Raw genomic sequence first — 111,457 nt, 5'->3', positions numbered from 1 at the left:
GTGGCGGGTCCATCGTCAGCTGGACCGCGTAGTCGTAGGCGTCGGGGCTGACGAGCATCGTCTGGAGGACGAAGTTCTTCGGAACGCCGCCGCCGACCAGCAGCGCGCCCGCCTGGTCAGCCTCGTAGGCGATATCGGTAATCGCCGTCATGTCCGCCAGGGCGTCGAGGGTAAAATCGCTGGTCTGGCTGTACATCCAGGCCTGCAAGCCCAGCACGGAGTCCTGGACGGCGGGACAGTAGATTGGCACGTCGTTCTCGTATGCCGCGGCGGCGATACCCGGACCCTCTTCGACGTCGTCACGGTCGTTCACGGCGGCGTTGGCCCGCCCGAGTTCCTCGGTCAGTCGCTGGATCGAGACGGCACCCTCCGCTTCCAGGACGGGAAACACTTCCTCTCGAAGGTGTTCCTCGAAGGTGGTGAAGTACTCCTGGGGGAGGTAAACGTTGTAGATACGATCGACCCCTTCGTCGCGCAACTGTTCGTCGTGTTCTCGCGGGGTCGCGTCTTCGGCGACCACATTGCCGTGATGGTGCTTGCCGCCGATTGCTTCGATGGTGTCGTGCGTGAGGTTTGCGCCGGTGGTCACCAGCGCGTCGACGTGGCCGTCCCGGATCAGGTCGGCGACGATCCGGCGCATCCCCGCGGGAACCATCGCGCCCGCCAGCCCGAGGAAGTTGGTGACGTCGTCCCCGAGCATCTCGCTGTAGATGTCGACCGCTTCGTGGAGGGCACTCGCACCGATGCCGCCGTCGCCGTACTCGCGCGCCAGTTCCTCAACGGTCATGCCGGCTCGAACCTCGGCGTGGCCGATCGGGTCGTGGCCGAAAGTCTCGCGATCGCTCTCGGCGTCATGCTCGGTCATGGAACACACTCCGCGGGCGAGGCGCTTGAAGCGTGCGATCGATCTGCGGGGATCCTCCGTTCGCAGCTATTCGCGTTAATTCCTCATCGCAGCTACTCAGGCTCGATCCTCGTCAGCGGTGCCGCACAGCATTCCGAGCGGTACTGGTCGTACTCGGTGACGAACGCACAGTCGCGGTACCGACGGGCGACCTCCTGGCCACAGTCCCCACACCGAAACAGCCACTGCGGCGTGGCGAAGGTCCGGCAGTGGACGTCGGTTTCGACCGCCCGCGCCCGCCGTTTGAATGTGGCCCCGTGGTCGGTGGTGCCGTCACGCTGGAACTGCTCGACGTGGAGCAACTCGTGGCGCAACGTCGATTCCCATTCCGACTGGGTGAAGGCCTCGAAGGCCGCCCACGTCAGCGAGATCGTACAGGGCAGCGGCCGCCCGTCACTGTCGGGGATGCGCTCCCAGTCGACCGGCTCGCCGACTGTCGCATCCGCAATCTCCGGTCGTTTGACCGCCGCCGCCCGCCGGCGCGCCCGCGTCGAGACGGTCCACTCGACGAGATCGAGGCGCACGTCCAGTCCCCACTCGCGACGGGCCTCTCGGGCGTAGGTGCACGACCACGCGATCAGCTCGTCGTGACTGTCGATCGCCTCGAATGCCGGCACGCCCGCCCGTTCGACAGCCATCTCAGAGGCCGGTCGGATGGTCGATGAACGTCGTCTCCAGTCCCCAGTCCTCGGCCAGACCGGCGAGCGCGCGGACCCCGAAGGTCTCCGTGGCGTAGTGGCCGGCGAGGACGACAGTGACCCCTAGTTCCTTCGCGCGGTGGTAGACCGCCTGTTTGCCTTCGCCCGTCACCAGCGCGTCGACCCCTTTCTCGGCGGCCTCCTCGATCCAGTCGGTCCCGCTCCCGGTGACGATTGCCACGTCGCTGATCTCCTCGGGCCCGAAGTCCAGAGTCTGTATCTGCTGGCCGCCGGTGTCGAGTTCCGCCGCGAGTCGCTCCGTGAGCTCGTCGACGGTCATGGCCGGCATCCGGCCACGCTGGCCGATGTACTCTCCGCCGACTTCTCCGAATGGCGCCCGATTGCTCAAGTCCAGGACGTCCGCCACCCCGGCTGCGTTGCCGAGATCCTGATGCCCGTCCAGCGGCAGGTGGGCCGCGTACAGAGCGTGGTCATCGTCGATCAGGGGCGCGAGTCGCCGGTAGGCTTCGCCCGTCACGCTGGTCATCCCGTCGCCCCAGAACAGGCCGTGATGAACGACCAGCAGGTCGGCCCCGACCTCGCGGGCCGCCTCGATTGTCTCGACGGCGGCGTCGACGGCGACCGCAACGTGTTCGACCTGGTGGTCAGTGGATCCAACCTGTAGGCCGTTCGCGCTGGCGTCGATATCGGCGTAGTCAGCGATGCGAAGGCGTTTATCGAACCGATCTGAGATCTCGGCACAGTTCATACTTGCCCGTTTTGCGGGCGGTACTGTAGTAGTTCTGGAGTCTTGTTGAAAATGACACAATCGCTGTGCCGTGCCGGGTGCCTGGAATTGTTTTACAGTGATAAGCGATAGAGATCACTACCAGGTTTTGCATACTCGAAACGGCCCAAGCAGTATCTACAGAAATAACCTCAGTAGAAAATGCTATATATATAAGTTTTATCGGTGTCTATTCGTCCTATGGTACTAATTCAGTCGGCCATTTTTGATCTGGTTGTTTACAGTGACTGTCTGGTAGCTAGTGCGAGCACGACGATTGCCTACCAAGGGCAGAGTGAATAGAGGCATCAGAGACGTGGCTGATAAATCAACGCAGACGACACGGCGACAGTACCTGCGCACAGCGGCAGGTATCGGCACGGCAGCAGCGATCAGCTCGAAAGCGAGTCAGAGCGGGGCAGCGCAAGCGAGTTCGGGTGGTGAGGAAATCTGGCGGTATGAGACCGGCAATTCTGCCCACTCATCACCGACGGTGGTGGATGGGACTGTCTACGTCGGGATTTGGAACCTCTACGCGCTAGATGCCGCGACGGGCGAGAAAGAGTGGGCCTTCGAGACTGGCAATTGGATCACCTCGCGAATATCCAGCCCGACGGTAGCCGATGGGATGGTCTTCGTCGGGAGTGATGACTACAATCTCTACGCGCTGAATGCGGCAACGGGCGAGAAAGAGTGGACCTTCGAGACGGGCGCTGAGGTGAAATCGTCACCGACGGTGGTGGATGGAACCGTCTTCGTCGGGAGTGATGACCACAACCTCTACGCGCTGAATGCGGCAACGGGCGAGAAAGAGTGGGCCTTCAAGGCCGGCTATTGGGTGGAATCGTCGCCGACGGTAGTGGATGGGACGGTCTTCGTCGGGAGTAACGACAAGAACCTCTACGCGCTGAATGCGGCAACAGGCGAGAAAGAGTGGGCCTTCGAGACCCGTGAGAATGTTTACTCGTCGCCGACGGTAGCTGATGGGACAGTCTTCGTTGGGAGTTACGACGACAACCTTTACGGGCTGAATGCGGCGACGGGCGAGAAAGAGTGGGCATTCGAGACTGGCGATAAGGTGGACTCGTCGCCGACGATGGTGGACGGAACCGTCTTCGTTGGGAGTTGGGATGAAAACATCTACGCGCTGAATGCGGCGACGGGCGAGAAAGAGTGGGCTTTCGAGACTGGCGCCTGGGTGCGTTCGTCGCCGACGGTAGCCGATGGGATGGTCTTCGTCGGGAGTGATGACCACAATCTCTACGCGCTGAATGCGGCGACGGGCGAGAAAGAGTGGACCTTCGAGACGGGCGCTGAGGTGAAGTCGTCGCCGACGGTGGTGGACGGCACCGTTTTCGTCGGGAGTCAGGATGAAAACGTCTACGCGGTAGATGCTGGTCTGGAAGGATCGAGCGAAGGCTCGCGCGTTATACTTACCACGCTAGGCCAACACGACCAATCCCACCCTGGGGAGCCCTTTACCGATTCCGTAACGGAGAGTGGACAATCGAACGCGAGCACATCGACGTCCGGTCCGGGATTGGGAATCCTCAGTGCAATGACTAGTCTGGGGGGTGCAAGCTATCTCATTAGTCGAGCGAGAAATGGTAGCCAAGAGTCTGTAGAGTAGGAACCTGTCTTACTCGACGGCCTCGTTGATCTGCAGCTTCTTCGCGGAGCGACTAACTGACGTCGTCCCGAGACGGTCAGGACCGCAGGTATTCGATTCGATCTCCAGAATTGGGGTGAGAAGTATGACGCTGGTTGAGTATTCACGCATACTAATATTATCACTCTATAATCCACGGCAAGGTTCAAAATGCGTATGAATACTCTTGGTGATATAACCTAATAGTATAGAAACATAACCAACCAGTACGGACGGATATATTTCGCTACGGAGGCGAACTTGATTATTTCTTGCCACTCCCAAAAATGACAACCAAAGTACTGATTCCACAGGTCGCGAGTAACCCTCTCGCCGCTGGTTAGTCTGGCACCGAATAGATAGCGCACAGAACCCGATGACAGATGTCAAAACCGTCACTATAGCCGCTCTATCACCATTCGATCCGTATCGAGACGAAATCAAGAACCGATCGATGAGTTCAACCCAATACAGAGGCGGACGGTCAGCAGGGAAACGACGATTGCAGAAATCAGTCTTCAACTGGGTCACCACGCACCAGCCCCAGAACCGCGGGATACAACAAGGATATGAAGAGTACTGCTATGATCATGTATATAGTCTCCTTCGTATGTGATAGTTGAGCAGGTCATGCGCTACATCCTCTGTCTGATGTAATGGGCTTTGGTGTGGCCTCACAATCGGGAACAGGACTAATACTGGTGGCTATAACATTTCGAAATGATCCGGCACGACGGTGTGCTGGATATCTTTACGAACGTATAGCCACCAGTATAAGCTACGTCAGTCGTCCGACCGGTAGAGCTGATTCCCGTCGCGTTCGAGAATCCCGCGCTCGACGAGCGCGTCCAGCACCGCGTCTGCCTCACGGTGGCCGATGCCGTAGGCACTACCGGCGACTGTCGTTATTTCTCCGGCTTCGACGGGGAACTCTCGGTTCTGGAGAAGCCGCACGATCTTGTTGTAATCGGCTGTCGAGAAGTTGCGATCGGCAGTCGAATCGGTACCACCGTCGTCTGCTCCGTTCGCCGCCCTCTCTGGTTGACTACTGGTCTGGCCGCCTCCGGCCGCCGACTCCCGCTGTCCCGACTGGTCCAGCCCCGATTGTTCGTCTCCGGTCTCCGCTGTCGGGTCTGTCTCGGGCTGGTCAGCTCCATGCTCGCCGCCCGGTGTGTCCGTCCACTCTTCGCCCGTCGTCTCCGCGTCACGTTCTTCGTTCGGGTCAGCCTCGCGAGCGATCATTTCCTCGTCTCGCTCGTGGCTGGTTTCGAAGTCGACGAGGTTCGGCCGTTCGTCGTCGAAGCGCTCGACGGTCGCTTCTGGGGCTTCCTCACTGCCGGATTGTGTGTCCGGGCCACCTGCTGTTCCGGTGGCGGAGTCACCGAGTGCGGTTTGGGCAGGGTCGCTGGTCGCCGCCACGACGCGCTCGACGATCGTCGATAGCTTCCGGCGACACTCCGGACAGAGGACGACGGTACTCTGGTCTTCGACCGAGGGACGGAGGTCACGCGGCACGACGGGGTACTCCTCAAGCGGTGCCTCGACCGCCACGCCACAGAAGTAACAGGAGGCCAGTCGATCCATGTGTGCAGTGATGCTCGCGGGCAACAAAAACCCGTTCCGGTTCCACCCGTATGCTACGCCCGTGAGCGCTATCATTCCGCGGCGTGCGCGAAAACGAACGCCCGCAGGAGTTTCCCCGCGAGCGTGGCCGCCTGCCCGTCGTCGCGGTCGTTGACCTCGACCACGTCGAAGCCTGTCGCCTGCGGTGCGACTGCCCGAACGACCCGCCGCATCTCCCGCGGCTGCAAGCCGAACGGCTCCATCGTCCCTGTTCCGGGCGCGAATCCGGGATCGGCCGCGTCCACGTCGACGCTGAGATAGATAGACGATTCCGCGAAGTCGGGCGTCCACTCGGGGACGTCCTCGGGCGATATGACAGTCACGTCCGTCTCGGTCGCCCGGTCGTACTCGGCTTCACTGCCGGCGCGAGCCCCCAGGATCACTGCCCGATCGGCGACGTCTAGCGCGTGTCGGGTCACTGTGGCGTGGCTGTATTGGTTGCCGGCGTACTCTTCACGCAGGTCCAGGTGAGCGTCCAGACAGACGAAGACGTCCGGCTCGATCGCGCGAACGCCCGCGACGCTGACGGTATGTTCGCCGCCGATCAAAATCGGGGTCGTCCCGTCCGTGTGGAGATCACGTAGTTCCCCTTCGAGGAAGGTCAGATACTCCGCGGCGTCGTCGATCGCTCCGATGGCCCCGACATCGCCGTGATCGTAGACGCGACACGCAGAGAAGTGGTTGTCAGTTTCGGGATCGTAGTCCTCGAACGAGCGGGAGAACTGCCGGACGCGTTCCGGACCGAAGCGCGCGCCCGGCTGGAACGTCGTCGAGACGTCAAGCGGCGCGCCAACGACCGCGTAGGTAGCGTCCTCGCGGTCGGTACTCGCGCCGGGGAAGCCCATTTATACGATCTTGCGTTGCTCTTCGAGTTCGAGGTACTCGATCTCATCGTCGGGCGAGAGGCTCTCGTCGTCGGGGACGCGCATGGTGAACGTCTCGTAGGTCTCTAAGTCCATGACCTGGGCGTCGTCGCCGGAGACCGAGACGACCTGACCCTGTTTGCGCTCGATGATCGGCACCCACACCTTCGCGTCGACCGGCTGGGAGAGGCTTCGCTTCTTGCCGTCGAAGACGCCCTTGCCGTCGATCCGGGCCTTCGCACTGCCGTGTTTGCCCGGCTTGGCAGTGCTGTAGGCGGTGATCTTGCAGGGCACGTCGTCCATCATCACGTAGCTCCCCTCGTCGAGTTCCCGCACTTCGGTCTGCTGTTTTGCCATGTGGCGGGATTATCCGGCGATCAGTATAAACGGTTTGGAACCGATCGCGGCCGAGTCGGCCGTTCTCCGGCCGGGTCCTGCGAGGCCGATATCCTCGAGTTCCTCCCGACGGCGCTCGACGAGACGCCCGTCACGTCCAGCGGTCCTCTTCGGGCATCTGGGTCTGCTCGTCGATTGGCTCGTCGGCCCCGATCGACGGCATGGCCGAGTTCTCCTCGGAGTCACGCTGTCGCATCTGCTGGCGGGTAAACTGCGGCTTCGCCCGGATCGATTTGGGCTCGCGGAACGATCGGTAGAGGCCGAACAGGACGACGGCCGTCACCAGGGCCGCGAGCAACGTCGCCTGTAGTGTCGAAAACGAGTACAACACGGCCGTCGATACCAGTCCGCCGGTCGCCACCAACCCCATGATCAACCGCGCGGCGAGTACGTCGAGCAGGTTGTCTGAATCCTCGATGTCGGCCCGGACGTAGAAGTCGTCACGGTCGATCCGGTCGAGCGTCGTCTCGAGTTTCGGTGGAATCCGCACCGCCGATCGCCCGGCATCGCTCACTTCCGTCACACGGTCGCGGACGAACTCCCTGGCGCTCTCCTCGAGATACCCCTCCTCCCTGAGGAAATCTGTCGCCACGTCGATGAAGTCGAAGTCCGGGTCCAGGGTCACACAGACCCCTTCGACGACCGTCGCGACTCGAAGGACAAGTGCGAGATTCGCGGGCAACCGGAGCGGGAACTCGTAGATGGTGTCCTCAACGCGCTGGATGATCTGCTGGACGCGATACTGTTCGATGTCTTCACCGCGGGCATCGGCGATCGCCAGTTCCAGCACCTCGGCCATGACTTGTCTGTCCGCCTCCGGGGAGAGCGTCCCCATCTCGATGAGGGCGTCCAGGATGGCGTCGATGTCCTGCTCGGCGACGGCCATGTAGAAGTCGATGATCTTGTTCTGGATGAACGAATCGACCCGGCCGCTCATCCCGAAGTCGTAAAACACCAGCGTCCCGTCGGCCTGGACCGCGAGATTCCCGGGATGAGGATCGGCGTGATAGACACCGTCCTCGACGATCATCTGGAAGTACGCCCGTTCGAGCGTCTCGGCCAATCGCGTCCGGTCGATCCCTTGCCGGTCGAGTTCCTCGACGTCCGTGATCTTCGTCCCCTCGACGTACTCCATCGTGAGGACGCGCCCGGTCGAGTGTGACTCGACGACCGGCGGAATCTTGATCCGGTCGTCGTCGGTGAAGTTACTCCGGATTTCGGTCAACATCCGGGCTTCCCGCCGGTAGTCCATCTCCTCGCGGATCGTCGTGGTGAACTCGTCGGCCAGCGTCTCGAGGGAGAACGACCGGGCGTCGTCGACGAAGTACAGCACCACGGGGAGCAACCACCGCACGACGCGCAGGTCGGCCTCTACGAGATCCTCGACGCCCGGCCGGCGCACTTTCACCGCGACCGGATCGCCCTCGACCTCGGCGTAGTAGACTTGACCCAGACTGGCTCCACTGATCGCTTCGGTGTCGAAGTCGCTGAAGCGCTCGTCGATCGGCCCGAGTTCCTCGTTCAGGACGCCGCGTGCCTCGTCCCACTCGGCCGGCGGCACGCGATCTTGCAACTTCGTGAACTCTGCGACGTATTCCGGTGGGAGGACGTCCGGTCGCGTCGAGAGCAACTGTCCCAGCTTGATGAACGTCGGCCCCAGCGTCAGTAGCGACTGCAACAATTTGTCGGCGCGGTCGCGGCGCTGGGCGGCCGTCACGCTGCGGCTGGGACCGAACAGGAGGAACCGTCGACGGTCCCGGGCGTAGGTGAGGGCAAGCGGGAGGAACTGCCGGACGACGGTGAAAAACCGCCGGTAGGAGCGCAGAGACACCGAGTGGCCTCCACCTAGGCGTCCTCGACGGGGATCGACGTGCCCGACGTGACCGACGATTTCGGCAGGTGAACCTCTAGGACGCCCCGCTCGACCGTGGCGTCGGCCTCTTGGGCTGTCACGTCCGGCGGCAGCGGAAGTTCAAGGTCGAGGAACATCGATCGGTCCTCCGAGACGTACTCGAAGTCTCCGGGAACTGCTTTTTCCCGACGCGCCTCGACGACGAGTCGACCGCCGTCGACCCGGATGTCGACCGTCTCGGCAGTACTACCGGGGAGGTCGAACACCAGAAGGTAGGCGTCCTCGGATTCGAGCAGGTCGGCGAAGACCGCTTCGGGCAGGTCAGTCAACGCCTCGCGGAGCGATGTCATGGCCCGGACTTCGAGCGGTAGGGCCAAAAACGCGGTGGTACGCACAGCTAGCAGCCAGCGGCCCGTCCCGGCGATGCCGATCACCGGTGAACGACAGCCAACGCGAGGCGTTACGCTCACAGTGAGAGGATCCAGAACGCCGATGGAACCAACATGAGGAGGCCAAAGAGCGCCCCGGCGAACCCGACTTTCGCTACATCCCAGGCGACGCCGCGCTCGCGGCGATCCGCGATCAGGAACCGCCGGACACTCTCCCCGTCGATGCGGACGCTCACTTCGCCACCGCGACTCCCCGCCGTTTGATCGTAGTGGGCACGCCCGTAGACGTAACAGTCCTCGCCGGGATCGAGGCGGCGTTCGACGAAGCGCTGTTCGTTGCCGACCCGCAACTCGGCGACGCCGAGGTCGATCGTCCCGTCCTGTGGACTGACGTTCGGGTTCGCCGCGACGAACTCTCGGACCTCCGCGGGCGGGACGGTTCCGCCGGGGACCGTTACCGTGTGTTCTTCGAGTCGGCGGTCCGAGCCGGCCGGTTCGACCCGACAGCTGGCGGTGTCGTCTGCCAGCCGGAAGGGACCACCGAGCAGTCCCTCGTCGAGTGTCTTCCAGTACGTGTTCGAGCCCTTCCCGGTTCCGCTCGTCCGACGTTCTTGAACCTCCCACCCACAGATCAGACACGGCGAACCCGAGATCGGTGCCTCGACTGTCCCCGCGTCGGGTTCGGCGACCCCCTTCACCTCGACCGGCCCGGTCTCGTTGGGGAGTTCGTATACCGCCAGCGATTCGCCGCGGTAGACGCGCCAGGCGAACCACAGCTCTCGGGCGCTCAGAGCGACGACGACGAATCCGACCAATGCGACCATGCCAGCGACGAGGAGGGCTACGACCATTGGGTGGCGATTCTTCGCCGGGTATCAAGAGCGTTCCCCTGCGATGGTCGTCTCGGACCGTATGATCGTCGATACCCGGCTCGTCAGGCGAGTTCGTCCAGCCGCCGTACGCGCCGGTCACTCTCGACTGCGCCGGGTCGCTCGCTTGCGTCGAAGCGCTCGACGTGGATCCCGTCCAGGCCCGCATTTCGGGCAGCACCAATGTCGTGTGGACTGTCACCGACCATGACCCCCGTGTGACCGCTGCCGGCGACGTTCAGATCCGCCATCGCGCGTTCGACCGGTACCGGATCCGGTTTCCAGCCCAGCTCTTCATCACAACAGACGACGGTGTCGAATTCCTCCCGCAAGCCCAGTGCCTCGAGGGTCGGTCCCGTCAGGTACGGCTGGGAGTGAGTGACGATCCCCGTCGGTGCGTCGATCATCGAGAGCAACGTATCGGCGTCGTCGTAGAGATAGGCGGCTTTCGCCCGCGCCGTGGCGTCCTCGACGTCGTGGTAGATCGGCCAGAACGCTTCGGGGTCGAGTCCCCACTCCTGGAGCTGATCGTTCCGCGACCCGGTGAGGCCGTGCCAGAGAATCCGCATCTGCCGGTCGCTGAACTCGTATCCGAGTCGCTCGCCCACCTGATCGAACACCTGCCGGGGATAGTCAGCTTCGACGTCGATCAGTGTCCCATCGAGGTCGAACAGCCAGAAGTCGTACTCGGGCGGTTGACTCATCGCACGACAGTAGGGTGGTCCCCGCTATGAGCGTTCCGCCCGTCTCGCCGGGTGAATCTTATTGTCACGGCGACCACCTATTCGCCTATGCAAGACGAAGCCTGGGAGTCCATCGACGTGATCCACGACACGAAGGGAGAGCCACACGTCCTCCAGCAGAAGGTGCAAGTCTTCACTGCCGGTGTCACTGAAGAGTCCTCCGGCTACACGAAGCCGACAATGGAACACCGTCTCGTCCCGCTGTCCGACATTACGCAGTGAGTAGCGACCGCAGTAGACCAACTTCCCCTCCCAAAAGTGAGCGATTATTTCTAATCACTACTATAGTCGCTCTCCTCACTCAATCATATCTATCTGTCGACTACGACAAATCGGTATCACTGATCGATGTGCTATAAAGCGCGGAAATGAAGGACAACTTCTAATAGGAGGCCCTCACACATACTAGGTGGAGCGCCGCAGGCACCGGCGTTTGAAGCCCGTCGCACCGCCCCTGCCATCCCGGTAAGACGCGGTCCGAACGGGGACCCATCACATCACAATTGCGTCCTCGGAGAGGTCCCGCGTGGAAACGGGGGTGGAGGCGGGAATCAGTGTCCTTTCACTACTGCTTAGCAAGCCACTCAGCGACATCAGTACACCCGATTGCATTAAGCCGTCCCACAACAGGCTGAACGCCATCGCTCTCCGGAGATGGGGCATGCGTCTTCCCAAATGTCCCATGGAACCAACAGCTGACGCGTTCTCGCACGGAATCTGCATACCGTTGTTCGAATTTCGCTCGTTGAACTTCTCCTTCCCCACGCGCAGCAGCAGAGTATCCACGTCCCCATCGACCTTTCCGAGATTCCTGTGTCGTCTCCAGTATCATCTCAACTGGTCCGGCGACCGAGGCTGAAGGGAGGGCTGTCGGGTCCGCCGCAATTGTATCTGCGACAACGCCAGCAACAAGGTCTGCCAACAAGAGATGTGGATAGTAGAGCTCTGACTGGGCACAGTTTGTGATTGAGGGCGGAACTACGTCGATTGCAACGGCAGTCTGATACAGTTGATCTGCTCGGCCCTGATCACCGTCGACGATGGCTATCGTATCGTCAGTTGTCACACTCAGTTCGTCAAGGAGGATCGCAGAGTGAACTGCCTCAGCAAATGGAAGCTTGACATCGTCCTGATGAACGCAAATACCGACCTCCCCGTTACACCGCTCAAGGAGCTCTTGAACCTTCTCAGATGGGAGTAAAAGATCACGGCTTTTCGTCCGGAACGGGCGATAGCCGTCATCATATATTGTCTGATAGAGATCATCGAGGAGTGTGGCTTCTTGCGTCCGATTGAGAAGAACACCAACAGTCACTACGAGATCCTGCCGGTCTGTGGCGTCAAACCCGATAGATCGAGGCCGCGAGTCCTCATCCACAATGAAATCCTGCATTCGTGCGTAACTCAGTCTGTGAACCCTGGGGTAATGAAATAGGTGGCTCTGGTGAAACGCTTGACAGCGTCGGCTTCGACCGTTAGAACTAGGAAGATGAAACGGGAAACCGCCGATGATCTGTGTCGATGATCTCCCGCTTCACGAACAAAGTCGTTCAGTATCCTGGAGAAATCCACAGAGGAGCACTTGCTTTGCTGATCGAGATGCCACACATACCCGGCGAGATCGGCCTCCGCAGTCCGTGCACGAACCTGATACGGTGAATTTCGTGAACTTGTCCCGATGTATGCAGTCCACAACATCAAGCAGTCGCTAAATTCGTAAAATCGAGCTATGTCCGGCGATTTACCACGATCCAGTAAACAGACGAGCCGTTGGCTACGCGGTGAAATAGTGTATTAGGAGAATCGCGATTACGTCGAAGCCTTACTGGCGGACGACGTTGGTCGCGCGGGGGCCCTTCTCGGCCTGTTCGATGTCAAATTCGACTTCCTGTCCTTCTTCGAGGTCCGGGCCGCCGACGTCTTCCATGTGGAAGAATACGTCTTCGTCCGCATCCTCAGTCTCGATGAAACCGTAACCGCCAGTGTCGTTGAAGAAATCGACCGTACCAGTTGCCATTGCGAATCTATCGAAGGGAGGGGAATGTATAAGGCTTCCGAGAGATGGTGTACCACGGGTAATCGAGACACGTCCCACGACTGTGGACGTCTCTCACGCGAGATGGCCCTTTCACATGTCGTCCACGCGGAATGTTTCGTGAATCCCGAGCACCAGCGCAGGCACGACGATCATGAACAGGTGCTCCTCGATCGGGATCGCCAGCAGGTCGATCCCGGTTCGGAGTTCGATCGCGAAGACACCCACTTGGAGGGTGTACCAGTCCCAGACGTACGCCAGCGGATAGAGAACCGCAATCGTCCGCGCGGCACTCGTGATCGCCTCGGCCCGCCACAACAGCGCCAGGGCAAGTGCGCCGAAGACCACCTCCGTCGCGAGATAGGTGTACGGACCCAGGACACCGATATCGACAATGAGAGGGCCGGTAAAGGGACGGTACCACAGCGCGACCAGCAAGAGCGCGAGGAACACGTACGCTCCGCGGACGAGCAACATCGTCGCCAGTCGCGGCTCGGCTCGATGGGCGATGGCCGCCACCGCGCCGAACGCGAACACAGCGAGTATCGTTCCCGTCGGGAATATTCCGACGGCGGCCAAGACGCCAACACCGGCGAGGCCGGCCACGAGCACCCCCTCAGCTAGACGACGGGCACGTCGCGGCCCGAGTACGACGGCGACCGTCCGCTTGTTTATCGACCGGTCGTAAGCGAGGTCCTGAGCGTCGTCGATCACTTTGATCCCTAGCAGGACCGCAAGCAATACCGCCGCCAGACCGAGGGCCGTCGGCGTCAGCGAGCCGTGACCAGCGACGAACGCCCCCACAAGCGCCAGCGCGATTCCGACCGGGTACCCGCCGGTTGCGGATACAGGATTGGTATCCAGTTGTGGGGCGTGGAAGTATCCAAGCGCCCACGTCGGCGCGGTCAGCGCGGCGGCGCCTGTACCTGCGGTCAGCCACACGCCCGCCAGCGCTGACACGAAAACGACTCCGGCCACAAGCAGCGCGAGCCGACAGCCCCCGACAGACAGCGGGTGGTCGTCGTCCTCGCCGCGGACGAAGAAGTCGACGTAGCCGTCTTTGACGTGAGCGGTGTAGACGGCGGCGAAGATCGCCGCTGCGTGCAACGCGGCAACGGTCGGCGTGAACGCACCCGTTTCCCGGGCAGCCAGCAGCGATCCAGTCAGCGAGACGGCCACCGGAGGCAGCATAAACACCGGATGAACCTGCGACGCCAGCGCTCGGGCCGCCGGAACGGTGCCGGACCGGTGACGCGCGATCGCCATACATGTGTCTCGGTATCTGTCCGCATAGTCGTGTCGGCGCGCTCAAGTGTTGCTGGCGAACCGTCCGGACGACCCTGTTGTCCAAGTGGATACAGCCCCAGGCTCTCCTATGCCAGAGACGGCCATCGCCTGGTTCCGTCGTGACCTCCGCACGCGAGACAATCCGACGCTCGCGGCTGCCTGTGGGACCGATCGCGTCGTCCCCGTCTACTGTTTCGACCCGCGCCGGTACGGGCCGCGGGCGTTCGGCGGGAACGCATCCTTTGAATACCCGGGTCTCGGAGCCGGCCGTGCACAGTTCGAACGCGAGTCAGTGACTGATCTGCGCGAACGTCTCCGGGATGCAGGCAGGGACCTACTCGTCCGTCACGGCCGTCCGGACGAGGTACTGTCTGCCATTCTCGACCACGTTGGGGCCGACAGCCTGCACTACCAGACGCTCCCGATCCCGGACGAGCGAACGCACGAACAGCAGGTCCGATCGGTGCTGCCGGACGACATCACCCTCGAGCCTCACTGGACGCACACGCTTCATCACGTCGATGACCTTCCCACACCACCCGACGAGATTCCGGACACGTTTACGCCCTGGCGAAACGAAGTCGAAGCCGAGAGCCGCGTCCGCGATCCGATCGGGGTTCCAGAGGTTCCGCCGCTCCCGGACAACGTGCCCGAAATAGGCACGATCCCCGATCTCGATTCTCTCGATGTGGTCGGCGAGGTGCCCGACGACGACCGGATGGCCCTGGATTTCGAGGGTGGCGAAACGGCTGGCCAGCAACGTGTGGAAGAGTACATCTGGGAGACGGATTCGCTTCGGGAATACAAGCAGACTCGCAACGGCCTCATCGGCCGGGATTATTCCTCGAAATTTTCGCCGTGGTTGAACGTCGGCTGCCTGTCACCCCGTGAGGTCTACCAGGCCGTCCAAGCGTACGAACGCGAACGTGTCAGCAACGACTCGACCTACTGGCTCAACTTCGAGTTGCGCTGGCGGGACTTCTTCCAGTTTCAGTTCGCCAAGTACGGCGGGCAATTCTTCACACCGGGCGGCATTCGTGAGCGGACGGACTTGCAATGGTGTCGTGACGAGACGGACTTCGGGCGCTGGCAGGACGGGCAGACCGGCGTTCCCTTCGTCGACGCCGCGATGCGGGAACTTGCGGCGACGGGCTACGTCAGCAACCGCGCCCGTCAGAACGCTGCCTCCTTTCTGGTCCACGACCTCGGGATTGACTGGCGATGGGGTGCGGCCCACTACGAGCAGCATCTCCTCGATTACGACCCCGCCTCGAATTATGGCAACTGGGCCTACATCGCAAAGGTCGGCAACGACAGTCGCGAGGGCGGTTTCGACGTTCTCTCTCAGGCAGAGCGCTACGATCCCGGCGCCGAGTACATTCGACGGTGGTGTCCGGAACTCGACGGCGTGATCGTCGAATATGCGCGTGAACCCTGGCGGATGGACGAACACGAGCAACGCGAGCGCGGGGTCGTCCTCGGTGAGGAGTACCCCGAGCCAATTGTGGACCCCGAGCGCTTGTGAACCGAGATATCTACCCTATCCGACTGTTTCACTCGCTTGCACGCATACCGTCGCCAGTGCCGACTGCCATTCTCGTCTGGCACCGTCGGAACCTCCGCGCGCGACAATGCCACGCTGGCTGGGGCCGCCCGCGACGGCGGACCGCACCCGCTGTTCGTTTTCGATCCGCACTTCTACCGGAGCGAATACTCTGTGGGTTCGCCCGGGACGACCACCGGCCAGCCACTCGGTCGTCGAAAGCGCTTACTGATGGGTGTCCGAAGACGAGTATATGACCGCACGCTTTCCCGAGAACCGCAAGCACAACCTGGCGATCGAGTTCTCGCGGTACGCCGAATTTGGCGTCGGCGACGTTCTCGAAACCGAGGAAAACGAGGAGGTGACTGTCGAAGACTTCGCCTTCCGGTTCGAAACTGACGAGTTCGTCTACTGGTTCGAGGAACTCGACGGATCCTACACCGAGAGCGAGCTCGACGACTGGGCGCTGGTCGAAGAAGCCGAACGCGAGGAATACGTCGATCCCGGGTTCGAAAGCCAGCAGATCCCCGAACCGGACAGCGTTGACGATGCATCATGACGACCGATCCCTGTGACGGTTGTGGCCGCGAGGTTCGAATCGCCGGCGGGATCGGCGACATGTGGAGCAGCGAACAGTCAGCCACCGGCGGGATGATGTTAGAACTTGCCGACGGGACCGATCACTTTCTCTGTTCGGACTGCATCGAGGCGCTGCCTGACGAGCGCGAAGTCCGGGCGGAAGACGTGGCGGCCCTCGATGAGCGGACCGACTAAGGCCTGGCCCGCAACTCGAGGCTCGCTACGCGGGTTCTCCACTCCTGGATCCTCCCGCGAGGTATGTCCGTCGACGGGATGCATCCACTGGTCCGTGCCGTCCTCGCAGACGGTGCCGGGATTCTCCCGGCCGCTGGTCGCCTTCGTGGCGTGCGACCGAGACCGGGGTCGACCGTGCGGCGACTGTCGCCACGGACATCGCCGCCGATCTCGATGACGCACCATCCACGAGTGGAATGACGCATCGACCGAAGGGTTTTGCCGACGCTTCCCGGAGTGTGTTTCATGCTACGGCTGGCGGTGGCCACGCAGGCGGAAACGTACACTCGCATGCGTGATCCGCTCGAAGAGCGTGATATCGAGGTCGTCGGACTCCGTACAGATGAACGGGCAATTTCACTCGGCAGCGATCCGTTCCCCGATGTCGATGTCGGGTACGTTTTTCCTTCGCGTCTCATGGAGGGTGGCCTGGCAGACGCCGCGCTGGGCGTGCGCTGGGTCAACGATCGAGCGTCCGTCCTGCGCTCGCGCAACAAGGCCGAGACGCTCCGACGCCTTACAGACGCCGGCGTTCCGATTCCCGAGACCACGCTCGTCTCGAATCCCCTCGATCAGGACGCCCTCGTCGAGACGTTCGAACGGTTCGATCCGCCGGTCGTCGTCAAACCCAATTCGACAACTCGCGGGAACGGCGTCACCCTAGCTCACGACCTCGACTCGTTCCTTGGGATCTGTGATTATCTCGATCTCGTCCACGACTACCGGGCGACTGGCGATCGGTCGTTCCTGGTCCAGGAGTTCCTCCCCGGGGCCCGAGACTATCGCGTGATGGTCCTCGACGGCGAGTACGTCGGCGCGGTCGAACGACAGGTCGCCGGGCAGGATGACGACCGTTGGAAACACAACGTCCACCGGGGAGCGACCGCCCGGGCCGTCGACCTCCCGGCGAAACACCGTCGCCTCGCCGAACGGGCCGCGACGGCGTTGGAAATCCCCGTTCTCGGCGTCGATCTGCTGGTCACCGCCGACCGTGCCGTCGTTTCCGAGACGAACGCCCGCCCGACGATCGACGATGTCGACAAGTACGTCCCCGACTTCTGGGATCGACTTGCCCATCTGATCCGACGAACTGCCGACGATCCACACTCTTCGAGCCGATAAACTACCACTGTCTCTGGCGAGTAAGTCAGACTGACTCGATCACGAAATATCGCATGTAGTACTATTCGAAGTGGGTGTTGGTACTAACCACCACATCACATACCGCCTGGTCAATCTCTCGTCCCATTATTTACTAAACAAGTAACATATTGTTACAAAATCATTATTATTGACCGTGTATAATACATGGATGCGATGTCGGCAATCCAACTCCAGCGGTGCCCAGCCTGTGGGAGCGACGAGCGAACGAAAGTAGATCAACAGTCGGTACCGGGTGGGACTGACTGGCGTTACTACGAGTGCCACGCCTGTGGATACGAGTGGCGAGCCTGACAGTCCCCTCTCCGGTTGTCCCGACAGCGGTTCTCTTCGAGTACGATTCGACCGGGAGTCTTCGTCGACTGGACAGTTGGCAAGTCGCCTCAACAGCCGTTCTTCTTTGCATCCAACTCACGTGGCCGAGCAGTCAAGGTCGCGGGGCCAACTCAAGAAAGGTTGATGTTCGCCGAGTCTTCGACCGTTTCGAAGGTCACTTCGAGAATGCCGTTGTTGTAACTGGCGTCGGCACTATGCTCGTCAACGCGCGCGGGCAACTGGATGCGCTCGTGATACTCGCGCTGATCGCCTGCTGCGTCGATCGTGAGCTGTTCACCATCGCATTTGAGATCGATCGCGTCCTTCGAGACGCCTGGCAAGTCCGCGACGACACGTAATTGCTCGTTCTCCTCGTAGACATCGAAGTGGATATCGCCGGTCGACGCCTCGTTCGGATCATGCCGTTCGACGCGCATGTCGAACTCGTCGCTCATCATGTCGTTCATCATCCGCTCGAGTTCGCGAAAGAAGTCGTCGAAGGGATCGTCGCGGTCGTCTCTTCGCATGCACAGTGATACGGTCGAACGCGTCAAAAGCCTTCTGAACGTCGGAAAATCGGGCTGCACTCCTTCGAGGGGTGATTGTACGTACGTCCGTCTCTAGATGAGTATAGTGATATATACATCCTTCACGAGTCTCGATCGTGGGATAGTCACACTTCACAGCCCCACATCGAAAAACATTTACTCAATGTTGCCGCTATCTATACGTGGAGCTATACTACTATGAGTGCAAGCGATCCGGTCCGTATCGGGATCAACGGCTACGGTCGAATCGGCCGCTGTACCCTCCGAGCTGCGCTGGAAAACGACAATGTCCAGATCGTCGGGATCAACGACGTGATGGACTTCGAGAAGATGGAGTATCTCACGAAGTACGACAGTGCGCTGGGCAACTTGCCGTACGACGTCGAGCGCGACGGTGACACGCTCACTGTCGACGGAAACGATATCGACCTGCTCAACATCCAGAGTCCTGAGGAGCTGCCGTGGGACTCCCTGGACGTCGATGTCGCCATCGAGTCGACTGGAATCTTCCGCACGAAGGACGAGGCGTCCGCCCACCTCGATGCCGGTGCTGACAAGGCCCTGATCTCCGCACCGCCGAAGGGTGATAAGCCTGTCCCGCAGTTCGTCTACGGCGTCAACGACGACGAGTACGACGGCGAGGACGTCGTCTCCGCCGCGTCGTGTACCACCAACAGTGTCTCGCCGCCGATGTACGTCCTGCTCGAGGAGTTCGGTGTCGATGCCGCAGAGATGACCACGATCCACGCCTACACCGGATCCCAGGCCATCGTCGACGGCCCCAAGTCCAAGACCCGACGTGGCCGCGCGGCCGCCGAGAACATCGTCCCGACGACAACCGGCGCTTCGACCGCGACGCCGGACATCCTGCCCGAATTGCAGGGCAAGTTCGAGGCCATGGCGATCCGCGTTCCGGTCCCGACCGGCTCGATCACCGAGATCGTCGTCGATCTGCCCGGTAACCCCGATGTCGAGGAGATCAACGCCGCCTTCGAGAAATACGCCGAGGGTGAACTCGAAGGTTCGATGGGTGCCACCGACGACCCGATCGTCTCGCGTGACATCGTCGGCTGGGAATACGGTTCCTGTGTCGACCTGGGCAAGACCTCGACCGTCCAGGGCGGCAAGCTCGCGAAGATCTTCGCCTGGTACGACAACGAGATGGGCTATACGGCCCAGATGATGCGGCTGGCCGAAGACATCGTCTGATCACCGGATCCACTCGACCCCGTCGTGTACAGGGACGCAATTTCTTTCAACATACAACACGCACCAATCATGGCTGCATTCAACACGCTCGATGACCTCGCAGATGGACAGCGCGTTCTGGTCCGCGTCGACCTCAACTCACCGGTCGAGGACGGCGTCGTCCAGGATAACCACCGGTTCGACCGCTATGCGGAGACGGTTCGGGAACTCGCCGATCGGGACAACAAGGTTGTCCTGATGGCCCACCAGGGCCGACCCGGCCGGGACGATTTCGTTTCCCTCGACCAGCACGCCGAGATCCTCGAAGAGTACGTCGGCAAGCCGATTCAGTTCATCGACGACATCTACGGCGACGATGCTATCGACGCCATCGAGGCACTCGACGCTGGCGAGATTCTCCTCCTGGAGAACACCCGGATGGCCGACGACGAACTGCCCGAGAAGGCCCCTGAAGAGCACGCCGAGAGCGACTTCGTCCAGACGCTGTCGCCGTACTTCGACGCCTTCGTCAACGACGCCTACTCGGCGGCCCACCGCGCCCACGCCTCGACGGTCGGGTTCGCCCTGGCACTGCCGGCCTATGCCGGTCGTGTGATGGAAGCCGAGTACGAGTACAACACTGGCGTCGCCGAACGCGCCCGCGAAACCGAGGGTCAGGTTACGATGGTACTGGGTGGCAACAAAAGCGAGGACGTCATCAGCGTCGTCAACAACCTCGGCGACGCCATCGACACGTTCCTCATCGGCGGCCTGCCCGGCGAACTGTTCCTTCGCGCGGAGGGCAAGCCGGTCGGGTTCGACGTCGGCGGGATGGACCTGCTGGACGACCAGTGGGACGAGACCAAAGATACCCTCGAAGATCTCGTGGCGAACCGCCGCGACGAGTTCGAACTGCCCACTGATTTCGCCTACGAGGACGACGACGGCGAGCGCGCCGAAATCGCACTGGCTGACATCGAGGAGAAAGACACGGGCTACCTCGATATCGGCCACGACACCATCGACGAATACGTCCCGATCATCGAGGACAGTGAGGCCGTCTTCGTGAAGGGCGCAGTCGGCGTCTTCGAGGACGAGCGCTTCAGTGACGGCACGGTCGAACTCATCGACGCGATCGGTCGCACCGACTGCTTCTCCGTAGTCGGTGGCGGTGACACCGCCCGAACACTGTCGATGTACGGACTGAGCGAGGACAACTACGACCACATCTCCATCGCCGGCGGGGCGTACTTGAACGCTCTCACCGGCCAGGAACTGGAAGCCGCTGAAGTGCTGATCGAGCAGGCCAACTGATCGCGTCCGGTTTCGACGCTCTAGTTTCCTCGTTTTTCGCGGTGCGGTTTCGACATGGGCCGTTCTCACCAGTTTGCGTCTATATTGAACGGACCGACGCCATCAGTGCCCGCAGACAGCAGCCGATCGGGCGGGTGACCAATCGTTTTCACACCTCGCGCCGTAGCCACGCAACATGCAGATCGGCGTCATCGCGGACACCCACGACGATAGCGACGTCATCGAACAGGCAGTAACCCACTTTGCGGCCGAGGACGTTGAGGTGGTCATCCACTGTGGGGACATCGTTGCACCCTTCTCGGCGACACCCTTCGATTCGGACTTCGACTTTTATGCCGTCCGGGGCAACAACGATGGCGAGTGGGCGCTGGCTGACACGGTCTCCGCATTCGGCACCTATCTTGGTGAGATGGGGGAGTTGACCTTCGACGAGACCGACATTGCGGTCTATCATGGTACGAGCGAACCGATAGTCGACGCCTTAGTCGACGCGGGGACCTACGACTACGTACTCCACGGCCACACCCACGAGCGCGCTCGGGAAGAACGGAACGGCACGGTCCGGCTCAATCCCGGCGGCGTCCCGATCCCCGCGGCTCCGAATCCGCCCGCAGCCGTCGTGATCGACACCGGGACGGGCGAGATCGAGACCGACGAACTCCGGTGAACTGTTCCGGTCGGTCCTCGATCGCGGCATCCGCTCTTCCTCGGTCGAAAACACTATTCGCGTTCCCGCGTAGCTCCTGACATGAACGACGCCACGCTACGTGACCCCGCCGAGACGGCCGTTCGACAGTGCATGGGCCTAACGCCCGCGGAGTCTTGTCTCGTCGTCACCGATGACAAGCGCCGCCCGATCGCCGAGGCGCTGTATGCAGTCGCCAGTGAGATTACCGATGATGCGATGGTCATTCAGTACCCGCCGGGCGACCAGCACGGCGAGGAACCCCCTGGGGCCGTCGCCGCGGCGATGGCAGCCGCGGACGTGGTCCTCGCCCCGACAACCAAGAGCGTGAGCCACACACGCGCCCGGACCGAGGCCAACGAGGCAGGCGCACGCGTCGCAACGCTGCCCGGAATCACCGAGGACGTCTTCAAGACGGGCTTGAACGTCGATTACGAGTCGATTCGCGAGCACTGTGTGTCCATGCGTGAATCCGTCCGGGACGCCGATGAGATCCGTGTCACGTCAGATCAGGGGACCGACATTACGCTCGCTCCCGGCGACCGCGAGTGGCAGCTTGATGCTGGGGTCGTTCACGAGCCAGGCAAGATGTCGAACCTCCCCGCCGGGGAGGTCTTTCTCAGTCCGACGACTGCCGACGGGACGATCGTCGTCACGGGGACGATGGCTCCCCACGGGTTACTCGATTCGACCGAGGCCATCCGCATCGAGGTCGAAGACGGGTACGTCACTGAGATAGACGACGACGTCATCCGCCAGCAGGTCGCGGAGGCCGCAGACGTAGTCGGAGATGACGCCTACAATCTCGCGGAGTTCGGCATTGGCACCAACGTCGGTGTCAGCCAGCTGGTCGGATCGGTCCTCTTAGACGAGAAAGCGGGTGGAACTGTTCACTTCGCGATCGGGGACGACGCCGGCTTTGGCGGCGACACCGACGCGCCGATCCATCTCGATGGGATCCTTCGACAGCCGACTGTGTTCGCCGACGGCGAGCGGATCGACTTGCCTGAGGGCCGATAACGCCGACGGAGACCCGGCGCTTGTTCCACATGGGATCGCACTGACGGAGTGTCCGTCGTCCGTTCGAAACGCGATAGCGCCGACGCTCCCCTTTTACGTTCGCGTCGAGTAGCCGGTCGTATGAGCGAATCCACGCGGCGAGTCGGACTCCCCTGTCCGGCCTGTTCGCCTGATCTCGAAACAGTCCACGAGGTGTTGCGCGAAGGCGGTCAGGCGACGGTCCGGTGTACGGAGTGTGATCACGTCCACAAGACGGCTCTCTCCGAGGAACGGACGGTCGAACGTGACGTTGTCGTCTCTCAGGACGGCGAGTCCTTCACCGCGACGACCGAGCCACCGGCCGAAGAGAGCCTCGCGGTGGGCGAGGAGTTTCTTCTGGACACTGACGAGGCGATCATGACCGTCCGGATCACGAGTCTCGAAGTGGCCGACGGCCGCGTCGAAGCGGCCACGGCCGAGGACATCGAGACGATCTGGAGCCGGGCCGTCGGGAACGTTAGTGTCAACGCCACGGTCCATCCGAAGTCGGGGGCCCACGACGAGACGCGAGGCGAGACGCTACACGTCCCCGGTGACTACGAGTTCGTCGTCGGGGCGACCGATGACCTCGGGGACTTCGAGTTCACTGTCGAGGGCATCCACCTCCGAGACGACGCACGAGGATACGACCACGAGAAGCTCGACCACGACCGGGACAGCGCCGTCGCGAAGGACGTCAATCGGCTGTACCTCCGCGACGAGACTAGCGACGCCTGGTCGGCGTGGTGAGAGCATGGGACGCTGGTGGGGGGATGCCCGCGATAACTCCGGCCGCGATGGGGCTCCCCGCGAGGCCGACGGTGGCGAACCCGACTGGGAGCGCCAGCGCGCCGCGTTGATCGAGGGCCTCCGCGAGCGCGACCGTGTCAGCGACTGCGCGCTCGAAGCGCTGGCGGCAGTCCCCCGCCACGAGTTCGTTCCCGAGTCCCGCCGCCGAGACGCCTACGCCGACCGCCCTCTGTCGATCGGCCAAGGCCAGACCATCAGCGCCCCGCACATGGTCGCGATCATGGTCGACCGCCTCGAACTCGAACCCGGTCTGGAGGTACTCGAAATCGGCACTGGCTGTGGGTATCACGCGGCCGTCACCGCCGAAATCGTCGGCGCGGAGAACGTCTACAGCGTCGAATATCATGCCACCCTGGCCGACCGCGCCCGCGTCCGACTCGAACAGCTCGGATACGGCGAGATCTCGATCACCGTCGGCGACGGCCACGCGGGCTGGCCCGAACACGCACCTTACGACAGAACGTACCTCACCTGTGCAGCGGCCGAAATCCCGAGTGCCGTCCTCGACCAACTCCGGCCCGACGGTCTCTTTCTCGGGCCGATCGGGCGGGACCGCCAGACGCTGATCCGTGCCCGCAAGCGAGCGGACGGGTCGATCGATCGCGAGTCCTTTGGCGGCGTCCGCTTCGTCGAGATGCAGGGCGGAACGGACTGAGCGCACTCGGCGACGATCACCGGGGAGCGGATAGTTAATGAGGGTGCGCTCGTAACGGAAACCGATGGATCCCGCGGTACTGCGCGAGGACATGGTCGACGGGCTGCGCCACGAGAGTCGGGGGACTCTCTCGGACGACGCCGTCGCGGCGGCGATGTCCACGGTCCCTCGACACGCCTTCTTCGATGACAACCGTACAGCCTACGCCGACCGGGAGACCGAACGCCTCGGGACGCGCGTCCTCGCGCCCAGCACCGCGGCACGGCTGCTCGAAGCACTGGCCCCCGAACCCGACGATTCGGTGCTGATCGTCGGGGCCGGGATCGGCTATACGGCAGCCCTGGCCGCAGAGATAGTCGGTTCGAGCCACGTTCAGGCCATTGATATCACTCGCCGAGTCGTCTACGAGGCACGGAAGAACCTCGCGCAGGCGGGCTACGACGCCGTGTTCGTCGACTGCCGGGACGGTGCCGAGGGACTGCCTGAATACGCCCCATATGACAAAATTCTGCTGGAAGCCGCCGCCGTGAACCCGCCGCGGGCACTTCTCGAACAATCGGCTCCCGGGGGCCGACTGGTGATGCCGTTGGGTGCCCACGACCAGCACCTTGCGGTGCTTGAGGACGGCGACGTCGTCGAGCGGCGCGGTGCGGTCGCATTCAATCCATTGCTCGTCGAGGGCGAGGAGGTCGGGGCCGTCGAACGCAACCGAACGCGCCGGGAGGACCGCGAACGTGCCCGACAGGCGGCCCAGTCTAGGGCCGGCTGGGAGCAGGACTGGATCGACTGGGACGGCTAGTGAGCGGTCCGTCGATCGAATCCAGAATCGGAGACGGGGTAGTCGCCGTCTCGTCGGTAACAGCACCTGTCGATTGAAAAAGTAGTTTTTTGTGATGGGTGGATGAATTCTTGTTCATGTTCGGGTACTCCAAGATGGCTATCTGTCTCAGGTGGTGCCGGGCAGCGGGACGACACACAGCGGGAGTCAAGTCGGCTGGGAGGGGAAAGACCGATGGCTGGTGACCGAGCCGTCGACGGTCCGGACGACGGTCTCAATCGTCGCCGCTCCCTTGATATCGGCTCGCTGCTGTCGGACGGTGTCGACGGGCTCGCGTCCGTCACCGGCGCGCAACTCGTGGTCGTTCTCGCCGGTCTCGGCATCGTCAGCACGGCGCTCTGGCAGACACTCTTCGTGACGGCCATCGAGTCGCTGCTGACGTATGCCCGGGAGAACGTCGGTGCTACCACCCCGGAGATGCAGCGTGCGATCACGCAACTCGAGACGACGATGGAGTCGATGGGGATGGCCGTCGACTTGTCGGTGCCGGTGATCCTCGTGGTCCTGGTCGTGCTCGCTCTGGTGAGCGAGGCGGTCATGATCGTCGCGGCGCGCGCGTTCGCTAACGACACACTCGACGGGATTCCGACCGACCTCGCGATGCGTCGCCTCCCCGTGGCGACGCTGTACGGGTTCTTCGGTGGCTTGCTGGTGATGATCGCCATCTCGCTTGGGCTGGTATTCCTGTTGGTCCCCGGGATAGTCGTCTACGTCGGGACGCTCTTTTTTCGCCAGGAGGTCGCGATCGCTGACAAAGGTCCGCTTCAGGCTATCTCCGGCAGCTGGGCGCTGACGAAGGGCAACCGCTGGCTCCTGCTGGCACTGGCGCTGGTGTTGATCGTCGTCGGCTACGTCGCCGGATTCGTGGTCGGCTTCGTCCCCGGCACGGCCGGGATGATCGTTCACACTATCGTGACCAGTGCCGTCGGCGTCTTCGCGATCGCCGTGATCACGAACGCGTACGTCCGACTCCAGGATCCCCAACGGCCCTAGCCCTTTCCGAACGGCGGGGGACGATCTCGAACAATCGATTTATCTCCGCGGGCAGCCAGCAGACACATATGAACGTCAAGTCCTGCCACCACCTCCGGGCGGACGCCATCGCGGCGATCGAGGACGCCCTCGCTGACGGCCTGGGCGTCGAACTGGACGCCGATACCTACGAGAAGGTCTCCTTCGAGGACAGCGACTGGGAAGTCGTCCTCGTCGACGGCGAACCGGCTGTCTTCTACGTCCCCGGCGAGTCCAATGGGAATGACGATCCGTTCCTTACCGTTCGCGGTGCGAACGCCCACCCTCCGGCGGAGAACATCGTCACGGTTGACGCCGGCGCGATCTCGTTTGTCTCCGACGGCGCAGACGTGATGCGTCCCGGCATTGTCGAGGCAGACGAATCCATCACAGCCGACGACCTGGTCGTCATCGCCGAAGAAAACCACGGCAAGGTCCTGGCGGTCGGTCGGGCCCGCGTCGACGGCGCTGACATGCTCGGCGACGAGGGCAAGGTCGTCGACACAGTCCACCACGTCGGTGACGACCTCTACGAGTTCTCGGGCTGACGAGTGCGCCCTCGTGAGACACGCTAGGGGAACGTTATTCCACGATACGAGCAATCCCACGCCATGAGTCGCGTCTACATCGCCGGAAGCATCAATCCGGACGTCACGGCACGCGTCGAATGCCGACCGCGACCCGGCGAGACGGTGCCCGCGGAGTCCATTGCCTTCTCGGCGAGAAAGGAGCCAATCAGGCGATTGCAGCCGCTCTCTCCGACGCGGCCGTCGAGTTGATCGGCGCCGTGGGTGACGACCGGTTCGGCGAGGAACTCCTCCCGTGACGAAAGACACCTCTGTCCCCCTGCCGAACCTGGACCATGACGGATCGAGTTATCATCGACACCGACACGGCGACCGATGACACGCTTGGCATTTTGCTCGCAGTTCTCTCGGACCGCGCCGACGTCGAGGCACTGACGATCGGTGCCGGCAACGTCGACTTCGATCGCCAGGTCGAGAACGCGAAGTACACCCTACAACTCGCTGACGCCGCCGAAGAGATCCCTGTTTACGAGGGCGCGCGAACGCCGCTGGTCAAGGATCACGACCACGCCACCGACGTCCATGGCGAGGGCGGGCTCGGTCCCGATCTCGTTCCCGACACCGACGTCCCTTCGGCCGAGGAATTCGCGCCGGCGTTCATCGCCGACGCGGCTCGCGAGCATCCCGGCGAGATTACACTTGTTTGTCTGGCGCCCCTCACCAACCTCGCCCTCGCTCTTCAACGCGAGCCGGATCTGGGTGACCTCCTTGCGGATGTCGTCGTCATGGGCGGCAACGTTCACACGCCCGGCAACATCACGCCGGCCGCCGAGTTTAATTTCTGGGCCGATCCCGACGCCGCGAAGATCGTTCTCGGCGAACTCGACGTCACGCTGGTCGACTGGGGCCTCACGCTGCGGGACGGCACGCTCGATGGGGCCGCCGAAGAGCAGATTCTCGACGCCGCCGAGGACTCCCGGTTCGCTGCGTTTTACGAGACGGTCTTCCAGTCGGATCCGGACGCCGAAGGCACAGGCCCGGACCGCAAGGAGACGCTCCAGCCGGACGCACTTGCGGCTGCTGTGGCCATTGCGCCCGAACTGGTCGAGGAGCGTGGAAGCTATGCCGTCGACGTGGACGAACGCGAGGGGCTGACTCGTGGGTACACGGTCGTCGATACGAACGGCGTCACGGACCGCCAAGCCCACACTGATGTGATCGAGTCCGTCGACGCGAACAGTTTCCGGCAGCTACTCGTCGACATGCTCGTTGCCGACGATCCTGGTCGGTCGTTCAGGTAAGCCTTCACAGAGCTAAATTCACGGGAGTCACATCAGTCTCTGGCCGTTCTTTCACGCGAAAGGACACTCGAATCAGCCAAAGCAGTTGATGTATCCTAACGAGAGGTCATATCAGAATCCATTTGCACACGCACGAACAGGTTGACCCATGTGTCCTCGCAGGCGGACGGTTCTCAAAGCCGGTGCCGGAATCGCCGGGATCGGTCTCGTGGGTGGGTACGTCCAACGACGCCGTCTGAAGCGCTGGGATGCGATCGAAGCGTTTCGATCGACTACCTCACAGTCCATCCCTTCGATAGATCGGGAGTGGATTGTCAGCGACGACCACTTGCGGACGGCTCATGCACGCGCAGTCGAACAAGTGGATGTTGCCCTCGACACCTTCGATTCTGACCGGTTTGTGGACTTGCGAGAGCGACTTTCGACGACATACCGTCCCGAAAATGTGGCTGCACTTGCGGCGGACTATCACTCGATCGATCAAACCCGACTCGAACTGTTGGCAAAGTATCGGTTTGTACGATCGAGTGTGGTATGGGAGCTTGCGAGACGTGGGTCAAGTGCGTACGATGAGAGCGCCTACAAACGGCGCCGAGCGCAAGTCACGGAGATACTCGACACGACAACTCCGCAGTACCGTGGCGATTCGCTTTCCGAAACGATTCTCGTCGTGGGGAAGGCCGAAGAATTGCTCAATCGGGCTGGCGCTTGGTCTGACGGAGCAAGACAAAAAGAGCCGGGAAACGGTGATCCAAACCTTGAGGACCGATGGCGAGACATCGAGAATGCCTATGCATTAGCTCAGGACGCCCGAGAGATCCTTTCAGCTCGCAGCGGCCCCTCTCGGGAATCCGTTCTCCACACCACATTTGAACGACTCGCACATCGCGTGGTGACCGTTCGCGAAACGACCGCGGATGCCACAGAGTGGGATTTCTCTGCGTTTCACGAACAAATGGTGTTTCTTGATCTTGTTCCATCGCCTGATAATAACGTGCACTTTCGGCACAGCCGTCCGGAAGAAGGGCTCGAAGACGGGCTTGCAGTCGCGATCAGGGAATCATTGTTCGAGATACCCCGAATGATTGCCGCCTGGTCGTTCGCCAATATCCCTCATCCGCAGGCCTGGGCGGAGAAGGACTACGAGTACGGTGCGACGGGAGCACAGATCCGTGCCGAAAAACGCGAAGCGATCAGCGCAGTCGAGCGAGTTCGTAAACAGTATCCCGTTGGGAACCCCCTCGCAGCGCGGCTTTGCCGATATTCCCTTGAATGTCTCGAACTCGCTGATGAGATGCTCGGGGATCTCGCTACCAAGCCGAACAGGTATGACGACCGGGAATGGGTAACCCACCGCGACGAAGGGGTTCTGTTCTATCGCTTTGGGAAGCTGTTCGCCCAAGCGATCCCACAAACTATCGCAATGATTTCGGAGTGAGTACCGCCCAATTCGTGCTTCATGGGACAAGGATACTGGTATGTATATGATTTGAGTGGTATTCCTTGGCACGGATTTCGTCCATCGGTGCGGGTGCACTTACCTTCGGTATTCTCACCGTTGTCTTGATTGTCATGGGGGTCATCGGTGGGCCTCGGCGGGTAGACAACGACCGCATCAGTGGCGGGCCCATCCCTAAAAGGGACACAGACACCCTCTAGGATACCCGGTTGTCTTTTGATCTGCTGCCTACCGCTTCTAACGCGGTCGATAGATTGGTACACATAGTCGGAGACGACGCGTTCGTCAAACGCTACGCATTGACTGGTGCAGTCGCTATCGGGCAGAACGCACGTCGAAAAGACGGATCGTCGGAGTTTAGCCGAAGAGTTCGCCGAGACCTTCGCCGCTGGCCTCTTCGTCCTCGTCGTCGCCTTCGTCTTCGTCGTCGGCTTCTGCTTCTTCGGCTTCCTCGTCGTCGTCGCCTTCGTCGGCGGTTTCGACTTCGCCACCGGCTGCGCCGCCGGTTGCGGCGGGCACGGCAGCGGCTTCCTCGACGGCCTCGTCGATGTCGACGTCCTCCAGCGCGGCCACGAGGGCCTTCACGCGGGATTCCTCGACGTCGACGCCAGCGGCCTCGAGAACGTCCGTCAGGTTGTCTTCGTTGATCTCTTCGCCGGTCTCGTTCAGGATGAGTGCTGCGTAAACGTATTCCATGATTGTATCCTCCGTTGTTAGTCGAACATTGCGCCGAGCGCATCGCCACCGTCGCCGTCATCGTCATTGTCATCGTCCGCCTCGTCGGCGTCCGCGACGTCTTCGGCGTCGGTGTCGTCCTCGGTATCGGTCGTGTCTTCGTCTGCCTGTTCCTCGGGCTCGGGTGCCTCGACATCTTGGAGGTCCTCGGGGAGGGCCTCCGGGTCGTCGATCTGCCCGGCGAGTGCGCGCACCTGTGCGTCGGCCTTGCTCACGAGGTCGTCCGCGAGGTCGGGGCTCTCGATGGACGCCTGCAGGCCGAGGCTCTTTGCCTCGCCGCGGGCCTTCTGGAGCAGCGCCGGTCCGGTCTCGGCCGTCGGGAAGACAGCGTTGACCGAGAGGTTCCGGGCGCGGCCGGCCGCAGCCTGGACATCGCTGCGGTACTGATCGACATCCAGTTCGAGATCTTCCGGTTCGAAGAGGACGCCCTCGGCGTACACCGCTCGCAGATCCAGCCCGACTTCCTTGGGCTCGATACCGAGTTCGGCAAGTACGTTCGCCAGGTCGGCCGAAACTTCCTCGCCGGATTCCAGCACCGCCGAGTCCTCGAGCACCTGAATCGACCCTTCCTGAATGCGGGCGTTCGCGCCGACGCTCTGGAGCTCGCCGACGAACGGCCCGGGATCGATACCGGTGTCGCCCTCGGGGATCACGATCTCGTTGGGGGCGACCTCACCAGCGTTGATCGGTGCCGATGTCTTCGAGGCCTCGAGTTGCTGGAAGAGGCTGAACGGATTGTCGTTCGTGCCGATCAGACCGACGTGGCCCGAGACGAACTGTGTCAGCTCCTCGAAGCCGTCGTCGATCTGGTCCAGTGCACGCTCGACCAGCGTATTCCGGCTGACGCGCAACTCCGCGGTGCCATAGAGGTTCCGGCGCATGTCTTGGAGCTGCTGACTGGGGATCCCTGTCAGGTCGACGATGCCGACACTGTCGTAGTTTTCGAGCGTGGCGACGAGGTCGTCGATCTCCTCGCGCTTCCACTCGGGGATCGTCTCAGTCTTGCGCTCGGATTCGGCGCTCATCAGGCCACCTCCACGGCGGGACCCATCGTGGTCTTTACGTACACCGAGTCGAGGTTCAGCGGTCCTTTCTCCAAGTCGGCGTGCAACCGGCGGAGGATGACGTCGACGTTGTCGGCGATCTCGTCGGCGTCCATATCCTCAGCACCGACACGCGTGTGGAACGTGCGCCGATCGCCGCTGCGCAGCTGGACCGTGTTTTTCATCCGCTCGACGACTTCGACGACGTCGTCGTCGGGCTGGAGCGGTTCGGGCATCTTCCCTCGGGGACCCAGCACGGTCCCGAGGTACCGACCGATGTCCTGCATCATCGACGCTTCGGCGATGAAGAAGTCAGTGTCGTCGGCGAGGTCTTTCGCGTGGTCATCGTCGTCACCCAGGTCTTCGAGGTCGTCGCCATCGAGTACGTCGTCGGCGACTTCCTCGGCTCGCAGGGCGGTTTCGCCTTCGGCGAAGACCACGATCGTCGTCTCCTGGCCGGTGCCGGCCGGAAGCACGACGCCCTCGTCGATGCGATTCGACGGATCGTCAAGGTCTATGTCGCGCAGGTTGACTGCGAGGTCCACCGTCTCACGGAAGTTCCGCTCGGGTGATTCCTCGAGTGCGCGAGAGACTGCATCCTCTATGTCCTGATCTGCCATTGTTCACCTCCGTAGTACGCCCCGTGGCTCCTACGGGTCAGTGAAACAGGCGTCTGCCTGTCTCGCTTGAAGGCACGCCGAAGCGACACTTAAACCCGTCGAACCGGCCGAGTGAGTCCGTATTCGGCGATTCGGGGACTCTCGCGGGCCGCGACCATATAGCTTTAGGCCGTGGTCACGTAGAGTTCAACCTGAATGCGCCTCCGGACGATGCTTGTTGGTGTGATGCTGGTCGTTGCTGTTGTCCTCTCGGGGACGATCTACATTGGATTCACGATGCACAAACAGAGCATCGTCGACCAGGAGCATACTGAGGTCAAACGCACAGCAGCGGTCGTCGCCGGCCGCATCGGCGCGCGATTAGAGACCACTATCGACACTGTTGATCTCTGGACGACGACGTTTGGGGTAACCGCCGATGGTCCGTCTCGAACCGACACACTCGATACATTCGTCGATCGGACGGCGTTCAACAGTGCGGCGACGTACGCGGGTAACGGAACGCTCCTCGCGATATCCGGACCGAACTTCGACGACGATGCTATTTCGACGTACGTGGGAACGAATTATTCGGGGCAACCGTTCGTCGAGCGGGCATTGGATGGGGAGATCTACATCAGTCAGCCCGATCGGACCCTGACCGGCCAGTATATCGTACAGATCGCAGCTCCGATACGCGACGACGACGACCGGATCGTGGGCGTCTTCGACGCTCGGTTCCACATCGAAAACCGCTCGCTGTTCGCGAATCTCACTGCTGCGGGCCATCCGGAGGATCACCTGACGATCACATCCAACGGGCAACGACTATTCGATGAGTCCGGTGTCTCCTCGGACGCGATCACCGAGACAGCGACTGTTTCTCAGACCGGCTGGGAAGTGACCGTCAACCGGCCACGGTCGGCAATCGCGCTAGAACTCGCCCGAGCGTCGGCATTACAGGTCGGTGGGGTCGTGATCGGACTACTCTCTGTCGCAATCATGGGGCTGTGGATCTCCCGAACAACGATCTCACGCATCGAGAAACTCATGGAAGCGCTCGCCGACCTGATAGCCGGTGAGTATCGTACCGAACTCGAACTGGGCCACTCCGATGAGTGGCGCCACATCAGCGACCGGTTTACATCACTCTCCAGCACGCTCAAACAACGTGATTCACAACTTCAGGTCCTCAACCGCGTCCTCCGGCACAACCTTCGCAATGACATGAACGTCATCACCGCTCGCGCCGAACGGCTTCTGGCCGAGGAAGAAATCTCTCCGGAGGCCGAGGAGGATGTCGAACAGATACACGAGACGGCGACCCGCTTGATCACCACGAGTGAACATGCCCGGACCCTCTACGACGACCTCCTGACCAGCCCCCAGAAGGCGATGGAACCGATCGATGTCGTCGCTGTCGTCGAGGAACGAGTGTCAATACTCGCCCCACAGCATCCCGAGGGCACGATCAAGACGGTCCTTCCGACGGCGGCTTGGGCACTCGACTCTGCTGTCCTGCCGATCGTCGTCGAAGAAGTCATCCGCAACGCGGTCGTCCACAACGACCTGCCTAAGGACGAGCGCCAGGTGACCGTCATCGTCGAAGCCAACGCCGAGCCGATCGACGAAATCGACACCGGATACGAGACCCGCATCACAGTCACGGACAACGGTCCCGGCATCCCCATGGTTGAGGAGGCACTCCTGACGGATCAACACGAGGAGACGCCCGTCGAACACGGCAGCGGCCTCGGCGTTTGGCTCGTCAACTGGTTGGTCGACCAGATCGGCGGGACCGTCTCGGTGGCTACCGGCGTCGACCGCGGGACGACTGTCACGATTCATCTCCCTGCGCCCACGGAATCGCCGGACGGAAGCAATAGCGAGGCAGCGTAGCTACTGTGCCTGACGAAAGCGAGGACAACAGTGGATCCACCTGGGTTTCAGGCTTCAGCCGCGTCGACGAGAACGTCGTCGTACTCGCCGTCGTCGATCTTCGCAGCGACCTCGCGGGGGTCGTCGCCCTCAACAGTGACGCCCAGTGAGACGCAGGTACCGACGATCTCCTTTGTGGCCTGCTTCACTTCGTAGGCCAGCAGATCGGGGTGTTTCTGCTCGGCGATGGTCTTGACCTGTTCGATGGTCAGATCGGCGACGAAGTCCTCTTGGGGCTCGCCGCTACCGGTCTCGAAGCCGGCCTCGTCCTTGATGAGTGCCGCCGTCGGTGGCACACCCACGTCGATCGAGAACGATCCGTCCTCTTCGTACTCGATGGTGACCGGCACCTCAGTACCGTCGAAAGCTGCCGTCTGGTCGTTGATATCCTGTACGACGGCCTGAACGTCGACCGGCGTCGGGCCGAGTTCGGGGCCCAGCGGCGGCCCGGGATCGACTTGGCCGCCGGCGACGAGAACTTCGATCGTTTCAGCCATATCAGAGGATCCGTCGGGGCGGAGTTAAGAATTGCTTTTCGTGACCGGGGCGTCACAGATTGACGGGGCACGGTAACGAGGGGTCCCGTCGATCCCATAGACGAAGTAACTCACCTGACTGAGCACCCCTCTGACAGGGTACTCGATGGGTGGCAGCGATACCAATCAGTTATCAGCGGGATTCTCGATGGGTGGCGAAACACATCACTCGACAGCGATCCCGTTTCGTGCGAGGAACGCGCTCGCCCGTTTGATCTCGACGGGACTGCCAATGATACGGACCTGCGTCTGCTCGTGACGGACCGTCAGTGTGAAGCGCTCTTGAAGGTCCGTGGAGAGTCCATCGACGGCGTCGGCCGGGAGCAGAATCTGGGTGCTGTCCCGGAGGCGAGCGGCGCTCGACATCGGTTCGTGTGTCGGCGCGCCATCGTATGAGTGTATCGAAGTCCGTGTCGCGTGCGGCTCTGAACCCGGACCGACGCCAGTGCAACACGCGCCCAGAGACAGCCATGCGCTCCACCGCCAGTACCTTACAGGGACGACTCGACCACTCTTCCCTGACGATACTGCAACTGGGTCGTAGTCACCCCTGGAACAGCCTCGTCACTTCGGTGACGACCGACGGTTTGACCGCGAGGAGATACGTCTCCCCTGGCCTGAGCGTCGTTTCTCCGTTTGCGATGTCTTGCTCGCCGCAGTCGGCTACGACCAGCGATCCGGTCGGCAGGGCAATCTCGCGCAACAGCCGACCGGCAACCGGCGAGTCGGGGGCGACACTGATCTCCAGCAACTCCAGTTCCCCACTCGTCTCTGCCAGAGTGGTCACGTCATCCTCGATCGCGTTGACGGTCATCCGTGCCCCGGCTAGCTCGGGTGTTACCACCGCGTCAGCGTGACTGTCGTAGTGATCGTTGGTCTCGTAGACCGAGCGCATCACCGTTCGGATCTCCGGCGCGATTTCCGTGGCAAGTGTACAGACAGTGAAGTTCGTTCCCATCGTATCGGTCATCGCCGCGAGCACGTCGGCCGACTGGAGATCGGCCTGTTTGAGTACGTCCGGATCGGTCGCGTCCCCTTCGATCAACTGTGCAATGTACTCCTGGGCGACGGCTCGAACGCGATCCGGATTCCGCTCGACGATGACAACGTCGTGGCCGCGGTCGTCGAGCAGTCGTGCCGTTCGTAGGCCGGTCTGGCCGCTCCCGACGACGACGACTCGAAGGTCTGACGTGGGTGCCATTGTTCCGGCTGTTAGACCGCCGTGCTGATAGTAGTACTGACAGTTCAGCCGCCGGGTTGCCCTGCCGGTGTCTCTATGCTCCGCCGGAAAGGATTGCAGTGATACCACCCTTTTCAACCCTCGTCAATCATTCCCGTCCATGGCGAACGCTGACTGGATGGCTTGCCGTGGTTTCGCGGGTGGTGCCCGTGGTCAGTAGTCACGGGGAGCGATCCCCGGAGGCGAGTCTCGGACTCCTCGACGCGACGATGATCGGAATGGGGGCCATGATCGGTGCCGGTATTTTCGTGCTGACGGGTTTGGCAGCCGAAATCGCCGGCCCAGCAGCGATCCTTGTGTTCATGCTCAACGGGGTGGTGACGGCGTTCACGGCGTTTTCCTATGCCGAACTGGCTGCCTCGATTCCGAAAAGTGGCGGTGGGTACGCGTTCGTGCGCGAAGTGTTTGCGGACATGCCGTCGTTCATGATGGGGTGGATGCTCTGGTTTGCATACATGATCGCGGGGGCGCTGTACGCCCTGGGGTTCGCACCGAACTTTATCGAACTCCTGCACGTCTACGGGGTCGCGCCCAAGCCCGACGCGGTGGGCGCGGTCGTCCTGCCGCTGGTCGGTGTCGACATTCCCGTGGCCGTCGGGCTTGCGTTCGTCGCCGTGCTCGGACTGGTGGCGCTGAACGCCGTTTCGACGGCCGCAAGCGGCAGTGTCGAGACCATCTTCACCATCACGAAGGTGTCTATCCTGGGTGTGTTCGTCGCCTTCGGCCTCACCAGTCCGCTGTTCGCCGGGGCGGAGTTCCAGCCACTGTTCCCCGGCGAGAAGACCGCGCTGTCGATCCTGCCGGCCATGGGCCTGACGTTCATCGCCTTCGAGGGCTACGATCTGATCACGACCGTTACCGAGGAGGTCAAAAACCCCCGCGAGAACATTCCCAAGGCCATCTTCGCGTCGCTGGCGGCGACGCTGGTGGTCTACCTCGCTGTGGTCGCGGTCGCGATCGGGACGCTCGGATGGAGCGAGCTCGCGGCGGCAGGTGAGGCGGGGATCGCCGAGGCGGCGACTAAATTCATGCCGGGAGGGCTACCGATCATCAAAAACGGCGGGGCGCTGATCGTCTTCGGTGCCGTTTTCTCGACGCTGACGGCCCTGAACGCGGTCGTGATCGCCTCCTCGCGCGTGGCGTTCTCGATGGGCCGGGAGGGACAGTTGCTCCCCTCGATCGGACGCATCCACCACAAGTTCGGGACGCCGTTCGTGGCCATTGTCGCCAGCGCGGTGGTCATGCTGGGGTCGGTTGCCCTCCCGACGAAAAGTGCTGGGAACATGTCCAGCCTGTTCTTCCTGCTTTCGTTTATCGTCGTCAACGGCTCGGTCATCAAGCTCCGACGCGAGCGACCGGCAATGAACCGACCATACGAGATGCCGTACTACCCCGTGACGCCGATCCTCGGGATCGCGCTGAACACACTCCTGGCGGGTGTGCTGATCGTGTATCTGATTACCACGGATCCACTGGCGCTGGGACTCAGTGTCGGCTGGCTCGCCCTGGGCGGGATTGCCTACCTCGCACTGAATCGTTCTCGAAGCGATGGGACTGGCCAAGCGGAACGGACCGAGAGTGAACAATCAAACCAAGGGGACGACTGACCATGACACAGGATTTGAACGTGACAATCGCAGGTGGCGGGCGCGTCGGATTCAAGACAGCGGAGATTCTGGCCGAACAGGGCCACGACGTGACGATCGTCGAGGACGACGACGACCGATGTGAGGCAATCGCCGACGCCTGGATCGCCACGGTCATCACCGGCGATGCGACCGACCCCGGGATACTCACCCAGGCATCGATCGAGAGTACCGACGTGGTTGCGGGTCTCACGGGGAAAACTGGCGTCAATCTGGCGGTCTGTATGATGGCTCGGGAACTCTCACCCGACGTTCGAACTGTCGCCCGGGTCGATACCGATTCCGTCGATCGATACACGCAGTTCGTCGACGCGATCGTCTACCCCGAGCAGGCGGGGGCCAGGGTTGCGGCTAACGAAATCCGCGGCAGTGATGTCCAGACGCTGGCTGACGTGACTGGGGCGCTGGATATCATGGAGATCCGCGTGGCAGATGACGCCCCCGTTGCCGGAAAAACACTCGAAGAAATCCGCTTTCCCGAGGGGACACTCGTCATTTCAGACGACGACGGTGACCGCGTTGCCCGCCCGGAGACGACGCTGTCGCCGGGCAAGCGATACGTCGTCGCGACCGAACCGGACGTGGCCGAGGAGATCACGCGGTTGTTCCGCGGGTGAGCGCCCCGGACGGAAGCGTTTTTGAGTGGGGACGGCCGAGCATTCGACGATGGGCCTTGAGGAGGAGATTCGGGAACTCGAAGAGGAGATCGCGTCCACCCCCTACAACAAGTCTACCGAAGAGCATATCGGGCGCCTGAAGGCCAAACTCGCCGAGAAAAAAGAGGAATTCGAAAAGCGCCAATCTGGCTCGGGCGGTGGGCCGGGCTACGCCGTCGAGAAGACCGGCGACGCCACGGTGGCCCTTGTGGGGTTTCCCAGCGTCGGCAAGTCGACGCTGATCAACGCCCTCACCAACGCCGACAGTGAGGTGGGGTCGTACGATTTCACGACGCTTGACGTCAATCCCGGGATGCTCCAGTACAACGGCGCGAACATCCAGCTACTCGACGTACCCGGACTGATCGAGGGGGCTGCGGGCGGCCGCGGCGGTGGCAAGGAGGTCCTCTCGGTCGTTCGGACGGCCGATCTCGTCCTCTTCGTTCTCTCGGCCTTCGAGATCGACCAGTACGAGCGCCTCAGCGAGGAACTCTACCGGAACAAGGTCCGACTGGACGTCGAACCACCGCGGGTCAGCGTTCGCAAGAAACACAAGGACGGGATTACCGTCAACGCCTCCGTCGACCTTGATCTCGACGAGCAGACGGTCAAGAGCGTCCTCCGGGAACACGACTTTGTCAACGCCGACGTGACCATCGGCGAGCACGTCGACATTGATCGGCTGATCGACGGGATCATGGCTAACCGCGAGTACCTCCCCTCGATCGTCGCCGTCAACAAGGTCGATCTGATCGAACCCAGCTACGTCGACACTGTCAAAAGCGACCTCCGCGATGTGGGCGTCGACCCCGACGAGGCTATCTTCATCAGCGCCGAGAAAGAGAAAGGTCTGGAAAGTCTGACCGAGCGCATCTGGGAGGAACTCGGCCTCATCCGGATCTACATGGACAAGCCCGGTCGCGGCGTCGACTACGATGAACCGTTGATCCTCACGGGGGGCGACACGGTCGGGGACGCCTGCGAAAAGATCGGCGGACGCTTCGACGACCGATTCCGCTTCGCTCGGGTCTCCGGAGAGAGTGCCGCCCACGAGGACCAGCAGGTCGGCCGAGATCACGAACTCGCCGACGAAGACGTGCTCCGACTCGTCGTGGATCGGTGATCCCGTGTCGACGAACGACGCCCCGCGGAGGCGCTTGCTTGCAGTCCTCTCGCTGCTGGTCATCCCGTGGACGGTCCTGCTGAGCGACGGGTACGTCACGCTCGTGATGCCGTGGGGGCTGTTCGATCCGTTCGCCCCGCACGTGACGCTGCTGCCCGAGTACCTCGCGGCTACCGGGGGCGGTCCGCCGCCCTTTCTCACCTCGTGGCCGGTCGGTGTCGGCATCTACGCGCTCGCACTCGTCGGTGTCGCCGCGGAACTGTTCGACCGGGGCGACCCGCGGGTGACCGGCGGCCTGCTCGTGGTGGTCGGGATAACTCAACTGACCGTCGCCTGGGGATTTCTGCGTCGCGGCGAGTACGCCCTCGTCGTCCCGCTGGGCACCCTCGCCGCCTGGACGCTCGCGTGGTGGTTCTACTGGCCCGATCTGCGTTCGATCGGCCGTCTCGACCCACAGTCCTGACTGCCGTGGCGACTGTCGGCGCGTTCCGGATCACCAAGGATTATCGCCGCCTCGTGGCTCTCTCCGTCGAGTGACCGATGGGCCGGTTTCACGTCGATCGATCGCGCCTGTTTGCTCTCTGGAAGCCCGTCGCCGTCCTCTCCTGGCCGGTGATGGTCGAGTAGGTCTCCCGGACGCTGATGTGGACGACCGACACTTCGTGACGGCGCTGTTCTCGCCGCTCGCGGTCGCCGCCTTCGGCCTCGCGAACCTCCACGCTCGCCTGCCGCTGCGGATCGGACTCGGTCTGGGTACCGGTGCGATTGCGCTCTCGAGTTAGGAAACCGGACACGACGCCGAGCGAACGCGAGACGAGGCGATCACCCAGGCGATCGCGGTCGGTGCCCTCGCCGGACTCTCGTTTTCCTCTTCGGCCTTTTCCTGGGCGAGCAAGCCATCGCCGTCCTCGGGATCTGGGCCGGGATGGGGCTGGTACCCCTCGAGACGCTCGGTCTGGTACTCGCGCTGGTTGCCGATCCGATCGTCGGACTGTTCACGACGGAGCCGTCCACGCGTCCGGTCGCCGTGTCCTTCGCCGTTACGTCCGGGATCGCCGCGCCGCCGACCGTGTTGTATACGGCCCTGGCCGGTGTGTGAGCCGTCGGACGCAGGCTCAGATCGCCGAGTCCGGCACGTTTTTCGGCCGCGCGACCGATCTCTCGGACATGGACGGCACGCTCGATCACGTCATGATGCGCGTCGAAGATCTCGAGGAATCGCTCGACTGGTATCAGACCCACTTCGATTATGAAGAGAAGAGTCGCTGGGAGGCCGAAACGTTCACCAACGTCCATCTCGGGCCCGCAGACGGCCACGAGGACGCTGCGACCCTGGAACTCACGTACAACCACGATGGCCGCTCCTATGAGATGGGTGACGCCTGGGGACACATCGCCGTCCGCGTCGAGGACGTCCACGACGCGTACTACGAACTCATGGACGAAGGCGTCGAGGACTATCGTCGCCCCGAGGACAATCCCGGCTACGCCTTTGTGAAGGACCCCGACGGCCACGAGATCGAGATCGTCAAGCGCGATCACGGCGCGCGCTGGAGTATCGACCACACGATGATTCGGGTCGCGGACGCCGAGCAAGCGATCGGGTGGTACACCCGCGCGCTCGAATACGAGACGTTCCGCCGGAGCGAACACGACTCCTTTGCGCTGTATTTCCTCAAACCCGAAGACGCCCCCGAGGAGGCGATGTCGGTCGAGGTGACCTACAATTACGATGGCGGCTCTTATGAACTGGGCGACGCCTGGGGGCATCTGGCGGTCCGCACCGAGGAAGGGGCCCTCGAAGACACCTGGGAGACGCTTATGCAGCGAGACGCCGAGGACTACCGCGATCCCGAGTCCTGCGATTACAACTACGCGTTCACGAAGGACCCGGACGGTCACGAAATCGAGATCGTCGAGCGCTAGCGAGACCGAGTGAGCGGAGCAAACGAGGTCTCGGTAATAGCGAGCGGGGAGCAACGACCCGCGAGCAGCGAGGTCGAGTGAGCGAAGCGAACGAGACCTCGGACAGGGCGAACGGCGAGCGGGGAGACACGACCGCAAGCCCCAAGAGCCTGCCCTTGCGGTTCGTCGCGAGTCTTGAGCACAGTTTTGCGCGAGCAGCCGTGTGCACTCCGTCGATAACGACAAGACCTTTATCTGGAATGACGCAAGGGTAGCCAGACGCACATGGTGGAGCCGATCATCGATGGACTGGCGGCGCTAAACGGGTATGCGGGGACGATCGCGTGGGTCGTACTCGGCGTGTTCCTTGCTGGAGCGCTTCTCGAACGCTACGACGAGGATATCGGGGTCCGCGTCTACGCTGGCGGCTGGGTGATCCTGGCCGGGTACTGGCTCGCCTACGTTCACTACTTCGTCTTCGAGATGAAGTCGATCACTGAGAGTGCTGGCGTCATTGTCGCAGTCCCTCTTTCCCTGTACGTCGCATATCTGCTCGTGACTGGCCGCCACCGTCTGCTGGTCGTCTCTCGGGCCGTAACCTTCGTCTGGCTGTTCTTCCTGCCCCTGTCGGCGCTGGCGTTCGTCCGCCGGCCGCTCATAGAGATGACCACTTCCCATACGGATCTGTTCCTGTCGCTGCTTGGGGACAACTATCGACTCGGCGACTGGTATCCGGCCCTCCCGTCCGGGCTCGAACTCCCTGGCGGTTCCTCTCTTGGGGCCGAGAGCACGCTCCCGGACAAGCACTTCCCGTACCGGAACACCTTCCTCTATGCACCCGACGGCCATCCGATCACCTACACAATCCGGCTTGCCTGCACCGGCATCGGCAGCATGTCCATCTTCGTCGGTCTGATCGGCGCCGTGCGAGGATCGCTGCGGCAGAAGGCCAAGGCGCTGGGTGCGGCGATCGGCATTATCTACGTACTCAACATCGTCCGGAACGTCTTCATTGCCCACACGGTCGGTACCCAGCGGTTGCACGTGTTCCCCGATCTGATCCTGTCGTTGTTCTCCAGTGATGACCCCTATCTGGTGTCGTACTTCGTCGGTGATCGCATCCTCGCACAGTTCGGCTCGGTGATCGCTCTCGTGGCGATTACCTGGCTGGTCGTCCGTTGGGTGCCGGATGTCCTTCGGGTTGTCGAGGAGATACTGTACTTGCTGACACGACGCGAGTACGACCTCAAAGGGGCACTGAACGTCGACGACCGTGAGGGCTGATCACTCCGCGACGTTTTCTGCGAGGATGTCGGCTGGCGCGCTGGCCAGCGTCGCCAGTGCGTCTCGCTCGATGTGATGGAGCGATCCGGGCACGAGAAGCAGGTGTAACGGGTCGCCGAAGTCCTCCTCGGCGAGGACGTCGAGGCGGTCCGCCCTGACGACCGGCTCCGGGCTCCCGGCCCGGGCGAGGACGACTCCGAGTGCGTCCGCTCGCCATTGCTCGGCGAGCATCCCGGCTGCGGTCGTCCCAGTCATGAAGTCCTCGTGGTCGTCGTCGATCGAGATGTCCAGAAAGACCAGCGTGTGCAGATCGCGCTCGCGGTTGTCCTCGACCGTTTCGATCACGCTATCAGGGACGCCATCGCCGCCGTGGGACCGTTCGAACGGGAGGGTCGTGGCCTTCCCGAAGCGGTAGTTCTGCAGTCCGGTGAGTGAACTCGCCGCGGCCTGGGCGGTCGTCCCGTGGATCACGCGCGTCTCGATCCCACGCTCTTCGGCCCGCAGTCGCAGGTCGACGTGGGTCGTCGAGATCATCGTGTCCCCTGCCGTCAGGAAGACGGCGTCGCCCTCGATCGCGGCGGCAAGGATCGGTTCAGGATCCCGCTCGACGCCAGCCCGGTCGCGCACCTCGATCTCGACGCCATGACACGATTCGAGGTCCGCACGCGTCGCGCCCGCGAGCTGGCTGGTGTAGAACTCCGCGAAGACGCGATCGGCCGCTCGGATCGCGTCGCGACCGGCGAGCGTGACCGATCGCTCGTCATACAGACCGAGGCCGACAAAGGTGAGCATACCTGTTCTGGGTGGGCTCTTCGGATAAACGAACCGTTCCGGGTGAGGTCACGTACTAGAGGGTCTCCAGCGGGCCATCCGACGTGGAGCGATTTCCGAGCGGCCATTCCATCACGCTCGAACTCGCTCAACTGACCTTGTAATTGTCCGGATCGTCGCCGGCGATAACGTTGCTACAGCGGGTGCAACGCCAGGTATCCGCGCCGGTCTTCTTATAGCCGCCCTTGAGGCGGGGACCGTGCCACTCGTCCCAGGCGAGGCCACAGTTCGGACAGCCCCGTGGCAACCCGCGGACCGTGGGGTCGCGGTCCTTCTTTACGTCGAGCATCGATTCGATGCGTTCGCTTCGCGTCAGTATCGCCTCGAGATCTCCCGGCTGGAGGTACTGTCGGAACCGCTCTAGGTGTGACTCGAGCAACTCGACTGACTTCGTCAGCTTCTGGAGTCGATCGCTGTCGGTAGCCGTCTCCTCGTCCGATCCGAGTTTCCGGTTTTGAGCGGCGAGGTTGACCGTGTAGTACCGTTGGAGGGTTGCATCGTAGTACGCCCGGATGTACAACCGCTTGACTCGGTTTTGAAAGGTCTTCCGGTCGCCCGACTTGTGGAAAATCTCGTCGTGGGGAACACGAACGTCTTTGCTACTCTCTTCGTCGCCGATCAGGAGTCCGATACGCGTATAGTTGGTAGCCTGTATCGTTCGTGAGGCAGCTCCCAACAGCTGGTCGTTCGGAAGCCCCTTCGAGAGCAAAACGACCGCGATGTTGCCTGACAACGCGTCGCTAAACGGATCTATATTACTAAATGACTTGACCGAAATTCCGCTTGGTAGCGCCGCAGTGACTGATTCTCGTCGGATCCGACTCGCTGCGAGGATCAAGATATCAGCGCGGAGCTCCGGAGAGCGCTCCTTGATTGGGGTTTTCGAGGATCCCTCGAACAACCCGGTCCACTCTTCGGGCTGGTCTGACATCCCTTGTCTGATATACTCTGCCAAATAGTAATAATCTGTTGGGAATGACGTGTTACTGCTACATTCGATGCCCGTTTTTCGCCTTTCAAGAGTCCTGGTTTTGCGGTGTCGCCCTATTCCGACTCGGGAACCCACCTCTTCGAGCGTCGAAACGTCAGGCTTACCGCGAGTTAGTCCCCACTCGTGCCCATGCCCGTCCCGTGCGTTCGTGTCCCTCGCGAGGATGGCGAGGCTGCCCGTGAGCGTCTCGCCGACGCCGATCTCGTCGATCCCGGCCACGAAATCACCGTCGAATCCGGGTCGCTGTTCATCCCTGTCATCGCCCCGGACACTGTCCCGGCCGAATACGAGATCGTCCACCGGGAGGTTCCTGCCCGTGAAACTCAGACGATGCCTGCTGATCTGCTCAAGTTCGATCCGAGCTACGAGCGTCTCGGGGAAATCGTCATCGTTGACGAGGACGACCCCGAACGGGCACGCGAGGTTGCCGAGTCGATCATGACTTCCGACCTGCCCGTCGAGACGGTCGTCAATCGCGCCTCGAAAGTCAAAGGGCAACAGCGCGTTCGCGAGTGGGGGGTTCTCGCTGGCGACGGGACTGAGACCGTCCATCGAGAGCACGGTTGTGAGTTCGCGCTGGACCTGGCGGCAGTCTATTTCTCGCCGCGGCTGGCGACCGAGCGCCACCGCGTCGTCGAACAGGTCCGTCAGGGAGAACGCGCCTTCGACATGTTCGCCGGCGTCGGCCCGTTCGTCATCCCGTTCGCCAAGCGTGGGGCCACCACCGTCGGCGTCGACGTCAACCCCGACGCGATCGAGTATCTCCGAGAGAATGCCCGCCGCAACGATGTCGCCGGACGAGTCACGGGAATCGAGGGTGATGTCCGCGAGGTGGCGGGTGAGTACGCCGACTGGGCCGACCGGATCGTGATGAACCTCCCCCACAGCGCTGATGAGTTTTTGGAGACAGCTGTGAATCTTGCCAACGACGATGCCGTGATCCACTACTACGACATTCAGCACGAGGACGATCCGTACGGTCCAGGCGAGCGGGCGATTCGTGAGGTCGCTGGTGACGAATACGACGTTGTCGTCGAAACACAGCGGACTGTCCGGTCGTACGCCCCCCACGAGCTAAACGTCGTTCTCGACGTGCGTCTGTCTCGGTAAGGCAGTTCGATTCGCAACCCTTATTGCGGTCATCGGGCCTACTATACGATGCGCGCCGGTGTAGCTCAGACTGGCTAGAGCGAATCCTTCGTAAGGATTAGGCCGGGGGTTCAAATCCCCCCACCGGCTCTCCCTTTTCGGTTTACATGCCGGAACGACAACCCCCCATGAGGGCGTCTCCGCGCATCTACAATCGCCGGGGGTGAGTTGGCGTGCAACTGATCGAGACTGCACCCCACGAGTTTGCTGCTCACTATCTCTTCACACGGTACGGCATGGAGCCGTTCTTCGCCATCGATAGTCGAATCAAGGAAGGAGACGGCAGTCAGCGCGGATCGTTCGAATACCGCGGAGAGAAGTGGGACGTTTCACTCTCATCTCGGGATTCAGGACTCGCGCACCCTGGGAGCCACCTTCCTTCGGGTACTGAATTCCAGCTCGAATCGATGCGGGAGTTCGATCTGCACGTCCAAAGCGCGGAAGATCCGATCGCAGAACGCTCATTCCACGCCCATATTGCTCCACGCTGGCAGGGGATGGAAAGCGAGAACGGACAAGAGATCTCGATTCCCGATAGTGTCGATGAGGGCGTAAACATCCATATTCAAGGCTCGAATATCGAATTCACGGAGTATCTGAGTCTCATCAAATCTGCTGATGAGTCTGTAGGAATCAGCCGTCATTACTTCCTCAGGGCGCACGAGTTTTCGACGATTCTGGATGCGGAACGCTATGTCCGCGTTCATGAGGAGGATAGTGGTTCAGTACATGCTCGCGATGGTCCGCTTGCCCAATTAGGCCACCTGCTTGAGAATGACCGCTCAGGCCGTCGTAAGCTGGTTCAATTCGATAGTGACGAGAGAGGGAGAGACCAACCTGGATACTATCATACAACGACTCTCGGACCAAAGCAGGTCCGGGAAGCATTCCCGGACCATGGTCTTCCGAAGGAGATCAAACATTACTACGCACGAGAAGCGGTCAGCCTCGACTCCGACCGTTCGGTAGCTCATCCGAAAGTTGGCGTATCGTATCAGCGATCCTTCTGGGATGAGCCACTGGGGGCATCGAAAGCGGATATCGACACACTCAACGAAGAACTCGAGGAGACACTTCTCAGTGTTCTCTCGGAAGCAGGTCTCCCAGTCCGGCCCGGAATGGGGACCTACGTTGAGGACGCATATTTCCAACCTGCCGAATCTGATCGAGAACGAAATCTCGTCGAGCTTGATTTCACTCAGATCAAGCACCGGCAGGAATCAGTCGTCATCAAGCACCTTGCCGATGGGATTTCACCAACCGCTTGGGATACATTGGAGGTTCTAGTCACTGATGGCGGTGAAGTGAGTCCGAAAGATATTGCGGAAGAAGCAGACCGGCATCCAGGTAGCGTTCGGCGAGCTCTCGATCAAATCCCCGAACTGGTAGAACACGAATATGGCAGTGTTTCGCTCCGATCGAAGTATATCGCCGATCTCGTACACGATGCCGTGAGAGAAGCCAAGGAAGCCACAAGACGCGCAGCTGAAGCCGGAGCCAAGGCGATGGAAGCAGCTGAGAAGGGGCTCGACGAAACGACTAGTGCGTTCATCGCTTGGGCAGCCAAGCACGATATTGACCTTCAGGACCGTGATAGTGGCCCGCTCCGGTTAGAATTCGGTGCAGTTGATGAGGTACGTCGACTGTTACGAGAAGGATACGAGCTGTGGACTGGTGCGGATATGCCCGCAGAGCGATTTCGGATGGCGACGGTTCGGTACAAGCAGGAAACGGATGCTGGCTACGAATCAGTCGATGCGACCGAGGTACAATCCTACACTACGGAGGCATGGCGGTACTTAAGATGAGATGCGACAAATTAGTGGCAACGCTGTCTAAACAACGGGAATTGCGGTAGAAATCGACCTTTCTGAGCGGAAATTTGTACCAACACCCCCCGGGGAGTCCTGTGAGAGAGTAGTCTGTGTTTTGGTGAAGTCCCCTTAGGGACACACCTAAGAGCAAATCAAATCAAATCTGCATTACCCGACGAAGACACCTATCTGCGTTCAAAATCCCCAGCCCGAATCTTCCTAAAAATATCTCCTTGTCGATTTTGGCCTAGAGACTCGGCCAATTTCTCACCTTTATCACACCATTCTACAATCTTCTCTCTGTTATCTTGCTCCTCATAAAGCAAAGCGATATTTCTGGCTGTGTCAATTGCCTCATCAGTTGAGCCTAATTCAATAAATTTCTCAAAGGACTCTCGGAATTTCTTAATGGCCTCTCTATTATCATCCCTTCTTTGATTCAGAAGTCCCAAGTTGCCCACGCATTGGGCAATTCCGTGGTCATCATCAATTTCTTGAAATATATTTAGTGCCTTTTTGCACTTATTTTCAGCTGACTTGAGATCTCCTTGCTCAATTAACGCAAGCACCAAATTCACCAGTGTCTTAGCTACTTCATGATCCCGGCCCAGCTCTTTTTCAATTGAGAGTGCCTCCTTATGGAGTTCCTTGGACTTCTCTATATTCCCCTCATGCCTTTCAACTATACCAAGATTATCTAAAGTAGATGGTATACCACTTTGATATCCTTCCCTCCTTTTTAACTTTAGACTCTCTTGGAGCGAAAACCTCGCATTGTCCCATATCCCACGAGTCACCTCTATTGAACCTAAATTATTGAGACTTTCTGCAATCCCAATCGTATTATCTAATTCTTCGGAAATTGACAGACTCTGCTTATGACAATCCCAGCTCTTTCGTAGTTTCCCTTGCTTCCTTTTAGCAATGCCCAGGTTTTCAAGAAGGACAGCTCTTCTCTGCATTGTCCACTCATTTTCATCTCCCGAGGCAGTTAACACCTCAATACCTCTCTCCAGTTCCTGCTCTGCTGTCTTGTATCTACTGTTGTAAACGGCAGAAAGACCGATATTGCTGGCCCAGCTGACCTCTGCTCCGACGGAATCAGTCTCAGAAAAGGATATATTACAGGAAATAAACAATGGAGATAATTCTGGGCTACGAGTTGCAACTCTTCCGATTTGTCTTGTGAGATATTCTGCGAACTGTTGAGGCGCTACATGCATATTTGATAAAGCAGGTTGATCTCCAGATAACCACTCTTGAATTGATTTAATTTTATCATCGTTTTCTGGGAGGAGAATGAGTGCTTCAATACAGTCTTCAAATATATTCACGGCTCGTATATCGAGTTCGTCGTATGCACGAGACAAATACAAGGTAGACCAGCGTTCGTGGAATGTTCTGTATCCCACCCCGTCCTGATTACTCCTTATGACGGAGCCCTCCAAATAGTCCAAGACAGATTCCACACTCCAATGCTCTTCTGGTTCCGTTGCGATTGAGTGGATGAATCCTTTCGATACAGGTAGCCGTGACGCATTGAGTAGATTGACTAGAATTCCGACTTTATGTCTCAATAATTTAGGGACATCCTCCAATTCATCTGCTTGGCCGATATCGTTAAATGACTGGTGGACGTCATACTCAAATGCAGATATCTCTCCAGAATATTGTCCACTTGTGCTTACAGGACCTGTCAATTTGTATGCCAGCAGAAGCAGATCACCGTAATCTCCACCATTGACCTCTTTATACAAACTCTCCGCTGAGCGCTCTATCTCTTCATCCGTTAGATCCTCAAAATGTTCGATAATTCGACTGCATTCGCGTACATCCAACTCAGGTACGCGAACTGGCTGCACGTTGGACTTAAGATTCGCAATTTCTGGTCCTCCAAAAGCATCCTCTGAACTATTCCATTGGCTAACACGAGCATCAAATAAGAAAGAAACATTTGAGTCGTGCTGAAACTCGCTAACCAATTCGAATAATATAGCCGCATCCTCATGCACTGCATCCTCTACAACAACTAGGACATCCTCATCTGTCGCATTGATGGCCTCTATTAGTGTTCCTGGGTTCCTAAAGGGGACTACTGAATCACTTTGACGGTAAAATACACTTCCTGGGTTATTTTCGTGCCACTCATTTGCTACTTGTTTACATATTGTACTTTTTCCTGAACCTGGTTCTCCTAAGACTACAACCTCCTCATCATTTTCAAGCTGCTGGATAATATCTTCAGTGACATCTATACGCTCACTCTCTTCCTCCAAAGGACGTTCCCGCTTGATAGCGTAACCCGCTTCTATTTCAAAATGGTTGAAGCCCCGCCGCCAAGCTATCTGTGGCTGATCTGGTTCTTTTCTTCTGAAATATAGGGGGTCAAATCTAACGAAGCCCTCGTTTTTGATTCTTGAATCATTTTGCTGAATTATCCTGGTTTCAACTCTCCGTAGATTCTTTTCAATTTTACTGACTCCTTCAGTAATACGAAGGTTTGCTCTATTCTGAAATTCAGTACTCAATTCTTCTTCCTCCACTCGTTGCAAGAAGCCCGTTACTGCTTCCCGATATGCTCGTACGACTGCTATCTCTATTTTACCTCGAACAATATTATCTTCCTCATTGCTGAACCCTAACCCGGTGACCACGCTAGCCGCTATGTTCTCTATTGCATCTTCTTTATTCAGAAATACTGGATCAATTGAGTTTATGTTCTCGATAATTCCCTCCCAGTGGTCCTCAATATCGGTATCCTGAATTTTGTCGATTTCCGACAGCTCGTCTTTTAGGGCTTCTTCTAGCGACTCTTCGAATTTTTCTTGAAGTGCAAACATCGGGGTGGAAAATATCTCACCATTAACTAATTCTCTGAGTTCTTGTTGAGACTTCTTTCCCACCTCATATAGGACATTGGCCGCGATGCCCGCCGCAATAGCTGTCTCAATCATTTCCTACACAATATTCCGGCTAATTGAAAAAGATTGCATTTGACTGGATCGACTGAACCACTAATTTACATAAATCTCGTTTAAGGCTCGGAGATAGTGGTGATGATCCGACGCATCCTGGGACGAGTGATATTTATATCTCGTAGTTGACCAAGAACTACGACACGGAAGCCCGCTATTGGAGTCTGAAGAGCCCCAGTTCGGGCCAAACGGTGGTTTATGATGTCGGACTTGTCATTGAGAACTATCCATGCGAATCGAGCGCAACGAGAACCACCACTCGTATCGCTGCTGGCTCACGCCGGAGGAGTACAAGACCCTCAAGCAGGGCGCAGGGAGCTACCGAGACTCCCTAATTATCCAGCTCGGCGGTGAAGTCGGACTCCGCTCCTTCGAGATCCCACAGATCCACCCGGAGCACATCAAACACGTCGATGGTCACGCCCGGCTTCGCGTTCCCAAGGGGAAGGACACCGAAGGAAGCGGTGGGAAGCCTCGCGACGCCTACCTTCCCGAGCAGGTTGAGAGTGAGCTACTTCGTTACGCCAACGTTGAGAACATCGATCGCGACGAACCGATCGTCGACCTGAGCGAGCGCTCTGTGCAGCGCCGGGTCAAGGCGACCGCTGAACACGTCGCAGAAGAGACCGGCGACTCCGACTGGCAGAAGGTGTCGAGTCACGATCTCCGGCGCTACTATGCCCAGACCTTGCTGGTCCGCGAGCGGATGAATCCGCGTGTGGTAATGGAAGTTGGTGGGTGGTCGTCGTTCTCGGCGGTGGAGCCGTACCCGAACGCGCCGACAGCCGAAGTGGTGAATCGAGAGTTTGAGGACGTGGCGTTCAATTGATTGAAAGTCTCAACCTCGTATGGACCATATCGATTGATCGCCTATAGGCCCCTTTCATCAGGGATATTAAGTGAATCTGAGATATAATGACAAGCGATGGACGAGCGTGTTCTCCACGGCGGGTTCAGGAAACTCACTGGTCCGATTGAACATTGGGTGACAACATACCACACGGAATATTGGGGTTTCCGACCAGACAAGAAGGAAGCGTGGGAAGAGATCGAAGAAGGTGAGATTTTTCTCTTCCATGCCTCTGCGTCTAGGCTTCTGGATGTCCCACCGAGTCAGGTTCGTGACGTCGGGAAAGGCGTTATAGGATTGGGTAAAGTCGGTGCTAAGAGTACGAAAGACGAACCAGCCTGGTGGGAGGAAGTACACTACAACGGAGAGTACCCCTATCTTGTACACTTCTCTGAGATCCACTGGTTCGGAGACACGACTGAGATTAGAGACACCCCGGTCAAACAGAAATCGAAGGAAGAGATGGTTGAGGACATCAAGGGGCTTGACCAAAGCAAGATTTCCTTCGGCGAAATGGATGAGAGGGCGAACTATCGAATCCCAGCCCAGGGTTCGCCGACGAACATCAGCCAACCAGAGAAGCTCTTCCCACTGCTGCTCGAACGAATTCAGGGTGTAGCTCCCGAAAAGCACGATACGGACGAAAGCTCAACACAGGCGGACAGAGATTCAGAGCGAACCTCAAAGATACGCTCTCGAAAGCGAGATCGCGATCTCGAACCCGACAGCAGCACTACGTCGACGGTGACCTACGAATCATCGATCGACGAAACGATGAGCGGGTGGATGGAGCACGAACACTCGCTCGATACCTTCGAAGACGAGCTTCTGAATGCTGGATTTGAGACTGGAGAGACGAAATACAGTGATATATTGGCATCCGACAATACACATATCGTCCTCGCAGAAGCGAAGTCCATTCACGACGGCAATCAAGAAGATCAGATTCGAAAAGCACTGGGACAGTTAGAAGAGTACAGCTACTTCGAAGTTCATAGTATCCCTAAGCGAAAGCAAAAAGAGCTGACGAAGTGCTTGGTTCTAACCAGCGAACCGTCAGAGGAGTATGCCCAGTTTCTACAGCATCTCCAATCACACGGGGTCTACACCTTTTGGACCGATGAGTACGAGATAAAAGGGTTCCCAGAGTCAATGGAACGTCTCCACACGATCACCGGTTAATCATCCTCCTGCCAGTCGGTGAGATATTCATTGATTTCATCGACGCGTTCCTCATCGAATCGCTCCTCGTTGCGCTCTATCTTCTCAGCTACAGCAGCCTGGAGATCAATATCGAGCTGATTAGCGAGTCCAATCATGTAGATCATTACGTCTGCCATCTCGTCACGGACCGCCGCCATCAGTTCATCGTCTTCCTGAACAGATTCACTTGAGGGGTCTTCGAACCAGAGAAAATTCTCGAGTAACTCGTTGGCTTCAACTGAGGCCGCAATCGCTAGGTTCTGCGGTGTGTGGAATTGGTCCCAGTCGCGGTCAGAGACAAACTTTGCGTAGCGTTCCGTTAGGTGATCCCAGTCATCAGACATAGAACTCGCTTCAAACCTGAGGCATAAATTGATAGGTGATCGTACGCCCAGTCGATTCAGGCTCAAGTATAGTTGAGCCACGTAGTATATCGTATAGCAACTCCAGAAGTGCCCAAGTGGGATATCAAGATATAGGATTATGATTTTGCAATTCTGTGGCGGTGTTTAGTTGCGCGTGAAACGTGAGGCGTGGTGATTGTCGGATGATTCATGATCGAGATCGCCCGCTTCAGCGGCAGTAGCGATTGAATCGAGTTAGAATTTGTGGAGCACGAACGGACACCGCGCCGGCTGGTGGAGCTTGGTATTCGCTTGTATTTGTCTGGACTATCACTTTCGAATGCAATTTCGGAACTTGATAAGTTCGGTGTCCAACGCTTGCGGAAAGCAATCCACGATTGGGCTCAAAAGACCGATTTACAGCCAGGCACTGGGAAAGAACCGGATCAGATCGCACTCGACGAAACAGTGGTTCGAATCAACGATCAGCAGTACTAGCTGTATGCTGCAGCGAATCCAGAAACGAGCAAATTACTGCATATTCGGCTGTATTCGACGACTACGACCGCGTTGACTGAGATGTTCCTGCAGAAACTCCGCGAGAAATATGATGTCGAAAACGCTGTGTTTCTCGTCGATGGAGCCCGACATCTCCAAGCTGCACTGCAACGAGCAGGGCTCCGATTTCAGGTTGAACGCAGCGGAAATCGGAACAGCATCAAACGTATCTTCCGTGAGGTGAAATACCGTACCTCTTCGTTCTCAAACTGTTTCAGCCACGCCGAACCGGAAACAGCCGAAAAGTGGCTTCAAAGCTTCGCAACATGGTCGAACTCGCTAAACTAAACACGACCCCCGGATTTCGAGCATAGATTTATCCCTCGTTCGTCCGTCCCCACTGATATGGGAAAACGAACCGATAAAGCGTTGAGCCGAGCGAAGTTTGCGGCTATCGGCGGAGCCATCGGGGCTGCAGTCGGTGGATTGCTCAGCCGGAAGGCCGCCAGCTCTGGTGCTGGAGTCGGGGCACTGGTCGGGGCCACGATCGGCGAGAAACGCGTCGACATCGGTGAACTGGCGGAGAAGGTCGCTGACCGCTCTGACTGAGTCGCCACAATCCGGCCGGTACCTTCTTCGAGTGCCGGTTGAGGTGCGTACTCACCTCGAGAGTGTGGATCAACTCTCAGATCTCCGGCCATCGATCGTGAGGCGGACGATTACTCGACAGCACCGGGTGTTCGATCGCCACCACTCCTGTTCGCCCCTCACTCGAAATTTGATATACCTATAAGTGGTTTATTCATTCGAACCTGGCGTTTTTATCGTGGAGAGACCCAACGGAGAATGATGGTTCCCGTCCCCGAGTTGGCCGATCGAGCCCGGGCTTGTGCCGATCGGCTTCGGAGCGTCGACGATGTCTTGTTGGCCTCTCACATCGACGCCGACGGACTGACGAGTGCGGCGATCGCCGCTCAGGCCCTCGAACGGGCGGGCGTCCCGACGGAGCTCGTCTTCAAAAATCAACTCGATGACGAAGAGATCGCCTCGATCGCTGCCCGTGAGTTCGAAACCGTCCTGTTCACTGATTTTGGAAGCGGGCAACTCGAGACCATCGCCGAGCACGCGGCCCGTGGCGACTTCGAACCGATTATCGTCGATCACCACCAGCCAGCCGACGCCGAGACGCAGTATCATCTCAACCCGCTACTGGAGGGGATTGACGGCGCGTCCGAGCTATCCGGTGCTGGTGCGTGTTATTTGCTCGCGCGCGCCCTGGAAGCGGATGTCGACAATCGGGACCTCGCGAAGCTGGCAGTCGTGGGTGCCGTCGGGGACATGCAGGCCGTCGACGGCGAACTCGTCGGAGCGAACCGCGAGATCGTCGCCGAGGGTGTCGAAGCCGACATCCTCAAGGAAGGAACGGATCTGGCACTCTACGGGACCCAGACCCGTCCCCTGCCGAAACTCCTCGAATACGCGGATCGACCACGGATCCCCGGCGTTTCGGGCGACCAGAGCGGGTCGATCCAGTTTCTCGAGTCCGTGGGGATCCCGCTGAAGGACGACGGCGAGTGGCGACGCTGGGTCGACCTCTCGATGGCGGAACGCCAGTCAGTCATCAGCGCGCTTCTCCAGCGGGGAGTCGATCGTGGTGTCTCAGCCGATGCACTGGATTCGCTGGTCGGGACTACGTATACGTTCCCTGGAGTGTCCAAAGGGACTGAACTCCGTGATGCAAGCGAGTTTTCGACGTTATTGAACGCGACTGCACGATACGAACGCGCCGACGTCGGACTCGCCGTTTGCCTGGGTGATCGAGGCGACGCACTCGATCGTGCTCGTCGACTGCTCGCGAATCACCGACGAAACCTCTCGGAGGGTCTGGAGTGGGTTCGCGAGCATGGGGTCGAAACCCGCCCGTCCGTCCAGTTCTTCGACGCGGGCGAGGCGATCAGGGAGACGATCGTCGGCATCGTCGCCGGCATGGCCTTTGGTACTTCGGGCGTCGATCGCGATCGACCGATCGTCGCTTTCGCCGAGAAATCCGACCAGGAGATCAAAGTTTCCGCCCGGGGAACTGCCGAACTCGTCGGACGCGGATTGGATCTGTCGGCGGCGGTCGGGACGGCGAGCCGGGCCGTCGGTGGCGACGGTGGCGGACATGACATCGCTGCCGGGGCGACGATTCCGGGCGGTTCCCAAGAGGCGTTCATCGACCGGTTCGAGGAGTGTGTCGTCGAGCAACTGGCGTGAGTCGACCTGGACTGTCTGCGTGGGTCTCTAAAATAAATCACATAGTGCTATATTCAAAGTAGTTCTTTCTCGACGTGAGGCCCACAGTGGGGTTATAAACAAACCGAGAATGTAGTAACGGGCAATGTCAGGGAGCATGGACACTGTCGGTGACAAGGAGCGGTTGTTGTTGGGCGCCGGTTTCGCCTTCGGAGTGATGTTGACGCTGTTAGTTCTCGAACTCGTATTAGTGTTGAACGGTACGGTCCCGCCGGGCGATCTCTTCACGTCAGCCGACGCGTTGATCGTCGTTGCGGGTATCGTCTTTGCGGGTGTCGTCGGGGTCGCACTGTACGTCCTTTCGTTCCCCGGGAACCGGGCACGCATTCCGATTGCGGCCGATGACGAGAAGTAACGGTACTTTCGGACCCCCGGTCGGGCCTGAAGTGATCGACTGCCGGCGACGGTGACTTTTTCTCCGGTCGTCGGGAAGCCCGCTATGATGAGTGATTTCGATCCGGACCGCTTCGAGGACAAGTACGAACACTACTTTACGGAACTCCAGCAGGCATACACCAGGGCCTTCGAGGCGATGAGCGAGCGCTACGACTCGGAGCTGGTACACGCGATCGACCAGGCGATCCTCAGCGAGAGCGAGCCGTTCTACGAGGGGAGTGAGGCCCAACCCTCCGGAGACGACGCCAGCGGACACAGTTCGCGAGAGTATGCCGGCGATTTCCGGATCGAAGTGCCCGACGACGCCGCCGATCGATTGCCGGATCGCGACCGCAAGCGCGTCGAGGCCGCCCTCGAGGACTACCGTGCCGAGATCGCCGACCAGTTGAGTGACGTTTTCGACCTGGCTTGATCGAGTTTCTCGGTGCCCCTCTCGTGGTAGGGTATTGTCGGATACCAAAGGCCTAAACGCTCCCACCGCCAACTTAAATCAAGCCATGAGCACAGAGACACAGGACGGAAGCTCCGATCTCGAGGAACGCGTCACGAACTTCCTGCGACGGAACTTCCCACAGATCCAGATGCACGGGGGAAGTGCGGCCATCCAGGATCTCGATCCCGAGACGGGCGAGGTGACGATCATGCTCGGCGGGGCCTGCAGCGGATGTGGCATCTCGCCGATGACAGTCCAGGCGATCAAGTCCCGTATGACCAAGGAGATCCCCGAAATCGACACCGTTCACGCCAACACTGGCATGGACGGCGGTGGTATGGGCGGTATGGGCGGCGGTGCCCAACCGGGCGACTCCCGGGGTGGTAGCGTCGACGATGGCAAGAGTGACGAGGGGCCGAGTGCCCCGTTTTAGATCGGCTCGCTTCTCCTGACGTTCTCCCGTTCCCACGTTTCCAACAGCGCTGCGAGCGTCGCGTTGACGGGCGTTTTTACGTCGTGATCGGCCACGTAGCCGTTGATCGATGCCACTTCCGTCCGACGACCACGCTCGATATCGCGATACATCGAAGACCGGTTGTCCGCCGTCGCTTCGACCACCGCTTCGAGCGCGTCGACGGCTGTTCGGTCGTCGAGATCGACTCCCTCTTGCCGTGCGACCCGGGCAGTCTCGCAGGCGGCGCGGCGAGCCACCTCCATCGCTGGCTTTTCGGCGAGCGCGCCGTTCGGGACTCGCGCCAGCGCAGTCGTGGCGTTGATTCCGGCGTTGATCGCGAGTTTTTCCCACGTGCGGCGGGGCATGTCCGTCGCGACGGTGGTTTCGATCCCCCCCGCTTCGAATACCCCGCCGATCCGGTCGGCCAGTGAACTCGATCCGCCGTCGGGTGGCCCAATGACGACTTCGCCACGGCCGGTACACCGGACAGTCCCGGGTTCGTCTTGGATCGCGCCGTAGGTTGTCGTCCCCGCCAGGACATCCGCCGAGAGCGCCTCAGAGAGCGTCTCCTCGTTGCCCATGCCGTTCTGTAGGGAGAGGACGGCGTCGCACGCACAGTCCGACAACGCCGCGGCGGCGGTCGGCGTGTCGTAGGCTTTGACGGTGACAATCACCAGATCCGCTTCCGCCGGGATGGTCGTCCGACCGACGGGGCTGACTTCGATCTGGATGTCCCCTGTGACAGTCAGTCCCGACTCGTTGACCGCCCGGACGTGGGGCTCTCGTCCGACCAGTGTGACCGGATGCTCCTGGGCCAACAGCCCCCCGATCAGGCTTCCCAGGCTGCCGGCACCGAAGACGACGATGTCCATCGACCGACCGTCCGTTCCCCGGGCGCAAGACGGTACCGGATCCGGGACGGACGCTCACTTCCGTCGGTGTTCTTCGAGCTCGCGGGCTTCGTCTTTTATTTCGCTGAGTTCGCGATCCACGTCGTCTCTTCCGCTCCCATGGGCGAACAGTACCGACCGGTCCAGCAACGAGGGCCGGAAGCGTTGCACTCTCTCCTCGTCGTCGAAAGGCGAACGCAGCCGTCCAAGTAGCCCGCGAAGCATAGTGTCACCTTGTCCCCGAGATTACAAAAATGGCCGCATCGCCCGGCGTGTGAGCCGAGCGTCGCCCGTTCAGTCCTCCTGCCAGTAGTAAATATCCTCTTTCGGTGCGCCACAGGCCGGACAGGTCTCCGGGATCTCTTCGATGTCACCCATCTCCCCGCAGGACCAACAGCGCCACATCAGCTCGGCCTCGCCGCCGCGACCGCTGGCGAGGTGTTTACCGGACATGGCGGCGATCCCTTCGTCGGTCGTGACGTAGAACCCGTGCTCGTCGAAGCCACGGATCGTGCCCAGTTTGTTGCCATCGGCGTCGTACACTGTCGTCCCGAAGCTTACTTTTGTCTCTCCCGGATTATCTGTCATGTTATTTCATACCATTGTCTCCTTGCTCATTAACTTTCCTGTCAGGCTTCACGAACCCCTGTCGTCCCCGACGAGGGTTCACTCACCACGTCACGGCGAGAAGAGGCTGGTGTGGACGGGCGCGAAATCACTCTTGGGGGATGATTCGTCCGCCCCGTCGGCGGTATCCGTGACCGCCGATCCGGTAACGCCTTCCGCGAGGAAGTCTGCGAGCGGCGGGCCGACGTTCTCGGGCTCGACGAGGAACGCGTCGTGGCCGTGGTCGGACTCGACGACGTGGTGAGCGGTGTCGACCCCGGTCTCCCGGAGCGAGTCAGCTAGCGACTCCGTCTGGGCGACGGTGAAGTGCCAATCGGAGGTAAAGGACATCAGTAGGGCTTGTCCTTCGAAGGCCGCGAGCGCGTCAGTGTCCGATTCGAAGCCGGAGGCGAGATCGTAGTTCTCGGTCGCGCGAGTCATCGCCAGAAAGGAATTGGGATCGAAGCGGCCAACGAACTTCTCGGCCTGGTAGTCGAGATACGACTCCACGTCGCGATACGGGAAGAAGGCGGCCGCGGGCTCCTCGGGGAAGGCCCGCGTCGCTTCCCTGCCCGCTGACCGGCGGCCGAACTTTCGGTCCATCGAGGCCTTCGAGAGGTACATCACGTGACCGATCTGACGAGCCAGGGCCATGCCGTCCGTCGGTTGTGGATGATCGTCGTCGTAGTAGTCGCCGCCATCCCAGGCTGGGTCGCTGGTGATCGCCCGGCGCTTGATGCCATGGAGGGCGAGTGACTGTGCGTCAAGGCGGGCCGAGGTAGCGATCGTGGCGATCCGGTCGACGTGATCCGGGTGGCGTTTGGCCCACTCGAGGACGTTCATCCCGCCGACGCTGCCGCCAACCACCGCGTGCAGGTGCGGGATCCCGAGTTCGTCGAGCAAAGCGCGCTGAGCCTCCGTCCAGTCGGTGACTGTCACCGGCGGGAAGTCGGTGCCGTAGGGTTCGCCGGTCTCCGGGTTCGTGCTCGCGGGGCCGGTCGTCCCATAACAGGAGCCGGGGACGTTCGCACAGACGACGTAGTACTCGGTGGTGTCGATGGCCTTGCCAGGACCGACGATATCGTCCCACCACGCGCGGGCCTGGCCGCTGGTGGCGTCGTCAGCGTCGGGATGGGCGGCGACGTGGGCGGAGCCGGTCAGGGCGTGACAGACCAGTACCGCGTTGTCGCCCTCGAACTCGCCGTAGGCCTCGTAGGCGACCTCGAGTTCGGGGATCGTCTCCCCGCACTCGAACTCGAATTCACCGATAGAAGCCGTCTCGCGTTCGGCGGTGACCGTCATGTGGCTAATTCGATCCCGTCTTCGAGGTCCGCAATGATGTCTCTGACGTCTTCGATCCCGACCGACAGCCGTATCATGTCCGGCGCGACGCCGCTGGCGCGCTGTTCCTCGGGCGAAAGTTTCGCGTGGGTCGTCGAGGCGGGATGGATGACCAGCGTCTTGGCGTCGCCGACGTTCGCGAGGAACTGCGCGAGGTCTGTCTCCTCACAGAGTCGCTGGCCGGCCTCGAAGCCCCCAGAGAGGCCGAACGTCACCATCCCGCCGTATCCACCGTCGAGGTACTCGCTCGCGTTTTCGTGGGTTTCGTGGCTTTCGAGTCCTGGATAGGACACCCATTCGACCGCGGAGTGTTCGGCGAGGAACTCTGCGACTCGCGTGGCGTTCTCGCAGTGGCGTTCCATCCTGAGCGAAAGGGTTTCCGAGCCCTGCAGCGTCGTCCAGGCGTCGAAGGGCTTCTGGCCGTCGCCGACGTTCCGGACGGCCCGCTGGCGAGTTGCCACGGCAAACGCTCGGTCACCGAAGCGATCGGCGAAACTGTCGCCATCGAGCGCGCCAACACTGTCTCCCAGCGCGGGGTACTTTTCGGAGTACTCCGTCCAGGGGAAGCTCCCGCCGTCAACCACGACGCCGCCGATTGTCGTCCCGGAGCCGTGGATCCACTTCGTCGTCGACTCCCAGACCACGTCCGCACCGTGTTCGATCGGATTACAGAGATACGGCGTCGCGAAGGTGTTGTCCACGACCAGCGGCGCGCCGTGCTCGTGGGCGACGTCCGCGACCCGTTCGAGGTCGGGCGTCACCAGCGATGGGTTGCCGATCGTCTCAAGGTGGACGTACGCGGTATTCTCGTCGATGGCTTCGGCGTAGGCCTCATACTCGAGTGTGTCGACGAACTGTGCCTCGATGCCGCGATCGCGGGCGGTCGTCGTCAGATAGGAGTGGGTGCCCCCATAGATCGAGGAGGCCGAGACGATGTTGTCTCCCGCGCTCGCGAGGACGGTCGTCGTCGCGTCCAGAGCGGCCATCCCCGAGGCCGTCGCGACGGCGTCGACGCCTTCCTCTAGGGACGCGAGTCGCCGCTCTAAGGTCCGCACGGTCGGATTGTCGAAGCGACTGTAGATGTTCCCCTCGGCCTCCAGGGCGTAGAGATCAGCGGCCCGGTCGGCGTCCTCGAAGGCGTAGGAGGTGGTCTGGTGGATCGCCGGTGCGACCGCGCCGGTCTCGGGATCGGGCGATTGGCCGGCGTGGAGACACCGAGTTCCGAAATGCGAAGGCTCCTGCTCGCTCATGTTTCGTATGCATATATCTCGAAGCACGTATAACCACGAGTTACGGCAAATTTGGGCAGGGTACATCTTTACGATTAATACCATATCTGTTCCGATATTCGACCTTGATTATATTTTTGAAATTTTGGATGCAGCATATGATATGAATAAAAACTAAAATAGCTTGATTATGCAACAAGACTATATTTAGTACGATTCTTTTTTAATACTTTTATTACATTTCCCACAACAACTAACATTATTATTCAAATTAATCATAGCTTAGGAATGTATTTAGATCATAATGTTTAAGTAGATGGTTGTTATTTTCTTATTTGCTATGTCAGATGAACTTTCATCGAGCTTTAGAAGAGGATTCCTGAAGCTCATGGCTGGATCAGCTGTCAGTGCATCATTTATCGGTGAAGCATTTGGGAAGCAAGATGATGATCAGAAGCACGTCAAAGTAACAGAGAATAAAAATTGGAAAATTATATCGATAAAAAAGACGGAAAGTGGCATCCAATCTTCAGCTGACAGTAAGAATCAGCAAAATAGGAAAGATTTCACGGAACAAGCTGTCAAGCTTGCTGAAGAATCTGATGATATAAGAGTGGAGAAACTAAAAAATAAATATAAAATCAAGTGCGAAAAACGTGTAATAAAAAAGAAGAAGGAAAAATTGAAAGACATGAGGGAAAAACATCGAGATAAGATCAAAAAACAGGACCGTGAGGTCCGATCGCAAATAAACAACCATGTGGATGAAGTCCGATCACAGGTGATTGATTCTGCGGAGAGCGATACAGAGGGTGATGCATAATGTCTGATGAAATTGCTCTCCTTCCAGGAGCAGGTGACATTATTGACGATATGGATCAGGGATCCAGTGGAAAATCTCACTGGGGTATTTCACCAGGTGCGCATAGGTGTGGTTCTGATTCTGATCCCCTCGACGGAAAAGCCGAAGCTACAGCTTACGCTGAGGTGGCTGGACTCGGATCTGTGAAACGTTGGGCTACAGTAGGGGCCTCTGTTGAAGCAAGCGCTCCTCCCAATTCAAATGAGGACGTTGTTGGGGGAACTGTTTCAGTACACGGCGAATTGAATGGTGAAGTAATGGGTGTATCTGATGCGACGGGATCTGTTGATGTATACCTTCACGGATATGATTTATCAAATAATAGTCAGGCTACTGCTCACATTGCGCATCATGAAGGTGTTGTCCTGTCAGTTGTGAATATTGACCATCTATTACAAGGGGATATCAATATGACGTTTTATGATGGTCATACCTATCTTTTCGAGGTAGAGGTGATGGCTGAAGCATTCATTGCAGGTCCTTATGGGGGTGCTTCGGGTGATGCTGGGCCGTTTGATGGGGATGGCGGTGATGGGGTCACAGTCAATAGATTTTTGATTGATTATGACAACGTCTGACTAGGTGGCCACCAAAAAATGTCGGACTACTTACATATAAAAATACGATATAATGATATCTGGAGGATTGTTGTCTCCACTTTAGGATTCTTTCCTCTCTTAGTATTATTCACATCAATTGTGAGAGGAGTGTATCTTGAACCACTCTCCGCTCCCAGGATAATTATTGCGCTGAATACTGGGCTCCCGATAGTCATTAGTCCAATTTTAGCGTGGTATGTCGTAACGTCTGATAAGATCCCGTGGATCGGCGACGAAGACTAACCGTCGTGACGCGATATTTTCGTCAGATCACTCCTGTCGCAGGTCCCATTCGCCGAATCCGAGCGATTCGATCTCGTTCAGGCGCTTTCGTTCCTCGTCAGTGAAACTGATCTCGTTGGCCTCCAAGTTCGCTTCGAGCTGTTTCATGGTACTCACGCCGACGACGGGAATCGTCGGTCCCTCGCGGTCGAGCATCCACGCCAGCACGAGCGCATTGCCGCCGACGCCCTTGCGTTCGGCGAGGTTCCCGACGAGTTCCATCTTGTGGCGGTTCTCCGAGCGGACGTACCCGTCGGGAATGGGACGGTCCTCGCGGCCGTAACAGCCCTGCAACGTCGGCGAGTAGGGGAAGACGGTCAACTCCTCCTGGTCGCAGTAATCGATCAGTTCGTCACTAGCGGGGAGTTGCCCCCCGAACGCTGCATCGCGGTCGGGGATCATGTACGAGAAGCGTGTCTGGACGGCCTCCAAGCGGGGCCAGCCGCGCTCGGCGGCGATCCGGTTTGCCCGGGCGATCCGCCAGGCCGACACGTTACTCGCCCCGAGATACCGGACGTGACCGGCGTCGACGGCCCCAGCCAGTGTCTCCATCACGTCGACCTGCGGCGTATCAGGGTCGTCGACGTGGATATATAGCAGATCGATCGTCTCGATCCCTAGCCGATCGCGGCTGCGGTCGATCTCTTGTTCGATCAGGTCGGGGTCGAGGCTCCGGGGAACGTCGCCGTAGCTGAACCCGAGTTTCGTTGCGATCGTCATCTCGTCGCGAACGCCGCGCTCGTCGAGCCACTCACCGACCAGCGGTTCGCTCTCGGGTTCGTCGTATCCATCGACCCACGTCGCGTAGATGTTCGCTGTGTCCAGAAAGCGACCGCCGGCCTCGTAGTACCGGTCCAACAGTTCGAAGGACGTCTCGCGGTCGATCCGACTGCCGAAGTACATCGCACCGAGACAGAGTTCACTGACCGATTCGGTGGTCGTGCCGAGTGGTTTCGTTTCCATGCCCGCGATATCGTCGAGCAAGTCGAAAAACGTTCGCGTCGAGGGGGGCGGGTGTTCATCGAGCGTGACCGTGACTGACCCACGCCTCGCCGTCGTATCAAAACTACCATGCCGTCCGACTGCCAGAGTCGGGATACGAACGGTGGTATCCGTGACCAAGAAACGCGAGTATACCGACGACTATCCCGAGAAGACGCTGTACATTCCCGGTCCGACCGAAGTCCGTGAGGACGTCATCGAGGAGATGGCTCAACCGATGTTCGGCCACCGGATGGACCGCATGACCGACCTCTATACGACGATCGTCGAGGACACCAAAGACTTCCTCGGCACCGACAACGAGGTCATCATCCTCACCGGATCGGGGACGGAGTTCTGGGAGGCTTCGACGTTGAACCTCGTCGACGAGAAGATCCTCGTCCCCACCTGTGGAAGCTTCAGCGAACGCCACGCCAACGTCGCCGAGCGCCTGGGCAAGGATGTCGATCGCCTCGAATACGACTGGGGCGAGGCCATCAAGCCCGCGGACGTTCGGGACGCCATCGAGGCGAGCGACAACGAGTACGATGTGGTCGCAAGCGTCATGAACGAGTCTTCGACGGGCGTGCGCAACCCCATCGAGGAGATCGGTGACGTGGTGGCGGAGTACCCCGACACGTACTTCGTCGTCGACGCCGTCAGCGCACTAGGTGGCGATTATGTCGATATCGACGAGCACAACATCGACGTGCTCTTCACGTCGACCCAGAAGGCCTTCGCGATGCCGCCGGGCCTCGCGGTCTGTGTCGTCAGCGACGAAGCCTACGAGCGGGAAGTCGAGAAAGACTCGGCATCCTGGTACGGCGGCTTCCAGCGCTGCCTTGACTACTACGACCGGAAGGGCCAGACCCACTCGACGCCCTCGATCCCGATCATGCTGGCCTACCGCAAGCAAATGAAGTATATGCTCGATGAGGGCCACCGCGAGCGTGATCAGCGCCACCGCGAGATGACCGAGTACGTCCACGATTGGGCGCGCGAGCACTTCGATCTGTTTGCCGAGGAGGGCTATCGATCCCAGACGGTCTCTTGCATCGAGAACACGCAAGGCATCGACGTGGCGGCAACCATCGAGGAGGTTTCCGCGGAGTACGACATGGTCTTCTCGAACGGCTACGGCTCCCAACTCGGTGAGAAGACGTTCCGAATCGGCCACATGGGCGAACACGACGTCGAGAGCATCAAAGCACTCACCGACGCGATCGAAGATGTGGCTGAGCTCTAACGGAACGAACTGTGCTGTCGGGATCGCGTCGCCATCGTAGACTGGATTGGACGATCGGTGTATCCATCTATTTTGGCACGGGGCGCTTATCGGACGATTCATCTGTTAGCCCACCTTCTGTAGCTCTCTCGATCGAGGCTTTACATAACTTCGCTCCAACCCCGATCTGGAGTTGCATTAAAACACGACTAGGTTATCGCCGAGTGGGAACTGATCGACCGATTATCTCCGCCTGCGTGTTAGACCGTCATGTATGGACGCAGCCAGATATTACGGTCAGGAAGATATCCGTGTCGAAGATATTGAACCGGATTCGGTCGGTCCCGACGAGGTCCGGATCGACATCGAAGCATGTGGCATTTGTGGATCTGATCTTCACGAATACACCGCCGGGCCGATCTTCATTCCGGGAGATGCTCCCCACCCTGTCTCGGGTGCCCAGGCACCGTTGACGATGGGCCACGAGTTCAGCGGTATTGTTTCCGAGGTTGGCGCTAACGTTCCCGACTTCTCGGAGGGAGATGCCGTCACAGCCAATCCGATCATCTACTGTGGTTCCTGTCCTCGTTGTGAGGCCGGCGAGTACCACCAGTGTGAGTCACTCGGGTTCACCGGACTAGCGGCAAACGGCGGGTTCGCGGAAAACGTCGTTGTTGACGCCGAACGAGTCATCCCACTCGGTGACCTCCCGGTCGAATACGGTGCACTCGTTGAACCCCTCTCTGTCGCGTTGCACGCGGCCAGAGTCGCTGACGTCTCTGCCGGCGATTCGGTTGCCGTATTCGGCAGCGGCCCGATCGGTCTCTGTCAGATTCAGGTGCTGCGGGCGGCCGGTGCCGGCCCGATCATCGTCTCGGAACCGCGTGACGAACGACGGGCCCGCGCAGATGCCTCCGGGGCGGACGTGTTGGTCGATCCAACCGAGCAAGACGTACTTGAAGTCATTCGTGCCGAGACCGGTGAAGGAGTAGATATCGCCTTCGACGTTGCCGGCGTCGAAGCGACGTACAACCAGGCGATCAACAGCACTCGACCCGGCGGGCGTGTCGCCGAGGTAAGCATCTTCGAAGAGTCCCTCGAAACCCAACCCAACGACCTCGTGATTCCCGAACGTTCGATCGTCGGCTCGATCGGCTACCAGGCCGGCCCTCGCTCCGGCGAGGAGTTCGGCATGATCATCGATATGCTCGAGGATGGTCAGATCGATCCTGACCAGCTTATCACCGACCGGATCGATCTCGAAGACATCAGTGAAGATGGCTTCGAACCACTTCTCGATCCCGAGAGTGACCAGGTAAAGATCCTGGTCAAGCCCTAACGGCCCGCCTGAGCGCTCGTTTTGCGGTCTCTCTGAGACTGGATGACGGTCCATCGAACCTTCAAAGAGGGAGCGGCCGCCACAGTATAGTAATGACAGCCAACGCCCCGACTAGGAATCCGTACCTCGAGGAACCGCCGACGGAGTTCGACCCTGTCGAAGAGCTTGACGCCGACGCCGCTCGCGAACAGGCCCGACAGTTGCGCGAGGCCATCCGGCATCATGACCACCGCTACTACGTCGAGAACGACCCTGTGATCGGCGATCGGACCTACGACGCCTTGTTTTCCCGCTTGCAGGATCTCGAAGACAACTTCGACCTCGATCGCGAGGGTAGCCCGACCCAGCGTGTCGGCGGCGAACCGCTGGACGAACTCGCATCGGTCGAGCACGTCGCGCCGATGCAGTCGATCGACCAGGGTGGCGAGGTCCAAGACGTCCGGGAATTCGACGACCGCGTCGCCCGCGGCCTCGCAGACCCGGGATTCGATCCAGACGACCGCACCTACTTCTGTGAGCCAAAATTCGACGGACTCTCGGTCGAAGTGGTCTACGAGGACGGCGTCTATCAGCGAGCAGCCACCCGCGGGGACGGTGAGGTCGGCGAAGACGTCACCGAGAACGTCCGGACGATCCCGAGCGTGCCCGAGCGCTTGCGCGGGGAGTACCCGGACTTCCTCGCCGTCCGTGGTGAGGTGTACATTCCGACCGAGGCGTTTCAGGCGTACAACCGCGAGCGCATCGAGCGCGGCGACGACCCCTTCGCCAATCCCCGGAACGCCGCGGCGGGGACCCTCCGGCAACTCGACCCGTCTGTCACCGCCGAGCGCCCACTTTCGGTCTTCTTCTTCGGCGTACTCGATTCGAGTGTCGATTTCCCGACCAACAGCGAGGTTTACGAACGCCTGCCCGAGTGGGGACTCCGGACGACTGAGCTCGCCGAGGCAGTCGACTCGATCGAGGACGCCATCGGGTACCGCGATCGACTGCTCGAACGCCGGGACGACCTCCCCTTCGAGATCGACGGCGTTGTCTTCAAACTGAACGACCGCGACGCCTGCGATGCCCTGGGTTCGACGGCGCGCGCGCCACGGTGGGCCTTCGCCTACAAGTTCCCCGCCCGAACCGAGCAAACGACGTTGCGTGACGTCGTCGTTCAGGTCGGCCGAACCGGGCGGTTGACACCCGTTGCGCTGATGGATCCCGTCGAAGTGGGCGGGGTCACCGTCTCTCGTGCCTCGCTACACAACCCCGCCGAGATCGAGCGCCTCGGGGTCGCAATCGGTGACGAGGTCCGCGTCCAGCGGGCCGGCGACGTGATCCCGGAGGTCGCAGCGGTCGTCGAATCGAACAGCGAGGGGACCGTCGACTTCCCGGAGACGTGCCCCGTCTGTGACAGCCCCGTCGAGCGCGACGGCCCGCTGGCGTTCTGTACCGGTGGGCTGGCCTGTCCCGCACAACTGGAGCGGGCGATTGTCCACTATGCGAGTCGTGACGGCCTGGACATAGAAGGGCTCGGTGAGGAACGCGTTCAGCAACTGCTTGACGCCGGGCTGGTCGAAGAACTGGCCGACCTCTACGAGCTTGGGCAACTCGACCTGACGTCCCTGGAGGGGTGGGGCATGCAGTCCGTTGCCAACCTGCAGGATGAACTCGAAGCCAGCCGCGAGCCACCGCTGGATGACTTCCTCGCGGCGTTGAACGTCCCCTCTGTCGGCGACGCGACGGCGACCGCGCTGGCTCGGGAGTTCGGGACGTTCGAGGCCGTGATGGGGGCCGATCGCGAGGGGCTGCAGGCCGTCGAGGATGTCGGGCCGAAGGTCGCCGAGGAGATCCGGGACTTTTTCGAGAGTGAACGCAACTGCGAGGCGATCGAGCGACTGCTCGAACACGTCGATCCACAGGCCTACGAGGTCGAGGGCAGTGACGAACTCGACGGGCTGACGTTCGTCTTCACCGGAACGCTCGAGGGGTATACCCGGAGCGAGGCCCAGGAACTCGTCGAGGCTCACGGTGGCTCGGCGACCAGCAGCGTCTCTGGCAACACGGACTATCTCGTCGTCGGAGACGATCCTGGCCAGCGAAAGCGTGAGGACGCCGAGGAAAACGATGTTGAGGTCGTCGACGAGGACGAGTTCGCGTCGGTACTCGAAGAACGGGGCATCGAAAACTGATGTGGCCGATTTACAGATCTACCGTCTGGAACCGGTAGTAACCGATCAGCAGTGGCAGGGCGATCCACGCGAGGACGACGATCCCGGCAAAGAGAGGCTCTTGATACCACGCGGCGTTTTCGCCGATTCTCCCTGGTGCAAGCGGGAAGTTCCCGACGAGGTCAGGCAGAACCGGGAATGCGAGATTTCGGAGACCCGCAAACGGTGACAACTGCTCGAACACCTGGGCCCATTCTGGCTGTGGTCCTGTGGGGAACGAGAGACCGTTAATCACGAATCGGACCCCCTTCGGAATGAGCGTCCACAGCTGCAGGACGAACAGCAGGAAGACGCCGAACGAACCGCCTGCGGAAACTGTCGTCGACTTGGTGAACGTCGAAATCCCGATCCCGATCGCGATAAAGATCAGCGACAGGACCAGAATAAGCAGGAACGCACTCACCAGAGCGGTCGGATCGATCGGTGCGCCCCGAAGCGTGGCCACGAGAGGGGCAAAGACGAACGCCGGAAGCAGAGCAGCTGTCATCACGGCCATCCGACCGGTGTAACTGCCGGCGACGATTGATCGTCGCGAGAACGGGAGGCTCAGCAGCACGGAGAGCTCTCCAGTCGTACGTTTGCCGACCACGTCCGCCTGGCTGATGGTCAATGCTGTGATCGGAGCCAGAAATCCGAACACGCCAAGCAGTACGAATGCCGTTGTTCCTTCCGTCGCTATATTGGGCGTTTGACCGATGACGTACCCGATTGCAAGCCCCATCAACCCGAGCAGTCCCACCAGGTAATACAGCTGGCGCTCTCGTCGTGCATCGGTGAAGTCCTTGCGGGCGATCTGAAGCCAACGCATCTCAGGCACCCCCCGTGTAGGCGGCGAACAGATCTTCCAAGCTCGCCTCGCTTGTTTCGATGTTCTGGACGCTCGCGCCAGCGTCTTGGCAGGCCCGCACGATGGCTCCCTTCGCGGGGTTTTCACAGCCGACCGTGATGGTATTATCGTCGTGACGCACGGACGCCACGCCTTCGATCCGTTCGATCTTGGCGCTCAGGTTTTCGGGTATCGAATCGAGTCGTAACGCGATTTCGCCCGTGGTTCCGGCCGCGTCCCGCAGGCCGTCGATGGAGTCGACGGCCACGAGATTCCCCTGGTCGAGAATCCCAACCCGATCACAGACGGCTTCGACCTGTTCGAGGATGTGACTGGAGAAAAATACTGTTGCTCCCCTGTCGGCCTCTTCCTGGACGATCTGGCGTAACTGTCGAGCCCCGTTTGGGTCCAGTCCGGTCGTCGGTTCGTCGAGAATCAAGAGGTCAGGGTCATCGACTAGCGCCATGCCGAGCATCAGCCGCTGGGTCATCCCTTTCGAGTAGCCCTTTGTCGGCCGATCGGCGGCGTGGGCGATCCCTACGCGCTCCATGATCGCATCCGGATCATCGTCAGCACTCTTGGCTTCGATGGTGAACTCGACCTGTTGTCGGCCGGTCATTTCCCCGAGCGGCCCGAACCGCTCCGGTAATACGCCGATCCGTTCCCGGACGGCGACCGTCTCTGACTGTGTGTCCATCCCTAGTACCTCGGCTCGGCCCGCCGTGGGACGGGCGTGGTCGAGGAGGATGTCGATTGTCGTGGACTTGCCTGCGCCGTTCGGACCGAGGAAACCGAACACCTCGCCCGACTCGACGGTCAGGTCAACTGATTGGAGGGCGCTGACGTCACCGTATCGCTTGGCGACGCCAGTAAGGTCGATGGCGACCATGCCCGTCCTTCTGAAGGTGTCGTCATAATCCTTGCCGTTTCGATAGCTCCTGTGTGACTATCCCGAGTACCGTCGCCGACCCCTCTGTCGGATGAACGAACTCCAGAAAGATGTTGATCGGTGTCGATTTTCCCGTCCCATTGGGCCCAGAAAGCCGAAAATCTCTCCCTTTCCGACCCGGCGGTCTATGCCCCAAGCGCGAGCACACCACCCCGTACTTCTTGCGCAACTCGCTCGTTTCGATGGCTGCCATAGCGATCGGGCCTCCCACCGGCAGTCACTTATAAAGGAACGCCGGGTTTCACCCCGTGGAGGTAAAAAACGCGACAGGTATGTCGATAGTATCAATTTAAGTGATGGAAAGTGCAACCGGCGTACGTGACCGACGAGGATGTCCTAGAGGACGTCGCTTCGCTCCTCGAGGACGAGTGTGCACGGACTATCCTCGCAGCGACGAGTGCACAACCCATGACTGCTACGGAACTCGCAGACCGGTGTGACGTCTCCGGACCGACCATCTACCGCCGCATCGAGGACCTGCGCGAACTGAATCTGGTCGAGACTCGGACCCGGCCCGACACCGAAGGCGGGCATCACGAACAGCTCTATACCGCGACGCTCTCGGAGGTCTCCGTCAGGCTGGAAGACGGCGGCTTCGAGGTCACTGTAGACCGTCGCGAATCGATCGCCGATCGCTTTACCCGGCTCGTGGAAGGGATGTAACCATGATTGAACCATCGCCGTCTTACGAGAGTAGCGTTGTTCCGATGCAAGCCGCCACCGCACCGTCTGGCTCGGGAGAACTGTTGTTGCTGGCTGGAGGTGCGATTACGATCGCGATCGGCATCGCTATCGCCTACGTCGCCTTCCGGGGCTACAGACGGAACGCCAGCCGCCCGATGCTGTTCATCGCGATCGGGTTCGTCCTTGCGATCGCGTTCCCCGGGACGCTCGAATACCTGCTGTACATTCTTATCGTCGCTTTCGACTTCCAGTCGCCGCTCGATCAGCTCTATCTCGCCGGGATCATGCAGGGCAGTCAACTCCTCGGCATGGCGGCGATCCTCTACGCCTTGCTCGTGCAGTGAGGGCGCATCTATCCCCGGCGATGCCCTGTGGTGATCATGCTCTTCCTGTCGACGCTCCGGTGGTTATTCTCTGTCTGCCGTCGTTCTCGGTCCGGCGATCCCCATCGTGGCTGGGATCGTACCGGTGACCGACGAGGAGACAGAGCACGTCGCAGGCAACGAAGAGAGCCACGATGTCGATCCGCGTCGACGCGACCAAAAGCAGCGGCAGCAACGCCAGTCCCAGGAGCACGGCACTCCAGAATCCGGCTGCGACCAGGGCTCGTCCAAACGCCGGACGGAGGCGACTGAACTGTTCGATGGTGGGGGGACCAATCTGTGCCATGTACGGACGACGGGTTCCGGGAACCCAAAAGGTCACGCACGGTCAAGGCGTTCTTTGAGCTATCCGTAGCGGGGACGTTTCCTCGTGCAGACGACATCGTCGGGTCAACTCACGACGGGATCGTCGGTCCGCTGGTGCGGTGTTCTTCGGCGTTTAGACGCTGTCGTCGGGCCGATGGTTCTCGGCCATCCGGTCGGCTTCGCGGGCGTAGCGATCGCGCTCGTCGGGATCGGCCGGCTCCAGTCGGTCCGGTTCGACCTCGATCGCGGCGGTCACTTGCTCTTTCATCAGCAGCGCCGTCGATCGCTGCTGGGTGACGTGTCTCGACCCGTCCCGGGTCGCGTAGACGAGCGTCACCAGATCTTCGTCGTAGAAGTCGCGTTCGACCAGCCAGCACTGGACGGTCCCCTCGCTCATGAGCAACGCTTGGGTGGGTAGCGGGTTGTATCCTCCGACCGGTGATCCGGACGAGACGCCCACTTCCGGCGGCCAGTGGCTTCTTGTGAACGCGCCCCGAAATTCGACCGATGGCCGACTGGAGCGATCGCGTCGAGGAGTTGCTCTACGAGGGAGAGGACGTGACCGAACAGGTGTCGGTCGGGACAGCACACGTCGTCGTGACGACCCATCGCGTCCTTGCGTTCACTCCCGAGATGGAGGGCGAGAACTTCCGGCAGGTTGAGCGCCCGAACGTAACCGACGTCGCCATCAGAACCGACGGGGAGACGGGTTTCTTGATGACCGGGTTCCGTGCCGGTCTCTTCGGGATTGTCTTTCTCGGGACCGGGCTGGTCGTCGACTTCGGTGCACTGTTGGGTGACGTCAATCTCGGCGAGATGGACGCCGGTGCCGGCGCGATGGGGATCGGCGGCATCCTCGGGATGGTCCAGGCAATGATCGACATCCTCTCCAGCCTCGACGACTACATGCGCCTGTTCGGGCTATTGTTGCTGTTGTTTTCGCTCGTCCCCATTGGGGTCTACGTCTACTCTCGGGAAACCCGACTGGTCGTCTCGATCGCCGGTGGCGAGGATCTCCCGATCGCAGCCTCACCTGACGACGCCGATTCGACTGTCGCTGCACTCCGTGATGCGATCCTTCCCGAGGGCGTCTCCACGGACGGTCCCGATCAGCGATCGTTCGACCTGCTGGAACGGTTTGGATGACTGTCTCTCGTTTCCGCATGACGCCACGTTCAATCCGTTCGAGAACCTAGCCCCGGCCGATGGATCAGGCCGCCGTGCGGTCCCGTGCCGCGGATCTCCCGACCGAGCCTGGCGTCTACCAGTTTCTGGACGGCGGCACAGACGGGACCGTCCTCTACGTCGGCAAAGCCGTCGATCTCCGGGATCGCGTTCGGTCGTACGCCGATCCGCGTGGTGAACGCATCCGACGGATGGTCGAACGGGCCGACGCCGTCGAGGTGGTCGTCACCGACACCGAGACGCAGGCGCTCCTCCTTGAGGCGAACCTCATCAAACGCTATCAGCCACGCTATAACGTCCGGCTCCGGGACGACAAGTCCTACCCGCTCGTGCAACTGACCGACCACGCAGCCCCGCGGATCGAGATCACGCGCGATCCCGACGAGGGTGCGGACGTGTTCGGGCCGTTTACCGACAAGGGGGACGTCGAGACCGTCGTCAAAGCGATCCGGGCGACCTACGGCCTGCGTGGATGTTCGGATCACAAGTACGCGAACCGCGATCGTCCCTGTCTTGACTACGACATCGGGCTCTGCTCGGCGCCCTGTACCGGCGAGATCGATCCGGAAACCTACCGCGAGGACGTCGACGCAGTCCGGCGTTTTTTCCGCGGAGAGACGGGGATACTCGCTGAACCGATCCGCGAGGAGATGGATCGGGCCGCCGCCGACGCGGCCTTCGAGCGGGCGGCGAATCTCCGGGACCGTCTCGATGTCGTCGAATCCTTCCACGAGGGTGGTGCCGAAGCCGTCGAATCGACCGCGGATCGGACGACCGACGTGCTGGCGGTCGTTCTGGAGGGGGACGCGGCGACAGTCGCACGCCTTCATAGCTCCGAGGGCTCGCTGGTCGATCGGGAACGCCACACCGTCGAGACGCCAGACGGCCAGCAGGCCGGCGACGTGCTCGCTGCATTCGTCCCACAGTACTACGCCGAGCGGGAGTTACCCGATCGGTTGCTGCTCTCTGATCGATTGACAGACGACGAGGTCCGCTCGTGGCTGACCGATGTCGACGTCGACGTGGCCGTCCCCGGCGCGGGACGGGAGGCGACACTGGTCGACCTCGCACTGAAGAACGCCCGCCGCGGGACAGGACGGGACGACGGCGTCGCGGCGCTGGCCGAGGCGCTCGATCTGGACGCTGCCGATCGCATCGAGGGGTTCGACGTGAGTCACACCGGTGGTTCGGGTGTCGTCGGTAGCGATGTTTGCTTCGTCGACGGCACTCCTGAGAAACCCGATTACCGGCGCAAGAAACTCCCGGAGGGCAACGACGACTACGCCGCGATGCGGTCGCTGATCGGCTGGCGGGCCAAGCGGGCGATCGAGGGGCGAGACGACCGGCCCGATCCCGATCTCCTCTTGATCGACGGCGGCGAGGGACAGCTCTCGGCCGCCCGGGACGCCCTCGACGCCGTCGGCTGGGACGTTCCCGCGGTAGCACTGGCAAAGGCCGAGGAACGCGTGATCACATCCGGACGGACGTTCGACTGGGACGGGGGCGTGCCACAATTGCGGCTCCTCCAGCGCGTCCGGGACGAGGCCCACCGGTTCGCGGTGCAGTATCACGAGACGCTTCGTGACGACGCTTCGACGGCACTCGACGACGTGCCGGGGATCGGTCCCGCGCTTCGGGTACGGCTGTTGGGGCGGTTCGGCAGTGTCGCGGGCGTCCGCGAGGCCTCGATTGACGAACTCCGGGACGTGCCCGGCGTCGGGGACGCAACGGCTGAGACGATCCGACGACAGCTTTGATCGCGGGGCTACGGACCATTTCCGCGCCGAACTGATGGATTTACCGACCAGCTCGAACGCGGCGACCAGCAGTCCGGCCTCGCTGCCCACCAGCCAATGAAGTTGCCTGTGAAAGCGAGGGTAGGATCCCAGCCAGCGGTGTACATCCGAGTACTCTCAGGTCGCCCCATTGACTCTGTATATCGGGTGATATATCGTTTGTACTTTTGCCATCCCAGATACACTGTTTTCGCTTTACTACCGTTGTGGCCGAAACTGCGCCATCTATACTACGAACGCAGACAGCGTGAGAGTATCCCTTTGAAATTTCAGTATATGTCCTCGATCAGTTCGAGGCCGACTGTGTCCGGATCGCGGACCCAGCCATCGGCTGTACGAGACGTGCCCCAGGTCTGCCCCGTCCAGTGGGCATTTACCGCCGGAGAACTACGTGACGGTATGGACGAATCAAGCGAGGCCGTTCCGGGATCCGACGAGGAGTGGCGCGAGATCCTGACCGAGGAGGAGTACCACATCCTCCGCGAGCGCGGGACAGAACCGAAGTTCAGCGGCGAGTACCTCGAGGTCGACGACGACGGCGTCTTCCGGTGTGCTGGCTGTGGGACGGCACTGTTCGACACCGACCGACAGTTCGAGTCCGGTCACGGCTGGCCGAGTTTCACCGAGGTGGTCGAGGACGGAAACGTCGAGACCGAACTCGACACCCGCCACGGTATGGAACGGACCGAAGTGCTCTGTGGGGAGTGTGGCGGCCACTTGGGCCACGTCTTCGACGACGGCCCGGAGCCGACGGGCAAACGCTACTGCATCAACTCCGCGGCGCTTGACTTCGATCCCGAAGACTGATCCTGCGACCTGTGGCGGACGCCGGCCGGAGGTTTTTTGCCCGCATTCGGGCATTGTTCGGACGTGTCACGAACCGATAGCGCCGACGGGAGTGACGGACTATTTGCCGAGGACTGGCGAGCCGATCTGCGGGACGTGCCGTCGATCCCTGGCATCGTCGCCGGGGGGGCAGCGTGGCTTTTCGGATACGTGCTCATGGCCGCGCTGTTTTTCGTTGGCCCGGCCACGTTGAGCGTCGGTTCGACGGGCGAACGCCTCCGGGGGATCGGGCTGATCTTCTACAACGCACATTTCGTCAGCGGCGTCGAAACACTTTCCGGAGGGGGAGTCCAGCAAACGGTCCGATTCAATCTCATTCTGGAACAGACCGGAACTGCGGTCCCGGCGGCGGTGTATTTTGTCATCCCCATCGTCGCGATCCTCGCCGTCGGGGCAGTGGTCGGCTTCGTCGCGCTGAATGCGGACGCCGAGTACGTCACGATCCCGTTGTTCGGTGTTGCGATGGCCGTCGGCTATCTCCCGCTTGCCGTGGCCGGAACGTTCCTCGTGGAACTGCCCGTCGGGTGGAGCCTGGGGACGCTCGTCCTGGAACCGGATCTGCTGGAAGCGGCCGCGTTCGGGTTCGCCTATCCCTTCGTCGTCGGGTCGGTGGGTGCGCTTCTGGGCTACGCCCTCCAGCAGTGACGTGCTGGCCGGGTAATCACAAGCCGGGAAGTGCGTCCGTATCGATGTCTTCCCGCCGCCCGTCGAGTATTGCGAACCGTTCGTCGCGGCGTCGTTCGAGCCAGTACAGCAGCCGCTCGGCCCACTGGAGTTTCCGTCGTTTCTCGACCCCGAGTGTCTCGTCGTCGAAGTCCCAACCCGGGAAGACAAGTTCGTCGGCGTCGAGATGATCGGCCAGGAACGCTGCCCGATCGCCGTCCGTGAATCCACCGTAGTTTGCGACCGGCCCGAGTGGGGCGGCCTGCGTCGTCGGAAGCACGGACTCAAGCTCGAACGCGGGGACGTACTGCCGGAGTGCGGGGACGTTGTCGCCGTGTGCGTGGACGGCCACCGGGACCGCCTCGTTCGTCAGTTCACGCACTGTCCCGGGGTGTTTGTCGAGGTCTGTCACAACGAGGTCCGGAGTCAGTCCCACCTCGGACAGCCTGTCGGCGGCCGTCGAGGCGGCGACCACGGTGTCGACCGCCCGAACGCGATCGGTTTCGTCCAGCAACGACGGCCCGGCACCCGCAATCGCCACGGTTTCCCCGGCGAACCCATCCGTCTCGGGCGTGTACGGACCGGCATCGACTGCTTCGACCAGCGAGGCGAGCAGATCCCGCGCCCGTTCGTCGCCCTTCCGATCGTAGCCGAAGTCGGCCAGGATGGCCTCGTAGATCGGTTCCCAGGTCGCGAAGTCCATCACTCGGCCTCGCGGGCGACGTATTCCAGTCGATCGACGAGTCTATCCGCGAGTTTCCCATCCCGTGCGGCCGTCGCCAGTCCTCGGAGGGCGGCGGGCGTCCCGACGAGCAGGTGGCTCCGGGTACCGTTGAGGAACTGGACGCCTCGATCGCTCGCCAGCGCGGCTATCTCGTCCGCTCGCCGGTCGTCCAGCCCCGTCAACTCGAAGACCCGCGTGACGGCTTCGTCGGGGTTGGACGCGGCCGCATCGACGCGGTCGAAGTGCCGCTCGGCCTCGGCGACACGGGTCACGTCGAGTTCCTCGATTCCCCGTTCGGGATCGCGTACTCGCTTGCGGGCGAACTCTTCGCCGACGATCGCGGCGTCGAGCGTCTCTGCCACGTCGTGGGTCCGGATCACGTGAGCGCCGCGCTCGACAGCCATCGCGGTCGCTGCGAGACTGACGGGCAGCGCTTCCTCGGTCGAACGACCGGTCAACTCACGGAGGAAGTTCTTGCGGTTGATCGAGACCAGCATCGGCCGAGCGAGCCCGCGGAACTCCCGGAGTCGGCGGAACGTCTCTCGGTCGTCCTCGCGGGTCTGGGCCTCGCTCCAGCCCCCGAAAGCCGGGTCGATGATCGTCTTCTCGGTGAACCCGCCCTGTTTGAGTGCCTCGTAGACCTGATCGACGTAGTCGGCCTCGGCCGCCCAGTTGGCATCGCAGCGCTCGGTCCAGTCCGTCTCTTCGATGGCACCCGGTCGGTCGAGGTTTGGCGGACTGGCCATTTTCACGACCGCGGCGTCGTGTTTTTCACAGACCACGGGCATCTCGGGGTCGGCGAAGCCACAGACGTCGTTGACCATGTCGAACCCCCGTGAGAGGGCGTCGTCGGCGACCGCACTGTAACGGGTCTCGATCGAGAAGACGGCGTCGCCGTCGACTGATTCGATGGTCTCGATCGCGGTGTCCAGCCGTTCACGTTCTTCCTCGGCCGAGAGCACGTCCAGGCGCTTGTTGGCCGATTCGAGGCCGACGTCGACGATGTCAGCGCCCGCGTCGATCATGTCCTCGACGTAGGCGGCTGCCTCGCCGGGGTCGGCGAAGACGCTCGGATCGTACGGCGACTCCCGGCTTACGTTGAGCACGCCCATGATCCGGGGCGGGTGGGCGTCGCCGATCCCGAGTCCTGCGGCGTCCACGTTGTGCATGGGCGCGGTGACGGGCGGCGGCGTGAAAAACCGTCGGTCCGCGGCGACTGCACTCAGATGTCGCGCCGGTCGAAGACGATCCCGGCGAGAAGGAGCAGCGCCAGAAACGAAAGCAGGAGGATGGCGCTGTCTATCAGCTCGTAGGAACCCTCGACCAGTAGCGTCGCTGGGTCGTAGTAGTGTGTCGGACTGATGTACTGGATCCAGTCGTATTCTTCGGCGCTCCCGATCGCCGACTCGACGAGAAAGAGGACGAACACGAGACCGATGGCCCCACGCTCCGCGATCGCTGCCCGACTGACTAGGACCGAAAAGACCGTTCCGATCGCCGCACAGACGAGCAAATAGGGGATCGACAGCGCGTGAGTCAACGCAAGGTGGGTCAGCTCGATCGACTCGTCGATGGCCTCGACCAGGAGATAGACGGCACAGCCGACGACGACGTTGACGACCACGATCGGCACCAGCAGTGAGGCGAACTTCTCGAAGAGGAGCCGACGTCGGGAGATCGGAAAGGAGAGCAACAGATCCAGGCGGTCGTTCTCGACGTCGCCAGCGATCATCCCTCCGGCAACGTACGCGAGATACAACCCCAGTCCCAGGACCCAGATGAAACTGTAGACTTCTGCGCCGAGGAATCCCCCGATCGTGGACAGCGACTCGGCACCGAAGGCGTCCTGCATCGCGGGCGGTAATTCCTCGAACAGTTCTTCGATAGCCACCCCATCGAGGACGGTGAAGTACCAGACGATGAACGCGGCATAGAGGCTGATCCCGACCGAGAGCAGCACGGCCCCCCGGACGCGGCGTCCGGCCTCGTATCGGGCGGTTTCAACCATCGAGACGCTCCTCGGAAGTACGCTCGTCTGGCCCGGACGCCCCGTAATAGTGGACGAATACGTCTTCGAGCGGGGGCTCACTGATTTCCACGTCGCGGACGTCGTGGTTCGCCAGCTCCTCGACGAGTGCGTTGTACTCGCCGGTGTAGATGAATTGCACCCCGTCCGGAAACTGCGTCACGTCGACCACGCCGTCGAGGGTTGGGAGTTTCGTACTGGCGTCGTCGGTCGTATGGACGCGAACGCGCTTGCCGCCTTGATCGAGCAGCGTTTCGACGTCTTCGAGTTCGACGAGTTCGCCGGCCCGGACGATTCCCACGCGATCACAGATGCGCCGCACCTCGCTCAACACGTGTGAGGAGAAGAAAATCGTCGTCCCCGCGTCGCGCTCGCGCCTGACGAACTCGTTGAACTCCTCCTGCATGAGGGGGTCGAGCCCGGACGTGGGCTCGTCCATGATCACGAGGTCGGGGTCGTGCATGAACGCCTGGATCAGGCCGAGCATCCGCTCGTTCCCGGTCGAATACTCCCGGATCGGTCGTTCCAGTGGCGGCGTGAAGATTTCGAGTAGTTCGTCCACTCGCTGCTTGCCCTTCATCGAGGCGTGATAGTCGAGAATCTCCTCGCCGGTGACGGCCTCGTCGAACCCGAGTTGTGCGGGGAGGTAGCCGATCCGACGTTTCGCTTCGATCAACGTCTCTTCGTCGTGAATGTCTGCGCCGAGAACAGTCGCCGTCCCGCCGGTCGGTTTCAATAGCCCGAGAAGCATCCGGATCAGCGTCGACTTCCCGGCCCCGTTCGGGCCGAGAAAGCCGAACACTTCCCCCTCCCGGACAGTGAACGACAGCGAATCGTTCGCGAGCACTTCCCCGTAGTCCTTCGAGAGGTCGGTCACCTCGATCGGCGGTGTTCCGGCGGGATCAGTGCCCATAGAACCACCACGCACCGATGATCACGAGGATGGCCAGCACGGCGAGGACGACGAGTTCGATGGAGAGGTCCTCACCACCTGCCTCCGTCACGGTGACGGCGATCGTCGATGGACGGGCCGTCTTCCGATCGCCGTCCGGCTGGACGTATTCGATCCCGATGGTCGCCGGGAACTGACTCGCCGGTGCGTCCCCGTCGACTTCGAGGGCGAACGTAACGGTGCCGGTCTCGCCCGGTCCTAGCGACGGGATCACGGTGGTCCGGAAGTCACTCTGTAGCGGTTCGGCGAGCGTGAGGTTCACCTGGACGTCCCGCATTTCGACGTCACGCTGGTTCGTGATTTCGACCGCGAGATCGCCTGATTCGCCTGCGGCGAACCTGGCGTCGACCGCCCTCGCCGTGACTGGATCCCGCCGTTCGGCAACCGCAACCCGGATCGGATCAGTCACCGACCGGGCGTCATCGTCACCAGTCCGATAACTCGTCGTGACGTCGATTTGTTGGGGGACCGGATCGGCACTCGGGGGGACGGCCACCGTGAACTGGAACGTGGCAGTTTCGCCGACGCCGAGGTCCCCGACGGCGTAACTCCCGCTTGCCGGCTCGAACGCGCTCTCCCCGAGCGTGAGTTGCACGTCCCTGACCGGGGCCGGTCCGTCGTTGCGTACTGTCCCCTGTATCTGCCCGTCCGCAGCGACGCGGAGCCTCGACTCGACCTCGGAGAAGGTGAACGATTGCTCGGGGATGGTGTCGATTCCGGCGGTCAGCGACCGGGAGCGCCGAGCGATACCGTCACTGTCTTCGTAATTGACGGTGAGTCCGACCGTGTACTCCCGGACGCTGGCTTCGGGCGCCAGTGACACGTCGTAGGTGACGCTGTGGGTTTCGCCGGGCGCCCACTCGCCGATGTGTCCACTCGCGTTCGGTGATCCGGCGTCGAAACGCATCGACCCGCTCTGTGAGGAGGCGACGACGGTAGCGCTGTGGGCGGTCTGGGTGCCGGTGTTGCGGAGAGAGACGGTGACGTCGCTGGTGTCGCCGACCTGAGCGGTGCCGTTCGTGTTGAGGATTTCGAAGCGGGCGTCCTCTTCGACTCTGACGGTGATCGAGCCGGTTTTCGTGACGGTGTACTCCGTCCGATCGACGCTGCCCGAACGGTCGTACGTGATCTGGCGAGTGTAGAGATACTCGTACTCGATGGGGATCTTGTACATACCGGGATCGGCATCCGCGGCGACCGTGATCGGGACTGACTGGGACGTACTTTCGACCGGCACGGAGCCGGCGGCGACTTCACCCGATTTGACGTCGATCGGCACGTTGCCGTCTTTGAACCGGAGCGTCATCGCCCGGGCGGTCGTGACCATGTCCTCGTAGTCCGGCGAGCCGGTCCGGTAGACTTCCCCGCGATTGGTGATGGAAACGGAGAGTTTACTGGCGCTACCAGCGGTGACGGCGCCGCTTGCCGTGCTGAACGTGATGTCTGGTTGGCCAACCACGCTCTGTGTGGCTTGCTGGGCAGCGATGGCACCCGGAATTGCCGCGACGCTTGCCCCACCAGCAGAGCCGCGAGAAGGACGATCCACAACCGACTCGATTGCACCCCAACGACCTCTTTCGACCGCGATCTGGGGTGGTCCATATGTCCTCTTCAAAGTGTGACTGAATATATTTAGCCGTAACTATCATATAGTTGTCGTATTCTGTAGGATAGTACGTCTCGGGCGTTCGGTCACGTCGGCGCGTATCCGTGGGTATGTTGTTGACGGTCCGGACGCGCGGGACGATACGATCGATCCCTTCCGAACGTGATCGTGACAGTCTGGTTTTCCCCGACAGCCCCATCCGGATCGCCTCGCCTGTCCGGATCGTTGCGCGCTCTTTTTGGTCGCCAGGCGAGTAGCCAGCGTATGGCCAAAGTCTCGATCGGGTTGCGCGGCTGGCGCTTCGACGAGGACGCGGTGTTCGAGGAAGACGGCTCGTTGAAGCCGTTGACGGAGATGCCTCGGGACGCCCGCGGGCGGATCCTTCGATTGACGGAGTTGATCAGCGAGCCCTGTGACGCCTGTTACATCGAACACGGCGAGGCGGACATCGAGCAGTGTGCCGTCGGAGCGATCGTCTATGGTGAACCCATGGGCGAGGTATTGCTCTGTGACGCCCACGAGAGCGATTTCCTCTACTGGTTCCGCGAGGAGGGTGGCGAGGACCTGGCGGGAACCAGGGAGATGGCCAACGCCTTCCAGGCGTGGTTCGACGAGGGCGGCCGCGCCCCGGCGGGTTACAGCGGCATCGATCACGTCGAGGAAGCGCCTGATCGGCTCCCGGCGTTCGACCCCGAGATCCAGTCGTTCGAAGCGGAACTCGAAGAGATGGACGAGAGCGAACGCGAGGCGCTCGATGTCGATCTGAGTGACCTCGACCTGGACGTATGACCGTCAGCGTCGCCGTCGTCGACGCCCAGACGCCGGGCAACGTCGGGACGATCGCCCGCGCGATGAAGAACTTCGGCGTAACTGATCTCAAACTGGTCGACCCACCGGAACTCGATCGCGATGGCGAAGCCTACGGGTACGCCGGTCAGGCCCGCGAGGACATTCTCCCCAACGCCGAGGTCGTTTCCTTCAGGGAGGTCGTCGAGAACTACCACACCGTTGCGACGACCGCGATCACAAACCAGGATGCGACCAAGCACGTCCGCTATCCGTTCGTGACGCCCCGAGAACTCGCCGATGAACTCCGGGAGATCGACAGCGACGTGTGTCTGGTGTTCGGCCGCGAGGATGTCGGCCTGACCAACGAAGAACTCGCCGAAGTCGATCAGATTTGCACGATTCCTGCCAGCGCCGAGTATCCCGTGCTCAATCTGGGTCAGGCCGCGACGATCGTTCTGTACGAACTTCGGGATGTGACGGTTGGGGATACCCAGCTGCCCGAAATCACCGACCGCGCCGATCAGCCCGCAATCGAGGGGTTACACGAGCAGTTCGCCTCGTTCCTGACGGCGATCGACCATCCCGAGGAGAAGCGACCGAAGGCCGGCCGGCTGTTCCGGCGGGTGATCGGCCGTGCCCATCCGACCGGACGGGAAGTTCGAACGCTTCGCGGGTTGTTCCGGCGGGTCGAACAGAAACTCGAAGATTGAGCAGCGTTTGCACGGTGGTCAATGGGGGGAGACCGCCTGACGGACCGACGAAAGAGACTTTGGGCAGAGGCATCGACTGTAGTTATGTCCGTAGACAGTACCCGAAAAGTTCTAATCGATACTGACACGGCTGGAGACGACACACAAGCGCTGTTGCTGGCGCTGACGGCCGACCGGATCGACGTGACTGGCGTGACGATCTGTGCCGGCAACGTCGCGTTCGATCGCCAGGTCGAGAACGCAAAGCGGACTCTCGAACTCGTCGGGGCCGAAAACGACGTGACGGTATATGAGGGGGCCAGGACACCGCTGCAAAAGGACCACGAATTCGCTGACGAAATCCACGGCGAAGGGGGGCTCGGCGGGGATCGATTTCCCGACACTGGGATCGAATCCGGCGATCAGTTTGCCGTCGATTACATTGTCGAACAGGCACGGGAGAACCCAGGTGAGATCACGCTCGCGGCGATCGCACCGTTGACGAACCTGGCGCTCGCCTACAAGAAGGAACCGGCTCTGGACGAACTGCTCGATGCGGTCTGGATAATGGGCGGTAACGTCAACTGCCTTGGGAACGTTACGCCAGCGGCGGAGTATAACTTCTGGGCAGATCCTGACGCCGCGAAGATCGTGCTACGGAATTTCGATGTCACGCTGTTCGACTGGGGGCTGACAGTTCGAGATACCGATTTCGGCCCGGAAACGCTCGAAACGATCGAGTCTGGGCCAGATACGCAACTCGCGGAGTTTTATCTCGATATCACGACGCAGGTCAGAGAGTTCAACCACGAGACGACAGGGAGAGACATGGTGACACAGCCGGACTCAGCGGTGATCGGGGCGCTCATCGAACCGGCCCTTATCGAAGAAGCCCAGACCTACGCGACAGACGTAGACGAACGGGACGGACTGACGCGAGGATACACCTGGGTCGACGAGAACGGCAATACGGACACGGAACCACGAACCAGAGTCGTCGAATCCTTCGACACTGACCGATTCGAACGGATGTTCCTGGATATGCTCTTCGAGGAGCGACCGGAAGCCTCCCTGGAGCAGTAACCGCAGAAGCAAGCAGATTAATGGCCGGGCTTTCCCGTCGTGGATTACAGTGACGGAGGTGTCTTACCGAGGCACCGTTTCGAAATGTCTCATATCGGCGATCAGGTCTGCCAGCACATGGGCATACAGCACCACAGCTGAGAGTATTCCGACGAACGGATCGACGACGACCCACAGAGTCGGGACGAGGACCCCCGCGATGACAACGTGGCTGATAAGTCGTTGGTAGGGACCCAGATCGTCTGTCTCGAAGATCGATCCCGGATCGGTGACAATGATCCATGGGGCACGGAGGACCCGGACGAGCGGATCGAGACTACCCGCGAGTAACCACGCGAGCGCGAAATGATCGAGGTCGATGAACACCCCTAGGGCCACGCCGTAGCCGACCGCGAGCATGGGATGGAGCGTGGGATCGCCAACGATGATGACGACGCCGGCGACGACCAGCGAGATTGTGGCGTGAGCACTGGAATACATGCTGGCTGTGTGGGTCGTTGCCCTCAGGCCCGTTTTTGAATTTCCTCGCGGAGCACGTCACTGACCACGTCGCCGTCAGCCTTTCCGCGGAGTTCACCCATGCATTCGCCCATCAAGCCGGAGAAGGCACCCATTCCTTCTTCTTTGACTTGCTCGGTGTTGCGCTCGACGACGGTAACGACGGCGTCTCGAACTTCGTCCTCCGCAGCACTGCCGAGATCTTCTTGCTCGGCCGCCTCTGTCGCATCGAGCTTGGGATTCTCCGCGAGGGCGGCGAGCAGGTCCGGAACGCCCTCTTTTGCAAGTTCGTCCTCGGCCAGCAACGAGAAGACTTCCTCGAAGTGCCGATCAGTCAGGTTCTCGACGGGTGCGCCGTCCCGTCGGATCTCGGTAACGGTTGATTCAACGGTTTGAGCGGCCAGCGTGGCGTCGACGCCTGCCTCGATCGCTTCCTCGAAGATGTCCCAGCGCTGGCCGTAGGCAACTTGTTCGGCCAGACCAGGGTCCAGATCGAACGCGGTCTCGTAGCGCTCGGTCTTCTCGGTGAGTAGTTCCGGCGTCTCGACCTCGCTGGGATCGGGGTCGACGGGAGGAACGTCCGTCTCGGGGTACATCCGGGCCGCACCGGGGAGCGGCCGGAGGTACCGTGTCGTGGCCTCTTCAGTGGCGTCACGGGTCTCCTCCGGAACGCCGTCCATTGCCGTCTCGGCCCGTTCGGCGACTGCCTCGATCGCCTGCTCGGCGATCTCCGGGTCGTCGGCCACGATGGCGACCGCGTCCGTGGCATCCTCGCCCACGACGTCATCAGGAGCGAGGCCGACGGCCTCGGTCAGCGCCTCGACTTCGTCCTCGGTGACGCCGTAGGCCGGGAGTTCGTCGGTGTGGAAGATCCCGCCGGCCCCGTGGCGTTTGGCGTGATCTGAAAACTCGGTGCCGAGTCGACGATCGGGTTGGATCTCCCGACCGACCAGTCCGCCGAAGCCGGCCAGTGGGACGGCCCAGACGTCACCGCCGTCGTCGAGTGCGCCCTGGATGACGCCGCTGTCGGTGTCTTCGAAGACGTCCGTCACGTCCTGTGTGTCGCCGATCGTAGCGTCTCTGTCGGCGAGTGCCGCGGCGATGTCGAGCAGTTCGACCTGGCGGCCGACTTCGTTGCGGACGATGTCCTCGATGTCTTCGAGACTCTGGACGCCCTTGATCTCGACGCGGGCCCCCTCGGCGATCGAGACGTTGACGTCCTGGCGGATCGTTCCCAGTCCGCGCCGGACCTGGCCGGTCGAGCGCAGGAGCATGCCGATCTGTTCGGCGGCCTCCTGGGCCTGGGCCGGCGAGGTGATGTCCGGATCGGTACCGATCTCGACGAGGGGAATACCCAGCCGATCGAGACTGTAGCGCACGCCCGAGTCGGTCTCTGTGAGGCGCTGGGCGCTCTCCTCTTCGAGCATGAGATCCTCGACGCCGACTGGGCCCTCGCTGGTCTCGATCTCGCCGTCGGTCGCGACCATCATCGTCCGCTGGAACCCGGAGGTGTTCGAGCCGTCGATGACGAGCTTTCGCATGACGTGGACCTGGTCGACGGCACGCATGTCGAGCAACTGCGCGATCTCCAGGGCGACGTCGATCGCCTCCTCGTCGACCCGATGTGGCGGTTCGTCGTCGGCCTCGACCAGACACGTCGAGTCGTAGGCGAGATACTCGAACTCGCGTTCGACCTGGCTCTCCTCGAGTGCAGCCTCGTCGAGCTCGCCGAGTTCGCTCTTCGTCGGGTGGAGGTACCGCGTGATAGTCGTCGTCGATTCCTCGGGTTCCCGAAGCCTCGTCGGGCAGTCACAGAACAGTTTCGTCGCCGTGTCGAGTTGCTGGTGGATCTCCAACCCAGCGATCAGCCCCAGATTGTCGTAGTCGAACTCCGCAGTCATTACCGGGCAGTGACACGGCAGCGGGGAAAAACGCTCCGTTGTCACCTCCGGCTCCCGGGCGGTCGTCGTCCGTTGCCGGTCTCGGCGCGTTTTTGTGACTGGCTTCCCAATAGTGTGGTATGCGATGGCGTATCTTGGCCGTCGCCTTGCTCGCGGTGACTGCGGGCTGTAACGCGATCGGTGGGTCCGAAGATCGGACGACGCTGACCCCTGCACCCGTTCCGGAGGATCCTCCAGAGGACGGCCCTGGATCGCTACTCGCACCGGGGGTGTGGGCCGACGGACGCGTCGATCCGGGGCAGTTAGCGAAGGGACAGCGGGCGGCCCTCGAGAACCGATCGTTCCGCTGGCTGTCGACCCAGAACAGGTCGGGACAGGTCGACAACGTCACGGCGGGGTCTCCCTCTCATTACCTGATCGTCTTCGAGAACGGGACTCGTTACTACCGGGACACGAATCAGATCGCCGACCACCGGAGCGAATACGTCTACTCTCACCTTAGCGTATACGCGAACGGGACCCACCAGTTCGTCCGCGCTCGGGCATTCACTGCAGCGGGGACGGAGTACACACGTACTCCGGTCACCCTGTCGGCCTACCGGCACATACGCACGACGACGGAGGCCGTCGAGAAGTATCTCAGCGTCGAAACCACGACCATCGAGACGGTGACCAACGAGGGACGGACCCGCATCCGGATCGTCGGTGAGGGAGCGGGCCCTCTCTGGAGCGACACCGTCCGTGACTACACGGTCCGGGCGCAGGTTACCCCCTCGGGGATCGTCACTGACCTCTCGGCACACTATCAGACGGTCACCGATGACTCCGTCGAGTCTGTCGACTACCGGTTTACCTTCCAGCAACTGGGGAACGTCACGGTCACGCAACCCGAGTGGCTCCCGGAGGCGCGCAACCGGACGGACGAGTACCCCCGCTGATTTACATTCCACTGTCCCACTCAGGGAGCAGTTAAACTCAGTCGTCTCGTCGCCCGCTTGAAGCCTTCCGCCAGCCCGGTCACTCCTTGCCGAGGATGACCCGGTCGGTCATCGTCGCGGGATCGAGCACCTCGTCGGCTTCCTCCTCGGTGAGATAGCCCTTCTCGATGGCGACCTCGCGGATCGTCTTTTCGGACGCCATCGCTTCTTTGGCAACCTCCCCGGCCTTGTCGTAGCCGATGGCGGGATTCAACGCCGTCGCCAGTGCCATACTCTGCTCGACGCGCTCCTCGCAGTGTTCGCGGTCGGCCTCTAGTTTTCCAACGAACTTCGTGGCGAAGGCCCCGCTGACGTTCGTGATGATTTCGGCTGACTGCAGGAAGTTCTTCGCGATCACCGGCTTGTAGAGGTTCAGGTCGATCTGGCCGTTGGCGGCACCGGTCGAGACCGCCGCGTCGTTGCCGACGACCTGGGCGTACACCTGGTTGACCGACTCGGCGACGACCGGATTGATCTTCCCGGGCATGATCGAGGAGCCGGGCTGGTTCTCCGGTTGATCGATCTCGCCGAGGCCGTTGCGCGGGCCTGACGCGAGCAACCGGAGGTCGTTGGCGATCTTGTGCAGCGACCCCGCGACGGTCCGGAGCGCGCCGTGGGCCTCACTCATGGCGTCGTGGGCGGCCTGGGCCTCGAAGTGGTTGTCGGCCTCCCGGAACGGGAGCAGCGTCTCCTCGCCGATGTACTCCGCGGCCAGTTCCGGGAACTCCGGGTGCGTGTTTAGGCCGGTCCCGACGGCGGTCCCGCCCAGCGCGAGTTCCTCTAAGCGTTCACTTGCGTTCTCGACGCGGCCAATCCCCTTCTCGACCTGTGTCCGGTAACCCGAGAACTCCTGGCCCAGGCGGATCGGTGTGGCGTCCTGGAGATGGGTCCGGCCGGTCTTGACCACGTCGTCGAATTCGGCTTCCTTGGCCTGGAGTTCCTCCCGCAGGGTCTCTAAGGCCGGCAGCACGTCGCGCTCGACGGCTTCCAGGGCGGCGACGTGCATCGCGGTCGGGATCACGTCGTTGCTCGATTGGCCGTAGTTGACGTGGTCGTTGGGGTGGATCTCGCGGGAGCCGATCTCTCCGCCAGCGATCTCGGTGGCACGGTTGGCGATTACCTCGTTTGCGTTCATGTTCGTCGAGGTACCCGATCCCGTCTGGAAGACGTCGACGGGGAACTGCTCGTCATGATCGCCAGCGATGACCTCCTCGGCGGCGGCGATGATCGGTTCTGCCGTCTCTTCTTCGAGTAGACCCAGGTCCCGGTTGGCCTCTGCGGCGGCCTTCTTGACGACGCCCAGCGCGCGGACGAAGCGCCGCCCGAAGCGCTGATCACTGATCGGGAAGTTCTCGACTGCGCGTTGGGTCTGTGCGCCCCAGTAGGCGTCTGCGGGCACTTCCATTTCGCCCAGACTGTCCGTTTCGATCCGGTAGTCCTCGTCGTCGGTCATTGCGTTCGACCGGACTCGCGCCAGGGGGTTAAGTGTCCGTGTCGGGTCAGTCCGTTCGATCTGCCCGCACGGTATCGTCACTCGACGCTGGCTCCGCCGTGCGTTCGTCATCCGATTCCGTGCCGGGTGCGATGGGGTGGTTCTCCGACTGATGGAGCGGCAACGTGACCTCGATCGCCGTCCCTTCGTCCCCGGTCGTCACTACGTCGATCGAGCCCCCGTAACTGTCGAGGAGTTTACTGACGATGTACAGCCCCAGACCGTGATCACCGTGTCGGGGCCGTTCGAACAGCATGTCGAGATTTCGATCCGGAATGCCGTCGCCGTCGTCCTCGATCCTGACGACGACGGCTCCGTCCCGGACGGTCCCGGCCACCCGTATCCGGAGGTCTGCCGGGTCGTTGTGTTCGACGGCGTTGGCAAGCAGGTTCCCGAAGACACGTCCGAGTAGTTCGTCCCCACGGACGGTGACGGCCTCCGGAACGGACTCTTCGATTTCGACGGTCGGATGACGGTCCCGTACGTTCTCGACCTCTGAACGGAGGACCTCGGTCAGGTTTATGGCTTCCAGTTCTCGACCGTCTTGCTTCGTGTGCAACAGCGAGCGGACGTCCCGAATCACGTCGGCCAGTTCCTGGCCCTGGTGGCGTATTCGTTCGAGACGCTCGTCTTCGGGATCGATCGGCTTGCTTTCGTCCTGTAGCAGTCCGACGGTCCCGAGGATCGTCTGTGTGGCGTTGAGAACCTCGTGGCGCAGGATGCTGTTCATGTCGTCGACGAGATCCCGCTGTTGTTCCAGATGCTGCGCACGGAGCGATTGACGCTCTGCCATGAGTGTGTGATAGATCGTCCGCGCCTGTGAGATACCGACGTACAGCCCGACGATCAGGCCCAGTGACAGTGCCCAGCGCAGCCAGTTGATCGTGAGCCAAATCGATTCCGACGGGAAGAAACTCATGAGGCCAACGTTGAAAACGAGGAACCCGAACCCTCCTACGGCACAGTACGTCGTGACCGACCGGTAGTACTTCGAGTGGAGCTCGCTCTCCTGTAGCCACTTCCCGCCCCACATGAGCCCGAGAGAGGCTGGGATGTGCGTGACGTATCCAATCATGTATCGCGGCTCGGACGCCACCGGAGAGCCGACTGCGAACAACCCGACCAACTCGAGTAACGACCACCCGAGAAGGATCACGCCGCTACCGAGAACTAGCAGCGGAATAATCTCATCCACTGATGTCAATGGCTTTCGCCACTCCACCATTATCTACCGTTTTGTTTTGCGGATACTAAACGCTCCCCTGTCCGTTATCATCTCTGAGGCTATCTCGTGGTTATCTAGTCGTCAATCGGTCCGGGGGAGTGCAATTGCTCCCACCGCAAACGCGACTACCGCGAGTACGGCGAGGACGCCGAGATTGAACAGCGGATCGGGGCCACTCGGCCACGTAGAGACGACCACGCCGTCGACGCCCGCTCCGGGTGGAGTCACGACCGCGCGGACGCCCCGCGAGAAGTACGTCAGCGGCGAGAGATCCAGCAGCGGCCGGAACCACTCGGGCAACAGATACGGCGGAACGAACGTCTCCGAGAGGAAGAGGAGGGGGATCGCTATCCCGTTGCTCGCCGAGATCACGCCGTCCTGGGAGTCCGCCAGGCTCCCGATCATCGCGCCGACCGCACAGAACAGCGCGACGCCCAGCGCGAGGAAGACCGCAAGCAGGGGCGACAGTGCGATCTCGGCCCCGGTCCCGATCACCATCACGGCCAGGATGAGCACGGCCGCGACCCCGATGATCAGGACGTTCACCAGCGTCTGGGCGGCGAGCCACTCGACCCGCGAGAGGGGCGTCGTCGCCAACTTCTCGAAGCGATTGCCCTCCCGGTGGCGCGCGACCTCGCTGCCCACCCGCGAAAGCGGTGTGAACAGGACGACAACGGCGAGGTACCCCGGAACGTAGTAGGCCGGCGACTCCGTGAACAGGCCGCCGCCGGTCGGCCGCGTCTGGATCAACACGCCGAAGATCCCGACGATCAGGAGTGGAAAGAGGAACGTGAAGAACACGGCTGTCCGGCGCCGGAGGAACGCCTTCCCGGCCGCTCGCGTCTCGCTGCCGAGCCGACTCGCGAGGCTCACTCGTCTCCCTCCACTGGCTGTGTTCCGGCTGGTCCAGTTGTCCGCTGGCTACCCTCCGTCGAGTCGGTCGACTGTTCGTCGTCTTCCGTCGGTCTGGTCGACTGTTCGTCGTCTTCCGCTAGTACGTCACCGCCGCGTCCGACGGCTTGGCCGGTGAGTTCGAGATAGACGTCTTCGAGTGTCGGTTCCGCCCAGGATAGCGAATCGGCTTCGATACCCTCCTCGGACAGTGCCTCGACGACCGTCCCGATCTCGGTCGGCGCGACGTCGTAGACGAGTAGCTCGTCGTCGGTCGTCGCCGTCCGGTAGCCCAGGTCGAGATCGAACGATCCGGGTGCCGGGGTCGTCTCGATCGTCAGCCGCGTCTCGCCGCCGTGGGCGTTGATGAGCACAGAGGGGGTGTCGACGGCGACGAGTTCCCCGTCGGCGAGGAGTCCGACCCGGTCGGCCAGCCGCTGGGCTTCGGCCATGTAGTGAGTCGTCAGCACCACCGTCGTCCCCGCCGCGGCTAACTCCTCAATCAGCTCCCAGAGTCGTCGTCGGCCCGCCGGATCGATCCCGGTGGTCGGCTCGTCGAGGAGCAACAGATCGGGGTCGTTCACCAGCGCCGTGCCGACGCAGGCTCGGCGTTGCTGGCCACCGGAGAGGTTCTCGTATGTCGTCTGGGCGCTGTCGGTCAGCCCTACGTCTGGCAGAATCCGTCCCGGCGAGTGCGCGTCGTCGTAGAGGCCGGCGTAGTACGCGATCAACTCCCGGGCGGTCAGCCGTTCGTGAGGCGTAAAGTCCTGCGGGAGCAGCCCGATCCGCGAGCGATCGAATGTCCGTGGATCTTCACCGAACAGCGCGACTTCGCCTTCGTGGTCGGTCGTGCCCGTGAGCGCCCGGACCAGCGTGGTCTTGCCCGCGCCGTTGGGGCCGACCAGCGCGAAAACTTCGCCTGCCGCGACAGTCAGGGAGACGCCGGAAAGCGCCACGGTGTCACCGTAACTCCGTCGGACATTTTCGGCGACGATTGCGTCCGTCACGATCCGTTCACCCCGAGGAACCCCCTAAAGTGAATCGGTTCAGCGTCGAGAACGACGGCCGCCAGACCAAAAGCAGGACTGCGAGGACGAACACGACCGTCGAGAGGTCGTATCCACCGGCGTAGACTATCCCTGCCAGCGCTGTTGACCCGCCGATGGCTCCCGTCAGCGGGACGACCACCGCGGCCCAGACACAGGAGACACACGAGAACAGCCCCAGGACGGCCGGAACGAACCCAGCCGCTTCCACGACCATCGCGTAGACGAGGTACGACAGCGTAACGTACCCAAGCACTTTGAACGGGAGCAGCGTCACCAGCAGGCCGGCGGCGTCGACCGACACCGAGGGCCCCCAGCCGGGTGGAATCGTCAGGGCGTTGACCGAGACGTCGAACCCGCCCGATCCGGCCAGCGAGACCAGCCCGCCCAGATACGACAGGACGAGCAAGTACCCGACTGCCAGCACCCCGGCGAACAGGCGCCGACGGGTGGGCGCGGCCGGCGGCCGGACGCGGGCGAGTGCCCACAGCGAGACGTTGATCCAGACGAACGGGTAGACGTACAGTCGGAGGGCAGCCAGGTTCAGCAACTGCGTGTCGCTGAACAAGACGTATCCCAGTATCACCAGCGCCTCGGTATTGACCAGTAGCGCGCCCCAGACGAGCGTCTCGCGGGACGGGAGCGGGAGCGACCGCGGGAGTGTGACGGTGCTCATACGACCATGGCGTCGATCACGACCGCGACCAGCAGCGCCCCCAGAAAGGCGTTCGAGGCGTGGAAGGCCCGGAAGGCCGCGGCCGTCGTTCGCTCGCGATGCAGTGCCAGGACGGCCCACAGGAAGACGGCGCCGACGGTCGCGACGGTTGCCCCGTAGAGGACGCCCAGGTTCGCCAGCGCGGCGAGCCCGCTTGCGGCCAGCAGCGTCGCGCCGAGGTACAGCAGGATATGTTTGCGCGTGACCGTCGCGCCGTGAACGACGGGCATCATCGGGAAGCCGCCGCGCTCGTAGTCATCGCGGTAGGCCAGCGCCAGGTTGTAGAAGTGCGCTGGCGTCCACAGGAAGACGATTCCCGCAAGTGCAAGACCGGGCACGCCGAGTGTCCCCGTGACGGCGGCCCAGCCGATCAGTGCCGGGAGCGCTCCCGCGAAGCCACCGAGGACGGTATTTTGTACCGTATTGGGCTTCAACAGCAGGGTGTAGACGACGCTGTAAAACAGGATCGCCGAGAGACCGAGTGCGGCCGCAAGTAGGTTGATCGACGCGAAGACGGCCAGCGAGAGGGTCGCCAGCGCGAGGCCGAATACCACGGCGTTGCGGATCGGGACACGATCGGTTGCGACCGGCCGATCCGACGTGCGTTCCATCCGTTTGTCACGGTCTCGTTCGAGGATGTGATTGAAGGTTCCGCTGGCACCGATGGCGAGGACGCCACCTGAAAGCGTCGCGAGTACTGTCCCGGTCGTCAATGCTTGCCCGCCCGCTGCAGCAAGTGCCATCCCCGCAGAGGCGACGAGACACAGCAGCCACATCAATCGCGGCTTAGTCAGGCTAACGTACGCCCGGAGGGTCGCGATGATCTCTCCGAGGGGGCCGCGGTCGCGTCGGCCGCCCGCCTGGGTGCTCCCGTCTGTGGCGTCTCCGGCAGGGACCGGATCAGGATCCGGTTGGGTCACGGAGCGATCGTCGGGATCGCCGTACTCGACTTCGAGGTGCCAGGCCAGCGCGAGTACGAGCGCCCCGAAGATGCTCATCGCCACGCCAAGGTGGATTGTCGGCGAGATCCCGGCGGCGCCGGTGACTGTTACGACCGCTCCCAGGCCGATCTGGAGGGGAAAGAGCACGACCGCGAGGGCGAGCGCCCCCCGGACCCGGCGATCCGAAACGCGCCGGAAGCCGACGACGGTGGTCAGTAACACCGCCGCGCCGACGGTGGCGGCGAGTAGCCGATGGACCCAGGCGATAGCCAGTGCGGGCGACTCCACAGAAGGGATCCCGCAGGCCGGCCAACTCGAACAGGTCGCGGCGGCGTCGGCGATCGAGGCGGTCGCCCCCGCGACGACGAGCAGATAGACGCCGACGATGGTCCCGGCAAGTAACGTCGACAGCGGGACGCCGTCGACTCGATTCCGTAACACTGGTTCTCATTTCACCTCCGTGGTGGGCGATACTTAGGCTTCCCCCCGCTGCAAGACTTGTCGGGTTTGGCGGTGCCTGGTGTGTGGTAGATCGAGTACGGGGGCTGAAATCCGACCGCACCCATATTCGGGCCGTCGGCGGCGACGCTCGCTGTCGACCAAAGAGTAATCTTTCCACCTTCGCAATATGTTGTTATGGGATCAACCCCCTGATGGATCACTCGTTTCCGGGGATCCCCGAACACCTGGTACAATGACCCATTCCGATCCGATCCGCGTCCTCGCAGTCACGACGGACGGCGCGATGTCCGGCCTCGAGACGAGCGACCGGATCGCGGTTTCGGTCGTGACGTCGATCGACACGGCGATCGAGGATATCGACCGGGACGGCGACGTTGAATGCGTGATCTGCGATCACGATCCGCCGGCAATCGACGGCGTCGCGTTACTGGAAACGATCCGGTCTCGAACACCTGGCTTGCCGGTCATCCTGTTCGCCGGCGGCCAGGCGGCCCGGCGCGCGGTCGCGGCGGGGGCGACCGACACCTTCTCCAACCCGACCGACGTCGACCGACTCCCGACGCTCGTCCAGGAGGCAGTCGCGTATCACCGCGCCAAACGGGACCGGTTTGCCGCCGAAGCCCGGGCGGCGACCCACCTCGACTCGGCACGGGACGCGATCGCGATCGTCCAGGACGGCCGGTACGTGTTCGTTAACACGCAGTTGCTCGAACTCTACGGGGCCCAAGGCCGTGAATACGTTGTCGGCGAGTCGTTCCCGGGGGCACTGTCTTTCGAGGGGATTCAGATTGACGAGTCGCGGCTCGCGGCCGTCGCGACCGGTGAGCGAACGCTCGAGGCCGCCCCCGGGACCCTCGCGAGTCGTGTGGGATCGCTCCCCGTCGAGGTGTCCGCCCAGCCGACCGAGTGGGTCGGACAGCCCGCGAGCGTTTTGATCATCAGGGACGTCAGTGACGTCAGGCGCGTCGAGGAACGGCTTCGCAACTACGAGCAGGCCGTCGAGAGTTCGACCGACCTGCTGGCGGCGATGGACGCCGACCGGCGGTTTCTCTTCGCGAACGAACGGTACTGTGACTACCACGGTGTCGATCAAACGACCATCGAGGGTCGATCGCTGGCGGATGTCGTCGGTGCCGACGCGTACCACCGTCTCGACGAGCACGTCGATCGCGTCCTGTCTGGCGAGCGTGTCCAGTACGAGATGGAACGAGACCACCCCGATATGGGGACCCGTCTGCTCGACATCCGCTACTATCCACTCTGGGGCGTCGACGGCGAGGTTCGGGGCTACGGGTCGACGATTCGGGACATCACCGAACGGAGCGAGCGGATCAACCAGTTACACAAGATCGACCGGGTTCTCCGGCATGACGCTCGCAACAATCTCAACGTCATCACTGGTCACGCCGAAATGATCGAATCGGAGGGTGACATCGCTGCTCGAACCCACGCCAGCAAGATCCTCGAGACGAGTGATTCGCTGCTCGATACGTTCGATAAGGAACGTCGAATCACGCGATTGCTTGCCGATTCCCCCACGCGCGATCAGCTCGATCTCTCTGCAGTCGTAGACGCCGCGGTCGAGAACGTCCGGGATCGCTACCCACACGCTAGGGTCTCCGTTTCCACACCGTCACCCGTGCCAGTCAAAGCGTCGACACACCTGTCGGGGGCCATCATCGAACTTGTCGAGAACGCGATCGTTCACGCCACGGAGAGAGAGCCGACGGTGACCGTCGACATCAGTACCTCAGCGGAGCGGACTGTCGTCGAGATTGCTGACCGCTGCCCGCCGATCCCGGACATGGAAGTGAAGATGGTCACCGACGACGCCACCATCGACCCGCTGAACCACGGTCGTGGACTGGGGCTGTGGCTCACTTGGCTAGTCGTCCGTCGGTCTGGGGGACACCTCGAGTTCGACGAGAACGAGCCGCAAGGGAACGTCGTCCGGATCGTCTTCGAGCAGTAAGGAGGGTCGGTACCGACGACCAGCGAGGAATCGCCGAAATTCGCCGGATGAACGCTCTTTATGACTGGCTGTCTCGAAGCCCGAGTATGACCGAGACGCGAAACGGGCTTGTCGCGGTCCTCACGCTTTCGGGATTGGCGACGCTCGTCCATCCCGTGGCCGCCCAGTCGGGTGCTTCGACGACGGACGGGTTGATCTGGGGGCTCAACTACGAACTGCTGGCGGTCGCCATCCCCATCACGCTGCTGGTCGAGGGGATCCTCGTCTACACTGTCTGGCGCTACCGTGCCGACAAGGTCGACGAGCCAAAGCCCACGAGGGAGAACCGCCGACTCGAGATCACCTGGACCGTCGCGACGGCCGTCGTCCTGCTGTTCGTCGGCATCGCCTCGTATGGCGTCCTGGCCGACGAGCACGTCACCTCATCCGGCGTCGCCGCTGGGGAGGACGACACGCTGGAGGTCGATGTCGTCGCCCAGAAGTACAGCTGGACGTTCGAATACCCCGAACACAACGTGACGACGGGGGGGACGATGGTGCTCTCGGTCGATCGGGAGGTCCGGCTGAATGTCACATCCAAGGACTGGTTGCACTCGTTCCACGTCCCCGGACTAGGGCTGAAACAGGACGCCTTCCCCGGGCAGGCGAACTATCTGACGACCGAGCCCACGGAGACCGGCGCACACCAGCTCTACTGTGCGGAGTACTGTGGGGCCGGCCACTCGGGCATGCTGGGGACCGTCGAAGTCGTGAGCCAGGAAGACTTCCAGGATTGGCTCGACGAGCAGTCGGCGTAATTCAGGTCGCTTTTCCTTCGTCGTCCCGGAGTTCGAACCCATGACGTTCTACTACGATGACTTTGCCGTCGGCGACGGCTGGACGGCCGGTCCACGGACCGTCAGTGCCGAGGAGATCGTCGCCTTCGCCGAGCAGTTCGATCCGCTCCCGATGCATACCGAACGCGATCCCGAGGGGGACATGTTCGACGGCCTGATCGCCAGTGGGTGGCACACTGCCGCCCTGACGATGCGTCTCATGGTCGACGGTCTCTTTTCGGAATCGGCCGTCCTGGCCGGTCTCGGCGTCGAGGACCTGCGCTGGCCGACGCCGGTCCGCCCGGGCGACGAACTCACCGCAGAGATCGAGGTCGTCGATCGCGACTCCTTCGATGCGGAACGCGGCCAGGTCGACCTGGCGGTGACGACCACGAACGGAGATGACGAGGTCGTCCTCTCGATGGTTGTCGAGGGGCTGTTTGCACGGCGCTCGGCGGAGTGAACTCCTTTCTTCGACACGGGACGTCAGTCAATCGTCAGCAGCAACTGCCCTGGAGGACGTCGACTCGACGACCGCCGAGACGAGTCCGTGTATCGACGCCGTCGTCGCCCTCGATTGGAGGGCTTCATACCGTTTTTCTGCCCGTTCGCCCGCCTGATTGCGCTCCTCGACAGGACACGTTTCGACGAGGACCGGCCGATTGCTGGCGTCGGCGAGGCCGAGGACGTGGCCGTCTGGTCCGATCACGGGGTCGGCCAGGACTGTCGCCTGCGCCCGGCGACAGTGCTCGCGGGCCTCCTGCAGCATCGCTTCGTCGGGAGCGGCGAGCGGGGGTGATTCGATCGCCTCGACGTCGAGTTCGCGGGCAACCGAGAGGGCGATATCGCCCGCGGGGAGCGGCCCGGCAGTCACGTCGAAGCCGGCCTGCCAGAGCTTCGTGATGGCACGGGCGGCGGTCGATCCGGTCCCCAGGACGTGGACGTGGGTATCTCGATCGCGGCGTGGATCAGCGATAGCAGTCACGCTCGGCGCGCCCGTGACAGCGTCAGGCGTCACCGCAGTCCGTGTCTCGAAGGCGGGCTGGAGATGATCGTCGGTCAGGACCGTCGCCGGATCGCCGACGGCCTGCAGGCGTCCGTCGGCGAGCAACGCCAGGCGATCGCAGTAGCGTGCGGCCAGATCCAGATCGTGGATCGCGGCGATGGCCGTCTTGTTATCGGCGACGAGGTCGGCGACGAGTTCTAGCACCTGGACCTGATGGTTGATGTCGAGGCTGGCGGTCGGCTCGTCCAGCACCAGGGCCGGTGTGTCCTGTGCCAAGGCTCGGGCGACGAACGCGCGCTGGCGCTCGCCGCCGCTGACGGCAGCGATCGAACGATCCCGGAGGGCGTCCATCCCTGTACGTTCGAGTGCTCGATCGACCGCGTCCCGATCCGCGTCGTCGGCAACGATGTCGGTCCGCGATCGGTAGGGCGTCCGACCCATCCGGACGACATCCGCGACGGAGAACTCGAAGGCGACCGAGGTGTCCTGGGGGACCGTCGCGACGCGTCGGCTGACTTCGCGTGCGCTCAACGCCTCGATCGAGTCGCTTTCCAGACGGACTGCCCCAGCGTCCGGATCGAGGACGCCGTTGATCGTCCGGAGCAGCGTCGTCTTGCCCGCGCCGTTGGGGCCGACCAGCCCGAGGAACTCGCCTCGACCGACCGACAGCGAGACCTCGGCCAGCACCTCGACGCCACCCAGGGCGGTCGATACGTCTGCCAGCGTGATCGTGTGGTCGGTCACAGTTCGTGTACCTCCCGTCTGGTCAGCAGGTACAGAAAGAAGGGCGCACCCAGTGCGGCGGTGACGATCCCGACCGGCAACTCCGCGGGACCCGATCGGGCGAGGGTGTCGGTCGCGACGAGGAAGGTCGCGCCGGCGAGCGCGCTCGTCGGGAGGAGTATCCGGTGATCCGGACCGACGAGCAGGCGCATGACGTGGGGGACGATCAACCCGACGAAGCCGATGACGCCCGCGACGGCGACCGCCGCGGCAGTGACGATGCTCGACAGCGCCAGCAGGATGCGCTTGGTCCGCTCGACGGCGATCCCGACCGTCCTGGCGTCTTCCTCGCCGAGCATGAGGACGTTGAGATCGCGGGCGTAGACGAGTAGCCCACCGAACGTGACTAACGCCAGAGGCAGCGTCACTTCGACTTCGGCCCACGTGCTGTTGTTGAGGTGGCCCATCAGCCAGAAGACGGCTCGATCGAGACTTTCGCCGGCCTGCAAGAGCGTATAGGAGATCACCGCACCGAGGAACGTCTGGACGGCCACGCCCGCGAGCAACAGCGTGGCGACGGGCGTCCGCCCGTTCTCGGTTGCGATCGTGTAGACCGCGAAAGCGGCCACCAGCGCGCCGACGAACGCGGCCGTCTGAAGGGACAGCGGGACGGCGATAGGGAAGACAATTGTCGCGACGGCACCCAGGGCGGCCCCCGAAGAGACGCCGATGATCGACGGGTCGGCCATCGGGTTCCGGAAGAACCCCTGCATGACCGCGCCGGCCGACGCCAGCGAAAAGCCCACGACCCCACCGAGGGCGATCCGCGGCAGACGGACTTGCCGGACGATCGTCTCGGCCGTCGTCGGGACCTCGAATGCGAAGGGGTAGGCGTAACTCACGTCGACCGTCGGTAGGGAGACGGTCATCCCTGCCAGCCCGCCCTCTTCGATACCGACGGCCAGTCCCGCCGGAACCCCAACGGCGTTGAGCGTCGCTCTGGCGACCGTCGACACCTCAAGGGCGACCGGGCCGATCGCGGCACTCACCACGACGACAGCGAACAGTGCCACCACCAGCCCGACCGTCCAGGTCAGCAGTCGCGTTCCGAACCGCATCGGGAGAAAGTTGAGTTGCATTAGGTAAGTACTTATTGAACAAGCCCGCAGCGGGGTGTACATGACCCGCACTACCCTTGGAGCCCTCACCGCGGTCGTACTGGTCCTCGGACTGCTCGGCGCGACGCTCGCTCCTGTCGCCGGTCAGACTCCCGAGAACGAGACGGCCGTCGACTGCTCCTTTCCGATCGAAGTCACCGACGCTAACGGGGCGACAGTGACCGTTACCGAGGAACCCGATGACGTGGTCGTCCTCGCGCCAAGCGCCGCACAGGTGATGTGGGAGATCGGGGCCCAGGCGAAGGTGGTCGGGATGCCCGTCAGGTATCATACTGAGTACCTGGAAAGATCGACGGAGAAGACGAATGTCGTCGGAGAGAAGGGCCAGCCACAGATCGAGACGATCGTCGGTCTCGAACCCGATCTCGTACTTGCTCCGAACGTCGTCAGCGAGGACGCCGTCGAGCAACTCAGGAACGCCGGGCTGACGGTCTATCGATTCAAACAGGCGGCTTCGATCGCCGACGTCATCGAAAAGACGCGCCTGACCGGTCGGCTCGTCGGCGAGTACGATACCGCCCGGGAAGTCAGCGCCCGGACGCAGGCGACACTCGATGCCTACCGGAACGCGACTGCGGGGCAAGACCGACCGACGGTCCTCTATACCCTCGGTGGCGGCTACACGGCCGGCCCGGAGACGTTCATCGGCGACGTCATCGACGCGGCCGGCGGGGAGAACGTCGCCGCCGCTGCGAACATCAGCGAATACGACGTGATCAGCAACGAAGTGATCGTCAATCAGGACCCCGACTGGATCGTCGTCCCGTCGGGGGTCGACGTCCCGTCCGGATCGGGGATCAACGGAACGACTGCGGTCCAGGAAGGACAGGTCCTCCGCGTCGATCGGAACTTTATGCACCAGGCCGGGCCACGCGTCACCCACCCGCTTGAGGCGATGGCGACGACGTTCCACCCCGACGCAGCCGACGTCAGCGTGGATTCCGCTTCCGTTCGCTCGCCCGTCTGTGACGCTGACGCGGTGACGCCGACGGAACCAGCCACCGAGACGACTACGACGGAGGAATCGGTCACGCTCGAGACCAACCAGACGTTCGGGACGACCACGGACACGACCGCGACGTCCGGCCCCGGATTCGGGGTCGTGGCGGCGATGCTCGCGCTGCTCGCCGCCGGAGCGTTCCTCAGGGACCGCTGAGACGATGAGCACAACGGTGGCGATCGGCGGACTCGCGTTCCGCGTCGAGCCACCGCTCTGTGTCCTCGCCGCACTCGCGCTGGACGCCGCGGTCGGTGAAGCCCCCGAGTCGATTCACCCCGTCGCGCTGTTCGGCCGGGCGATCGCTCCGCTCGACCGGGAGTGGCCGACGCCGCGGCTCGTCGGCGTCGTGCTCGCACTACTCGCCCCCACGAGTGTCGCCGTGCTCGCGCTGGTGACGGTCGCGTCACTTCCGTCGCTTGGTGGGCCGATCCTCGCCACAGGCCTCCTGTTCAGCACGATCAGCCTGCGTCGCCTCCTGGCAAGCGCCCGGGCAGTGATCGACGCAAGCGAGACCAGCGTCGAGCAAGCCCGCGAGTCGATTCCCGCCCTCGTGGGACGGGATCCGGACGCCCTCTCGCCGGCACAACTCCGCAGCGGGGCCGTCGAGAGCCTGGCGGAGAACCTCGCGGACGGGTTCGTCGCGCCACTGGGAGCGTTCGTCCTGGGAACGCAGCTGTCGCTGTCGGTCGGCGTCGCCGCCGCGGTCTGGGTGAAGGCACTCAACACGCTGGATTCGATGCTGGGCTATCGAGCGAAGCCGATCGGCTGGGCGAGCGCGCGCCTGGACGACCTCGTGATGTGGATACCCGCGCGACTCACGGCGGTCCTCATCGCGGTGGCCGCCCGCGATCCGTCCGCGCTCTGGCATGGGCGCCGATGGCGAGACGCGCCGCCCTCCCCCAACTCCGGGTGGCCGATGGCGACACTCGCGGCCGTCCTCGACGTCCGCCTGGAGAAACCCGGCGTCTACGTCCTGAACCCGAACCCATCATTGCCCGACGAGGAGATGGCCGTCCGGGCGGTCAGAGTCGTTGCACTCGCGGGCGCACTCGCCGGACTCCTCGCCGCCCTCCTCGCAGGCGTTCGGATCGTTCCCGACGCCGCCGTTTCTGCCGCTTCCGAGTCCCTTCCCCTTGTCACTGCGGGGGTGAGGCCGTGCTGAACGCGATCCGGGGCGCGGTGGGCTTTCTGACGCGGTTCCCCGTCGGCCGCGACGAGACTGCCTGGGACGCCTTCCGATCTCGACCGGCGACGTTCCCGCTGGTCGGATACCTGATCGGTGGCCTGGCGGCGCTCCCGTTGCTCGCGCCCGTCCCGCCAGCGACGGCGGCGTTTGGGTTCGTCGTCTGGCTGTACGTTCTCACGGGGATCAACCACCTCGACGGGGCGGCCGACCTGGGCGATGCGGCCGTCGTTCACGGCGATCGAGAGCGTCGCCGCGAGGTGCTGGCCGACACGACCGTCGGCGTCGGGGCAGTCGCCGCCGTCGCGCTCGTCTTCGTTGGCCTGTCGACAGCGGGATACGCACTGGCACAGTTCCCGGCGCGTGCCCTCGTTCTCGTGATCGCCGCCGAAGTGGGGGCGAAGGGGGCCGTCGCTCTCGCGGCCTGTGTCGGCACCGCCACCCACGACGGCCTGGGCGCGCAGTTCACCGACCAACTCGGTCCCCGGAACGCGATCGCGCCGATCGTCCTCGTCGTTCCAGCGGCCCTGTTGACGTGGCCCCACCCGTCAGCGTTCGTCGCGAGCGCGGCGGCGCTGGCCTGTACCGTGGGGACAGTGCTGTGGGCCAGACGGACACTCGGCGGCGTCGACGGTGACGTCATGGGGGCGACCGCAGAACTCGCCCGGGTCGTCGGGCTGCACGCGGGGGTGATCGCGTGGACGCTCTCCTGATGTGTGGCGGTCGCGGGACCCGCCTGGACCTCGACCGAGAGAAGCCTCTCGTCGAGATCGGCGGACGGGCGCTGGTCGATCGCGTCGCCGATGCGCTCGCGGCGAGTTCGATCGAACGGAGTTACGCCGTCACGTCGCCACACGCCCCGCGCACGCGAGAACACGTCACTCTGCCGACGATCGACGCGCCGGGCGAAGGCTACGTCGCCGATCTGCAGTACGCCCTCGACCGCGTCGAGCTGCCGGTCTTGACCGTCGCCGCCGATCTCCCACTGCTCGACGGCCAAACAGTCGATTCGATCAGCGATTCGTTCAATGGTGTTTCAATGACTACGTGTGTTCCAACGGAGAGCAAACGACAGTACGGTGTAAGCAACGACACGACGATCCCTGGAGAGCCAGGTATCGCCCCGACGGGCGTCAACGTGGTCGCAGAAAGCGACAGTGATCGGCGCGTCGTCTTCGAGAACCCGCGGCTGGCGGTCAACGTCAATCACGCGCGGGACGCACAGATTGCCGAGGCGCTGCTTCGATCGGCGGTGATCGAGTGATGTTCGTGTTGGTCGCCGGGACGACCGAGACGGCCGGTATCGAGGGGATCAGTGCTGCAGGAGCCGATCCCGAGGCGATGGCGGTGACGCCGACGGCTGATGCGGAGATCCTGATGGACGGCGACCTCGTTGATGCGCCGGCCGTCCCTGTCAGTCCGAGCGGGTGCCCGACGCCAGCGCTGGTCTCCCGGGCCGTCAGGGAACTCGTCGGCTTCGACGTGCGGGTGATCGATTCCGGACTCACGATCGAACCGGGCATCACGACGCGGGCCGTCGGCGGGGAACCCGGCGATGACGTCCGGACGGCGGAGCCGGTCCCGAACGCCGGGGCGATCTGGGACCGATCCCGGACGGTCGGCGAGAATATCGCGAGCGAGTCGGGAGAGCGCCTGTATGTCGGCGAGACGATCCCCGGCGGGACGACGACCGCCCTGGGTGTGGCCCGGGCGCTCGATGTCGAGCTGTCAGTCTCTTCGTCGCTGCCCGAGAACCCCACAGAGCGAAAGCGTGCGGTCGTCCGGGAGGGCCTCGCCGAAAGCGGGATCGAACCGGGCGAACTGGCGGGCCAACCACAGCGTGCCGTCCGCTCCCTGGGCGATCCCGTGCTCGCGGCCGTCGCTGGCCTGGCTGAGGGTGCGCTATCGAGCGGTGTGCCGGTGACGCTGGCCGGCGGGACGCAACTGCTGGCTGCCGCAGCGCTGCTGCGCCATGCCGGGATCGAGGGCCCACTCGAACTCGCGACCACGAGGTACGTCGCCGACGACCCGACGGCGAGCGTCCGGGCGACGGCCGATGCGCTGGACCTCTCGGTGACGGCCACCGATCCCGATTTCGGAGGCTGTGGACACGCCGGGATCGAACGATTCGCGGCCGGGGAGGGGAAAGAAGGTGTCGGGATGGGTGGCGCACTCGCGCTGGCGCGGCGATCCGGGATCGACCGCTCGGCCGTGCGTGATCGAGCTGTGGCGCTGTACGATCGACTGCTGGGTGATCCCTGATGGATCGAGAGCGTGTACGTGATGTGGGCCGCGTCGAACACGGCGGCAGTGACGACCCGGGGGTACTGGATCTCAGCGCAAATATCAACGCCCGAACCCCCGATGGCGTCGAATCCGTCTACCGGGACACCTTCCAAGACGCGCGACGCTACCCGGCCGAACCGCCCGAGGCCTATCGGGAGGCGGCTGGCGTGTACGTCGATTGCGACCCGGGGGCGGTCGTCCCGACGCCGGGTGGCCTCGCCGCGATCCGGCTGGCGATCGACCTCGCGGTCGAACCCGGCGATTCCGCGCTCGTTCCGACGCCGAGTTTCAGTTCTTACGCCAGGGAGGTCCGACTGCAAGGGGTTGAACCGTCTTTCGTCGATCACGAGGAAATCCTGGCCGCGGATCCCACAGAGCACGCGCTGGCGATCGTCTGCAACCCGAACAACCCGACGGGAACGCTGTACCCGCGCGAGGAGATCCTCGCGTTCGCCGAGCGTTGCCGCGAGTCCGAGACGCACCTGCTGGTCGACGAGGCGTTCCTGGGGTTCACGGAGCGGGCGTCACTCGCCGGCACGCCAGGCGTGACCGTGGCTCGATCGCTGACGAAGCTCTTTGGCCTGCCCGGGATCCGCGCCGGCTTTGCGGTCGCTACCGGCGAGATGCGGGAGGCGATGCTCGCCGCCCGACGGCCCTGGAACGTGAGCATTTCGGCGCTTTCGACTGGCCGCTACTGCATGCGCCAATCGGCGTTCGTCGCGGAGACTCGTCGACGCATCCGTCGGGAACGCCAGCGCCTTCGGGACGGACTGGGCGATCGGTTCGAGGTCCACCCGTCTTCAGCGCCGTTCCTGCTGGTTGAGGTGAGCGATCCTGGCGTCGATACGGTACTCAAAGCCGCGGCCGAACACGGTGTTGCCCTTCGTGACGCACGCACCTTCCGGGGGCTGGACGATCACGTCAGAATCGCCGTGCGCGATCAGGAGGCGACCGACCGGACGCTGGCGGTGTTCGCCGATGTCTGAGCGCTTCGAGACGGCGCGATCCGGGGACGTTCTTCGGATCGCCCGCCCGGACACCCGGTGGCTCTCGACCGGCTGGGACGGCGGGTTCTGTCGGGCGGACGCAGCCTACAACTGTACGGTCCCGGAGGGCTGGGACCCGACGGACATCCGGGCGGATGTCGAACAGCGTCTCGACCGGGCGGGGTTCGGCGCGGCGGCGGGGCCGGTCCTGCTGACCGGCGTTGACCAACGCCACGCCAGGGGTGCGCGGGCCGGCCCCGTGACCGCCGTCGCCACCGTCGGACTCTCGAACCCGACGACGCTGCCGCTCGAATCCGATGGTCAGCGAGTCGAGGGGCGGACAGGCGACGCGGACGAACCGCCGCGGCCCGGCACGGTCAACCTGTTCGTCGGGACGACGCGCGCGCTGACCGACGCCGGGATGGCCAATCTCGTCGCGGTCGTCGCCCAAGCCCGGACGGCGACGCTTCTCGAACTCGCTGGCTTCACCGGCACGACGAGCGACGCCGTCGTCGTCGCCTACGATCCCGACGGGGAGACCGCCCAGTACACCGGCAGCGCCACGCCGGTCGGTCGCGCGACGAGAGCGTGCGTCCGGGAGGCGATCACGGCAAGCTACCGATCGCGGTACGGCGACCGGGAACCACCCACAAGCGTCGCCGACGCCGAACACGGGGACGCCACGACCGAGCGAGCGGAGGTGTTCGAGCCGTGAACGGGCTTGTCATCGGTGGGACGTCTTCCGGCGTCGGCAAGACGGTCGCTACTCTGGCGGTCATGCGGGCGTTCCAGCGCGAAGGACTGGCCGTCCAGCCGGCTAAAGCGGGACCGGACTTCATCGACCCGAGCCACCACGAAACCGTGGTCGATCGGCCGTCGCGGACGCTCGACACCTGGCTCGAAGGCGAAAACGGACTGGCCCGGAACTACCACCGCGGCGAGGGCGACGTCTGCGTCGTGGAGGGTGTGATGGGACTGTACGACGGACGGCGCTGCAGTACCGCCGACGTAGCCGCGACTTTGGATCTCCCGGTCGTTCTCGTCGTGGACGCCAGCGCCGGCGCCGAGAGCGTCGCGGCGACGGCGCTCGGCTTTCGGGCCTACGCCGACCGCATGGACCTGGACGTTCACGTCGCAGGCGTGATCGCTCAACAGGCCCACGGCGGCAGCCACGAGCGATCGATCCGCGAGGCACTCCCACCCGAACTCGACTATTGCGGCCGGATCCCGCCAGATTCCGCCCTCGAAATCCCCGATCGATACCTTGGACTACACCTCGGTGAAGAGGCGGCGATCGCTGAGACGGCACTCGATCGGGCGGCGGCCCACCTCCAGACCGAACGACTTCGAGCCGTCGCCGACGAACCGGCGCCGGATCCCGGGTCGCGTGAACCCGTCGCCGGGGGCGATCAACCTCGCGTCGCTGTGGCACGCGATCGGGCGTTCCGGTTCGTCTATCCGGCGGTCCGGGAACGACTGGCCGCCCGCGGCGATCTCGTGACGTTCTCGCCGGTCGCTGGCGACGATCTCCCCGAAGCCGATGCCGTGTATCTGCCCGGTGGCTATCCCGAACGCTTCGCCGAGGAATTAGCCCGGAGTCCGACGCTTTCCGCGCTCGCCGAGAGGGCGGCCGACGGCTGTCCGGTCTACGGTGAGTGTGGTGGGTTCATGGCGCTGGCGGAGTCGCTGACGACGACCGACGGCGAGAGCTATGACATGGCGGGGGTCCTTCCGGCGACCGTCGAGATGTGCGACCGCTATCAGGCGCTTGGCCACGTCGAGTTGACGGCCGATCGACGGACGCCGACCGCTGATTCCGGCGACGCTTTGCGGGGCCACGAGTTCCACTACTCGACGGCTAGCCTCGACAGCGACGCGACTCTGGCGTTCGACGTGGACGGCAAGGGGATCGCGGACGGACGTGACGGGCTCGTCGAGTACGACACGCTGGGAACCTACGCGCACGTCCACGCTGCGAGTGGCGCCTTCGACACGCTTCTGGAGCGATCACGATGACACGAAACACCACTGACGACAGCGAGGAATCGACGACAAGCACGGGCAGTGACTCCCCGGCGGCCGGTGCCGTTCCGGATACCGAACCGATCGAACCTGCCGCCCCGGAGTCGTTCGGGCTCGTCCAGGCGTGGTGGGGGGACGGAAAGGGAAAGACGACGGCCAGCCTCGGCATGGGCCTGCGTGGGGCCGGCCACGGCTATCGCGTTCACGTCCTCCAGTTCATGAAGGGCGGCACGCCGTCAGTCGAGGGCGTCCGTGGGGAGTTCAACGCCATCGCTCACGTCCCCGGCTACACTATCGAGAATACCGGCCACGTGGGCTGGCACGGCTTCCTGGACGGTACTGAGGATGACGAACACGCCGCGCGGGCGCGGGCGGCCCTCGACCGTGCCCGGGAGATCGTCGACGCTACCGCCGAGGGCGATCCGACGACACCTTTCGATCTCGACGGCGATCCCGGCGACGGCGTTCACATGTTGATCCTCGATGAGGTGCTGTACGCGGCCAATCGGAGCCTGATCGACCCTGCGGACGTGCTCGATCTAATCGCGGAGAAACCCGAGGGCCTGGAACTGGTCCTGACCGGCGGCCACGAGTATCCGGCATACCTCGAAGACCGGGCCGACCTGCTCAGCCATGTCGAGAAACAGGCCCATCCGCTGGAGGCGGGACACCCAGCGCGGAAGGGGACCGAGTACTAATGGGTTCCAGCCCGTGACCATGGCCGAGACAGTGCTCGTCGCCGGGACCGCCAGCCACGTCGGCAAGAGTACGATCGTCGCGGGACTCTGTCGCCGTCTGGCCGATCGTGGCGTTTCGGTCGCGCCGTTCAAGGCCCAGAACATGTCCAACAACGCCCGCGTGGGATTTAAACCGGGAGCGCTCGGGGACGACGTCGAGACGAGTGCCGGAGGATCAACAGACAACGAGCCGACCGACGGCGATCCGGACGCCTACGGCGAGATCGGGATCTCACAGTACGTCCAGGCCCGCGCTGCGGGCGTCGTGCCGACGACCGACCACAACCCCGTCCTGCTCAAACCTCGGGGTGACGGCGAGAGTCAGCTGATCATCGACGGCGAGGCGGTCGGACACTTCGCCGCAGGGACGTACTACGCGGACCACTGGGAACGCGCCCGCCGGGCCGCTCGCGAGGCCCACGAACGACTCGCCGCCCGCCACGACGTGATCGTCGCAGAGGGCGCGGGCTCGATCGCCGAGATCAACCTCCAGGACCACGATCTGGCCAACGTCGAGACAGCCCGGTTTGCCGACGCCTCGATCCTACTCGTCGGCGACATCGAACGCGGCGGTGTCTTCGCCAGCCTCTATGGCACACTGGAGCTGCTCCCCGGCGATCTCCGTGAGCGCGTTTTCGGACTGGTGGTCAACAAGTTCCGCGGCGACCGATCGCTGCTCGAATCCGGTGTCGAGGCGATCGAGGAACGGACAGGCGTCCCGGTCGTCGCCGTCCTGCCTCACGACGATCCGGGACTCCCCGAAGAGGACAGCCTCTCGTTGCCCGAGGAAGGTGAACGCGGAACCTGGGGCGAGGGCGACGGTGTGCCACCCGAGGGCTGTGTGACGATCGGCGTCCCGCGACTACCACATCTCTCGAACGTGGCCGATCTGGCCCCGCTGGCCCGCGAACCCGGCGTCCGCGTCACGTTCCTGCCCCTCGATAGCGCAACGACCGGCGTCAATGCGCTGGTGCTCCCGGGGACGAAGAACACTGTTGATGACTTGCTCGCGGTACTGGACACCCGTCTGGGTCCAGAGATCCAGGACTTCGCGGGACCGATCGTCGGGGTCTGTGGCGGGTATCAAATGCTCGGTGAGACGCTCCGGAACGTCGGCGTTGAGAGCACGACGGAGACGGGCACGATTACCGGACTCGGTCTGTTGCCCGTCGAGACGCGATTCTCGACGGACAAACGCGTGACTGCGGCGACATACGAGGTCAGCGGCATCGGGCCGCTCTCAGAAACCAGCGGCACAGTCACGGGCTATGAGATCCACATGGGGGAGACGACGGTACCGGATGACGCCTCGCGGCCGATCGGCCCGGAGAGTGCCGCGAGCGGACAGGTCCTCGGGACGTATCTCCACGGGTGTTTCGAGAACAGAGCGTTTCGCCAAGCGTTTCTGGAGACAGTCTTTGCAGACGCCGATATCGAACGCCCGGATCGCGCGACTGATCGCCGGGAGCCTCTCGATCGTGCCGCTGGACTGGTCGAACTGATCGATCTCGACACGGTTGTTCCGGCGTTCGGGGCAATCGATGCCCGCGACCAGTAAGGCGTTTACCCCTGGGCCGACGACACCCTGCCATGGTCGAGAACGTCATCTGGCCGGCCGCGCTGGACGCCGAACTCACCCGTAGTGAGGGCCGGCGCGTCTCGGAGGACTTGGCAGTAGAGGGGCCGACGGTCGACGAGATCGCACAGGCGGTCCAACAGGTGGGATACGACGCGGTGATCGAACGCGAGAAGACCTACCCGCGCGAGTACGAACCTCGCGGACGAGTGCTGGTGAAGGATGCCGAGGATGCGACTAAAAGCGATCTCCTGGGAGCCGTGGCGGCTTACGTCGCCGCGCTTCGTGAGTGATGCACCGGGCCGGGGAAGTCCGGGGGATCGCTCAGGGCGTCGCTGTCCTCCGCTGTGAGGGTGAGACCCACCCTGACATCGGGACCGAGGTCATCGACGAATCTTTAGAGACGGTCGGCCGTGTCGTGGATGTCTTTGGCCCAGTCGGTCGGCCATACCTTGCGGTCACGCCCACCGACGACGTCCACGTGCCCACGCTCGTCGGCGAAACGCTGTACGCGCGGTGAGGATCTCGGAACGGGAGGGCGACGGACGCGACGAGCGAACTCGTCGATAGACCATTCTGTCCCGTCTGCTGGCTGTCACACAGGAACCAGGAGAACAGGAAGGGCGTGGGTTTCGAGGACGGCCTTGGTCATACTCGAGTGGGCGAGTTCTGCTACAGTGCCCCGTTCGACGTCGCCCATGACGACGTACTCGAAGTCGTTTTCAAGTTCCAGTAGCCGATCCGTGAGCCGCTTTTGTTTCGAGACGTTCGTTTGATCCGAAATTCCGGCCCGCGTATTTACCTCTACGGTGTAGGCCACCGTCGGATCCGTCTCCTCGATCACCTGCTCGATCTCCTCACGGAGCTGTTTTGCCGTCTCGTCTTTTGATTCTTGGACGTGATAGACGAGCAATTCGTCGTCACTCGCCGATGCCCGCTCGGCGGCAAATTCCAAGACGGGCTTCCGATGGCCGGGCTGTCCGTACGCGACGAAAATCGTACCCATATGTCACATTGCACAGCCCCTCCCTTTAGCAGTTCGCCTAGCGCTGTTTCGCCACTGCTGTCTATCGTTGTCGAGACCACATCTCACACGCTACCGACTCGCCGCGCTTCGATAGCCGGATTTACCTCGGGCGACAGTACCCGTCCGGAACGGAATCGTTTTTCTTGCCGCCGCGATTTGCCGTGATATGGATCGGAATCCGGGGCTGTGGCTGGCCGTCTCCGTTATCGTCGCGATCTTTCTGGCTGTCCAACTTGGCGCCCTCGCACTGGTCGAACCGTTGAAAGGGGCTGGTCTCCAGCCGGTCGAGAATCCACAGGATCCGACCAACAGTCTGCTGTACATCGCCGCCATTCTCGTGATGACCGGGGTGATGCTCGCGGCGTTTCGGTACAACGGCGAGTGGGCGATCCGGGGACTGATCGTCCTCACTGGCGTTTATATCGCCTGGATCGTCTTCTCGATGCTTCTCCCGCCGGTGGTGACACTGCCGGTCGACGGCGGCGTCCACGGCCTCGCAGTGGCTGGCGCGATCGCACTCGGGATCGCGCTGCTCGTCTATCCGGAATGGTACGTCATCGACGCGACTGGGGCGATCATGGGTGCGGGCGCAGCCGGGATGTTCGGCATCACGTTCGGCGTGTTGCCGGCCCTGGTCCTGTTGACCGTTCTGGCAGTCTACGACGCGATCAGTGTCTACGGCACCGAGCACATGCTCTCGCTGGCCTCCGGCGTAATGGACCTCAACGTCCCTGTCGTGCTCGTCGCGCCGACGACTCTCAAGTACTCGTTTATCGAGGACGACGGACCGATGGACGATGGGGTGTCCGACGAGGACGACCCGACGGCCGGGGAGGAGGCTACCGGAGGCGACGAACCCGGTGACAGCGACGAAGACGGGGAACCGATGGAGGACCGCGACGCGCTGTTTATCGGTCTCGGGGACGCAGTCGTCCCCACGGTACTGGTCGCGTCGGCGGCCTTCTTCGCGCCGGCCTCGGTCCCGACGATCGGCGTCGGTGGGTTCACGACCGCGCTCCCGGCAGTCACGGCGATGATCGGGTCCTTCGTCGGGCTGGGAATCCTCCTGCGGATGGTCCTGAAGGGGCGAGCTCACGCCGGCCTCCCGCTGTTGAACGGGGGCGTGATTGCAGGCTACCTCGTCGGCGCCCTCGCGAGTGGTTTGTCGATCGTCCAGGCGCTCGGCCTCGCGCCGTATCTCTGACTACATCGCCTCGCTGGCCGGCGCGAACGTAATCTGTTCGCCGAGCTCCGCCTCCCGCGCACGCTCGTAGAGCATCCCGGCCGCGGCGACCGTCTCGATGGCCGTCCCGCCGCTGTCGAAGACGGTTATTTCGTCTTCGTCGGCCCGGCCCGGTGCGTTCCCAGCAACGACGTCGCCGAGTTCGGCGTGGACGTGTTCGTCCTCGATTGCACCCTCGTCCCTGGCGAGCATGAACGCCCCAGCGTCCTGTTCGATGCGGGCGCGCAAATCTGGGACGTACGTCGACCGCGCGACCGTCCGGGCATCGATCTCGCGCTTCTGGGGATGGTATTGTCCCATCGC

The 111,457-nt window shown here is 62.1% G+C and carries 119 protein-coding genes, 1 tRNA gene and 3 pseudogenes (2 of these 123 only partly in view); 71 read left to right on the top strand and 52 right to left on the bottom strand.

Translation table 11 applies throughout. The features are described from left to right. The 3 genes from BN2694_RS06155 to BN2694_RS06145 all read right to left on the bottom strand — a co-directional run. Window positions 1-865 carry the 5' portion of a deoxyhypusine synthase gene (locus tag BN2694_RS06155; protein WP_135663580.1) on the bottom strand. Its footprint begins 149 nt before the window's first position, so only the first 865 of its 1,014 coding nucleotides appear in the window; the start codon lies at window positions 863-865; its stop codon lies beyond the left edge, outside the window. A 92-nt stretch (window positions 866-957) separates the two neighbouring features. Further along, complete coding sequence (locus BN2694_RS06150; protein WP_135663579.1) at window positions 958-1,542, bottom strand: SprT-like domain-containing protein; 585 nt, start codon at window positions 1,540-1,542, stop codon at window positions 958-960. 1 nt (window position 1,543) lies between these two features. Then, entirely contained in the window at window positions 1,544-2,311 is a 768-nt protein-coding gene (locus BN2694_RS06145; RefSeq protein WP_135663578.1) for a Nif3-like dinuclear metal center hexameric protein, read from the bottom strand. Window positions 2,312-2,645: 334 nt separating this feature from the next. Between BN2694_RS06145 and BN2694_RS06140 the strand changes: the two genes are divergently transcribed. Next, on the top strand, window positions 2,646-3,959 hold the full coding sequence (locus tag BN2694_RS06140) for an outer membrane protein assembly factor BamB family protein (protein ID WP_210408918.1): 1,314 nt from the start codon (window positions 2,646-2,648) through the stop codon (window positions 3,957-3,959). 801 nt (window positions 3,960-4,760) lie between these two features. On the opposite strand, the gene BN2694_RS06135 is transcribed toward BN2694_RS06140, so the two are convergent. From BN2694_RS06135 to BN2694_RS06105, 7 genes are all read right to left on the bottom strand, one after another. After that, on the bottom strand, window positions 4,761-5,561 hold the full coding sequence (locus BN2694_RS06135) for a hypothetical protein (protein ID WP_135663577.1): 801 nt from the start codon (window positions 5,559-5,561) through the stop codon (window positions 4,761-4,763). A 71-nt stretch (window positions 5,562-5,632) separates the two neighbouring features. Further along, window positions 5,633-6,445, bottom strand: coding sequence for an agmatinase (gene speB, locus BN2694_RS06130; protein ID WP_135663576.1), 813 nt, complete (start codon window positions 6,443-6,445; stop codon window positions 5,633-5,635). Continuing rightward, window positions 6,446-6,820, bottom strand: coding sequence for a translation initiation factor IF-5A (locus BN2694_RS06125; protein ID WP_135663575.1), 375 nt, complete (start codon window positions 6,818-6,820; stop codon window positions 6,446-6,448). Between the two features lie 130 nt (window positions 6,821-6,950). Continuing rightward, a complete protein-coding gene (locus BN2694_RS06120) occupies window positions 6,951-8,690 on the bottom strand; it encodes an ABC1 kinase family protein (protein ID WP_135663574.1) in 1,740 nt (579 codons plus the stop codon). Between the two features lie 14 nt (window positions 8,691-8,704). Continuing rightward, the gene (locus BN2694_RS06115) at window positions 8,705-9,061 is read right to left on the bottom strand and encodes an Hsp20/alpha crystallin family protein (RefSeq protein ID WP_135663573.1); all 357 of its coding nucleotides are present in this window, start codon (window positions 9,059-9,061) and stop codon (window positions 8,705-8,707) included. Window positions 9,062-9,177: 116 nt separating this feature from the next. After that, entirely contained in the window at window positions 9,178-9,951 is a 774-nt protein-coding gene (locus tag BN2694_RS06110; protein ID WP_244605370.1) for a hypothetical protein, read from the bottom strand. Window positions 9,952-10,034: 83 nt separating this feature from the next. After that, entirely contained in the window at window positions 10,035-10,673 is a 639-nt protein-coding gene (locus BN2694_RS06105; protein WP_135663572.1) for an HAD family hydrolase, read from the bottom strand. A gap of 87 nt (window positions 10,674-10,760) precedes the next feature. Here BN2694_RS06105 and BN2694_RS17010 point away from each other — a divergent pair, with 87 nt between their 5' ends. After that, entirely contained in the window at window positions 10,761-10,934 is a 174-nt protein-coding gene (locus BN2694_RS17010) for a hypothetical protein (protein WP_167879970.1), read from the top strand. A 343-nt stretch (window positions 10,935-11,277) separates the two neighbouring features. Here BN2694_RS17010 and BN2694_RS06100 read toward each other — a convergent pair whose 3' ends face one another. Continuing rightward, a complete protein-coding gene (locus BN2694_RS06100; RefSeq protein ID WP_135663571.1) occupies window positions 11,278-12,105 on the bottom strand; it encodes a hypothetical protein in 828 nt (275 codons plus the stop codon). A gap of 237 nt (window positions 12,106-12,342) precedes the next feature. Between BN2694_RS06100 and BN2694_RS18000 the strand changes: the two are divergent. Beyond that, window positions 12,343-12,432: pseudogene (locus BN2694_RS18000) on the top strand (IS5/IS1182 family transposase); the annotation flags it as partial. A gap of 102 nt (window positions 12,433-12,534) precedes the next feature. Here the strand turns inward: BN2694_RS18000 and BN2694_RS06090 are convergent. Then, window positions 12,535-12,729 (bottom strand): cold-shock protein, encoded by a 195-nt coding sequence (locus tag BN2694_RS06090; protein WP_008526685.1) that lies wholly within the window; start codon window positions 12,727-12,729, stop codon window positions 12,535-12,537. Window positions 12,730-12,840: 111 nt separating this feature from the next. After that, on the bottom strand, window positions 12,841-14,013 hold the full coding sequence (locus BN2694_RS06085; protein WP_135663570.1) for a lycopene cyclase domain-containing protein: 1,173 nt from the start codon (window positions 14,011-14,013) through the stop codon (window positions 12,841-12,843). A gap of 109 nt (window positions 14,014-14,122) precedes the next feature. On the opposite strand from BN2694_RS06085, the gene BN2694_RS06080 reads away from it, so the two are divergent. The 5 genes from BN2694_RS06080 to BN2694_RS17390 all read left to right on the top strand — a co-directional run bounded on the left by BN2694_RS06080 (window position 14,123) and on the right by BN2694_RS17390 (window position 17,845). Beyond that, complete coding sequence (locus BN2694_RS06080) at window positions 14,123-15,559, top strand: DASH family cryptochrome (protein WP_135663569.1); 1,437 nt, start codon at window positions 14,123-14,125, stop codon at window positions 15,557-15,559. A gap of 271 nt (window positions 15,560-15,830) precedes the next feature. Then, entirely contained in the window at window positions 15,831-16,136 is a 306-nt protein-coding gene (locus BN2694_RS06075; RefSeq protein ID WP_135663568.1) for a hypothetical protein, read from the top strand. Then, a complete protein-coding gene (locus BN2694_RS06070; protein ID WP_135663567.1) occupies window positions 16,133-16,351 on the top strand; it encodes a DUF7561 family protein in 219 nt (72 codons plus the stop codon). The genes BN2694_RS06075 and BN2694_RS06070 overlap by 4 nt, the downstream gene beginning before the upstream one ends. 285 nt (window positions 16,352-16,636) lie before the next feature. Then, window positions 16,637-17,512 carry an ATP-grasp domain-containing protein gene (locus tag BN2694_RS06065; RefSeq protein WP_135663566.1) on the top strand — a complete coding sequence of 292 codons (876 nt, stop codon included), beginning with the start codon at window positions 16,637-16,639 and terminating at the stop codon, window positions 17,510-17,512. A gap of 195 nt (window positions 17,513-17,707) precedes the next feature. Continuing rightward, window positions 17,708-17,845, top strand: coding sequence for a hypothetical protein (locus BN2694_RS17390; protein WP_210408917.1), 138 nt, complete (start codon window positions 17,708-17,710; stop codon window positions 17,843-17,845). A gap of 152 nt (window positions 17,846-17,997) precedes the next feature. On the opposite strand, the gene BN2694_RS06060 is transcribed toward BN2694_RS17390, so the two are convergent. Continuing rightward, a complete protein-coding gene (locus BN2694_RS06060) occupies window positions 17,998-18,393 on the bottom strand; it encodes an Hsp20/alpha crystallin family protein (protein ID WP_135663565.1) in 396 nt (131 codons plus the stop codon). Window positions 18,394-18,612: 219 nt separating this feature from the next. Between BN2694_RS06060 and gap the strand changes: the two genes are divergently transcribed. From gap to BN2694_RS06000, 12 genes are all read left to right on the top strand, one after another. Continuing rightward, on the top strand, window positions 18,613-19,623 hold the full coding sequence (gene gap, locus BN2694_RS06055) for a type I glyceraldehyde-3-phosphate dehydrogenase (protein WP_135663564.1): 1,011 nt from the start codon (window positions 18,613-18,615) through the stop codon (window positions 19,621-19,623). Window positions 19,624-19,692: 69 nt separating this feature from the next. Beyond that, complete coding sequence (locus tag BN2694_RS06050) at window positions 19,693-20,916, top strand: phosphoglycerate kinase (RefSeq protein ID WP_135663563.1); 1,224 nt, start codon at window positions 19,693-19,695, stop codon at window positions 20,914-20,916. Between the two features lie 175 nt (window positions 20,917-21,091). Then, window positions 21,092-21,583, top strand: coding sequence for a metallophosphoesterase (locus tag BN2694_RS06045; RefSeq protein ID WP_135663562.1), 492 nt, complete (start codon window positions 21,092-21,094; stop codon window positions 21,581-21,583). 81 nt (window positions 21,584-21,664) lie between these two features. After that, a complete protein-coding gene (locus tag BN2694_RS06040; RefSeq protein ID WP_135663561.1) occupies window positions 21,665-22,621 on the top strand; it encodes an aminopeptidase in 957 nt (318 codons plus the stop codon). Window positions 22,622-22,741: 120 nt separating this feature from the next. Continuing rightward, on the top strand, window positions 22,742-23,389 hold the full coding sequence (locus BN2694_RS06035) for an HVO_0476 family zinc finger protein (RefSeq protein ID WP_135663560.1): 648 nt from the start codon (window positions 22,742-22,744) through the stop codon (window positions 23,387-23,389). 4 nt (window positions 23,390-23,393) lie between these two features. Then, window positions 23,394-24,104, top strand: a complete 711-nt coding sequence (locus BN2694_RS06030; protein ID WP_135663559.1) for a protein-L-isoaspartate(D-aspartate) O-methyltransferase — start codon at window positions 23,394-23,396, stop codon at window positions 24,102-24,104. 64 nt (window positions 24,105-24,168) lie between these two features. Then, window positions 24,169-24,903: a protein-L-isoaspartate O-methyltransferase family protein gene (locus BN2694_RS06025; RefSeq protein WP_135663558.1), complete on the top strand. Its 735-nt coding sequence runs from the start codon at window positions 24,169-24,171 to the stop codon at window positions 24,901-24,903. Between the two features lie 213 nt (window positions 24,904-25,116). Continuing rightward, window positions 25,117-25,935, top strand: a complete 819-nt coding sequence (locus BN2694_RS06020; protein ID WP_135663557.1) for a hypothetical protein — start codon at window positions 25,117-25,119, stop codon at window positions 25,933-25,935. A 68-nt stretch (window positions 25,936-26,003) separates the two neighbouring features. Continuing rightward, window positions 26,004-26,501, top strand: a complete 498-nt coding sequence (locus BN2694_RS06015) for an RNA-binding protein (RefSeq protein ID WP_135663556.1) — start codon at window positions 26,004-26,006, stop codon at window positions 26,499-26,501. Window positions 26,502-26,620: 119 nt separating this feature from the next. Beyond that, window positions 26,621-26,779, top strand: coding sequence for a PfkB family carbohydrate kinase (locus BN2694_RS06010; RefSeq protein WP_135663555.1), 159 nt, complete (start codon window positions 26,621-26,623; stop codon window positions 26,777-26,779). 36 nt (window positions 26,780-26,815) lie between these two features. Then, the gene (locus tag BN2694_RS06005) at window positions 26,816-27,781 is read left to right on the top strand and encodes a nucleoside hydrolase (protein ID WP_135663554.1); all 966 of its coding nucleotides are present in this window, start codon (window positions 26,816-26,818) and stop codon (window positions 27,779-27,781) included. A 148-nt stretch (window positions 27,782-27,929) separates the two neighbouring features. After that, the gene (locus tag BN2694_RS06000) at window positions 27,930-29,219 is read left to right on the top strand and encodes a hypothetical protein (protein WP_135663553.1); all 1,290 of its coding nucleotides are present in this window, start codon (window positions 27,930-27,932) and stop codon (window positions 29,217-29,219) included. 378 nt (window positions 29,220-29,597) lie between these two features. Here BN2694_RS06000 and rpl12p read toward each other — a convergent pair whose 3' ends face one another. The 3 genes from rpl12p to BN2694_RS05985 are packed head-to-tail and all read right to left on the bottom strand — an operon-like array spanning window position 29,598 to window position 31,638. After that, window positions 29,598-29,936 carry a 50S ribosomal protein P1 gene (gene rpl12p, locus BN2694_RS05995; RefSeq protein ID WP_135663552.1) on the bottom strand — a complete coding sequence of 113 codons (339 nt, stop codon included), beginning with the start codon at window positions 29,934-29,936 and terminating at the stop codon, window positions 29,598-29,600. Window positions 29,937-29,953: 17 nt separating this feature from the next. After that, a complete protein-coding gene (locus BN2694_RS05990) occupies window positions 29,954-31,000 on the bottom strand; it encodes a 50S ribosomal protein L10 (RefSeq protein ID WP_135663551.1) in 1,047 nt (348 codons plus the stop codon). Next, window positions 31,000-31,638: a 50S ribosomal protein L1 gene (locus BN2694_RS05985; protein WP_135663550.1), complete on the bottom strand. Its 639-nt coding sequence runs from the start codon at window positions 31,636-31,638 to the stop codon at window positions 31,000-31,002. The genes BN2694_RS05990 and BN2694_RS05985 overlap by 1 nt, the downstream gene beginning before the upstream one ends. A gap of 195 nt (window positions 31,639-31,833) precedes the next feature. On the opposite strand from BN2694_RS05985, the gene BN2694_RS05980 reads away from it, so the two are divergent. Continuing rightward, a complete protein-coding gene (locus BN2694_RS05980; RefSeq protein WP_135663549.1) occupies window positions 31,834-33,516 on the top strand; it encodes a sensor histidine kinase in 1,683 nt (560 codons plus the stop codon). A gap of 47 nt (window positions 33,517-33,563) precedes the next feature. Here BN2694_RS05980 and BN2694_RS05975 read toward each other — a convergent pair whose 3' ends face one another. From BN2694_RS05975 to BN2694_RS05965, 3 genes are all read right to left on the bottom strand, one after another. After that, window positions 33,564-34,052, bottom strand: coding sequence for a 50S ribosomal protein L11 (locus tag BN2694_RS05975; RefSeq protein ID WP_135663548.1), 489 nt, complete (start codon window positions 34,050-34,052; stop codon window positions 33,564-33,566). Between the two features lie 204 nt (window positions 34,053-34,256). Further along, window positions 34,257-34,457 carry a VNG_1110C family protein gene (locus BN2694_RS05970; RefSeq protein ID WP_135663547.1) on the bottom strand — a complete coding sequence of 67 codons (201 nt, stop codon included), beginning with the start codon at window positions 34,455-34,457 and terminating at the stop codon, window positions 34,257-34,259. Between the two features lie 178 nt (window positions 34,458-34,635). Then, window positions 34,636-35,400: a potassium channel family protein gene (locus tag BN2694_RS05965; protein ID WP_342210798.1), complete on the bottom strand. Its 765-nt coding sequence runs from the start codon at window positions 35,398-35,400 to the stop codon at window positions 34,636-34,638. 140 nt (window positions 35,401-35,540) lie between these two features. Between BN2694_RS05965 and BN2694_RS05960 the strand changes: the two genes are divergently transcribed. The 8 genes from BN2694_RS05960 (at window position 35,541) to artA (ending at window position 41,945) form a co-directional block, all read left to right on the top strand. Next, window positions 35,541-36,938, top strand: coding sequence for an APC family permease (locus BN2694_RS05960; protein WP_135665467.1), 1,398 nt, complete (start codon window positions 35,541-35,543; stop codon window positions 36,936-36,938). A gap of 2 nt (window positions 36,939-36,940) precedes the next feature. Continuing rightward, window positions 36,941-37,594 (top strand): potassium channel family protein, encoded by a 654-nt coding sequence (locus BN2694_RS05955; protein WP_135663545.1) that lies wholly within the window; start codon window positions 36,941-36,943, stop codon window positions 37,592-37,594. Between the two features lie 49 nt (window positions 37,595-37,643). After that, on the top strand, window positions 37,644-38,756 hold the full coding sequence (locus BN2694_RS05950; protein WP_135663544.1) for an OBG GTPase family GTP-binding protein: 1,113 nt from the start codon (window positions 37,644-37,646) through the stop codon (window positions 38,754-38,756). A 4-nt stretch (window positions 38,757-38,760) separates the two neighbouring features. Next, the gene (locus BN2694_RS05945) at window positions 38,761-39,219 is read left to right on the top strand and encodes a TIGR04206 family protein (RefSeq protein WP_135663543.1); all 459 of its coding nucleotides are present in this window, start codon (window positions 38,761-38,763) and stop codon (window positions 39,217-39,219) included. 181 nt (window positions 39,220-39,400) lie between these two features. Beyond that, complete coding sequence (locus BN2694_RS17385; RefSeq protein WP_210408916.1) at window positions 39,401-39,538, top strand: hypothetical protein; 138 nt, start codon at window positions 39,401-39,403, stop codon at window positions 39,536-39,538. A 143-nt stretch (window positions 39,539-39,681) separates the two neighbouring features. Then, window positions 39,682-39,855 carry a hypothetical protein gene (locus tag BN2694_RS17005; RefSeq protein ID WP_167879921.1) on the top strand — a complete coding sequence of 58 codons (174 nt, stop codon included), beginning with the start codon at window positions 39,682-39,684 and terminating at the stop codon, window positions 39,853-39,855. Between the two features lie 68 nt (window positions 39,856-39,923). Further along, a complete protein-coding gene (locus tag BN2694_RS05935) occupies window positions 39,924-40,682 on the top strand; it encodes a VOC family protein (RefSeq protein ID WP_135665465.1) in 759 nt (252 codons plus the stop codon). A gap of 264 nt (window positions 40,683-40,946) precedes the next feature. Beyond that, complete coding sequence (gene artA / locus BN2694_RS05930) at window positions 40,947-41,945, top strand: archaeosortase A (protein WP_135663542.1); 999 nt, start codon at window positions 40,947-40,949, stop codon at window positions 41,943-41,945. Here artA and dph5 read toward each other — a convergent pair whose 3' ends face one another. Both dph5 and BN2694_RS05920 read right to left on the bottom strand, forming a co-directional pair. Beyond that, the gene (gene dph5, locus BN2694_RS05925; RefSeq protein WP_135663541.1) at window positions 41,946-42,737 is read right to left on the bottom strand and encodes a diphthine synthase; all 792 of its coding nucleotides are present in this window, start codon (window positions 42,735-42,737) and stop codon (window positions 41,946-41,948) included. A 127-nt stretch (window positions 42,738-42,864) separates the two neighbouring features. Then, window positions 42,865-43,509, bottom strand: coding sequence for a hypothetical protein (locus BN2694_RS05920; RefSeq protein WP_135663540.1), 645 nt, complete (start codon window positions 43,507-43,509; stop codon window positions 42,865-42,867). A gap of 387 nt (window positions 43,510-43,896) precedes the next feature. Here BN2694_RS05920 and BN2694_RS05915 point away from each other — a divergent pair, with 387 nt between their 5' ends. From BN2694_RS05915 to BN2694_RS05905, 3 genes are all read left to right on the top strand, one after another. Beyond that, complete coding sequence (locus BN2694_RS05915) at window positions 43,897-44,877, top strand: class I SAM-dependent methyltransferase (protein WP_135663539.1); 981 nt, start codon at window positions 43,897-43,899, stop codon at window positions 44,875-44,877. A 54-nt stretch (window positions 44,878-44,931) separates the two neighbouring features. Continuing rightward, a tRNA-Thr gene (locus BN2694_RS05910) sits at window positions 44,932-45,006 on the top strand. An 83-nt stretch (window positions 45,007-45,089) separates the two neighbouring features. Next, window positions 45,090-46,724: a MarR family transcriptional regulator gene (locus tag BN2694_RS05905; RefSeq protein WP_244605368.1), complete on the top strand. Its 1,635-nt coding sequence runs from the start codon at window positions 45,090-45,092 to the stop codon at window positions 46,722-46,724. A 191-nt stretch (window positions 46,725-46,915) separates the two neighbouring features. Here BN2694_RS05905 and BN2694_RS05900 read toward each other — a convergent pair whose 3' ends face one another. Then, window positions 46,916-49,684 (bottom strand): tetratricopeptide repeat protein, encoded by a 2,769-nt coding sequence (locus BN2694_RS05900; protein ID WP_135663538.1) that lies wholly within the window; start codon window positions 49,682-49,684, stop codon window positions 46,916-46,918. 250 nt (window positions 49,685-49,934) lie between these two features. Here BN2694_RS05900 and BN2694_RS05895 point away from each other — a divergent pair, with 250 nt between their 5' ends. Beyond that, entirely contained in the window at window positions 49,935-50,534 is a 600-nt protein-coding gene (locus tag BN2694_RS05895; RefSeq protein WP_135663537.1) for a site-specific integrase, read from the top strand. A 96-nt stretch (window positions 50,535-50,630) separates the two neighbouring features. Beyond that, complete coding sequence (locus tag BN2694_RS05890) at window positions 50,631-51,737, top strand: hypothetical protein (RefSeq protein ID WP_135663536.1); 1,107 nt, start codon at window positions 50,631-50,633, stop codon at window positions 51,735-51,737. On the opposite strand, the gene BN2694_RS05885 is transcribed toward BN2694_RS05890, so the two are convergent. Next, window positions 51,734-52,102 carry a nucleotide pyrophosphohydrolase gene (locus BN2694_RS05885; RefSeq protein ID WP_135663535.1) on the bottom strand — a complete coding sequence of 123 codons (369 nt, stop codon included), beginning with the start codon at window positions 52,100-52,102 and terminating at the stop codon, window positions 51,734-51,736. The two genes, BN2694_RS05890 and BN2694_RS05885, sit on opposite strands and share 4 nt — an antisense overlap. Window positions 52,103-52,351: 249 nt before the next feature. Here BN2694_RS05885 and BN2694_RS05880 point away from each other — a divergent pair. The 6 genes and pseudogenes from BN2694_RS05880 (at window position 52,352) to BN2694_RS05855 (ending at window position 56,157) form a co-directional block, all read left to right on the top strand. Continuing rightward, window positions 52,352-52,948 (top strand): annotated as a pseudogene (locus tag BN2694_RS05880) (IS6 family transposase). A 57-nt stretch (window positions 52,949-53,005) separates the two neighbouring features. Beyond that, window positions 53,006-53,209 (top strand): YMGG-like glycine zipper-containing protein, encoded by a 204-nt coding sequence (locus BN2694_RS05875; protein WP_135663534.1) that lies wholly within the window; start codon window positions 53,006-53,008, stop codon window positions 53,207-53,209. A 240-nt stretch (window positions 53,210-53,449) separates the two neighbouring features. Then, a complete protein-coding gene (locus tag BN2694_RS05870; RefSeq protein WP_135663533.1) occupies window positions 53,450-54,856 on the top strand; it encodes a DHHA1 domain-containing protein in 1,407 nt (468 codons plus the stop codon). A gap of 124 nt (window positions 54,857-54,980) precedes the next feature. Next, window positions 54,981-55,250, top strand: a complete 270-nt coding sequence (locus BN2694_RS05865) for a hypothetical protein (RefSeq protein WP_135663532.1) — start codon at window positions 54,981-54,983, stop codon at window positions 55,248-55,250. 87 nt (window positions 55,251-55,337) lie between these two features. Continuing rightward, on the top strand, window positions 55,338-55,703 hold the full coding sequence (locus BN2694_RS05860; protein WP_135663526.1) for a DUF5783 family protein: 366 nt from the start codon (window positions 55,338-55,340) through the stop codon (window positions 55,701-55,703). A gap of 85 nt (window positions 55,704-55,788) precedes the next feature. Further along, entirely contained in the window at window positions 55,789-56,157 is a 369-nt protein-coding gene (locus BN2694_RS05855) for a NifU family protein (RefSeq protein ID WP_135663524.1), read from the top strand. Here BN2694_RS05855 and BN2694_RS05850 read toward each other — a convergent pair. The 5 genes from BN2694_RS05850 to BN2694_RS05830 all read right to left on the bottom strand — a co-directional run bounded on the left by BN2694_RS05850 (window position 56,154) and on the right by BN2694_RS05830 (window position 60,265). Then, window positions 56,154-57,050 (bottom strand): ketopantoate reductase family protein, encoded by an 897-nt coding sequence (locus BN2694_RS05850; protein WP_135663522.1) that lies wholly within the window; start codon window positions 57,048-57,050, stop codon window positions 56,154-56,156. The two genes, BN2694_RS05855 and BN2694_RS05850, sit on opposite strands and share 4 nt — an antisense overlap. Before the next feature lie 54 nt (window positions 57,051-57,104). Then, on the bottom strand, window positions 57,105-57,293 hold the full coding sequence (locus BN2694_RS05845; RefSeq protein WP_135663520.1) for a hypothetical protein: 189 nt from the start codon (window positions 57,291-57,293) through the stop codon (window positions 57,105-57,107). Window positions 57,294-57,362: 69 nt separating this feature from the next. Continuing rightward, window positions 57,363-57,656, bottom strand: coding sequence for a DUF7130 family rubredoxin-like protein (locus tag BN2694_RS05840; protein ID WP_135663516.1), 294 nt, complete (start codon window positions 57,654-57,656; stop codon window positions 57,363-57,365). Between the two features lie 90 nt (window positions 57,657-57,746). Then, a complete protein-coding gene (gene metX, locus BN2694_RS05835; RefSeq protein WP_135663514.1) occupies window positions 57,747-58,976 on the bottom strand; it encodes a homoserine O-acetyltransferase MetX in 1,230 nt (409 codons plus the stop codon). Then, the gene (locus BN2694_RS05830; RefSeq protein ID WP_135663512.1) at window positions 58,973-60,265 is read right to left on the bottom strand and encodes an O-acetylhomoserine aminocarboxypropyltransferase/cysteine synthase family protein; all 1,293 of its coding nucleotides are present in this window, start codon (window positions 60,263-60,265) and stop codon (window positions 58,973-58,975) included. The genes metX and BN2694_RS05830 overlap by 4 nt, the downstream gene beginning before the upstream one ends. Before the next feature lie 319 nt (window positions 60,266-60,584). On the opposite strand from BN2694_RS05830, the gene BN2694_RS05825 reads away from it, so the two are divergent. Together BN2694_RS05825 and BN2694_RS05820 are read left to right on the top strand one after the other, a co-directional pair. Then, the gene (locus BN2694_RS05825; RefSeq protein WP_135663510.1) at window positions 60,585-61,067 is read left to right on the top strand and encodes a hypothetical protein; all 483 of its coding nucleotides are present in this window, start codon (window positions 60,585-60,587) and stop codon (window positions 61,065-61,067) included. Next, window positions 61,067-61,684 (top strand): hypothetical protein, encoded by a 618-nt coding sequence (locus BN2694_RS05820; protein ID WP_135663508.1) that lies wholly within the window; start codon window positions 61,067-61,069, stop codon window positions 61,682-61,684. Before BN2694_RS05825 ends, BN2694_RS05820 begins: the two co-directional genes overlap by 1 nt. A 291-nt stretch (window positions 61,685-61,975) precedes the next feature. Here BN2694_RS05820 and BN2694_RS05815 read toward each other — a convergent pair whose 3' ends face one another. Further along, entirely contained in the window at window positions 61,976-62,950 is a 975-nt protein-coding gene (locus BN2694_RS05815) for an aldo/keto reductase (RefSeq protein WP_135663506.1), read from the bottom strand. 151 nt (window positions 62,951-63,101) lie between these two features. Between BN2694_RS05815 and BN2694_RS05810 the strand changes: the two genes are divergently transcribed. The 3 genes from BN2694_RS05810 (at window position 63,102) to ligA (ending at window position 67,706) form a co-directional block, all read left to right on the top strand. Continuing rightward, entirely contained in the window at window positions 63,102-64,214 is a 1,113-nt protein-coding gene (locus BN2694_RS05810; protein ID WP_135663504.1) for a pyridoxal-phosphate-dependent aminotransferase family protein, read from the top strand. A 253-nt stretch (window positions 64,215-64,467) separates the two neighbouring features. Next, on the top strand, window positions 64,468-65,532 hold the full coding sequence (locus tag BN2694_RS05805) for a 2,3-butanediol dehydrogenase (RefSeq protein ID WP_135663502.1): 1,065 nt from the start codon (window positions 64,468-64,470) through the stop codon (window positions 65,530-65,532). Window positions 65,533-65,624: 92 nt separating this feature from the next. Beyond that, on the top strand, window positions 65,625-67,706 hold the full coding sequence (gene ligA / locus BN2694_RS05800; protein ID WP_135663500.1) for an NAD-dependent DNA ligase LigA: 2,082 nt from the start codon (window positions 65,625-65,627) through the stop codon (window positions 67,704-67,706). 10 nt (window positions 67,707-67,716) lie between these two features. Here ligA and BN2694_RS05795 read toward each other — a convergent pair whose 3' ends face one another. The 3 genes from BN2694_RS05795 to BN2694_RS18120 are packed head-to-tail and all read right to left on the bottom strand — an operon-like array spanning window position 67,717 to window position 69,713. After that, a complete protein-coding gene (locus BN2694_RS05795) occupies window positions 67,717-68,553 on the bottom strand; it encodes an ABC transporter permease (protein WP_135663498.1) in 837 nt (278 codons plus the stop codon). Window position 68,554: 1 nt separating this feature from the next. Next, complete coding sequence (locus BN2694_RS05790) at window positions 68,555-69,460, bottom strand: ABC transporter ATP-binding protein (RefSeq protein WP_135663496.1); 906 nt, start codon at window positions 69,458-69,460, stop codon at window positions 68,555-68,557. A gap of 22 nt (window positions 69,461-69,482) precedes the next feature. Beyond that, window positions 69,483-69,713, bottom strand: coding sequence for an ATP-binding cassette domain-containing protein (locus BN2694_RS18120; protein ID WP_244605367.1), 231 nt, complete (start codon window positions 69,711-69,713; stop codon window positions 69,483-69,485). A 125-nt stretch (window positions 69,714-69,838) separates the two neighbouring features. On the opposite strand from BN2694_RS18120, the gene BN2694_RS05780 reads away from it, so the two are divergent. Beyond that, entirely contained in the window at window positions 69,839-70,183 is a 345-nt protein-coding gene (locus BN2694_RS05780; RefSeq protein ID WP_135663494.1) for an ArsR/SmtB family transcription factor, read from the top strand. A 2-nt stretch (window positions 70,184-70,185) separates the two neighbouring features. Continuing rightward, on the top strand, window positions 70,186-70,548 hold the full coding sequence (locus BN2694_RS05775; RefSeq protein ID WP_135663492.1) for a DUF7521 family protein: 363 nt from the start codon (window positions 70,186-70,188) through the stop codon (window positions 70,546-70,548). A gap of 34 nt (window positions 70,549-70,582) precedes the next feature. Here BN2694_RS05775 and BN2694_RS05770 read toward each other — a convergent pair whose 3' ends face one another. Together BN2694_RS05770 and BN2694_RS05765 are read right to left on the bottom strand one after the other, a co-directional pair. Continuing rightward, window positions 70,583-70,873 (bottom strand): hypothetical protein, encoded by a 291-nt coding sequence (locus tag BN2694_RS05770; protein WP_135663490.1) that lies wholly within the window; start codon window positions 70,871-70,873, stop codon window positions 70,583-70,585. A 153-nt stretch (window positions 70,874-71,026) separates the two neighbouring features. Continuing rightward, window positions 71,027-71,290 carry a hypothetical protein gene (locus tag BN2694_RS05765; RefSeq protein ID WP_135663488.1) on the bottom strand — a complete coding sequence of 88 codons (264 nt, stop codon included), beginning with the start codon at window positions 71,288-71,290 and terminating at the stop codon, window positions 71,027-71,029. A 110-nt stretch (window positions 71,291-71,400) separates the two neighbouring features. On the opposite strand from BN2694_RS05765, the gene BN2694_RS05760 reads away from it, so the two are divergent. The 4 genes from BN2694_RS05760 (at window position 71,401) to BN2694_RS05745 (ending at window position 75,365) form a co-directional block, all read left to right on the top strand. Then, window positions 71,401-72,039, top strand: a complete 639-nt coding sequence (locus BN2694_RS05760; RefSeq protein WP_135663486.1) for a hypothetical protein — start codon at window positions 71,401-71,403, stop codon at window positions 72,037-72,039. Window positions 72,040-72,098: 59 nt separating this feature from the next. Beyond that, on the top strand, window positions 72,099-73,835 hold the full coding sequence (locus tag BN2694_RS05755; RefSeq protein ID WP_135663484.1) for an excinuclease ABC subunit C: 1,737 nt from the start codon (window positions 72,099-72,101) through the stop codon (window positions 73,833-73,835). A 438-nt stretch (window positions 73,836-74,273) separates the two neighbouring features. After that, window positions 74,274-74,681: a peptide-methionine (R)-S-oxide reductase MsrB gene (gene msrB, locus BN2694_RS05750; RefSeq protein ID WP_135663482.1), complete on the top strand. Its 408-nt coding sequence runs from the start codon at window positions 74,274-74,276 to the stop codon at window positions 74,679-74,681. A gap of 63 nt (window positions 74,682-74,744) precedes the next feature. Then, window positions 74,745-75,365, top strand: a complete 621-nt coding sequence (locus BN2694_RS05745; RefSeq protein ID WP_244605366.1) for a hypothetical protein — start codon at window positions 74,745-74,747, stop codon at window positions 75,363-75,365. 16 nt (window positions 75,366-75,381) lie between these two features. On the opposite strand, the gene BN2694_RS05740 is transcribed toward BN2694_RS05745, so the two are convergent. The 5 genes and pseudogenes from BN2694_RS05740 to BN2694_RS05720 all read right to left on the bottom strand — a co-directional run bounded on the left by BN2694_RS05740 (window position 75,382) and on the right by BN2694_RS05720 (window position 80,631). Further along, window positions 75,382-76,086, bottom strand: coding sequence for a 6-hydroxymethylpterin diphosphokinase MptE-like protein (locus BN2694_RS05740; RefSeq protein ID WP_135663480.1), 705 nt, complete (start codon window positions 76,084-76,086; stop codon window positions 75,382-75,384). After that, a complete protein-coding gene (gene folP, locus BN2694_RS05735; RefSeq protein ID WP_135663477.1) occupies window positions 76,086-77,276 on the bottom strand; it encodes a dihydropteroate synthase in 1,191 nt (396 codons plus the stop codon). The genes BN2694_RS05740 and folP overlap by 1 nt, the downstream gene beginning before the upstream one ends. A gap of 53 nt (window positions 77,277-77,329) precedes the next feature. Beyond that, window positions 77,330-78,115 (bottom strand): ABC transporter permease, encoded by a 786-nt coding sequence (locus BN2694_RS05730; RefSeq protein WP_135663475.1) that lies wholly within the window; start codon window positions 78,113-78,115, stop codon window positions 77,330-77,332. Beyond that, window positions 78,108-78,977 (bottom strand): annotated as a pseudogene (locus tag BN2694_RS05725) (ATP-binding cassette domain-containing protein); the annotation flags it as partial. The pseudogene BN2694_RS05725 and the gene BN2694_RS05730, both read right to left, overlap by 8 nt. 58 nt (window positions 78,978-79,035) lie before the next feature. Next, window positions 79,036-80,631: a COG1361 S-layer family protein gene (locus tag BN2694_RS05720; protein WP_135663471.1), complete on the bottom strand. Its 1,596-nt coding sequence runs from the start codon at window positions 80,629-80,631 to the stop codon at window positions 79,036-79,038. Between the two features lie 324 nt (window positions 80,632-80,955). Here BN2694_RS05720 and BN2694_RS05715 point away from each other — a divergent pair, with 324 nt between their 5' ends. From BN2694_RS05715 to BN2694_RS05705, 3 genes are all read left to right on the top strand, one after another. After that, window positions 80,956-81,480, top strand: coding sequence for a hypothetical protein (locus tag BN2694_RS05715; RefSeq protein ID WP_135663469.1), 525 nt, complete (start codon window positions 80,956-80,958; stop codon window positions 81,478-81,480). Next, window positions 81,477-82,190 (top strand): RNA methyltransferase, encoded by a 714-nt coding sequence (locus BN2694_RS05710; protein WP_135663467.1) that lies wholly within the window; start codon window positions 81,477-81,479, stop codon window positions 82,188-82,190. The genes BN2694_RS05715 and BN2694_RS05710 overlap by 4 nt, the downstream gene beginning before the upstream one ends. Window positions 82,191-82,274: 84 nt before the next feature. Next, window positions 82,275-83,252, top strand: coding sequence for a nucleoside hydrolase (locus BN2694_RS05705; RefSeq protein WP_135663465.1), 978 nt, complete (start codon window positions 82,275-82,277; stop codon window positions 83,250-83,252). Window positions 83,253-83,315: 63 nt separating this feature from the next. Here the strand turns inward: BN2694_RS05705 and BN2694_RS05700 are convergent, their stop codons facing one another. Together BN2694_RS05700 and gatE are read right to left on the bottom strand one after the other, a co-directional pair. Further along, the gene (locus BN2694_RS05700; protein WP_135663463.1) at window positions 83,316-83,732 is read right to left on the bottom strand and encodes a hypothetical protein; all 417 of its coding nucleotides are present in this window, start codon (window positions 83,730-83,732) and stop codon (window positions 83,316-83,318) included. A 23-nt stretch (window positions 83,733-83,755) separates the two neighbouring features. Further along, the gene (gatE, locus tag BN2694_RS05695; protein ID WP_135663461.1) at window positions 83,756-85,651 is read right to left on the bottom strand and encodes a Glu-tRNA(Gln) amidotransferase subunit GatE; all 1,896 of its coding nucleotides are present in this window, start codon (window positions 85,649-85,651) and stop codon (window positions 83,756-83,758) included. A gap of 119 nt (window positions 85,652-85,770) precedes the next feature. On the opposite strand from gatE, the gene BN2694_RS05690 reads away from it, so the two are divergent. Continuing rightward, window positions 85,771-86,589, top strand: coding sequence for a hypothetical protein (locus BN2694_RS05690; RefSeq protein ID WP_135663459.1), 819 nt, complete (start codon window positions 85,771-85,773; stop codon window positions 86,587-86,589). Window positions 86,590-86,668: 79 nt separating this feature from the next. Here the strand turns inward: BN2694_RS05690 and BN2694_RS05685 are convergent, their stop codons facing one another. From BN2694_RS05685 to BN2694_RS05660, 6 genes are all read right to left on the bottom strand, one after another. Beyond that, on the bottom strand, window positions 86,669-88,081 hold the full coding sequence (locus BN2694_RS05685; RefSeq protein WP_135663457.1) for a class II fumarate hydratase: 1,413 nt from the start codon (window positions 88,079-88,081) through the stop codon (window positions 86,669-86,671). 46 nt (window positions 88,082-88,127) lie between these two features. Beyond that, entirely contained in the window at window positions 88,128-89,345 is a 1,218-nt protein-coding gene (locus BN2694_RS05680) for a sensor histidine kinase (RefSeq protein ID WP_135663455.1), read from the bottom strand. Window positions 89,346-89,426: 81 nt separating this feature from the next. After that, window positions 89,427-90,218, bottom strand: coding sequence for an ABC transporter permease (locus BN2694_RS05675; RefSeq protein WP_135663453.1), 792 nt, complete (start codon window positions 90,216-90,218; stop codon window positions 89,427-89,429). Beyond that, entirely contained in the window at window positions 90,215-91,243 is a 1,029-nt protein-coding gene (locus BN2694_RS05670) for an ABC transporter ATP-binding protein (RefSeq protein ID WP_135663451.1), read from the bottom strand. The genes BN2694_RS05675 and BN2694_RS05670 overlap by 4 nt, the downstream gene beginning before the upstream one ends. A 7-nt stretch (window positions 91,244-91,250) precedes the next feature. Continuing rightward, on the bottom strand, window positions 91,251-91,958 hold the full coding sequence (locus BN2694_RS05665; RefSeq protein WP_135663449.1) for a DUF7546 family protein: 708 nt from the start codon (window positions 91,956-91,958) through the stop codon (window positions 91,251-91,253). Then, window positions 91,955-93,379: a heme o synthase gene (locus BN2694_RS05660; protein ID WP_135663447.1), complete on the bottom strand. Its 1,425-nt coding sequence runs from the start codon at window positions 93,377-93,379 to the stop codon at window positions 91,955-91,957. The genes BN2694_RS05665 and BN2694_RS05660 overlap by 4 nt, the downstream gene beginning before the upstream one ends. Before the next feature lie 253 nt (window positions 93,380-93,632). Between BN2694_RS05660 and BN2694_RS05655 the strand changes: the two genes are divergently transcribed. The 3 genes from BN2694_RS05655 (at window position 93,633) to BN2694_RS05645 (ending at window position 96,650) form a co-directional block, all read left to right on the top strand. Then, window positions 93,633-95,372 (top strand): PAS domain-containing protein, encoded by a 1,740-nt coding sequence (locus BN2694_RS05655; protein ID WP_167879968.1) that lies wholly within the window; start codon window positions 93,633-93,635, stop codon window positions 95,370-95,372. Window positions 95,373-95,458: 86 nt separating this feature from the next. Further along, complete coding sequence (coxB, locus tag BN2694_RS05650) at window positions 95,459-96,169, top strand: cytochrome c oxidase subunit II (RefSeq protein WP_135663443.1); 711 nt, start codon at window positions 95,459-95,461, stop codon at window positions 96,167-96,169. A 40-nt stretch (window positions 96,170-96,209) separates the two neighbouring features. Next, window positions 96,210-96,650 carry a MaoC/PaaZ C-terminal domain-containing protein gene (locus tag BN2694_RS05645; RefSeq protein ID WP_135663441.1) on the top strand — a complete coding sequence of 147 codons (441 nt, stop codon included), beginning with the start codon at window positions 96,210-96,212 and terminating at the stop codon, window positions 96,648-96,650. A 27-nt stretch (window positions 96,651-96,677) separates the two neighbouring features. On the opposite strand, the gene BN2694_RS05640 is transcribed toward BN2694_RS05645, so the two are convergent. Beyond that, a complete protein-coding gene (locus BN2694_RS05640; protein ID WP_135663439.1) occupies window positions 96,678-97,937 on the bottom strand; it encodes an ATP-binding cassette domain-containing protein in 1,260 nt (419 codons plus the stop codon). Then, a complete protein-coding gene (gene btuC / locus BN2694_RS05635) occupies window positions 97,934-99,034 on the bottom strand; it encodes a vitamin B12 ABC transporter permease BtuC (protein WP_135663437.1) in 1,101 nt (366 codons plus the stop codon). The genes BN2694_RS05640 and btuC overlap by 4 nt, the downstream gene beginning before the upstream one ends. A gap of 61 nt (window positions 99,035-99,095) precedes the next feature. Between btuC and BN2694_RS05630 the strand changes: the two genes are divergently transcribed. From BN2694_RS05630 to BN2694_RS05575, 12 genes are read left to right on the top strand one after another with little or no spacing between them, the layout of a single operon-like run. Continuing rightward, window positions 99,096-100,250 (top strand): PGF-CTERM-anchored ABC transporter substrate-binding protein, encoded by a 1,155-nt coding sequence (locus BN2694_RS05630; protein ID WP_135663435.1) that lies wholly within the window; start codon window positions 99,096-99,098, stop codon window positions 100,248-100,250. Between the two features lie 4 nt (window positions 100,251-100,254). Beyond that, window positions 100,255-101,256, top strand: a complete 1,002-nt coding sequence (gene cbiB / locus BN2694_RS05625; RefSeq protein WP_135663432.1) for an adenosylcobinamide-phosphate synthase CbiB — start codon at window positions 100,255-100,257, stop codon at window positions 101,254-101,256. Then, on the top strand, window positions 101,250-101,990 hold the full coding sequence (cobS, locus tag BN2694_RS05620) for an adenosylcobinamide-GDP ribazoletransferase (RefSeq protein WP_135663430.1): 741 nt from the start codon (window positions 101,250-101,252) through the stop codon (window positions 101,988-101,990). Before cbiB ends, cobS begins: the two co-directional genes overlap by 7 nt. Next, the gene (locus BN2694_RS05615; RefSeq protein WP_135665461.1) at window positions 101,990-102,541 is read left to right on the top strand and encodes an NTP transferase domain-containing protein; all 552 of its coding nucleotides are present in this window, start codon (window positions 101,990-101,992) and stop codon (window positions 102,539-102,541) included. Before cobS ends, BN2694_RS05615 begins: the two co-directional genes overlap by 1 nt. Continuing rightward, the gene (gene cobT, locus BN2694_RS05610) at window positions 102,541-103,539 is read left to right on the top strand and encodes a nicotinate mononucleotide-dependent phosphoribosyltransferase CobT (RefSeq protein ID WP_135663428.1); all 999 of its coding nucleotides are present in this window, start codon (window positions 102,541-102,543) and stop codon (window positions 103,537-103,539) included. Before BN2694_RS05615 ends, cobT begins: the two co-directional genes overlap by 1 nt. Next, on the top strand, window positions 103,539-104,549 hold the full coding sequence (locus BN2694_RS05605; protein WP_135663426.1) for an aminotransferase class I/II-fold pyridoxal phosphate-dependent enzyme: 1,011 nt from the start codon (window positions 103,539-103,541) through the stop codon (window positions 104,547-104,549). The genes cobT and BN2694_RS05605 overlap by 1 nt, the downstream gene beginning before the upstream one ends. Beyond that, the gene (locus tag BN2694_RS05600; RefSeq protein ID WP_135663423.1) at window positions 104,542-105,264 is read left to right on the top strand and encodes an adenosylcobinamide amidohydrolase; all 723 of its coding nucleotides are present in this window, start codon (window positions 104,542-104,544) and stop codon (window positions 105,262-105,264) included. Before BN2694_RS05605 ends, BN2694_RS05600 begins: the two co-directional genes overlap by 8 nt. Then, window positions 105,261-106,565, top strand: a complete 1,305-nt coding sequence (locus BN2694_RS05595; RefSeq protein WP_135663421.1) for a cobyrinic acid a,c-diamide synthase — start codon at window positions 105,261-105,263, stop codon at window positions 106,563-106,565. The genes BN2694_RS05600 and BN2694_RS05595 overlap by 4 nt, the downstream gene beginning before the upstream one ends. Continuing rightward, on the top strand, window positions 106,556-107,269 hold the full coding sequence (locus BN2694_RS05590) for a cob(I)yrinic acid a,c-diamide adenosyltransferase (RefSeq protein ID WP_394346581.1): 714 nt from the start codon (window positions 106,556-106,558) through the stop codon (window positions 107,267-107,269). The genes BN2694_RS05595 and BN2694_RS05590 overlap by 10 nt, the downstream gene beginning before the upstream one ends. A gap of 19 nt (window positions 107,270-107,288) precedes the next feature. Beyond that, window positions 107,289-108,866 (top strand): cobyric acid synthase, encoded by a 1,578-nt coding sequence (locus BN2694_RS05585; RefSeq protein WP_135663417.1) that lies wholly within the window; start codon window positions 107,289-107,291, stop codon window positions 108,864-108,866. Window positions 108,867-108,898: 32 nt separating this feature from the next. After that, a complete protein-coding gene (gene srp19, locus BN2694_RS05580) occupies window positions 108,899-109,177 on the top strand; it encodes a signal recognition particle subunit SRP19 (protein ID WP_135663415.1) in 279 nt (92 codons plus the stop codon). Continuing rightward, a complete protein-coding gene (locus tag BN2694_RS05575; protein ID WP_135663413.1) occupies window positions 109,177-109,404 on the top strand; it encodes an H/ACA ribonucleoprotein complex subunit GAR1 in 228 nt (75 codons plus the stop codon). The genes srp19 and BN2694_RS05575 overlap by 1 nt, the downstream gene beginning before the upstream one ends. 75 nt (window positions 109,405-109,479) lie before the next feature. On the opposite strand, the gene BN2694_RS05570 is transcribed toward BN2694_RS05575, so the two are convergent. Further along, window positions 109,480-109,890, bottom strand: coding sequence for a universal stress protein (locus tag BN2694_RS05570; protein WP_135663411.1), 411 nt, complete (start codon window positions 109,888-109,890; stop codon window positions 109,480-109,482). Between the two features lie 187 nt (window positions 109,891-110,077). Between BN2694_RS05570 and BN2694_RS05565 the strand changes: the two genes are divergently transcribed. Then, window positions 110,078-111,115: a presenilin family intramembrane aspartyl protease PSH gene (locus BN2694_RS05565; protein WP_135663408.1), complete on the top strand. Its 1,038-nt coding sequence runs from the start codon at window positions 110,078-110,080 to the stop codon at window positions 111,113-111,115. Here the strand turns inward: BN2694_RS05565 and BN2694_RS05560 are convergent, their stop codons facing one another. After that, a protein-coding gene (locus tag BN2694_RS05560) for an ornithine cyclodeaminase family protein (protein WP_135663406.1) crosses the window boundary here: on the bottom strand, window positions 111,116-111,457 show its 3' portion. The gene runs 648 nt beyond the window's last position; 342 of the gene's 990 nt are visible here — the last part of the coding sequence; its start codon lies off the right edge, out of view — the gene reads right to left on this strand; it ends in the stop codon at window positions 111,116-111,118.

The organism is Halorhabdus rudnickae, assembly GCF_900880625.1.
GTDB classification, from domain to species: Archaea; Halobacteriota; Halobacteria; order Halobacteriales; family Haloarculaceae; genus Halorhabdus; species Halorhabdus rudnickae.
The sequence above is the reverse complement of the archived record's forward strand: the minus strand, read 5'-3'. Positions and strand labels throughout refer to the sequence as shown.

Bases quoted from the DNA above. Each gene is read 5' to 3' on its own strand.
- BN2694_RS06150 (WP_135663579.1), bottom strand. From the start codon at position 1,542: ATGGCTGTCGAACGGGCGGGCGTGCCGGCATTCGAGGCGATCGACAGT.
- BN2694_RS06145 (WP_135663578.1), bottom strand. From the start codon at position 2,311: ATGAACTGTGCCGAGATCTCAGATCGGTTCGATAAACGCCTTCGCATC.
- BN2694_RS06135 (WP_135663577.1), bottom strand. From the start codon at position 5,561: ATGGATCGACTGGCCTCCTGTTACTTCTGTGGCGTGGCGGTCGAGGCA.
- speB (WP_135663576.1), bottom strand. From the start codon at position 6,445: ATGGGCTTCCCCGGCGCGAGTACCGACCGCGAGGACGCTACCTACGCG.
- BN2694_RS06125 (WP_135663575.1), bottom strand. From the start codon at position 6,820: ATGGCAAAACAGCAGACCGAAGTGCGGGAACTCGACGAGGGGAGCTAC.
- BN2694_RS06115 (WP_135663573.1), bottom strand. From the start codon at position 9,061: ATGACATCGCTCCGCGAGGCGTTGACTGACCTGCCCGAAGCGGTCTTC.
- BN2694_RS06110 (WP_244605370.1), bottom strand. From the start codon at position 9,951: ATGGTCGTAGCCCTCCTCGTCGCTGGCATGGTCGCATTGGTCGGATTC.
- BN2694_RS06105 (WP_135663572.1), bottom strand. From the start codon at position 10,673: ATGAGTCAACCGCCCGAGTACGACTTCTGGCTGTTCGACCTCGATGGG.
- BN2694_RS17010 (WP_167879970.1), top strand. From the start codon at position 10,761: ATGCAAGACGAAGCCTGGGAGTCCATCGACGTGATCCACGACACGAAG.
- BN2694_RS06100 (WP_135663571.1), bottom strand. From the start codon at position 12,105: ATGCAGGATTTCATTGTGGATGAGGACTCGCGGCCTCGATCTATCGGG.
- BN2694_RS06090 (WP_008526685.1), bottom strand. From the start codon at position 12,729: ATGGCAACTGGTACGGTCGATTTCTTCAACGACACTGGCGGTTACGGT.
- BN2694_RS06085 (WP_135663570.1), bottom strand. From the start codon at position 14,013: ATGGCGATCGCGCGTCACCGGTCCGGCACCGTTCCGGCGGCCCGAGCG.
- BN2694_RS06080 (WP_135663569.1), top strand. From the start codon at position 14,123: ATGCCAGAGACGGCCATCGCCTGGTTCCGTCGTGACCTCCGCACGCGA.
- BN2694_RS06075 (WP_135663568.1), top strand. From the start codon at position 15,831: ATGACCGCACGCTTTCCCGAGAACCGCAAGCACAACCTGGCGATCGAG.
- BN2694_RS06070 (WP_135663567.1), top strand. From the start codon at position 16,133: ATGACGACCGATCCCTGTGACGGTTGTGGCCGCGAGGTTCGAATCGCC.
- BN2694_RS06065 (WP_135663566.1), top strand. From the start codon at position 16,637: ATGCTACGGCTGGCGGTGGCCACGCAGGCGGAAACGTACACTCGCATG.
- BN2694_RS17390 (WP_210408917.1), top strand. From the start codon at position 17,708: ATGTCGGCAATCCAACTCCAGCGGTGCCCAGCCTGTGGGAGCGACGAG.
- BN2694_RS06060 (WP_135663565.1), bottom strand. From the start codon at position 18,393: ATGCGAAGAGACGACCGCGACGATCCCTTCGACGACTTCTTTCGCGAA.
- gap (WP_135663564.1), top strand. From the start codon at position 18,613: ATGAGTGCAAGCGATCCGGTCCGTATCGGGATCAACGGCTACGGTCGA.
- BN2694_RS06050 (WP_135663563.1), top strand. From the start codon at position 19,693: ATGGCTGCATTCAACACGCTCGATGACCTCGCAGATGGACAGCGCGTT.
- BN2694_RS06045 (WP_135663562.1), top strand. From the start codon at position 21,092: ATGCAGATCGGCGTCATCGCGGACACCCACGACGATAGCGACGTCATC.
- BN2694_RS06040 (WP_135663561.1), top strand. From the start codon at position 21,665: ATGAACGACGCCACGCTACGTGACCCCGCCGAGACGGCCGTTCGACAG.
- BN2694_RS06035 (WP_135663560.1), top strand. From the start codon at position 22,742: ATGAGCGAATCCACGCGGCGAGTCGGACTCCCCTGTCCGGCCTGTTCG.
- BN2694_RS06030 (WP_135663559.1), top strand. From the start codon at position 23,394: ATGGGACGCTGGTGGGGGGATGCCCGCGATAACTCCGGCCGCGATGGG.
- BN2694_RS06025 (WP_135663558.1), top strand. From the start codon at position 24,169: ATGGATCCCGCGGTACTGCGCGAGGACATGGTCGACGGGCTGCGCCAC.
- BN2694_RS06020 (WP_135663557.1), top strand. From the start codon at position 25,117: ATGGCTGGTGACCGAGCCGTCGACGGTCCGGACGACGGTCTCAATCGT.
- BN2694_RS06015 (WP_135663556.1), top strand. From the start codon at position 26,004: ATGAACGTCAAGTCCTGCCACCACCTCCGGGCGGACGCCATCGCGGCG.
- BN2694_RS06010 (WP_135663555.1), top strand. From the start codon at position 26,621: ATGCCGACCGCGACCCGGCGAGACGGTGCCCGCGGAGTCCATTGCCTT.
- BN2694_RS06005 (WP_135663554.1), top strand. From the start codon at position 26,816: ATGACGGATCGAGTTATCATCGACACCGACACGGCGACCGATGACACG.
- BN2694_RS06000 (WP_135663553.1), top strand. From the start codon at position 27,930: ATGTGTCCTCGCAGGCGGACGGTTCTCAAAGCCGGTGCCGGAATCGCC.
- rpl12p (WP_135663552.1), bottom strand. From the start codon at position 29,936: ATGGAATACGTTTACGCAGCACTCATCCTGAACGAGACCGGCGAAGAG.
- BN2694_RS05990 (WP_135663551.1), bottom strand. From the start codon at position 31,000: ATGAGCGCCGAATCCGAGCGCAAGACTGAGACGATCCCCGAGTGGAAG.
- BN2694_RS05985 (WP_135663550.1), bottom strand. From the start codon at position 31,638: ATGGCAGATCAGGACATAGAGGATGCAGTCTCTCGCGCACTCGAGGAA.
- BN2694_RS05980 (WP_135663549.1), top strand. From the start codon at position 31,834: ATGCGCCTCCGGACGATGCTTGTTGGTGTGATGCTGGTCGTTGCTGTT.
- BN2694_RS05975 (WP_135663548.1), bottom strand. From the start codon at position 34,052: ATGGCTGAAACGATCGAAGTTCTCGTCGCCGGCGGCCAAGTCGATCCC.
- BN2694_RS05970 (WP_135663547.1), bottom strand. From the start codon at position 34,457: ATGTCGAGCGCCGCTCGCCTCCGGGACAGCACCCAGATTCTGCTCCCG.
- BN2694_RS05960 (WP_135665467.1), top strand. From the start codon at position 35,541: ATGATCGGAATGGGGGCCATGATCGGTGCCGGTATTTTCGTGCTGACG.
- BN2694_RS05955 (WP_135663545.1), top strand. From the start codon at position 36,941: ATGACACAGGATTTGAACGTGACAATCGCAGGTGGCGGGCGCGTCGGA.
- BN2694_RS05950 (WP_135663544.1), top strand. From the start codon at position 37,644: ATGGGCCTTGAGGAGGAGATTCGGGAACTCGAAGAGGAGATCGCGTCC.
- BN2694_RS17005 (WP_167879921.1), top strand. From the start codon at position 39,682: ATGGGGCTGGTACCCCTCGAGACGCTCGGTCTGGTACTCGCGCTGGTT.
- BN2694_RS05935 (WP_135665465.1), top strand. From the start codon at position 39,924: ATGGACGGCACGCTCGATCACGTCATGATGCGCGTCGAAGATCTCGAG.
- artA (WP_135663542.1), top strand. From the start codon at position 40,947: ATGGTGGAGCCGATCATCGATGGACTGGCGGCGCTAAACGGGTATGCG.
- dph5 (WP_135663541.1), bottom strand. From the start codon at position 42,737: ATGCTCACCTTTGTCGGCCTCGGTCTGTATGACGAGCGATCGGTCACG.
- BN2694_RS05915 (WP_135663539.1), top strand. From the start codon at position 43,897: ATGCCCGTCCCGTGCGTTCGTGTCCCTCGCGAGGATGGCGAGGCTGCC.
- BN2694_RS05900 (WP_135663538.1), bottom strand. From the start codon at position 49,684: ATGATTGAGACAGCTATTGCGGCGGGCATCGCGGCCAATGTCCTATAT.
- BN2694_RS05895 (WP_135663537.1), top strand. From the start codon at position 49,935: ATGCGAATCGAGCGCAACGAGAACCACCACTCGTATCGCTGCTGGCTC.
- BN2694_RS05890 (WP_135663536.1), top strand. From the start codon at position 50,631: ATGGACGAGCGTGTTCTCCACGGCGGGTTCAGGAAACTCACTGGTCCG.
- BN2694_RS05885 (WP_135663535.1), bottom strand. From the start codon at position 52,102: ATGTCTGATGACTGGGATCACCTAACGGAACGCTACGCAAAGTTTGTC.
- BN2694_RS05875 (WP_135663534.1), top strand. From the start codon at position 53,006: ATGGGAAAACGAACCGATAAAGCGTTGAGCCGAGCGAAGTTTGCGGCT.
- BN2694_RS05870 (WP_135663533.1), top strand. From the start codon at position 53,450: ATGGTTCCCGTCCCCGAGTTGGCCGATCGAGCCCGGGCTTGTGCCGAT.
- BN2694_RS05865 (WP_135663532.1), top strand. From the start codon at position 54,981: ATGTCAGGGAGCATGGACACTGTCGGTGACAAGGAGCGGTTGTTGTTG.
- BN2694_RS05860 (WP_135663526.1), top strand. From the start codon at position 55,338: ATGAGTGATTTCGATCCGGACCGCTTCGAGGACAAGTACGAACACTAC.
- BN2694_RS05855 (WP_135663524.1), top strand. From the start codon at position 55,789: ATGAGCACAGAGACACAGGACGGAAGCTCCGATCTCGAGGAACGCGTC.
- BN2694_RS05850 (WP_135663522.1), bottom strand. From the start codon at position 57,050: ATGGACATCGTCGTCTTCGGTGCCGGCAGCCTGGGAAGCCTGATCGGG.
- BN2694_RS05845 (WP_135663520.1), bottom strand. From the start codon at position 57,293: ATGCTTCGCGGGCTACTTGGACGGCTGCGTTCGCCTTTCGACGACGAG.
- BN2694_RS05840 (WP_135663516.1), bottom strand. From the start codon at position 57,656: ATGACAGATAATCCGGGAGAGACAAAAGTAAGCTTCGGGACGACAGTG.
- metX (WP_135663514.1), bottom strand. From the start codon at position 58,976: ATGACGGTCACCGCCGAACGCGAGACGGCTTCTATCGGTGAATTCGAG.
- BN2694_RS05830 (WP_135663512.1), bottom strand. From the start codon at position 60,265: ATGAGCGAGCAGGAGCCTTCGCATTTCGGAACTCGGTGTCTCCACGCC.
- BN2694_RS05825 (WP_135663510.1), top strand. From the start codon at position 60,585: ATGTCAGATGAACTTTCATCGAGCTTTAGAAGAGGATTCCTGAAGCTC.
- BN2694_RS05820 (WP_135663508.1), top strand. From the start codon at position 61,067: ATGTCTGATGAAATTGCTCTCCTTCCAGGAGCAGGTGACATTATTGAC.
- BN2694_RS05815 (WP_135663506.1), bottom strand. From the start codon at position 62,950: ATGGAAACGAAACCACTCGGCACGACCACCGAATCGGTCAGTGAACTC.
- BN2694_RS05805 (WP_135663502.1), top strand. From the start codon at position 64,468: ATGGACGCAGCCAGATATTACGGTCAGGAAGATATCCGTGTCGAAGAT.
- ligA (WP_135663500.1), top strand. From the start codon at position 65,625: ATGACAGCCAACGCCCCGACTAGGAATCCGTACCTCGAGGAACCGCCG.
- BN2694_RS05795 (WP_135663498.1), bottom strand. From the start codon at position 68,553: ATGCGTTGGCTTCAGATCGCCCGCAAGGACTTCACCGATGCACGACGA.
- BN2694_RS05790 (WP_135663496.1), bottom strand. From the start codon at position 69,460: ATGGTCGCCATCGACCTTACTGGCGTCGCCAAGCGATACGGTGACGTC.
- BN2694_RS18120 (WP_244605367.1), bottom strand. From the start codon at position 69,713: ATGGCAGCCATCGAAACGAGCGAGTTGCGCAAGAAGTACGGGGTGGTG.
- BN2694_RS05775 (WP_135663492.1), top strand. From the start codon at position 70,186: ATGATTGAACCATCGCCGTCTTACGAGAGTAGCGTTGTTCCGATGCAA.
- BN2694_RS05770 (WP_135663490.1), bottom strand. From the start codon at position 70,873: ATGGCACAGATTGGTCCCCCCACCATCGAACAGTTCAGTCGCCTCCGT.
- BN2694_RS05765 (WP_135663488.1), bottom strand. From the start codon at position 71,290: ATGAGCGAGGGGACCGTCCAGTGCTGGCTGGTCGAACGCGACTTCTAC.
- BN2694_RS05760 (WP_135663486.1), top strand. From the start codon at position 71,401: ATGGCCGACTGGAGCGATCGCGTCGAGGAGTTGCTCTACGAGGGAGAG.
- BN2694_RS05755 (WP_135663484.1), top strand. From the start codon at position 72,099: ATGGATCAGGCCGCCGTGCGGTCCCGTGCCGCGGATCTCCCGACCGAG.
- msrB (WP_135663482.1), top strand. From the start codon at position 74,274: ATGGACGAATCAAGCGAGGCCGTTCCGGGATCCGACGAGGAGTGGCGC.
- BN2694_RS05740 (WP_135663480.1), bottom strand. From the start codon at position 76,086: ATGGACTTCGCGACCTGGGAACCGATCTACGAGGCCATCCTGGCCGAC.
- folP (WP_135663477.1), bottom strand. From the start codon at position 77,276: ATGCACAACGTGGACGCCGCAGGACTCGGGATCGGCGACGCCCACCCG.
- BN2694_RS05730 (WP_135663475.1), bottom strand. From the start codon at position 78,115: ATGGTTGAAACCGCCCGATACGAGGCCGGACGCCGCGTCCGGGGGGCC.
- BN2694_RS05715 (WP_135663469.1), top strand. From the start codon at position 80,956: ATGGCCAAAGTCTCGATCGGGTTGCGCGGCTGGCGCTTCGACGAGGAC.
- BN2694_RS05710 (WP_135663467.1), top strand. From the start codon at position 81,477: ATGACCGTCAGCGTCGCCGTCGTCGACGCCCAGACGCCGGGCAACGTC.
- BN2694_RS05705 (WP_135663465.1), top strand. From the start codon at position 82,275: ATGTCCGTAGACAGTACCCGAAAAGTTCTAATCGATACTGACACGGCT.
- BN2694_RS05700 (WP_135663463.1), bottom strand. From the start codon at position 83,732: ATGTATTCCAGTGCTCACGCCACAATCTCGCTGGTCGTCGCCGGCGTC.
- gatE (WP_135663461.1), bottom strand. From the start codon at position 85,651: ATGACTGCGGAGTTCGACTACGACAATCTGGGGCTGATCGCTGGGTTG.
- BN2694_RS05690 (WP_135663459.1), top strand. From the start codon at position 85,771: ATGCGATGGCGTATCTTGGCCGTCGCCTTGCTCGCGGTGACTGCGGGC.
- BN2694_RS05685 (WP_135663457.1), bottom strand. From the start codon at position 88,081: ATGACCGACGACGAGGACTACCGGATCGAAACGGACAGTCTGGGCGAA.
- BN2694_RS05680 (WP_135663455.1), bottom strand. From the start codon at position 89,345: ATGGTGGAGTGGCGAAAGCCATTGACATCAGTGGATGAGATTATTCCG.
- BN2694_RS05665 (WP_135663449.1), bottom strand. From the start codon at position 91,958: ATGAGCACCGTCACACTCCCGCGGTCGCTCCCGCTCCCGTCCCGCGAG.
- BN2694_RS05655 (WP_167879968.1), top strand. From the start codon at position 93,633: ATGACCCATTCCGATCCGATCCGCGTCCTCGCAGTCACGACGGACGGC.
- coxB (WP_135663443.1), top strand. From the start codon at position 95,459: ATGACCGAGACGCGAAACGGGCTTGTCGCGGTCCTCACGCTTTCGGGA.
- BN2694_RS05645 (WP_135663441.1), top strand. From the start codon at position 96,210: ATGACGTTCTACTACGATGACTTTGCCGTCGGCGACGGCTGGACGGCC.
- btuC (WP_135663437.1), bottom strand. From the start codon at position 99,034: ATGCGGTTCGGAACGCGACTGCTGACCTGGACGGTCGGGCTGGTGGTG.
- BN2694_RS05630 (WP_135663435.1), top strand. From the start codon at position 99,096: ATGACCCGCACTACCCTTGGAGCCCTCACCGCGGTCGTACTGGTCCTC.
- cbiB (WP_135663432.1), top strand. From the start codon at position 100,255: ATGAGCACAACGGTGGCGATCGGCGGACTCGCGTTCCGCGTCGAGCCA.
- BN2694_RS05615 (WP_135665461.1), top strand. From the start codon at position 101,990: ATGTGTGGCGGTCGCGGGACCCGCCTGGACCTCGACCGAGAGAAGCCT.
- cobT (WP_135663428.1), top strand. From the start codon at position 102,541: ATGTTCGTGTTGGTCGCCGGGACGACCGAGACGGCCGGTATCGAGGGG.
- BN2694_RS05605 (WP_135663426.1), top strand. From the start codon at position 103,539: ATGGATCGAGAGCGTGTACGTGATGTGGGCCGCGTCGAACACGGCGGC.
- BN2694_RS05600 (WP_135663423.1), top strand. From the start codon at position 104,542: ATGTCTGAGCGCTTCGAGACGGCGCGATCCGGGGACGTTCTTCGGATC.
- BN2694_RS05585 (WP_135663417.1), top strand. From the start codon at position 107,289: ATGGCCGAGACAGTGCTCGTCGCCGGGACCGCCAGCCACGTCGGCAAG.
- srp19 (WP_135663415.1), top strand. From the start codon at position 108,899: ATGGTCGAGAACGTCATCTGGCCGGCCGCGCTGGACGCCGAACTCACC.
- BN2694_RS05575 (WP_135663413.1), top strand. From the start codon at position 109,177: ATGCACCGGGCCGGGGAAGTCCGGGGGATCGCTCAGGGCGTCGCTGTC.
- BN2694_RS05570 (WP_135663411.1), bottom strand. From the start codon at position 109,890: ATGGGTACGATTTTCGTCGCGTACGGACAGCCCGGCCATCGGAAGCCC.
- BN2694_RS05565 (WP_135663408.1), top strand. From the start codon at position 110,078: ATGGATCGGAATCCGGGGCTGTGGCTGGCCGTCTCCGTTATCGTCGCG.